Origin of the sequence: Azospirillum brasilense (assembly GCF_005222205.1) — a bacterium.
Lineage (GTDB): Bacteria > Pseudomonadota > Alphaproteobacteria > Azospirillales > Azospirillaceae > Azospirillum > Azospirillum brasilense_G.
In genome coordinates this window covers 229,679-341,710 of the sequence record NZ_CP032347.1, presented here as the reverse complement: position 1 = coordinate 341,710, position 112,032 = coordinate 229,679, and the positions used below count along the sequence as shown (strand labels likewise).

The 112,032-nt window shown below is 69.2% G+C and carries 105 protein-coding genes, 1 pseudogene and 1 riboswitch (2 of these 107 only partly in view); of the genes and pseudogenes, 57 read left to right on the top strand and 49 right to left on the bottom strand.

Annotated features, from left to right (window positions below):
• Positions 1-570, top strand: partial view of a TerC family protein gene (locus tag D3869_RS23760; RefSeq protein ID WP_137117631.1) — the 3' portion only. It extends 135 nt beyond the left edge of the window; the window shows 570 of its 705 coding nt (coding positions 136-705); its start codon lies off the left edge, out of view; it ends in the stop codon at positions 568-570.
• A gap of 7 nt (positions 571-577) precedes the next feature.
• Here D3869_RS23760 and D3869_RS23755 read toward each other — a convergent pair whose 3' ends face one another.
• The gene (locus tag D3869_RS23755; RefSeq protein WP_137142272.1) at positions 578-766 is read right to left on the bottom strand and encodes a hypothetical protein; all 189 of its coding nucleotides are present in this window, start codon (positions 764-766) and stop codon (positions 578-580) included.
• Between the two features lie 161 nt (positions 767-927).
• Here D3869_RS23755 and D3869_RS23750 point away from each other — a divergent pair, with 161 nt between their 5' ends.
• Together D3869_RS23750 and D3869_RS23745 are read left to right on the top strand one after the other, a co-directional pair.
• Positions 928-1,614: a CBS domain-containing protein gene (locus tag D3869_RS23750; protein WP_137142271.1), complete on the top strand. Its 687-nt coding sequence runs from the start codon at positions 928-930 to the stop codon at positions 1,612-1,614.
• Positions 1,615-1,649: 35 nt separating this feature from the next.
• Positions 1,650-2,408 (top strand): GntR family transcriptional regulator, encoded by a 759-nt coding sequence (locus D3869_RS23745; protein ID WP_137142270.1) that lies wholly within the window; start codon positions 1,650-1,652, stop codon positions 2,406-2,408.
• A gap of 162 nt (positions 2,409-2,570) precedes the next feature.
• Here the strand turns inward: D3869_RS23745 and D3869_RS23740 are convergent, their stop codons facing one another.
• Positions 2,571-4,070 carry a CoA-acylating methylmalonate-semialdehyde dehydrogenase gene (locus D3869_RS23740; protein WP_137142269.1) on the bottom strand — a complete coding sequence of 500 codons (1,500 nt, stop codon included), beginning with the start codon at positions 4,068-4,070 and terminating at the stop codon, positions 2,571-2,573.
• A 17-nt stretch (positions 4,071-4,087) separates the two neighbouring features.
• A complete protein-coding gene (locus D3869_RS23735) occupies positions 4,088-5,449 on the bottom strand; it encodes an aspartate aminotransferase family protein (protein WP_137142268.1) in 1,362 nt (453 codons plus the stop codon).
• Between the two features lie 126 nt (positions 5,450-5,575).
• Between D3869_RS23735 and D3869_RS23730 the strand changes: the two genes are divergently transcribed.
• The 3 genes from D3869_RS23730 (at position 5,576) to D3869_RS23720 (ending at position 7,829) form a co-directional block, all read left to right on the top strand.
• Complete coding sequence (locus D3869_RS23730; RefSeq protein ID WP_137142267.1) at positions 5,576-6,490, top strand: LysR family transcriptional regulator; 915 nt, start codon at positions 5,576-5,578, stop codon at positions 6,488-6,490.
• Positions 6,491-6,603: 113 nt separating this feature from the next.
• Positions 6,604-7,164 (top strand): hypothetical protein, encoded by a 561-nt coding sequence (locus tag D3869_RS23725; protein ID WP_137142266.1) that lies wholly within the window; start codon positions 6,604-6,606, stop codon positions 7,162-7,164.
• Between the two features lie 197 nt (positions 7,165-7,361).
• Positions 7,362-7,829 (top strand): DUF4112 domain-containing protein, encoded by a 468-nt coding sequence (locus D3869_RS23720; RefSeq protein WP_137142265.1) that lies wholly within the window; start codon positions 7,362-7,364, stop codon positions 7,827-7,829.
• Between the two features lie 24 nt (positions 7,830-7,853).
• On the opposite strand, the gene D3869_RS23715 is transcribed toward D3869_RS23720, so the two are convergent.
• Complete coding sequence (locus D3869_RS23715; RefSeq protein WP_137142264.1) at positions 7,854-8,579, bottom strand: pyridoxamine 5'-phosphate oxidase family protein; 726 nt, start codon at positions 8,577-8,579, stop codon at positions 7,854-7,856.
• A gap of 100 nt (positions 8,580-8,679) precedes the next feature.
• On the opposite strand from D3869_RS23715, the gene D3869_RS23710 reads away from it, so the two are divergent.
• The 4 genes from D3869_RS23710 to D3869_RS23695 all read left to right on the top strand — a co-directional run bounded on the left by D3869_RS23710 (position 8,680) and on the right by D3869_RS23695 (position 15,160).
• On the top strand, positions 8,680-10,122 hold the full coding sequence (locus tag D3869_RS23710; RefSeq protein ID WP_137142263.1) for a PLP-dependent aminotransferase family protein: 1,443 nt from the start codon (positions 8,680-8,682) through the stop codon (positions 10,120-10,122).
• A 312-nt stretch (positions 10,123-10,434) separates the two neighbouring features.
• Positions 10,435-12,210: an N-acetylglutaminylglutamine amidotransferase gene (locus D3869_RS23705; RefSeq protein ID WP_137142262.1), complete on the top strand. Its 1,776-nt coding sequence runs from the start codon at positions 10,435-10,437 to the stop codon at positions 12,208-12,210.
• A 7-nt stretch (positions 12,211-12,217) separates the two neighbouring features.
• Complete coding sequence (gene ngg, locus D3869_RS23700; RefSeq protein WP_137142261.1) at positions 12,218-13,984, top strand: N-acetylglutaminylglutamine synthetase; 1,767 nt, start codon at positions 12,218-12,220, stop codon at positions 13,982-13,984.
• A gap of 15 nt (positions 13,985-13,999) precedes the next feature.
• Entirely contained in the window at positions 14,000-15,160 is a 1,161-nt protein-coding gene (locus D3869_RS23695) for an osmoprotectant NAGGN system M42 family peptidase (RefSeq protein WP_175426586.1), read from the top strand.
• Between the two features lie 156 nt (positions 15,161-15,316).
• Here D3869_RS23695 and D3869_RS23690 read toward each other — a convergent pair whose 3' ends face one another.
• From D3869_RS23690 to D3869_RS23665, 6 genes are all read right to left on the bottom strand, one after another.
• Entirely contained in the window at positions 15,317-16,570 is a 1,254-nt protein-coding gene (locus D3869_RS23690; RefSeq protein WP_137142260.1) for an MFS transporter, read from the bottom strand.
• Positions 16,571-16,798: 228 nt separating this feature from the next.
• Positions 16,799-18,610: a carbon starvation CstA family protein gene (locus D3869_RS23685; RefSeq protein WP_035679491.1), complete on the bottom strand. Its 1,812-nt coding sequence runs from the start codon at positions 18,608-18,610 to the stop codon at positions 16,799-16,801.
• A gap of 158 nt (positions 18,611-18,768) precedes the next feature.
• Positions 18,769-19,488, bottom strand: a complete 720-nt coding sequence (gene btsR, locus D3869_RS23680; protein WP_174451073.1) for a two-component system response regulator BtsR — start codon at positions 19,486-19,488, stop codon at positions 18,769-18,771.
• Entirely contained in the window at positions 19,485-21,194 is a 1,710-nt protein-coding gene (locus D3869_RS23675; protein ID WP_137142259.1) for a sensor histidine kinase, read from the bottom strand. The genes btsR and D3869_RS23675 overlap by 4 nt, the downstream gene beginning before the upstream one ends.
• A 121-nt stretch (positions 21,195-21,315) precedes the next feature.
• On the bottom strand, positions 21,316-21,729 hold the full coding sequence (locus D3869_RS23670; protein WP_137142258.1) for a hypothetical protein: 414 nt from the start codon (positions 21,727-21,729) through the stop codon (positions 21,316-21,318).
• Between the two features lie 137 nt (positions 21,730-21,866).
• Positions 21,867-22,385 carry a septal ring lytic transglycosylase RlpA family protein gene (locus D3869_RS23665; RefSeq protein ID WP_137142257.1) on the bottom strand — a complete coding sequence of 173 codons (519 nt, stop codon included), beginning with the start codon at positions 22,383-22,385 and terminating at the stop codon, positions 21,867-21,869.
• A gap of 669 nt (positions 22,386-23,054) precedes the next feature.
• Between D3869_RS23665 and D3869_RS34520 the strand changes: the two genes are divergently transcribed.
• From D3869_RS34520 to D3869_RS23650, 3 genes are all read left to right on the top strand, one after another.
• Positions 23,055-24,713, top strand: a complete 1,659-nt coding sequence (locus tag D3869_RS34520; protein WP_282190188.1) for a reprolysin-like metallopeptidase — start codon at positions 23,055-23,057, stop codon at positions 24,711-24,713.
• A 108-nt stretch (positions 24,714-24,821) separates the two neighbouring features.
• On the top strand, positions 24,822-25,178 hold the full coding sequence (locus D3869_RS23655; protein ID WP_014241764.1) for a Lin0512 family protein: 357 nt from the start codon (positions 24,822-24,824) through the stop codon (positions 25,176-25,178).
• Positions 25,179-25,239: 61 nt separating this feature from the next.
• A complete protein-coding gene (locus tag D3869_RS23650) occupies positions 25,240-26,061 on the top strand; it encodes a hypothetical protein (protein WP_137142255.1) in 822 nt (273 codons plus the stop codon).
• A 37-nt stretch (positions 26,062-26,098) separates the two neighbouring features.
• Here the strand turns inward: D3869_RS23650 and D3869_RS23645 are convergent, their stop codons facing one another.
• A complete protein-coding gene (locus D3869_RS23645; RefSeq protein ID WP_137142254.1) occupies positions 26,099-26,359 on the bottom strand; it encodes a hypothetical protein in 261 nt (86 codons plus the stop codon).
• 154 nt (positions 26,360-26,513) lie between these two features.
• Here D3869_RS23645 and exbB point away from each other — a divergent pair, with 154 nt between their 5' ends.
• Genes exbB through D3869_RS23630 form a run of 3 tightly spaced genes read left to right on the top strand, consistent with a single transcriptional unit; the run spans position 26,514 to position 28,733 of the window.
• Entirely contained in the window at positions 26,514-27,464 is a 951-nt protein-coding gene (gene exbB, locus D3869_RS23640) for a tonB-system energizer ExbB (protein WP_247896002.1), read from the top strand.
• Positions 27,465-27,468: 4 nt separating this feature from the next.
• Positions 27,469-27,891, top strand: coding sequence for a TonB system transport protein ExbD (gene exbD, locus D3869_RS23635; RefSeq protein ID WP_014241770.1), 423 nt, complete (start codon positions 27,469-27,471; stop codon positions 27,889-27,891).
• Entirely contained in the window at positions 27,888-28,733 is an 846-nt protein-coding gene (locus D3869_RS23630; protein WP_137142253.1) for an energy transducer TonB, read from the top strand. Before exbD ends, D3869_RS23630 begins: the two co-directional genes overlap by 4 nt.
• A 36-nt stretch (positions 28,734-28,769) precedes the next feature.
• Here D3869_RS23630 and D3869_RS23625 read toward each other — a convergent pair whose 3' ends face one another.
• The 3 genes from D3869_RS23625 to D3869_RS23615 all read right to left on the bottom strand — a co-directional run bounded on the left by D3869_RS23625 (position 28,770) and on the right by D3869_RS23615 (position 32,459).
• Positions 28,770-29,396, bottom strand: coding sequence for a response regulator transcription factor (locus tag D3869_RS23625; RefSeq protein ID WP_137142252.1), 627 nt, complete (start codon positions 29,394-29,396; stop codon positions 28,770-28,772).
• A complete protein-coding gene (locus tag D3869_RS23620; protein ID WP_247896001.1) occupies positions 29,380-31,038 on the bottom strand; it encodes an ATP-binding protein in 1,659 nt (552 codons plus the stop codon). Before D3869_RS23620 ends, D3869_RS23625 begins: the two co-directional genes overlap by 17 nt.
• A 161-nt stretch (positions 31,039-31,199) precedes the next feature.
• Complete coding sequence (locus D3869_RS23615) at positions 31,200-32,459, bottom strand: Glu/Leu/Phe/Val family dehydrogenase (RefSeq protein ID WP_137142251.1); 1,260 nt, start codon at positions 32,457-32,459, stop codon at positions 31,200-31,202.
• A 295-nt stretch (positions 32,460-32,754) separates the two neighbouring features.
• Between D3869_RS23615 and D3869_RS23610 the strand changes: the two genes are divergently transcribed.
• Both D3869_RS23610 and D3869_RS34010 read left to right on the top strand, forming a co-directional pair.
• A complete protein-coding gene (locus D3869_RS23610; protein ID WP_137142250.1) occupies positions 32,755-33,147 on the top strand; it encodes a GreA/GreB family elongation factor in 393 nt (130 codons plus the stop codon).
• A gap of 174 nt (positions 33,148-33,321) precedes the next feature.
• Complete coding sequence (locus tag D3869_RS34010) at positions 33,322-34,473, top strand: DUF2325 domain-containing protein (protein ID WP_247896000.1); 1,152 nt, start codon at positions 33,322-33,324, stop codon at positions 34,471-34,473.
• Between the two features lie 41 nt (positions 34,474-34,514).
• Here the strand turns inward: D3869_RS34010 and D3869_RS23600 are convergent, their stop codons facing one another.
• The gene (locus D3869_RS23600; protein WP_137142249.1) at positions 34,515-36,464 is read right to left on the bottom strand and encodes a methyl-accepting chemotaxis protein; all 1,950 of its coding nucleotides are present in this window, start codon (positions 36,462-36,464) and stop codon (positions 34,515-34,517) included.
• A 397-nt stretch (positions 36,465-36,861) separates the two neighbouring features.
• Between D3869_RS23600 and D3869_RS23595 the strand changes: the two genes are divergently transcribed.
• On the top strand, positions 36,862-37,947 hold the full coding sequence (locus D3869_RS23595) for a hypothetical protein (RefSeq protein ID WP_247895999.1): 1,086 nt from the start codon (positions 36,862-36,864) through the stop codon (positions 37,945-37,947).
• A gap of 22 nt (positions 37,948-37,969) precedes the next feature.
• Here the strand turns inward: D3869_RS23595 and D3869_RS23590 are convergent, their stop codons facing one another.
• Together D3869_RS23590 and D3869_RS23585 are read right to left on the bottom strand one after the other, a co-directional pair.
• Positions 37,970-38,371, bottom strand: a complete 402-nt coding sequence (locus D3869_RS23590; RefSeq protein WP_137142248.1) for a DUF1398 domain-containing protein — start codon at positions 38,369-38,371, stop codon at positions 37,970-37,972.
• Positions 38,372-38,404: 33 nt separating this feature from the next.
• Positions 38,405-38,863: a MarR family winged helix-turn-helix transcriptional regulator gene (locus D3869_RS23585; protein WP_137142247.1), complete on the bottom strand. Its 459-nt coding sequence runs from the start codon at positions 38,861-38,863 to the stop codon at positions 38,405-38,407.
• A gap of 508 nt (positions 38,864-39,371) precedes the next feature.
• On the opposite strand from D3869_RS23585, the gene D3869_RS23580 reads away from it, so the two are divergent.
• The 5 genes and pseudogenes from D3869_RS23580 to D3869_RS23560 all read left to right on the top strand — a co-directional run.
• Positions 39,372-40,766 (top strand): methyl-accepting chemotaxis protein, encoded by a 1,395-nt coding sequence (locus D3869_RS23580; RefSeq protein ID WP_349017900.1) that lies wholly within the window; start codon positions 39,372-39,374, stop codon positions 40,764-40,766.
• 245 nt (positions 40,767-41,011) lie between these two features.
• A complete protein-coding gene (locus D3869_RS23575; protein WP_137142245.1) occupies positions 41,012-41,788 on the top strand; it encodes a substrate-binding periplasmic protein in 777 nt (258 codons plus the stop codon).
• Positions 41,789-41,795: 7 nt separating this feature from the next.
• Complete coding sequence (locus D3869_RS23570; protein WP_247895998.1) at positions 41,796-42,614, top strand: substrate-binding periplasmic protein; 819 nt, start codon at positions 41,796-41,798, stop codon at positions 42,612-42,614.
• Positions 42,615-42,627: 13 nt separating this feature from the next.
• Positions 42,628-45,675, top strand: coding sequence for a hybrid sensor histidine kinase/response regulator (locus tag D3869_RS23565; protein ID WP_137142244.1), 3,048 nt, complete (start codon positions 42,628-42,630; stop codon positions 45,673-45,675).
• A 43-nt stretch (positions 45,676-45,718) separates the two neighbouring features.
• Positions 45,719-46,102 (top strand): annotated as a pseudogene (locus D3869_RS23560) (response regulator); the annotation flags it as partial.
• 63 nt (positions 46,103-46,165) lie between these two features.
• Here the strand turns inward: D3869_RS23560 and D3869_RS23555 are convergent.
• The gene (locus D3869_RS23555; protein WP_137142242.1) at positions 46,166-47,395 is read right to left on the bottom strand and encodes a sensor histidine kinase; all 1,230 of its coding nucleotides are present in this window, start codon (positions 47,393-47,395) and stop codon (positions 46,166-46,168) included.
• 428 nt (positions 47,396-47,823) lie between these two features.
• On the opposite strand from D3869_RS23555, the gene D3869_RS23550 reads away from it, so the two are divergent.
• Entirely contained in the window at positions 47,824-48,045 is a 222-nt protein-coding gene (locus tag D3869_RS23550) for a hypothetical protein (RefSeq protein WP_137142241.1), read from the top strand.
• Complete coding sequence (locus D3869_RS23545; RefSeq protein WP_137142240.1) at positions 48,042-48,494, top strand: hypothetical protein; 453 nt, start codon at positions 48,042-48,044, stop codon at positions 48,492-48,494. The genes D3869_RS23550 and D3869_RS23545 overlap by 4 nt, the downstream gene beginning before the upstream one ends.
• Before the next feature lie 30 nt (positions 48,495-48,524).
• Here the strand turns inward: D3869_RS23545 and D3869_RS23540 are convergent, their stop codons facing one another.
• The 8 genes from D3869_RS23540 to D3869_RS23505 all read right to left on the bottom strand — a co-directional run bounded on the left by D3869_RS23540 (position 48,525) and on the right by D3869_RS23505 (position 55,968).
• A complete protein-coding gene (locus D3869_RS23540) occupies positions 48,525-49,301 on the bottom strand; it encodes an SDR family NAD(P)-dependent oxidoreductase (protein ID WP_137142239.1) in 777 nt (258 codons plus the stop codon).
• Between the two features lie 38 nt (positions 49,302-49,339).
• On the bottom strand, positions 49,340-50,266 hold the full coding sequence (locus D3869_RS23535; protein ID WP_137142238.1) for an SMP-30/gluconolactonase/LRE family protein: 927 nt from the start codon (positions 50,264-50,266) through the stop codon (positions 49,340-49,342).
• Positions 50,263-51,807, bottom strand: coding sequence for a tripartite tricarboxylate transporter permease (locus D3869_RS23530; RefSeq protein WP_137142237.1), 1,545 nt, complete (start codon positions 51,805-51,807; stop codon positions 50,263-50,265). The genes D3869_RS23535 and D3869_RS23530 overlap by 4 nt, the downstream gene beginning before the upstream one ends.
• 48 nt (positions 51,808-51,855) lie before the next feature.
• Entirely contained in the window at positions 51,856-52,368 is a 513-nt protein-coding gene (locus tag D3869_RS23525) for a tripartite tricarboxylate transporter TctB family protein (RefSeq protein ID WP_137142236.1), read from the bottom strand.
• 77 nt (positions 52,369-52,445) lie between these two features.
• Positions 52,446-53,411, bottom strand: coding sequence for a Bug family tripartite tricarboxylate transporter substrate binding protein (locus D3869_RS23520; RefSeq protein ID WP_137142235.1), 966 nt, complete (start codon positions 53,409-53,411; stop codon positions 52,446-52,448).
• A 105-nt stretch (positions 53,412-53,516) separates the two neighbouring features.
• Positions 53,517-54,167 carry a 2-dehydro-3-deoxy-6-phosphogalactonate aldolase gene (locus D3869_RS23515; RefSeq protein WP_137142234.1) on the bottom strand — a complete coding sequence of 217 codons (651 nt, stop codon included), beginning with the start codon at positions 54,165-54,167 and terminating at the stop codon, positions 53,517-53,519.
• 5 nt (positions 54,168-54,172) lie between these two features.
• A complete protein-coding gene (locus D3869_RS23510) occupies positions 54,173-55,165 on the bottom strand; it encodes a 2-dehydro-3-deoxygalactonokinase (RefSeq protein WP_137142233.1) in 993 nt (330 codons plus the stop codon).
• On the bottom strand, positions 55,129-55,968 hold the full coding sequence (locus tag D3869_RS23505; RefSeq protein ID WP_137142232.1) for an IclR family transcriptional regulator: 840 nt from the start codon (positions 55,966-55,968) through the stop codon (positions 55,129-55,131). Before D3869_RS23505 ends, D3869_RS23510 begins: the two co-directional genes overlap by 37 nt.
• Before the next feature lie 280 nt (positions 55,969-56,248).
• Between D3869_RS23505 and clpB the strand changes: the two genes are divergently transcribed.
• Both clpB and D3869_RS23495 read left to right on the top strand, forming a co-directional pair.
• Positions 56,249-58,921: an ATP-dependent chaperone ClpB gene (gene clpB, locus D3869_RS23500; protein ID WP_137142231.1), complete on the top strand. Its 2,673-nt coding sequence runs from the start codon at positions 56,249-56,251 to the stop codon at positions 58,919-58,921.
• A gap of 145 nt (positions 58,922-59,066) precedes the next feature.
• Positions 59,067-59,660 (top strand): class I SAM-dependent methyltransferase, encoded by a 594-nt coding sequence (locus D3869_RS23495; RefSeq protein ID WP_137142230.1) that lies wholly within the window; start codon positions 59,067-59,069, stop codon positions 59,658-59,660.
• Between the two features lie 5 nt (positions 59,661-59,665).
• On the opposite strand, the gene D3869_RS23490 is transcribed toward D3869_RS23495, so the two are convergent.
• Both D3869_RS23490 and D3869_RS23485 read right to left on the bottom strand, forming a co-directional pair.
• A complete protein-coding gene (locus D3869_RS23490; protein WP_137142229.1) occupies positions 59,666-60,469 on the bottom strand; it encodes a cytochrome c oxidase assembly protein in 804 nt (267 codons plus the stop codon).
• An 81-nt stretch (positions 60,470-60,550) separates the two neighbouring features.
• On the bottom strand, positions 60,551-61,318 hold the full coding sequence (locus D3869_RS23485; RefSeq protein ID WP_035679639.1) for an FCD domain-containing protein: 768 nt from the start codon (positions 61,316-61,318) through the stop codon (positions 60,551-60,553).
• A gap of 412 nt (positions 61,319-61,730) precedes the next feature.
• Between D3869_RS23485 and lldP the strand changes: the two genes are divergently transcribed.
• The 5 genes from lldP (at position 61,731) to D3869_RS23460 (ending at position 69,498) form a co-directional block, all read left to right on the top strand.
• Entirely contained in the window at positions 61,731-63,419 is a 1,689-nt protein-coding gene (lldP, locus tag D3869_RS23480) for an L-lactate permease (protein WP_137142228.1), read from the top strand.
• A gap of 345 nt (positions 63,420-63,764) precedes the next feature.
• Positions 63,765-66,638, top strand: a complete 2,874-nt coding sequence (locus D3869_RS23475) for an FAD-binding and (Fe-S)-binding domain-containing protein (protein WP_137142227.1) — start codon at positions 63,765-63,767, stop codon at positions 66,636-66,638.
• Between the two features lie 20 nt (positions 66,639-66,658).
• On the top strand, positions 66,659-67,429 hold the full coding sequence (locus D3869_RS23470; protein ID WP_137142226.1) for a (Fe-S)-binding protein: 771 nt from the start codon (positions 66,659-66,661) through the stop codon (positions 67,427-67,429).
• Positions 67,422-68,846 carry a LutB/LldF family L-lactate oxidation iron-sulfur protein gene (locus D3869_RS23465; RefSeq protein WP_137142225.1) on the top strand — a complete coding sequence of 475 codons (1,425 nt, stop codon included), beginning with the start codon at positions 67,422-67,424 and terminating at the stop codon, positions 68,844-68,846. The genes D3869_RS23470 and D3869_RS23465 overlap by 8 nt, the downstream gene beginning before the upstream one ends.
• Positions 68,839-69,498 (top strand): LutC/YkgG family protein, encoded by a 660-nt coding sequence (locus tag D3869_RS23460; RefSeq protein WP_137142224.1) that lies wholly within the window; start codon positions 68,839-68,841, stop codon positions 69,496-69,498. The genes D3869_RS23465 and D3869_RS23460 overlap by 8 nt, the downstream gene beginning before the upstream one ends.
• 28 nt (positions 69,499-69,526) lie before the next feature.
• Here D3869_RS23460 and D3869_RS23455 read toward each other — a convergent pair whose 3' ends face one another.
• The 6 genes from D3869_RS23455 to D3869_RS23430 form a co-directional block, all read right to left on the bottom strand.
• Positions 69,527-69,799: a hypothetical protein gene (locus tag D3869_RS23455; RefSeq protein WP_137142223.1), complete on the bottom strand. Its 273-nt coding sequence runs from the start codon at positions 69,797-69,799 to the stop codon at positions 69,527-69,529.
• Positions 69,796-70,320 carry a DUF3108 domain-containing protein gene (locus D3869_RS23450; RefSeq protein ID WP_175426584.1) on the bottom strand — a complete coding sequence of 175 codons (525 nt, stop codon included), beginning with the start codon at positions 70,318-70,320 and terminating at the stop codon, positions 69,796-69,798. The genes D3869_RS23455 and D3869_RS23450 overlap by 4 nt, the downstream gene beginning before the upstream one ends.
• Positions 70,321-70,330: 10 nt before the next feature.
• Complete coding sequence (locus tag D3869_RS23445; protein ID WP_137142221.1) at positions 70,331-70,627, bottom strand: GNAT family N-acetyltransferase; 297 nt, start codon at positions 70,625-70,627, stop codon at positions 70,331-70,333.
• Positions 70,624-72,252 (bottom strand): alpha-amylase family glycosyl hydrolase, encoded by a 1,629-nt coding sequence (locus tag D3869_RS23440; RefSeq protein ID WP_137142220.1) that lies wholly within the window; start codon positions 72,250-72,252, stop codon positions 70,624-70,626. Before D3869_RS23440 ends, D3869_RS23445 begins: the two co-directional genes overlap by 4 nt.
• Before the next feature lie 10 nt (positions 72,253-72,262).
• A complete protein-coding gene (locus D3869_RS23435) occupies positions 72,263-73,048 on the bottom strand; it encodes an SDR family oxidoreductase (protein WP_137142219.1) in 786 nt (261 codons plus the stop codon).
• A gap of 73 nt (positions 73,049-73,121) precedes the next feature.
• The gene (locus tag D3869_RS23430; RefSeq protein ID WP_432613432.1) at positions 73,122-74,078 is read right to left on the bottom strand and encodes a DMT family transporter; all 957 of its coding nucleotides are present in this window, start codon (positions 74,076-74,078) and stop codon (positions 73,122-73,124) included.
• A 266-nt stretch (positions 74,079-74,344) separates the two neighbouring features.
• On the opposite strand from D3869_RS23430, the gene D3869_RS23425 reads away from it, so the two are divergent.
• Positions 74,345-74,527, top strand: coding sequence for a hypothetical protein (locus tag D3869_RS23425; protein WP_014242488.1), 183 nt, complete (start codon positions 74,345-74,347; stop codon positions 74,525-74,527).
• 7 nt (positions 74,528-74,534) lie between these two features.
• Here the strand turns inward: D3869_RS23425 and D3869_RS23420 are convergent, their stop codons facing one another.
• The 3 genes from D3869_RS23420 to D3869_RS23410 form a co-directional block, all read right to left on the bottom strand.
• Positions 74,535-74,831, bottom strand: a complete 297-nt coding sequence (locus tag D3869_RS23420) for a DUF1289 domain-containing protein (protein WP_137142218.1) — start codon at positions 74,829-74,831, stop codon at positions 74,535-74,537.
• A 78-nt stretch (positions 74,832-74,909) separates the two neighbouring features.
• The gene (locus tag D3869_RS23415; RefSeq protein ID WP_137142217.1) at positions 74,910-75,254 is read right to left on the bottom strand and encodes a hypothetical protein; all 345 of its coding nucleotides are present in this window, start codon (positions 75,252-75,254) and stop codon (positions 74,910-74,912) included.
• Positions 75,255-75,270: 16 nt separating this feature from the next.
• Positions 75,271-76,959, bottom strand: coding sequence for a methyl-accepting chemotaxis protein (locus tag D3869_RS23410; RefSeq protein ID WP_247895997.1), 1,689 nt, complete (start codon positions 76,957-76,959; stop codon positions 75,271-75,273).
• Between the two features lie 247 nt (positions 76,960-77,206).
• Positions 77,207-77,328: riboswitch (yybP-ykoY riboswitch) on the top strand.
• 83 nt (positions 77,329-77,411) lie between these two features.
• Here D3869_RS23410 and D3869_RS23405 point away from each other — a divergent pair.
• The gene (locus tag D3869_RS23405; RefSeq protein WP_137142216.1) at positions 77,412-77,975 is read left to right on the top strand and encodes a manganese efflux pump MntP; all 564 of its coding nucleotides are present in this window, start codon (positions 77,412-77,414) and stop codon (positions 77,973-77,975) included.
• A 26-nt stretch (positions 77,976-78,001) separates the two neighbouring features.
• On the opposite strand, the gene D3869_RS23400 is transcribed toward D3869_RS23405, so the two are convergent.
• Positions 78,002-78,427, bottom strand: a complete 426-nt coding sequence (locus tag D3869_RS23400; RefSeq protein WP_137142215.1) for a hypothetical protein — start codon at positions 78,425-78,427, stop codon at positions 78,002-78,004.
• 78 nt (positions 78,428-78,505) lie between these two features.
• Complete coding sequence (locus D3869_RS23395; RefSeq protein WP_137142214.1) at positions 78,506-78,844, bottom strand: hypothetical protein; 339 nt, start codon at positions 78,842-78,844, stop codon at positions 78,506-78,508.
• Between the two features lie 279 nt (positions 78,845-79,123).
• Between D3869_RS23395 and D3869_RS23390 the strand changes: the two genes are divergently transcribed.
• Entirely contained in the window at positions 79,124-79,813 is a 690-nt protein-coding gene (locus D3869_RS23390) for an alpha/beta fold hydrolase (RefSeq protein WP_137142213.1), read from the top strand.
• 52 nt (positions 79,814-79,865) lie between these two features.
• On the opposite strand, the gene D3869_RS23385 is transcribed toward D3869_RS23390, so the two are convergent.
• Positions 79,866-80,177, bottom strand: a complete 312-nt coding sequence (locus D3869_RS23385) for a hypothetical protein (RefSeq protein ID WP_247895996.1) — start codon at positions 80,175-80,177, stop codon at positions 79,866-79,868.
• Positions 80,178-80,597: 420 nt separating this feature from the next.
• Between D3869_RS23385 and D3869_RS23380 the strand changes: the two genes are divergently transcribed.
• Complete coding sequence (locus tag D3869_RS23380) at positions 80,598-81,131, top strand: tellurite resistance TerB family protein (protein ID WP_247895995.1); 534 nt, start codon at positions 80,598-80,600, stop codon at positions 81,129-81,131.
• Between the two features lie 126 nt (positions 81,132-81,257).
• Positions 81,258-81,851, top strand: a complete 594-nt coding sequence (locus D3869_RS23375) for an O-methyltransferase (protein ID WP_137142212.1) — start codon at positions 81,258-81,260, stop codon at positions 81,849-81,851.
• A gap of 12 nt (positions 81,852-81,863) precedes the next feature.
• On the opposite strand, the gene D3869_RS23370 is transcribed toward D3869_RS23375, so the two are convergent.
• Both D3869_RS23370 and D3869_RS23365 read right to left on the bottom strand, forming a co-directional pair.
• Positions 81,864-85,274, bottom strand: a complete 3,411-nt coding sequence (locus tag D3869_RS23370; protein WP_137142211.1) for an acyl-[ACP]--phospholipid O-acyltransferase — start codon at positions 85,272-85,274, stop codon at positions 81,864-81,866.
• 3 nt (positions 85,275-85,277) lie between these two features.
• Positions 85,278-85,859 (bottom strand): TetR/AcrR family transcriptional regulator, encoded by a 582-nt coding sequence (locus D3869_RS23365; RefSeq protein ID WP_137142210.1) that lies wholly within the window; start codon positions 85,857-85,859, stop codon positions 85,278-85,280.
• Between the two features lie 175 nt (positions 85,860-86,034).
• On the opposite strand from D3869_RS23365, the gene D3869_RS23360 reads away from it, so the two are divergent.
• The 9 genes from D3869_RS23360 (at position 86,035) to D3869_RS23320 (ending at position 94,672) form a co-directional block, all read left to right on the top strand.
• Positions 86,035-87,207, top strand: coding sequence for a M20 aminoacylase family protein (locus D3869_RS23360; protein WP_137142209.1), 1,173 nt, complete (start codon positions 86,035-86,037; stop codon positions 87,205-87,207).
• A 331-nt stretch (positions 87,208-87,538) separates the two neighbouring features.
• Complete coding sequence (locus D3869_RS23355; RefSeq protein WP_137142208.1) at positions 87,539-88,864, top strand: NAD(P)/FAD-dependent oxidoreductase; 1,326 nt, start codon at positions 87,539-87,541, stop codon at positions 88,862-88,864.
• 2 nt (positions 88,865-88,866) lie between these two features.
• On the top strand, positions 88,867-89,379 hold the full coding sequence (locus D3869_RS23350) for an L-2-amino-thiazoline-4-carboxylic acid hydrolase (RefSeq protein WP_137142207.1): 513 nt from the start codon (positions 88,867-88,869) through the stop codon (positions 89,377-89,379).
• Positions 89,380-89,462: 83 nt separating this feature from the next.
• The gene (locus D3869_RS23345) at positions 89,463-90,575 is read left to right on the top strand and encodes an ABC transporter substrate-binding protein (RefSeq protein ID WP_137142206.1); all 1,113 of its coding nucleotides are present in this window, start codon (positions 89,463-89,465) and stop codon (positions 90,573-90,575) included.
• A 166-nt stretch (positions 90,576-90,741) separates the two neighbouring features.
• Entirely contained in the window at positions 90,742-91,656 is a 915-nt protein-coding gene (locus tag D3869_RS23340) for a branched-chain amino acid ABC transporter permease (RefSeq protein WP_040136279.1), read from the top strand.
• Positions 91,643-92,671 (top strand): branched-chain amino acid ABC transporter permease, encoded by a 1,029-nt coding sequence (locus tag D3869_RS23335; protein WP_199230184.1) that lies wholly within the window; start codon positions 91,643-91,645, stop codon positions 92,669-92,671. Before D3869_RS23340 ends, D3869_RS23335 begins: the two co-directional genes overlap by 14 nt.
• Positions 92,668-93,435 carry an ABC transporter ATP-binding protein gene (locus D3869_RS23330; protein ID WP_137142205.1) on the top strand — a complete coding sequence of 256 codons (768 nt, stop codon included), beginning with the start codon at positions 92,668-92,670 and terminating at the stop codon, positions 93,433-93,435. The genes D3869_RS23335 and D3869_RS23330 overlap by 4 nt, the downstream gene beginning before the upstream one ends.
• Positions 93,432-94,157, top strand: a complete 726-nt coding sequence (locus D3869_RS23325) for an ABC transporter ATP-binding protein (RefSeq protein WP_040136275.1) — start codon at positions 93,432-93,434, stop codon at positions 94,155-94,157. Before D3869_RS23330 ends, D3869_RS23325 begins: the two co-directional genes overlap by 4 nt.
• Positions 94,158-94,168: 11 nt before the next feature.
• Entirely contained in the window at positions 94,169-94,672 is a 504-nt protein-coding gene (locus tag D3869_RS23320) for an L-2-amino-thiazoline-4-carboxylic acid hydrolase (protein WP_137142204.1), read from the top strand.
• Between the two features lie 78 nt (positions 94,673-94,750).
• On the opposite strand, the gene D3869_RS23315 is transcribed toward D3869_RS23320, so the two are convergent.
• A complete protein-coding gene (locus D3869_RS23315) occupies positions 94,751-96,697 on the bottom strand; it encodes a methyl-accepting chemotaxis protein (protein WP_137142610.1) in 1,947 nt (648 codons plus the stop codon).
• Positions 96,698-97,117: 420 nt separating this feature from the next.
• On the opposite strand from D3869_RS23315, the gene D3869_RS23310 reads away from it, so the two are divergent.
• On the top strand, positions 97,118-97,708 hold the full coding sequence (locus D3869_RS23310) for an NADPH-dependent FMN reductase (protein WP_137142203.1): 591 nt from the start codon (positions 97,118-97,120) through the stop codon (positions 97,706-97,708).
• A gap of 114 nt (positions 97,709-97,822) precedes the next feature.
• Positions 97,823-99,322 carry an L-lactate permease gene (locus tag D3869_RS23305; RefSeq protein WP_137142202.1) on the top strand — a complete coding sequence of 500 codons (1,500 nt, stop codon included), beginning with the start codon at positions 97,823-97,825 and terminating at the stop codon, positions 99,320-99,322.
• Positions 99,323-99,325: 3 nt separating this feature from the next.
• Here the strand turns inward: D3869_RS23305 and D3869_RS23300 are convergent, their stop codons facing one another.
• The 6 genes from D3869_RS23300 to D3869_RS23275 form a co-directional block, all read right to left on the bottom strand.
• Positions 99,326-100,123 carry a DeoR/GlpR family DNA-binding transcription regulator gene (locus D3869_RS23300; RefSeq protein WP_014242462.1) on the bottom strand — a complete coding sequence of 266 codons (798 nt, stop codon included), beginning with the start codon at positions 100,121-100,123 and terminating at the stop codon, positions 99,326-99,328.
• A 74-nt stretch (positions 100,124-100,197) separates the two neighbouring features.
• Positions 100,198-101,274 carry an ABC transporter ATP-binding protein gene (locus D3869_RS23295; RefSeq protein ID WP_137142201.1) on the bottom strand — a complete coding sequence of 359 codons (1,077 nt, stop codon included), beginning with the start codon at positions 101,272-101,274 and terminating at the stop codon, positions 100,198-100,200.
• 4 nt (positions 101,275-101,278) lie between these two features.
• Positions 101,279-102,100 carry a carbohydrate ABC transporter permease gene (locus D3869_RS23290; protein ID WP_094304652.1) on the bottom strand — a complete coding sequence of 274 codons (822 nt, stop codon included), beginning with the start codon at positions 102,098-102,100 and terminating at the stop codon, positions 101,279-101,281.
• Between the two features lie 4 nt (positions 102,101-102,104).
• The gene (locus D3869_RS23285; protein WP_175426614.1) at positions 102,105-102,938 is read right to left on the bottom strand and encodes a carbohydrate ABC transporter permease; all 834 of its coding nucleotides are present in this window, start codon (positions 102,936-102,938) and stop codon (positions 102,105-102,107) included.
• Positions 102,939-103,003: 65 nt separating this feature from the next.
• Entirely contained in the window at positions 103,004-104,275 is a 1,272-nt protein-coding gene (locus D3869_RS23280; RefSeq protein ID WP_137142199.1) for an ABC transporter substrate-binding protein, read from the bottom strand.
• 90 nt (positions 104,276-104,365) lie between these two features.
• A complete protein-coding gene (locus tag D3869_RS23275) occupies positions 104,366-105,001 on the bottom strand; it encodes a class I SAM-dependent methyltransferase (protein ID WP_014242457.1) in 636 nt (211 codons plus the stop codon).
• Between the two features lie 217 nt (positions 105,002-105,218).
• Here D3869_RS23275 and D3869_RS23270 point away from each other — a divergent pair, with 217 nt between their 5' ends.
• The 8 genes from D3869_RS23270 to D3869_RS23230 form a co-directional block, all read left to right on the top strand.
• The gene (locus tag D3869_RS23270; protein ID WP_137142198.1) at positions 105,219-106,244 is read left to right on the top strand and encodes an AAA family ATPase; all 1,026 of its coding nucleotides are present in this window, start codon (positions 105,219-105,221) and stop codon (positions 106,242-106,244) included.
• Entirely contained in the window at positions 106,234-107,091 is an 858-nt protein-coding gene (locus D3869_RS23265; RefSeq protein WP_137142197.1) for a ParB/RepB/Spo0J family partition protein, read from the top strand. Before D3869_RS23270 ends, D3869_RS23265 begins: the two co-directional genes overlap by 11 nt.
• 134 nt (positions 107,092-107,225) lie before the next feature.
• Positions 107,226-107,699 (top strand): hypothetical protein, encoded by a 474-nt coding sequence (locus D3869_RS23260; protein ID WP_137142196.1) that lies wholly within the window; start codon positions 107,226-107,228, stop codon positions 107,697-107,699.
• A 96-nt stretch (positions 107,700-107,795) separates the two neighbouring features.
• On the top strand, positions 107,796-108,647 hold the full coding sequence (locus D3869_RS23255) for a hypothetical protein (protein ID WP_137142195.1): 852 nt from the start codon (positions 107,796-107,798) through the stop codon (positions 108,645-108,647).
• Between the two features lie 70 nt (positions 108,648-108,717).
• Positions 108,718-109,287 (top strand): hypothetical protein, encoded by a 570-nt coding sequence (locus tag D3869_RS23250; protein WP_137142194.1) that lies wholly within the window; start codon positions 108,718-108,720, stop codon positions 109,285-109,287.
• A gap of 291 nt (positions 109,288-109,578) precedes the next feature.
• Positions 109,579-110,319: a beta-ketoacyl-ACP reductase gene (locus tag D3869_RS23245; protein ID WP_137142193.1), complete on the top strand. Its 741-nt coding sequence runs from the start codon at positions 109,579-109,581 to the stop codon at positions 110,317-110,319.
• A 380-nt stretch (positions 110,320-110,699) separates the two neighbouring features.
• Positions 110,700-111,875: an acyltransferase family protein gene (locus D3869_RS23235; protein WP_137142191.1), complete on the top strand. Its 1,176-nt coding sequence runs from the start codon at positions 110,700-110,702 to the stop codon at positions 111,873-111,875.
• Between the two features lie 70 nt (positions 111,876-111,945).
• Positions 111,946-112,032: the beginning of a lipid II:glycine glycyltransferase FemX gene (locus tag D3869_RS23230; RefSeq protein ID WP_137142190.1), read on the top strand. Its footprint extends 1,113 nt past the window's final position; the window shows 87 of its 1,200 coding nt (coding positions 1-87); it begins with the start codon at positions 111,946-111,948; its stop codon lies off the right edge, out of view.

Sequence of the window (112,032 nt, the reverse complement as noted above, 5' to 3'; positions counted from 1 at the left end):
CTCGGCACCGGGGCGGCCATCGTGCTGCGCGTGCTGTTCGCCGTCATCATCGCCTATCTGCTGGCCATCCCGTACCTGAAGATCATCGGCGGGGTGCTGCTGTTCTGGATCGCCATCAAACTGATGCTGCCCACCGAGGAGGAGGAGCAGGCGGCGCACTCCGGCACCTCCGCCGGGCTGTGGGGGGTGGTCCGCACCATCGTGATCGCCGACGCGGTGATGAGCCTCGACAACGTCATCGCCATCGCCGCCGCCTCGCACGGCAACACGGTCCTGCTGATCCTCGGGCTGGCCATCAGCATTCCGCTGATCGTCTTCGGCAGCACCCTGATCCTGAAGGCCATCGAACGGCTGCCGGCCCTGGTCTACGCCGGCGCCGGGCTGCTCGGCTACATCGCGGCGGAGGTCATCCTCACCGACCCGAGCATCCATTCCCACGTCACGGAAAGCCTGCCGGTGCTGACCGGAACGGCGCCCTTCGTCGCGGCCCTAGGCGTGATGACGGCCGGCTTCCTGATGGCCCGAAGCATCAACCGCCGCCGCGCCGTGGTGGAGACCGATCCGGCCTGAGAAGTCGTCAGCAGGAGGAGGGGCGACGGGGCTCGCGGCAGCGGTCGCCCCGCACCGCCCGGAACCGGCCCGGCAGGGCCATGGCGCGCACGTCGCTGGTGATCTCGGAGATGAGGCTCGGATCGTTCCGCAAAATCTCCGTCACCACGGCGGCCAACCCGGCCAGGGCGAACACGACGGCAAGGCTCTCCAACATCGGGAACTCCGGACTCCGACCACACTCATGCTGCGTTGCAGCAGGAATGGCGCAAAGTCCGTTGGAGAGCAAGGGATAAGAAACATAGCATTTCGTATACCAGATACGCAGCAGGAGCCGGACACAGGCTCCGCACCGCCAGTTCAGGGAGGAACGTCGAGATGCAAGCGAAGGATGTCATGACATCGCCGGTCATCACGGTGGCGCTGGACACCCCCGTGCCGGACATTGCCGAACTGCTTTTGACCCATCGGATCAGCGGCTTGCCGGTGGTGGACCGGGATGGCCGCGCGGTCGGCATCATCAGCGAGGGGGACCTTCTGCGCCGGGTGGAGACGGGAACCGACCGGCCGCGCGCCCGCTGGCTGGAGATGCTGGTGGGCCGCAACGTACAGGCCACCGACTTCCTGAAGACGCACGGGCGCTGCGCGCGCGACGTCATGTCGCGCCCGGTCCACGCCGTAGCACCCGACACGGAGATCGCCGAGATCGCCGACCTGATGGAGGACAAGCGGATCAAGCGCGCCCCCGTCCTGGTCGATGGGCGCCCGGTCGGCATCATCAGCCGGGCCAACCTGCTGCACGGGCTGCTCCGCAACCGGCGCGGCGCCGCCGGCTTCGGCGCGGCCGGCGACGAGGCGATCCGAGCCGCGCTGCTGGAGGCGTTGGAGGGACAGTCCTGGGTGGACTTGAATCAGGTCAACATCGTCGTCAACGACGGGGTCGTGCAGCTCTGGGGCATGGTCGACAGCGAGGAGCAGCGCCGCGCCCTTTACACCGCGGCGAGCGGTATCAGCGGCGTGAAGCGCGTGGAGGAGCATCTGAACCGGAACCGCTTCGTCGGGTGATCCCCGGCCATCCGCCCCATCGAAGGAGCAGCCCGATGCCGCCACCCGAATTGACCGTCCAGCCGCTGGATTCCGGAGCCACCTTCCGCAACCAGGTCTACCGACGGCTGAAGCAGGCCATCATCCAGATGGACATCTACGATCACCCCGGCGACGTCCGGCTGGACGAGCGCCAGCTCAGCGGCCTGCTGGGCGTCAGCCGCACCCCGATCCGCGAAGCCCTGACCCTGCTGGAGCAGGAGGGTCTGGTGCGGCTGGAGCCGCGGCGGGGGATCTACATCGTCCGCAAGACCAAGACCGAGATCATCGAGATGATCATCGCCTGGGCGGCGCTGGAAAGCATGGCGACCCGCCTCGCCGCCGAGCGCGCCACCGCGGAGGACATCAGCACGCTGTGGGACATCTTCCGCAGCTTCGAGGAGCAGGCGCCCTCCGACAACATCCAGGAATATTCCGACGCCAACATCGAGTTCCACAAGGCGATCATCCGCCTCAGCCGGGCGCGCATCCTGGAAACGCTGACCGACAACCTGTTCATCCACATGCGGGCCATCCGCAAGCTGTCGATCCGGCAGGACAACCGGGCCGAACAATCGATGCACGAGCACCGCGACATCATCCGGGCGCTGGAGCGGCGCGACGGCGAGCTGGCCGAGCGTCTGGCGCGCGAACACACGCTGGGTCTGGCCGCCCATGTCGAGCGCCACGGCGATTTCCTCGACTGGCTGCGTCTGGCCGAGGTGCGGGGCCCCGACGTGAAGGCCGCGTTCAAGGACGGCCTGCCACTGATGTAACGATTATCCCTCTCCCGCCCCGGGAGAGGGTGCCCGCAAAAGCGGGCGGGTGAGGGTCGTGCGAGGATCAAAGCACCGATCCTTGGCGGCACCCTCACCCTCCCACCGCCATGCGGCGGGCCCCTCCCTCTCCCGGGGCGGGAGAGGGGAAACTCGCTCCGCTCACTTCATCGATGGGAAGGAGAACTGCGCGCCTTCGCGCACGCCGCCCGCCGGCCAGCGCTGGGTGATTGTCTTGCGCCGGGTGTAGAAGCGCACGCCGTCCGGCCCATAGGCCGCCAGATCGCCGAACAGCGACCGCTTCCAGCCGCCGAAGCTGTGGTAGGACACCGGCACCGGCAGCGGCACGTTGACACCGACCATGCCGACCTTGATCGCGTCGGTGAAGTAGCGCGCCGCCTCGCCGTCGCGGGTGAACAGGCAGGTGCCGTTGCCGTACTCGTGGGCGTCGATCAGGTCCATTCCCTCCTGCATCGTTTTCACACGAACGACGCAGAGGACCGGGCCGAAGATCTCCTCCCGGTAGACGCTCATGTCCGGCGTCACCCGGTCGAACAGGCAGCCGCCGAGGAAGAAGCCGCCCTCGTGCCCCGGCACCACCAGCCCGCGGCCGTCGACCACCAGTTCCGCCCCTTCGGCGACGCCCTGGTCGACAAAGCCCTTCACCTTCTCGAAATGGGCGTGGGTGACCAGCGGACCCATGTCGCAGCCGGTGCCGGTCCCCGCCCCCACCTTCAGGCCGCGCACCTGCTCCGCCAGCATCGCCACCACGCGGTCGGCGGTTTCGTCGCCCACCGCGACGACCACGGAGATCGCCATGCAGCGCTCCCCGCAGGAGCCGTAGGCCGCCCCCATGATCGCGCTGACCGCGTTGTCGAGATCGGCATCGGGCATGACGATGGCGTGGTTCTTGGCCCCGCCCAGCGCCTGCACCCGTTTCCCATGGGCGGTGCCGGTGGCGTAGACGTATTCGGCGACCGGCGTGGAGCCGACGAAGCTGACCGCCTGGACGCGCGGGTCGGTCAGCAGCGTGTCGACCGCCTCCTTGTCGCCGTGGACGACGTTCAGCACCCCCGGCGGCAGCCCCGCCTCCTGCGCCAGCTGCGCGACGAGCAGGGAGGCGCTCGGGTCGCGCTCCGACGGCTTCAGAATGAAGCAGTTGCCGCAGGCCACGGCGACCGGAAACATCCACAGCGGCACCATGGCCGGGAAGTTGAAGGGCGTGATGCCCGCCACAACGCCCAGCGGCTGGAACTCCGACCAGCTGTCGATGCCCGGCCCGACATTCTTGGAATGCTCGCCCTTCAGCAGGTCGGCGATGCCGCAGGCGTATTCGACATTCTCGATGCCGCGGGTCAACTCGCCGCGGGCGTCCTCCAGCGTTTTGCCGTGCTCCCGCGTGATCGCCGCGCAGATGCGGTCGGCGTTGTCCTCCAGCAATTGGCGGAAGCGGAACATCACCCGCGCCCGCTTGGCCGGCGGCGTCGCCCGCCACGCCGGGAAGGCCGCCTCGGCGGCGGCGATGGCCGATTCAACGGTGGCGCGGCCGGCCAGCGGGACGCGGCCGACGGTCTCGCCCGTCGCCGGGTTCACGATGTCGGCGCTGCGGGTCTCGGCGGGGGCGTCGGCCACCCCGCCGATGAGGTGCGGAACGAGGGTCATGGCGGTTTCCATCCTCCTCAATCGGTCGCCTGGATGGCGTCGGAAACGGCGTTCATCAGCCGGTCGAGGTCCTCGCGCTCGCTGATGAAATGCGGGCCGAACTGCAGCGTGTCGCCGCCGAAGCGGACGTAGAAGCCCGCCTTCCAGCACTTCATGGCGATCTCATAGGGCCGGCGGGCCGGCTCGCCCGGCAGGGCCGCGATCTGCACCGCGCCGGCGAGGCCGTAGTTGCGGATGTCGGTGACGTGGCGAAGCCCCTTCAGCCCGTGCAGCACCGTCTCGAAATGCGGGGCGAGCGCCGCCGCCTTCTCGGCCAGCTTGTCCCGCTCGAACAGCTCCAGCGCGGCGAGGCCGGCGGCGCAGGCCACGGGATGGGCGGAGTAGGTGTAGCCGTGCGGGAACTCGACCATGTAGTCGGCGCCGCCGTTGTCCATGAAGGTCTGGTAGATCTCATGGTTGGCGACCACCGCGCCCATCGGCACCGCGCCGTTGGTCAGGCCCTTGGCGACGTTCATGATGTCGGGGACCACGCCGAAGGCGTCGGCGCCGAAGGCGGCCCCCATGCGGCCGAAACCGGTGATGACCTCGTCGAAGATCAGCAGGATGTTGTGCTTGTCGCACAGCGCGCGCAGCCGCTGCAGGTAGCCCTTGGGCGGCGGCAGCACGCCGGCGGAACCGGCCAGCGGCTCCACGATCACCGCGGCGATGTTGGAGGCGTCGTGCAGGGCGACCAGTTCCTCCAGCGCGTCGGCCAGTTCGGCGCCCTGCTCCGGCAGGCCCTTGGCGAAGGCGTTCTGCGGCAGCAGCGTGTGTGGCAGATGGTCGGCCTCGACGCCAGAGCCGAACAGCTTGCGGTTGCCGCCGATGCCGCCCAGGCTGATGCCGCCGAAATTGACGCCGTGGTAGCCCTTGGACCGGCCGATCAGCTTGGTCTTGGTCGGCTGGCCCTTCAGCCGCCAATAGGCCCGCGCCATCTTCAGCGAGGTGTCGGTCGCCTCCGACCCGGAATTGACGAAGAACACATGGTCCAGCCCGGCCGGAGTCATCGAGGCCAGCTTGTGCGCCAGCTTGAAGGCGGCGGGGTGGCCGAACTGGAAGGCCGGGCTGTAGTCCAGTTCGGCGATCTGGCGGGCCACCGCCTCGCTGATCTCGCGGCGGCTGTGACCGGCGCCGCAGCACCACAGGCCGGACAGGCTGTCGTAGATCTTCCGCCCCTCGGAATCCCAGTACCACGCGCCCTCGGCTCGGGCGATCAGGCGCGGGTTCGCCTTGAACTCGCGGTTCGCCGTGAAGGGCATCCAGTGGGCGTCCAACTCCTCGCGCGTCAGCCCGGCGGTCGGGGCGGTTCCGGTCTTCTGGCTCTCATCCAACGGCGGCATCGGGCGGCACTCCCTGCTGGTTCGGGTGGGCGTCGGGGATCGTCTCGGAATACAGTGTGCGCGGAGGCTTGGTTGCGGTTAAATCCAAACCATTCAAACCTTACGCAAGCATCCGCTTACCTATCCATGACCAAGCCCGTCCGCCCCCTGAGCGGCCTCAACGACGCCGACCTGCGCCTGCTGCGCGTCTTTACGACAGTGGTGGAGTGCGGCGGCTTTTCCGCGGCGGAGGTGGAGTTGAACATCAGCCGCGCCGCCATCAGCCTGCACATGGCCGATCTGGAGCGGCGGCTGGGGCTGCGGCTGTGCCGGCGCGGGCGGGCGGGCTTCCTGCTGACCGACGAGGGACGCCTGGCCTACGAGGCGGCGCTGCGCCTGTTCGCCGGTCTGGAGAGCTTCCGCAGCGAGATCAACGCCGCGCATGGGCGGCTGCGCGGCGAATTGAACATCGGCATCACCGACAACCTCGTCACCATGCCGAAGATGCGCGTGACCAACGCGTTGCGCGGCCTGAAGCAGCAGGGGCCGGAGGTGCGGGTGAACATCCGCATGATCCCGCCCAACGAGATCGAGCGCGGCGTGCTCGACGGACGGCTGCAGGTCGGCGTGGTCCCGGCGCGGCGCGCCCTGCCCGGCCTGGACCGTCTGCCGCTGTACCAGGAAGAATCGCTCCTCTATTGCGGGCGTGGCCACCCGCTGTTCGATGCGGAGACGGTGCCCGACGCCGCGGTGGAGGCCGCCGACGCCGTCGCACCGACCGAGGCGCAGCAGGTGCCGGAGGCGGCGGGGGTGCAGCGGGCGCTGACCGCGACCGCCACAGCGACCGACCGCGAGGGCGTGGCCTTCCTCATCCTGACCGGCTGCTACGTGGGTTTCCTGCCCACCCATTACGCGCGGCAATGGGTCGAGCGCGGGGCAATGCGCGCCCTGCTGCCGGAGCGCTTCCACTACGCCCAGGAATTCCAGGCGGTCACCAGGAAGGGCGCCCGGCCCAACCTCGTTCTGGAACGCTTTCTCGACCTGCTGAAACGGACGGAATGAGGAGGCGGCTCGGCCCTGCAAAAATCAGGGTGATTTCCATTGACGCCGGGCCGGTCGCGCCCCACCGTAATTGAGGGGAATACGAACAAAGAACCGGTGGGGGGAGCACGGCCATGGTGATGCTGACGGAACAGTTCGTCATCGACTATCTGCTGTTCGCCGCCGTCCTGCTCACCGTCACCTGTTCCCTGCTCGGCAGTTTCTTTCTCAGCGCGCTCAGCCGCCAGACAGGGGCCCTGCCCCGCCTGCTGCTGTGGGGCGTTCCGGCGACCCTGCTCAGCACCGCCCTGTGGTCGCTGGCCATGCCGACCAATCAGGCGCTGGTCGTCGGGGTGGCCACCGCCGGGGCGACTCTCGTCGGGCAGCATCTTCTGCCCTTCGGCCCGGTCGGCCCGCGCGGCGTCTGGTCATGGGAGGCGCTGCTGTTCCGCGGCCTGTCCTGGACCGGCCGCACCGCCCTGATGCTCGCCCCCGCCGTGTGGCTCGGCGGCATGCCCTCCTGGATCCTGTGGTTCGCCCTGGCCGGGCCGCTGAACGCCGCCATCTTCGCCCTGTGCCAACTGCGCGGCACCAACCCGGCGCTGCGCCGGTCGGTGGAGCAGGGCGACCTCCTGTGGGGCGGGGCCCAGGGGGCGGTTCTGGGTGGCCTGCCGGCCTTTCTGATGCTTCTGTGACCGGCCCGCAAAAGCCGGGGATGAATTCACCGTACTCATACGAAAATGCACCGGGTGGGTCTTGCGCGGGCGGGACGACCGGGCCATCTGTGCGGGACTGGCTCCGGGCCCCTCTGGCGGTCCACTTGGTATGGACCGCGATGTCGGAGCCCTTCACTTGAGCGGACGGCGCCGCCGTCCCCTTCTGGAGGGTCCGTATGACCGCTACCCCTTTTTCGTCCTTCCGTTACGGTTCCGCCTACGGCGAGACCGCGCATGTCGCCGCACGCCAGCGGCTGGAATGGCTGGCGCGCATGATGGACAGCGCCTTCCGCGTGCCGGGCACCCGGATCACCTTCGGCGCCGACGCGGTGCTGGGGCTGGTTCCCGGCTTCGGCAACCTCGCCACCACCGCGGTGTCCGGCTATCTCATCCGCGAAGCCTGGAGGCTCGGCGTGCCGCGCGGCAAGCTGCTGCGCATGGTCGGCAACGTAGCGATGGACAGCGTGATCAGCGCCGTCCCGGTCGCCGGCAACATCGCCGACGTGTTCTGGAAGGCCAACCGCAAGAACATGGCGATCCTGGCCGAGCATCTGGACGGCCATTCGCCGCATGGCGGCCCGTCCTATGGCCGCCGGCGCTCGGCACCCTACACCATCGACGGCGAGTGGCGCCGGACGCGATGACGTTGGACGCGGTGGCGGGGCGCGTTACTCCCCGCCGAACCTGATGCGGTGATTTTCCAGCATCAGCTCGTCCAGCCGGCGGCCGGCGGTGAAACCCGTCAGCCCCGGCGGGACCGGCGTGTCGGCGGGAAGCCGCGGACAGGGTTCAGCGGCGCCGATCACCTGAACCACCGGGTAGCGGGCGGTGTAGATGGGCAGGTCCATGTCCTCCCCCTCATCGGACAGGCCCTTGCCCCGGGCCTTGGCGCTCGCCTCCTCGATCGCCATGCCGACGACCATGGTCGCCTTGATCTCCTGCGCCGTGCTGGCCCGCAATTCGGCGCTGCGCCCCGGATAGAAGCGGTCGACCATGGCGTCGAGCGCGCGGGCCTTGGCCTCCGGCTCCTCGACGATGCGCGCGGTGCCGAAGCACATGGCCGACCGATAATCGGCCGAATGGTTGAAGCCGCTGCGGGCCAGCACAAGGCTGTCGAGATGCGTCACGGTCAGGCATACCGGCAGGCCGTCGCGCTGCGACCGCAGCATCCGGCTGGCCGAGGACCCGTGCCAATAGAGATGCTCGCCCTCCCGCCAGAAGGCGGTGGGGGTGCAGTAGGGCTGTCCGTCGATCACATAGGCGATGTGCGCGATCATCGCGCCGTCGAGGATGGCGTGAACGGATTCCCGATCGTAGCGCCCCCGCTCGTGCAGGCGCTTGACCCGGTTGCGGTCGGTGACGGGATAGCTGTCGGACGGAATGGTCTCGGACATCGCGGAACTCGCTTCACGGCGGTGGACAACGGCGCCATTAGAGCCTAGCCATTGGTCCGGTGTGAGAGCCAATTTCGACCTTGTCGACTGGACCAATCCGATGCCCGCCGATCTGTCCGACCTGATGCTTCTGCCCATCGACCGGACGGGCGGGGAACCGCTGCTGCGGCAAGTCTACGACGCGCTGCGCCGGGCCATCCTGTCCGGGGCGCTGACGCCCGGCGCGAAGCTGCCGCCGACGCGCGCGCTCGCCGAACGGCTCGGCGTCGCCCGCAACACGGTGGTCGCCGCCTATGAGCAGCTTCTGGCCGAGGGTTTCATCGAGGGGCGCGTCGGGGCGGGCAGCTTCGTGTCCAGCGATCTGCCGGACGGGTTGGAAGTGCCGCCGCCGGAACCGCCGCGCCGCGTCCCCTCCCCAGCCCCACCAACCACCCCTTTCGGCACCCTTCCGTTCAGCACGGGGCGTTGCACGCTGGATGAGCGCAGTTTGCGGATCTGGCGCAGCCTGACCCTGCGGCACCTGCAGCGGCCCGACCCGGAGATGCTCGGCTATGGCGAACCCGGCGGGCCGGTGGCGCTGCGGCAGGCCATCGCCCGCTATCTCCAGAGCGCACGGGCGGTGCGCTGCGAACCCGAGCAGGTGGTGATCACCGCGGGCGCCCAGCAGGCCATCGACCTCGTGTTGCGCGTTCTGCTGCGGCCCGGCGACCCGGTGTGGCTGGAAGACCCCTGCTATCCCGCGGTGCGCGCCGCGCTGGAAGCGGCGCGGGCGCGCGTCGTGCCGGTGCCCGTCGATGGGCAGGGCATGGAGGTGGCGGCGGGCGTCGCCGCGGCACCGGACGCCCGGCTGGCCTATGTCACCCCGTCCTCCCACTACCCGCTGGGTGTGGTGCTGTCGATGGCGCGACGGATGGAGCTTCTGGCCTGGGCGCGCACGGCCGGCGCCTGGGTGCTGGAGGACGATTACGACAGCGAGTTCCGCTACGCCGGACGTCCGCTCGCCTCGCTCCAGGGGATCGACGGCGGCGGGCGGGTCATCTACGTCGGCACCTTCAGCAAGGTCCTGTTTCCTGGTCTGCGGCTGGGCTACGCCGTCCTGCCGCCCGAGTTGCTGGACCCGGTGCTCACCATGCGTCGCCTGACCGATTGGCACCCGGCGACGCTCTACACGGGCGTGGTGACGGATTTCCTGAATGAGGGTCATTTCGGCCCGCATCTGCGCCGGATGCGCCGCCGCTACACCGCCGCGCGGGATGCGCTGGCCGACGCCATCGGCGCCCATCTCTCCCCCTGGATGGAGGCGGAAGTGCCGGAGCAGGGCATGAAGCTGATCGCCCGGCTGCGTCCCGGCCTGTCGGACCGCGACGTGGAGGCGGTGGCGGCCCGGCGCGGCATCGCCGTCCGTCCGGTCAGCCCGATGCACATCGCCGCCCCGCCGCTGCAGGCGCTGATGCTGGGCTTCACCGGCCATGAGCCGGGCGCCCTGCGCCACGCCGCCCGCGAACTCGGCGCCGCGTTGGCGGCTGCACGATTAGACGTCTAATCCTCATTTTCAGCGCAAAGGGGTTAATCTCAAAAAGCCCAGCCCCACCAATACGCTGTCAGGCGCCACGACCCCTGGCTTTCTCCGGCCGCGCGGGGTTCCCGGCCCCATGGGGTAGCCCCGATACCCCGTTTTCGGCCACCGCCCCTCCGGTCGTTCGGCGGGCCCTACCCCCGATACCCTGTGCAAGGCAGGCCCCAACCTTGCGACGATCAAGCTGCACGCCTGTTGAGGGGTGGCGCCGGTCCTTCGCCGCTTCCCAGCGTTTTTTTCCGGCGTCCAGCCCATTCGAATACGGAGATATTTCTTACAATGTGCGGCATCAGCGGGGAAATCCGCTTCGATTCTCGCCCGGCCTCCGCGTCTGCGGTCGGTTCGATGACCGAAGCCCTGGCGTTGCGCGGCCCCGATGGGCAAGGCGTCTTCGCCCATGGACGGATGGCCTTCGGCCACCGGCGGCTGAGCATCATCGACCTGTCCGAGGCGGCGCAGCAGCCGATGACCGACCCCGAACTGGGCCTCGGCATCGTCTTCAACGGCTGCATCTACAATTACCCGGAACTGCGGGCGGAGCTGGAGGCCAAGGGCTATCGCTTCTTCTCGCACGGCGACACCGAAGTCCTGCTGAAAGCCTATCACGCCTGGGGCCGCCGCTTCGTCGAGCGGCTCTACGGCATGTTCGCCTTCGCCATCTGGGAGCGCGACAGCGGGCGCGTCACGCTGGGCCGCGACCGGCTGGGCATCAAGCCGCTCTACCTGTCCGAAACGGCGGGGCGGCTGCGCTTCGCCTCCACCCTGCCCGCCCTGCTGGCCGGCGGCGACATCGACACCGCGATCGACCCGGTGGGGCTCTACCAGTATATGAGCTTCCACGCCGTCGTCCCTGCGCCGGGGACCATCCTGAAGGGCGTGCGCAAGCTGCCGCCAGCCACCCTGCTGACGCTGGAGCCGGACGGGCGCCGCATCGAGGAAACCTATTGGGAGCCGGTCTTCGGCCCGCAGCCCGGCGACGAGCGGATGTCGGAGGGCGACTGGCAGGACGCCGTGCTGTCCACGCTGCGCAAGGCGGTGGAGCGGCGTCTGGTCGCCGACGTGCCGGTCGGCGTGCTGCTCTCGGGCGGGCTGGACAGCTCGGTCATCGTCGCCCTTCTGGCGGAGGCGGGACAGACCGGCCTGCAGACCTTCTCCATCGGCTTCGAGACCGTGGGCCAGGAGAAGGGCGACGAGTTCCAGTATTCCGACCTGATCGCCCAGCGCTTCCAGACCGACCATCACAAGCTGTTCATCGACAGCAGCCGCGCCCTGCCCGCCCTTCAGGACTGCGTGCGGGCGATGTCGGAGCCGATGGTCAGCCACGACGCCATCGGCTTCTTCCTGCTGTCGCAGGAGGTCGCCAAGCATGTGAAGGTGGTGCAGAGCGGGCAGGGCGCCGACGAGATCTTCGCGGGCTACCACTGGTACCCGCCGATGATGGAGGCGACCGACCCGCTGTCCACCTACGCCAAGGTCTTCTTCGACCGCAACCGCGCGGAGATGGCCGAGGCGCTGAACCCGCAATACCTCGCCGACGAGGACGTGGCGAGCGCCTTCGTCGCCGCTCACTTCGCCCGGCCCGGCGCCGACCGCCCGGTGGACAAGGCGCTGCGCCTCGACACCACCGTCATGCTGGTCGACGACCCGGTGAAGCGGGTGGACAACATGACCATGGCCTGGGGGCTGGAAGGACGCGTGCCCTTCCTCGACCACGATCTGGTCGAACTGGCCGCCCGCGTCCCGCCGGAGCTGAAGGTGCGCGACGGCGGCAAATACGTGCTGAAGGAGGCGGCGCGCAAGGTCGTCCCCTCCGAGGTCATCGACCGGCCCAAGGGCTATTTCCCCGTTCCGGCGCTGAAGTATCTGCGCGGCCCCTATCTGGAGCTGGTGCGCGACGTGCTGAACCAGCCCGCCGCGCGGGAGCGCGCGCTGTTCCAGCCGGCCTATCTCGACCGCCTGTTCAGCGATCCGGAAACCCACATCACGCCGCTTCGCGGTTCGAAGCTCTGGCAGGCCGCTCTGCTGGAGTTCTGGCTGCAAACCCACGGGATCTGAACACCGCATGATGACGATGCAGAATCGCACCCAGACGCCTTTCCGGATCGAACGCGCCCTGGTCTCCGCCCTGATGGACGAGGACTCGCCGCGCCCGAGCCGCCGGACGGGGGCGGGGCTTGGGCCGACGCCGCGCGCGGTGGTGAATTGCGGCTGGGGCCGCCTGCTGTTCGCCAACACCTTTCCCGACGTCGGCGAATTGATCGAGGCGATGCGCCGGGAGGGGCCGGGGCGGCGCGACATCGCGCTGTATCTGGAGGACCCGCATGTAGCGCTGTCCCAGGCGCCGAACGAGCTGTTCCTCGACCCCTCCCACACCTACCGCCTGCGGCTGGCCGGTTTCCGGCCCGGCGGCGAGACGCGCGGCTTCACCATCGAAACGATGCGCGGCCGCCAGGACGTCGATGCCGTGAACCGCATCTACGGCGCCCGCGGCATGGTCACCATGGACCCGGAATTCTGCTGGTCGGAGCGTGACAGCCGCGTGCTGACCCATCTGATCGCCACCGATCCGGTCAGCGGCGCGGTTATCGGCTCGGTCACCGGGGTGGACCATGTCCGCGCCTTCAAGGACCCGCAGAACGGCTCCTCCCTGTGGTGCCTGGCGGTCGATCCGCAGGCGGCCTATCCCGGCATCGGCGAGGCGCTGGTCCGCGCGCTGGCCGAACATTTCAAGGAGCGCGGGCGCAGCTTCATGGACCTGTCGGTCCTGCACGACAACGCCAACGCCATCGCGCTCTACGAGAAGCTGGGCTTCCGGCGGGTGCCGGTCTTCGCGCTGAAGACCAAGAACCCGATCAACGAGAAGCTGTTCGCCGGCCCGGCGGTGGAGGCGAGCCTCAACCCCTACGCCATGATCATCATCAACGAGGCCCGGCGCCGCGGCATCGGGGTGGAGGTGGTGGACGCGGAGTCGAACCTGTTCCGCCTCAGCTTCGGCGGGCGCAGCATCCTGTGCCGCGAAAGCCTCAGCGAGCTGACCTCGGCGGTGGCCCTGTTCCGCTGCGACGACAAGGCGGTGACCCGGCGCACGCTGCTGCGGACCGGCCTGTCGGTGCCCGACCAGATGACCGCCGCCGGGATGGACGACAACGCCGCCTTCCTGGAGCGCCACGGCAGCGTCGTGGTGAAGCCCGCCCGCGGCGAGCAGGGCCAGGGCATCACCGTCGATGTGCGCGACGCGGAGACTCTGGCCTGGGCGGTGGGCAAGGCGAAGAAGATCTGCGACACGGTCCTGCTGGAGCAGTTCGTGCAGGGCCAGGACGTGCGCATCCTGGTCATCGACTACCGCGTCGTCGCCGCCGCGGTGCGCCGCCCGGCGGAAATCGTCGGCACCGGCGACCGCACGATCTCACAGCTGATCGAGGCGCAGAGCCGCCGCCGCGCCGCCGCCACCGGCGGGGAAAGCCGCATCCCGATGGACGAGGAGACGGAACGTTGCGTGCGCGACGCCGGTTTCTCCATGGACTCGGTCCTTCCGGAGGGGCAGACGCTGGCCGTGCGCAAGACGGCCAACCTGCACACGGGCGGCACGCTGCACGACATCACCGACCGTCTGCACCACCGCGTGGTGGAGGCGGCGGTGGAGGCGGCGCGCGCGCTCGACATTCCGGTGGTCGGCCTGGATCTGCTGATCCCCGACCTGCTGGGGTCCGACTACGCGATCATCGAGGCGAACGAGCGGCCCGGCCTTGCCAACCACGAACCGCAGCCGACCGCCGAGCGCTTCCTCGATCTTCTCTTCCCCTACTCCGCGGTCGATCCGCGGGCGTGACGTTCAGGAGGTGGTATGGAGCAGGCAACCTTGACGCGGGCCGGAATTGTCCGGCCGGTCATCGACATGGACTATCTGACGGGCCTTCTCCGCCGCCTGCTGGAGATCCCGAGCCCGACCGGATACACCGACCAGATCGTGCATTTCTGCGGCGACGAGCTGCACCGACTGGGCATCCCCTTCGAACTGACCCGGCGCGGCGCCATCCGCGCCGATCTGGCGGGGCGGCAATACAGCCCCGACCGCGCCGTGGTCGCCCATCTCGACACGCTGGGCGCCCAGGTGAAGATGCTGAAGGCCAACGGCCGGCTGGAGGTGGTGCCCATCGGCACCTGGTCGGCGCGCTTCGCCGAGGGGGCGCGCTGCACCGTCTTCACCGACAAGGGAAGCTACCGCGGCACCATCCTGCCGCTGAAGGCGTCCGGCCACACCTTCAACGAGGAGATCGACACCCAGCCGGTGGCCTGGACCAACCTGGAGATCCGGGTGGACGCCCGCTGCGAAACCCTGGCGGAATTGCAGGTTCACGGCTTCAACGTCGGCGACTTCGTGGCCATCGACCCCCAGGCGGAGTTCGACGCCAGCGGCTTCATCAACTCCCGCCATCTCGACGACAAGGCCGGGGTGGCGGTGATCTTCGCCGCCGCCAAGGCTGTGCTGGACGCCAAGCTGCCGCTGCCGGTGGACTGCCACCTGCTGCTGACCATCTCCGAGGAGGTCGGCTCCGGCGCCTCGTCGGTCCTGCACAAGGACGTGGCGGAGATGGTGACCATCGACAACGGCACCACCGCCATGGGCCAGAACAGCCGCGAATTCGGCGTGACCGTCGCCATGGCCGACAGCACCGGCCCCTTCGACTATCACCTGACGCACAAGCTTCTGAAGCTGTGCCAGCAGCACAATATCGAGCACCAGCGCGACGTCTTCCGCTATTACCGCTGCGACAGCGCCGCCGCCATCGAGGCCGGCAACGACATCCGCACGGCGCTGGTCTGCTTCGGCATCGACAGCTCCCACGGCTACGAGCGCATCCACGCGGACTCGCTGCGCTCGCTGGCCGAGTTGATCGCGCTCTACATGCAGAGCGACGTGGCGATCCCCCGCGACCGCGTCGGCATGGGCCCGATGGGCGCCTTCCCCTGGCAGCCCACCGCACCGGCAAAAGTCGAGGAGTGACCTCATTCCTTCTCCCCCCTGGGGAGAAGGTCAGGATGAGGGGGCGCCGAAGGCGATCCACTTTGAGCAGTGGAGGTTATCCTCCGCCCTGTCGGGCGTAAATCCCCCTCACCCAAACCCTCTCCCCAGGGGGGAGAGGGCGTCACACCGCCCCCCTCAATCCCCCGCCGCCAACTCCGGCCGGGGCGGACCCAGCGGGTCGAGCGGGGTGACGGTCGGCGTCGTCTGGGGCAGCGGGCGGAAGCTCGCCTGCGCCTCGGCGGGCGGCGGCGGGCGCATCCGCGTGCGCCACAGGCCGTAGAGCGTCGCCGAGCCCGCCCCGGCCGCGATGAAGCCGAACAGCGCCTCCGGTCCCGCGAAGCCCATGGCGGCCGAGGCCAGCGGCGGGCCGATGATCGCCCCCACCGAGTTGGCGAGGATCAGGCCGCCGCTGACCGACACCACATTGTCCGGCCCGGCATGGTCGTTGGTGTGGGCGGCGCAGACCGGGTAGAGCGTGAAGGCCAGACCGCCGAAGAACGGCGCCACCAGCAGCAGCGTCTCCTGCCGCCCGCTGCCGTCCGCCAGGATCATGCCGACGCTGACCAGCGCCAGCGCCGCCGACAGAACGATGATGACGGCGCGCCGGTCGAAGCGGTCCGACAGCCGCCCGAGCGGCCATTGCAGCGCCACGCCGCCCAGGATCAGGGTCGTCATGAACAGCGCCGTCCCCGACACGCCGAAGCCGGACGCCGCGCCGAACACCGGGGCGAGGCCGTAGATGGAGCCGGTCACCGTCCCGCTGATGAAGACGCCGACGACGCCCAGCGGCGACGCCTCGTACAGCCGCCGCAGGCCGTAGGATTCGACGTTGGGCAGGGTCGGCGGCGTGGTCCGCGTCAGGGCCACCGGCACCAGGGCGAGCGTCAGCAGAATGGCGATCAGCATGAAGATGCGCACGCCCGCCGCATCGTCCAGCTGCAGCAACTGCTGACCCACCGCCGAGGCGGCGTAGAGCGTGACCATGTAGAGCGACAGGATCTGCCCGCGCGTCTCGTTGTTGGCGGTGCCGTTCAGCCAGCTCTCGATGCAGATGTAGAGGCCGGCCATGCAGAAGCCCTCGGCCAGCCGCAGCAAGGTCCACAGCGGCACCGAGGCGAACAGGGCGTGCGACAGCGCCGCCGCCGACAGGACGGAGGCGAAGGCGGCGAAGGCGCGGATGTGACCGACCCGCGTGATGACGCGGTGGGCGAACAGGGAGCCGCCGGTCAGCCCGGTGTAAAAGGCGGCGGTGATCAGGCCCACCGCGACCGCTCCGGATTCCGTGCCGGCCAGCCGCAGGCCGATGAGCGTGCTGAGCGCGCCGTTGCCCAGCATCAGGAAAGCGACCCCGAGCAGGAGCGAAAGTACCGACCGTGCAACCTGCGGCATGTGTCCGACCACCCGTTCCTTTCATGAAAAACCGGCGCCGCAGCCCGGAGGCCACGGCGCCGGCCCTTGGATGGCACCCGCCGGATGGCGAATCAACCCTTGTAATTCGCGGATTCGGTGGCGTCCCAGCCATTCCACAGAAATGCAGAAGAGGTACCGCTGGGGGAGCAGCGATACCTCTTCCGGTTGAGCGCTTGATCGTCTCCGGGCGGCTTGCCCGGTGTCCGGCTATTCCGCCGGGGTGGCGATCAGCGTCTCAGGCAGGGTGTCCTTGCGGATGCGCAGGAGTTCCTTCCACTTCTTGAGGGCGGCGATCAGGATCACGAAGCCGAGCGACAGCATGATGATCGAGATGCCGGCGTTGAAGACGTTGTAGCCCTTGGCCAGCGGGTTCAGATAGACGTTGGTGATCATCCAGTAGCCGGCGTAGTTCACCGTCACGAACAGGTAGGCCAGCGGGACGAGGCAGGTCAGCATGTAGACCCGTTTCTGGCCTAGGCGCAGGATGATCGTGGCGCCGATGATCAGGCCGACCGAGGCCATGAGCTGGTTCGACACCCCGAACAGCGCCCACACCGAGTTGATGTCGCCCGACGTCAGCAGGTAACCCCAGGCCACGCAGGCCAGCACGCTCGCGGCGATCGAACCGGGCACCCAGTCGAGACGCTTCAGCGGGGCATAGAGGTCGCCGCCCAGGTCCTGGATCAGGTAGCGGGCCACGCGGGTGCCGCTGTCCACCGCGGTCAGGATGAAGACCGCCTCGAACATCACGACGAACTGGAAGAAGTAGGAGGCCAGCGTGCCGAACCACGGGATGCGGGTGAAGATTTCCGTCATGCCGACCGCGAGCGTCACCGCGCCGCCGGTGCGGCCGTAGAGGTCGAGGCCGATTTCCTGGCTGAGCCGCGGCAGATCGACAACCTGCATGTTCAGGGCCTGGAAGGCGGCGGGCGAGGAGTTGATGGCGAAATAGTCGGCCGGGTGCAGGGAGGTGGCGGCGATCAGCGCCATGACGCCGACCACGCATTCCGCCAGCATGCCGCCGAAGGCCACGGTGCGGATGTCGCTCCATTTGTCGATCAGCTTCGGCGTGGTGCCCGAGCCGATGAAGGCGTGGAAGCCGGAGATGGCGCCGCAGGCGATGGTGATCGAGATGAACGGCCACACCGGGCCGGCCAGCACCGGGCCGCCGCCATGGATGAAGTCGGTGAGCGCGGGGAAGCGGATTTCCGGATTGATGAAAACGACGCCGACGACGAGCGCGCCGAACACGCCGATCTTCATGAAGCTCGACAGGTAGCCGCGCGGGGTCAGCAGCATCCACACCGGCAGCGCCGTGGCGAAGAAGGCGTAGATCGGCAGGATCAGCGCGACCGTCTCAGCGTGCAGCGTCAGCCAGCTGCCCAGCACCGTGCCCTGGATGTAGGGGCCGGCGAAGACGGAGGCGGCGATGGCGGCGATGCCGACCTGCGTGGCGCCCTTGGACGAGCCGGTGATCTTCTCGTAGAGGCCGAGCGCGACGGCGATCGGGATCGTCATGAAGACCGCGAAGGCGCCCCAGGCGTTGCGTTCCAGCGCATGGACGACGACCATCGACAGGCCGGCCATGGTGATGGTGATGATGAACAGCATCGCCAGACCGGTGCACCAGCCGGCGACCGGGCCGAGTTCGGCCTTGGCAACCTCCGACAGGGACTGGCCCTTGTGCTTCATCGAGGCGAACAGCACGACCGTGTCGTGCACCGCGCCGCCGATGACGCAGCCGATCAGCAGCCACAGGAAGCTCGGCAGATAGCCGAACTGCGCGGCCAGCACGGGGCCGACCAGCGGGCCGGCGGCGGCGATCGCCGCGAAATGCTGGCCGGCGTTCACCCACTTCTTGGTGGGAACATAGTTTCGCCCGTCGGCCAGGATGTGGGACGGCGTCACCTCGGAATCATCGGCACGGAGCACCTTGCGCACAAAGAACACGCCGTAGAAGCGGTAGCAGAGGGCGAGGATGCAGAGTGTCGCGATCACAAATGTTAGGGCGTGATCCATGACAGCTCTCCTTGGAAGGAACTGCCGTCACGGTAGGCCGGGTTTCACCCTTCGTGTGGTGCCCTCCCCGGAGCGGCGCCATGGCGTGGCGAGCGGTCGGAAAGCGGGGGTGAGCGGTGGAGGCTGTCTTCCCCTCTCCCGGGGCGGGAGAGGGAAAATCAACCGATGCCCAGCCGTTCCTTCAGCGGGCCGAGGAAGCGGCGGCTGACCGGGATGCTCTGGCCGCCCAGCGTCTGGATTTCCGCCAGACCGTTGTCGATCAGGCGGATTTCCCGGATGCGGTCGGGGTTGACCAGATATTGCCGGTGGCAGCGCACCAGCGGGGTGCGCTCCTGCAAGGTCAGCAGGGTCAGCTCGGTGAAGCGTTCCTCGCCGTCGGCACCGACGACGAAGACGCCGCTCGCCTTGGAGGCCACGCATTCCACCTCGTCCAGCTTCAGCAGGGAGATGCGGTTGTGGCCGGTGCAGGGGATCAGCCGCAGCGGGGCGGCGTCCTTCAGAACGGCGAGGTCCTGCGGCGCCCGCTCGCGGCGCAGCCGTTGCAGCGTCTTCGCCAGCCGGGCCGGGTCCGCCGGCTTCAGCAGATAGTCGAAGGCGTGCTCCTCGAAGGCCTGGACGGCGTACTCGTCGTGGGCGGTCAGAAAGACGATGCGGGGCATCCGCTCCGGGTCGAGCATGCTCAGCATTTCCAGCCCGCTGACCCGCGGCATCTGGATGTCGAGGAAGACCACGTCGGGCGGCTGGCGGTTGATGGCGCCGATGGCCTCGATGGCGTTGGCGCATTCCCCGACGACCTGGAGGTCGGGGAACTCCTCCAGGAGGCGCCGCAGCTCCTCGCGGGCCAGCGGCTCGTCGTCCACGATCAGGACGGTCATCATGGCGCGGTCTCCGCGACGGCAGGGATGTCCAGGGGAAGGCGCAGGGTGATGCGGGTGAGGACGTCGGCCTCGCAGGCGACGTCCACCCCGTAACCGTCGCCGAAGCGGTTGCGGACGCGGCGGTCCACGATGGACATGCCGAGCCCGTCACCGCCCGGCTTTTCCTCGTAGAGGCCGGCGTTGTCCTCCACCGCCAGCAGCAGGTCGCCGCCTTCCCGCCGCGCCGCGATGCGGACATGGCCGGGGCCGAGGAGCTGCGACGTGCCGTGCTTGATGGCGTTCTCGACCAGCGGCTGGAGCAGGAAGGCCGGCAGCCGGGCGTGGCGCAGAGCCTCGGGCACGTCAATCTCCACCGACAGGCGCCCGGTGAAGCGCGCCAGCTCGATCTGGAGATAGGCGCTGACATGCTCCACCTCGTCGGCCACCGTGGCCTCCTGGCTGGGGCGCTTCAGGTTCTTGCGGAAGAAGACCGACAGGCTCTGCACGAGCTGGCGTGCCCGCTCCGGATCGTTGCGGATGACCGCGGAGATGGTGTTGAGCGCGTTGAACAGGAAATGCGGGTTCACCTGAGCGTGCAGCAGCTTGATCTCCGACTGGGCGAGCAGCGCCTTCTGCTGCTCGTAGCGCCCGGCGAGGATCTGGCTGGACAGCAGCCGGGCGATGCCCTCCCCCAGCGTGCGGTTGATGGTGGAGAACAGCTTGGTCTTCGGCTCGTACAGCTTCACGGTGCCGATCACCCGGTCGTCCTCGCCGACCAGCGGGATCACCAGCGAGGCGCCCAGCCGGCAGTTCGGGTGGATCGAGCATTTGTAGGACACCAGATTGCCGTCGGCGTAGAGCACTTGGTTGTTGGCGATCGCCTGGTAGGTCTGGGGCGAGGTGATCGGCGTGCCCGGCAGATGATGGTCGTCGCCGACGCCGATGAAGGCCAGCAGCTTCTCGCGGTCGGTGATGGCGACGGCGCCGACGCCCGTCTCCTCGTAGATGATGCGGGCGACCCGCATGCTGTTCTCTTCGTTGAAGCCCTGGCGCAGCACGCCGTCGGCCCGCGCGGCGATCTTCAGCGCCTTGGCGGAGAAGGCGCTCGACTGCTTGTCGATCAGGGCGCGGCGGTCCATCAGGATTCGCATGAACAGCCCCGCCCCCAGCGTGTTGGCGACGATCATCGGCAGCGCCACCACCTCGACCAGATGGACCGCCGCCGGGAAGGGCTTGGCCACCAGCAGGATGATCAGCATCTGGGCGATTTCCGCCACCAGCGTGACGGCGCCGACGCGCAGCGGGTCGAACAGCGGCTCGATGCGGCCCTGGCGGACGAAGTGGCGGTGCACCAGACCGCCGATCAGCCCCTCCGTCACCGTGGAGATGGCGCAGGCCACCGCCGACATGCCGCCCAGCGAGTAGCGGTGCAGACCGCCGGTGAAGCCGACCGCCAGCCCCACCGACGGCCCGCCCAGGATGCCGCTCAGCACGGCCCCGATGGCGCGGGTGTTGGCGATGGAATCGTCGATCTGCAACCCGAAATAGGTCCCCATGACGCAGAACATGGAGAAGATGACGTAGCAGGCCAGCTTGTGCGGCCAGCGCACGGTGAGATGCATCACCGGAAGGAACAGCGGCGTCCGGCTCAGCATGTACGCGATGACCAGATACACGCACATCTGCTGGAGCAGCAGGAAGACGAGGCTGAGATGCTCGACGGTCATGGGGGCGGGCACGGGCAGCGGGCGGCGGGATTGCCGGCCCGCAGGCTACCCCCGCCCGTCCTGCCGCGGTATGATTCCAATCAATGGATGCGGCCGGAACCCCCGCGCCGCTGCGATGGCTTTATGCGGCCAGCGCGGAGGGCTGCTGCACCGTTGCAGGCATGGTGCCGGTGTTGTTGGTGGGCGGCAGGCGCAGGCGGCTCGCCAGCCCCTCCAGGGAATCGTGCAGGCGGCGGCAGGGGGTGCCGTCCTCCCCCGGCTCGTAGATGCCGACGAAGGGCGCGCCCGGCTGGTTGGGGTCGAGGTGCAGCTCGACGATGTGGGTGCGCGACGTGCAGCCGCGGATCAGCGGATCGGCGGGGATCACCGTCCAGCCGCGCCGCAGGCAGCGCTCGGCCAGCCCTTCCAGATAGAGCGAGGCGGACGGAACGCGCTTCAGCGCCTTCAACTCGGCGATGAGCTGGCGGACATTGTCCACCTGCTCCAGGAACAGGCCGGCGGCGTGATGGGTGTCGCGGATCACGAGCTTCAGCATGAGTTGGAATCTCCTCTGCGCGCACGGCTCCGTCACCCGCGGGGGTGCATCGGCGGCCTTCCCGGCGCCATGCCCGTTGTGCGGAAGCCTGCGCGTCGTGCGTTTGGGTGGGAAGCGTCGGACGGGGCGCGGTCCCGCTAGTCGGCGGCGCCCAAATCCGTGCCGCCAAGGTTCGTGTTGTCCAAATCCGGTTCGGGACGCTCGGCGACGGTCACGGGCGGTTCGGTCACGGGCTTGCGATCGGGATAGAGCGCGGCGACCATCTGCTCCAGCCGCTGCCGCAGAGAGCGGTTCGGCTGGTCGGAGGGCCGGGCTTCGACGCGGACGTTCACCACGCCGTCTTCGATCATGCCCAATTCGGTGGCGGCCTTCCGGGACAGGTCGATCACCCGGCCCTTCACATAGGGGCCGCGGTCGTTGATCACGACCTCGACGCTGCGCCCGTTGTCGGCGTTGGTCACGGTCACCCGGCTGCCCAGGGGAAGCCGGCGGGACGCGGCGGTCAGCCGGTTCTGGCTGAAGCGCTCCCCCGACGCGGTGGTCCGGCCATGGAAGAAATCGGCGTAATAGGACGCCTTCCCCTTATGAACATAAACCGGTTCGATGTCCGGAACGACCGGCGCGGATGTTTCCTCGAACTCGATGTCCTGCGGCATTGGCGGGACGGTGGCGATCTGTGCACTGGTCGAGCAAGCTCCAACAGAAACAGCACAGATGGCGAGCGCAACACAGCCATACCGCACTCTTTTTCTCCCCCGTTGTTGTTCTGCGGCAACGGTTGCGGAATCTCTCCATCCTGTCAATCCGCGAATCCTCGCCTATGCTGTGACAGGATTGCGCCTTAATATTCTTTAACGATTTTATTTTGAACTCGTCATGACGGATGGGGGCCGGTTCGTACGTTTCACTTGCGGCGACTGAATTTTTGCCCATTCTGGCAATCCCGCCAGTCATCCTCAGCGTATAACCCGGCATCGCCGCCGGCCCGCGAGTGCGCGGAAGGATTTTCCCGGAACCTCCACAAGACACTGAAAACCCGTTGAAAATTTTCCATCATACAATGTTGATGACACCATCTGATCCATTGAAGACGGACAAACGCCTTGTCATAAATACTGTTTGATTGAAAGACGAGCGCCGATCGTTTTCGCCAAACATCATTGGAATTCGGAACGAATTTAGCGAAACACCGGTCCACCCCGACGGAGCTTGCGGACATGAGTGAGTTTCGGATTCCCGGCAATGGCGGAAACGGAGACGGAATCGGCGATGATCGATCACCCCCCGATGACGCTTCCGGCTTTGATGACGTTTCAGGCCCGGCGATGGAGACCGCCGGCCGGACGACGGGCGGCGTCGGCGACCCGCTGTTCGTCCGGGCCTTCGACAGCGGGCGCCGCTGGGGCGTGCCGCCGGACGGTGCCGCGACGGCGCCCTACAGCCTGACCTACGGCTGGGTCGTGGATGCCGGCATCCGCTACGTGCCCGGCTTCCGTCCCCTCAACGACAGCCAGAAGGCCATGGCGTTGCAGGCGATGGGGGAGTGGAGCGCCGTCGCCAACCTCGCCTTCGTGGAAACGACGGCGCCGATGACCGCCAACCTGCAATTCCATATGAGCCAGTTGGACGCCTTCGGCGCCTCCGGCATGGCCTACTACCCCAACCCGGCGGGCTCCTACATCTACCTCGACCCCGAATCGGCCGGATACCGGACCTATGTGCATGAGATCGGCCACGCGCTGGGCCTGAAGCATCCCGGCGACTACAACGGCACGGGCGGCGGCACCCCGCCCTTTCTGCCGCCGGCCGAGGACAACCGGACCAACACGGTCATGTCCTATTACGGCGTCTGGCCCGGCGGGCTGGGCGTCTACGACGTCGCCGCGATCCAGCGCCTCTATGGCCCCAACCCCACCGTGCGCGCCGGCGACGACCTGTATCTCCTGACGCCGGGCGCGCCGGGGCGCTACCTCTGGGATGGCGGCGGCAACGATACCCTGTCCGCGGCGGGGTCGGATGTTCCCGTCACCATCGACCTGACGGGCGGCTGGGGATGGTTTTCCGCGCAGGCGCCGTCGATCCTGGCCCAGAACCAGTTCTTCGTCGGCTACGGCACCCGCATCGAGACCGTCATCGGGGGGCCGGCCGGCGACCGGGTGACCGGCTCGGCCTTCGCCGACACGCTGATGGGCGCCGCCGGAGACGACACGCTGGCCGGCGGCGCGGGCAACGATCTTCTCGACGGCGGACCCGGAGACGACACGGCGCTGTACGACTTCCCCTCCGCCAACGTCTTCGTGACCGTCGATCCGTTGGGAGGCGGAGCGGACCTGACGGTCACCGGGGCCGGCGGCACCGACCGGCTGCGCGGCATCGAACGGCTGGTCTTTGCCGACCGCACGGTCACCCGGCAGGAGGCCGCGGCCGCCCTGCCCCGCGCCGCGCCGGACGAACGCGCCATCGTTCAGGATGGCGCCATGAGCTACGAGGTGCGGATGGCCCCCTATTCCGGCCCGGTCGCCGGCCTGAAAAACCAGTTCCTGGGAACGGCCGCGGGAGAGGCGGTCGTCGGCAGCGGCCAGGGCGATTTCATGAATCTGCTCGGCGGGAACGACGCCGCGCAGGGCGGAGGCGGAGACGACGTGCTGGACGGCGGCACGGGCTCCAACTTCCTGACCGGCGGGGCCGGCACGGACACCTTCAACGTCGATGGTCGGGGCGAAGGCGTCACGTGGTCCACCATCACCGACCTGCAACCGGCGGAATGGGCGGTCGCCTGGGGCTGGACGGACACCCTTTCCAAACTGACCTGGGAGGATCTGGCGGGCGCCGCCGGCTATCAGGGGGCCACCGCGCGAATCGACCTGGACGGCAATGGCGGCGCCGACCTCAGCCTGACCTTCAGCGGAAAGACCCCCGGCGGGTTGCTCGCCATGCCCGGACAGGTGGGCACCGACAGCTATCTTGCCTTCCGGATCGGCTGACCGCATTCCGCAGGTCGGAAAAACGGCCGGACCGGCTGCCGCGCCGCACCGATCCTGGCGCATCCTCAGCGCAATCGCCGAGCACGGAACGAGGAGGGACCCACGACCATGAAGCAGGTGATGTTCGTCGAACTCGGCATGGGCGCCGATCTGCATGGGCAGGACGTGACCAAGGCCGCGGTGCGCGCCGTGCGCAACGCCATCGAGCGCAACTCCATGCCCGGCATGCGCGCGCTCGTCGATGGCGACACCAGCCGGATGCAGGTCCGCGTCCATCTCGCCGTTCCGGCGGACGCCGACCGTCTGGACCTGGAGGCCGTGCGGGCCGTCTTCCCCTATGGACAGGTTTCCTTCAACGTGGTGTCCGGCGGCATGCTGGCGCCCAGCGGCATCTTCCTGGCCGACAAGAACGACCGCAACGAGATGATCTACATCGTCAACGCCGCGGTGGAGGTCGGGGTGTAAGGTTCGGCGTCTTCGGCCGGAGCGGTTGCCCCCGCCCCCCGTTTCGTGCCAGCGTCGGGGCATGAAGCGCGCGCTCCGAACCGCCCTGATCGCCGTCGGCATCCTCGCCGGCGGCCTCGTCACCCTGACCGTGGGGGTGGTGGCCGCCCTGCCGGTGGTCGCCGACCACATCCCGCTGGAGCTGTCCCGAGTCGTGATGAGCGACGGGCGGCGGCAGGTGGAGATGCAGGGCATGGTCCATGTCGCCAAGCCGGAATTCTACAGCGGCATCGCCAAGCACATCGCCCAGCGGCGTCAGGAAGGCTGGCTGGTCTTCTACGAGGAGGTCCGTCCCGACGATTCCTCCAACCCCGCCGGGGTGGCCGACGTGCTGCGCCGGCTGGGGGCGGACTGGAACCCGGACAGCAAGCAGCATCCCTACGAGATGATGGCGAGCCTGCTCGGCGACGGGCTGGTGCTTCAGGACAACCGCGCCCTGATCGGCCCGCCGGGGCCGGACGCCCGCAACGTCGACGTCACCCTGTCGCAACTGCTGGCCGCCCTGCCCCCCGACGATCCGGACGAGGCCGATCCGGAAACCATCGATCTGGCGCAACTCCGGAACGAGTACGACACGCTGCCGGGCTGGGTGCAGCGGCGCGTCCAGGCCGCCATCCGCATCATGCTGGCCACCACCGCGTCGGGCTCCATGGTGCGCGAGGCCCTGCCGCCGGCGCTGACCACCCTGCGCGAGGACAAGGTGGTGGCGGCGATCAAGGCCGAACCGGACCGCAACATCCTGATCCTCTACGGTCAGGTCCACATCGGCCACATCCAGACCATGCTGAAGGACGCCGACGCGCGGTGGCGGACGGTCTCCTCAAAGGCGATCCAGGCGTTCTGAGCCGCTCAGGTCACCCGCACTGGTCACCCGATGCGGATCACCAGATTTTGCGGGCCAGCTCCTCACCGCGGGCGGCGAGTTCCTCGAAGCGGCGGCGGGCGTCGTCCTCGGCGCTCCAGTCGCCGGGGGCGACGACGGTCTCGGCGGCGTCCGGACGGTCCGGCGCGCTGGGGCGGTCGCCCGCCTCCCCGTGGAGACCATAGATTTGGCCGTCGCGCGCCTCGATCACGGCGTAGCGGCCGTCCCGTTCGACGAGCCGGAAACTGCCATGTTCCGATACGGTCCGGACCTTGGGCATCGCAATCTTCCCTTGCGGTTCACATGTCACGCCGTGAACAACCGCCGCGATGCCCATTTGTCGCATAGCAGCAATATAGCACTTTATGGGTGCAAATGAGAGTCGTTCGCACTATACAGGAAGGAAGTCAGCCGCAAAGAAGTTTGAACCGCCAATGTTCACAGCGCTTCACACCCGTTCCATCGCCGCGATGGCCGCCGCCGGCACCCTCCTGTCGAGCGGACTTGGCTGGGCGCAGGGCGTCCCCGCAACCAACGGCGGCGCTCCCGCGGCACCGGCTCCGATGGCGGCTCCCGTGGCGCCTCCCGTGACGACGCCCGCCGCCGACGCGCTGGCCCCGCTGGCGGCCCCGGACGCTGCGGCGGGAGCGGCCGCCGGGCTGGACCACATGACCGCCGCGACGGCGATCCTGCCGCACGACCTGTCCCCCTGGGGCATGTTCATGGCGGCGAGCCCGGTGGTGCAGGCCGTGATGATCGGGCTGGCGCTGGCCTCGGTGGCGACCTGGACCATCTTCCTCGCCAAGTCGCTGGAACTGTCGAAGGCCAAGCGCAAGGCGCGGGTCTCCCTGGCGGCGCTGGAGCAGGCGCGTTCGCTGACCCAGGCGGCGGAAAGCATCGGCTTCGAGAAGACCCCGGCCACCGCCTTCCTGCGCGCCGTGATCGCCGAGGCGCACCAGTCGGCCGACGCCCCCTCGCAGGAGGGTCTGAAGGAGCGCGCGGCCTCCCGCCTGGAGCGGATCGAGGCGGCGGAGGGGCGGCGCATGATGCGGGGCACCGGCATCCTCGCCAGCATCGGCTCCACCGCCCCCTTCGTCGGGCTGTTCGGCACGGTGTGGGGCATCATGGTCAGCTTCATCGGCATCGCCAAGTCGCAGACGACCAACCTCGCCGTGGTGGCGCCGGGCATCGCCGAAGCGCTGCTGGCGACGGCCATCGGCCTCGTCGCGGCCATCCCGGCGGTGGTGATCTACAACGGCTTCGCCCGCTCCATCGGCGGCTACCGCGCCCAGCTCGGCGACTCCTCGGCGGCGGTGCTGCGGCTGCTGAGCCGCGACATGGACCGCCGCGCCCTGCCGCGCACCGTGTCCAAGGCGGCGGAGTAAGACCATGGCGGCGCGTCTGGACGACGGCGACGATCTCACCGAGTCGCACGACATCAACGTCACGCCCTTCATCGACGTGATGCTCGTGCTGCTCATCATCTTCATGGTGGCGGCCCCGCTGGCGACGGTGGACGTGCCGGTGGACCTGCCGGCCTCCACCGCCCAGCCGCAGCCGCGGCCCGACAAGCCCCTGTTCCTGACCATCCAGGCCGACAAAAGCCTGTCGGTGGGCGACACGCCGGTGGCGCGGGAATCCCTGGCGGCGGCGCTGGACGGGGTGACCAACGGCGACAAGGGCGCGCGCGTCTTCCTGCGCGCCGACCGCAGCGTGGATTACGGCGCGCTGACCGAGGTGATGAACGCGCTGCGCGCCGCCGGCTATCTGAAGATCGCCCTGGTCGGGCTGGAAGGCGCGGCCGCGAAATGAGCGTGGCGACCTTCGATCCCAACGACCTGCCGGACGGCGAGGAGCGCACGGCGCCCGCCCTGGCGCGCTGGGGCGGCAGTCTGGTGGTCGTGCTGGGCGCCCACGCCCTTCTGGCGCTCGCCGCGCTGTCCTGGCACGTGGCGATGGAAGAGGCGCCGGCCATGCCGCCCGCGGTGATGCTCGATCTGCCGCCGATGCCGGAAACGCCGGCCGCGGAGCCGCCGCCGACCCTGGAATCGATGCTCCCCGAACCGGAGCTGCCGCCCGAGCCGGTGATCGAGCCGGAACCGGAACCCGAGCCCATCCCCGAGATCGCCCCGGAGCCGCCCCCGCCCGTCCCGGCGGAGGTTTCCCTGCCGGAGCCGCCGCCCAAACCGAAACCCAAGCCCAAGGAAGAGCCCAAGCCGAAGCCCAAGGCCGAGCCGCCGAAGCCGCGCCCCCAGCCGCAGACGCCGCCCAAACCGGTGACGGAAGCCCCGGCCAACGCCGCCCCCGCCGCCGCCCCGCCTTCGGGCGCCCCAGCCCAGGCGGCGCCGGTGCCGCGCAACAGCAACGCGCTGCCCACGTGGCACGGCGCCGTGCTCGGTCATCTGGAGCGCTACAAGCGCTACCCCCGCATCGCCCAGATGCGGCGCCAGCAGGGCGTTCCGCAGGTCCACATCACGCTCGACCGGCAGGGCCGGGTGTTGGCGGTGCGGCTGCACAAGGGCTCGGGCTTCGAGGCGCTGGACGAGGAGACGATCGCCCTGGTTGAACGCGCCTCCCCGCTCCCGGCCCCGCCCCCGGACGTGGCGCAGGACCGCATGGAGCTGGTGGTGCCGGTGCAGTACTTCCTGCGCTGAATTCGACCGCTCACGCGCCGATGACGTGGATGCGCATCACGGTATGTGCATCCACAGGCGCATGAGTTCCGGAACCGTCCGGATGTCGAGTTTGCTGAGAATGTTCGCCCGGTGGGTTTCCACCGTGCGGACGCCGATCCCCAGGCGGATCGCGATGGCCTTGTTGGCGCAGCCCTCCACCATCAGCGCCGCGACATCCCGTTCCCGGGGGCTGAGAAGGGCCAGCTTCGCCAGGGCGGACTCCGCGGCGGAGCGGTCCCGGCGCTGGTGGGCGTCGCGCTGCAGGGCCTCGTGGACGCGGCGCAGGAAGACGCCGTCGTCGAACGGCTTTTCCAGGAAATCGACCGCTCCGGACCGGAAGGCGGTGACGGCGGAACTCACCTCGCCATGGGCGGTGATGATGATGACCGGCAGGCCGCAGCCGCGCCGGGCCAGCTCCTCCTGAAGCTCCAGCCCGTCCATGAAGGGCATGCGGAGGTCGGCCACCACGCAACCCGGCTGCTCCGGGCTGTAGCGGTGCAGGAATTCCAGCGCGTTGACGAAGGTGCGCACGGACAGGCCGGCCACCTCGACCAGAACGGAGAGCGCGTCGCGGACCGCCTCGTCGTCGTCGATGATGAAGACGGTCGGTTCGCCGGTGGAGGTTTTATCGGTCTGGGTCATGGGATGGCCGGGTGTCTGAACGGGCTGCGGGCAGAAAGACCTGGAAAACGGCACCGGTCGAACCGGTGCGGCCGAGCCACAGCCTGCCGCCGTGGCTCTCGACGATCGAGCGGCAGATGGGCAAGCCGAGCCCCATGCCCGCCGGCTTTGTGGTGGCGAAGGGCGAGTAGAGATGGTCGACCATGCCCGCCGACACGCCGGGGCCGCTGTCCTCGACCTCGAAGGTCAGGCCATCCGGCGGCGTGGCCCGGACGCGCAGGACGACCTCGCGCACCGGGCTGCCGGCCGCGGCGATGGCCTCGATGCTGTTGTGCACGAGGTTGAGGAGGACCTGCTCGATCTGGATGCGGTCGCACAGCACGGGGGGAAGCGGCTCGGCCATGTCCACCCGCAGCTGGACACGGTTGTAGGCCGCGTCCCCCCGCACCAGCGTCAGCGTCTCGCGCAGGATCTCCCTGGCCGATTCCGGCGCCAGTTGAAGCGACCCCTTGCTCAGGAACGTGCGCAGCCCGCGGATGACCTCGCCCGCGCGTTCCGCCTGGATCACCGCCTTGTCGATGAGCTCGTGGGCGCGCGGCGGCGTGTCGTCGCCCTCCAAGAGGCGCTGGGCGGCGCGCGCGTAGCTGATGGCGGCCAGCAGCGGCTGGTTCAGCTCGTGGGCCAGGGCGGAGGCCATCTCTCCGGTCACCGTGAGGCGCGAGAGATGGGCCAGCTCGGTCTGGTGTTCGCGCAGCCGGACCTCGATCTCGCGCCGCTCGCTGACCAGCGCGCCGAGGAACAGGGCCGTAATGGCCAGGGCCAGCATCAGCGTCTGGTGATAGACCACCGCGCCCAGGGGAAGGCCGATCGCCTGCAGCCCGGCGATCAGGCCGCTCTGAATGGCCAGGGCCGCCAGCACCGCGCCCGGCAGGCCGTGCGACACGGCGACCCAGACGAGGGGCAGGAACAGGACGTAGAACAGGTTGAACTGGCCGTCGCCGATGGGCAGGAAGACGAGCAGAAGGGCTGCGGCGATGGCGGCCGTCTGGGCGGCGGTGGGCGTCTTCGGCACGCTCCAGGCGGGCGTCCGGTCCGGCCGGTGCAGGAGGAGGACGAAGGGCGTGACCACGGCAATGCCGATGGCGTCGCCCAGCCAGTATTGGAAGGCCAGCGTCGGCAGGTCGGAGGCGGGCAAGGCCCCGTCCAGGACGAACACGCCGACGAAGACGGGCGCCACGACGGCGGCGCTCAGGAAGGTCACGCCGACCAGCCAGCCGACGTCGCGCACGCGGTTCAGCGCCAGACCGATCGCCACCCGGTGGCGCAGGACATGGGCGGCCGCCCCGTACCCGGCGACGATGGCGAGGTTGGAGAGCAGCAGCGAGGCGATCGAGGCCGGATGCCCCCGCACCACAAGATCGGCCAGGATCAGCGTGGCGTAGACCATCGGCAGGCCGCGCGCGCCGGTCCACAGCAGAAGGGCCATGTAGAGCCCGGCCGGCGGGTTCCACGGCGTGATGTTGAGGCTCGGGCGGGGGTGGATGAAGGTCAGCCAGTCGATGGGCAGATAGGCCGCCAGGAAGGCAAGGGACAGCAGGACCATGTCCCGGCCGGTCAGGATGGCCGGCGCTCCCGATGCACGGCTGGCGGGTGGGAAAGGCATCTCAAAACGTTCTTTCAGGCGGCACGGGCGAAACGGGCTGGGTGGATGAGGCCCGGACTATACGTCCACCCGGCGCGTTCGCCTATGCGATGGGCGCCTATGCGATGGGCGCCGATGCGATGGGCGGGAGCCCGCGGGCTCCCGTCTCCGCGACGCACGGATCAGCCAACGAAGAACGGCTGCGTACCGTGCGCGGCGATGGCCTTCGACAGCCGTTCCAGCGCGTGGGCGTAGGCCGCCGTGCGCATCGGGATGGTTCGGGTCGTGCCCATGTTCCAGACCCGGCGGCCCTCGGTCTCCATGATCGCGCGCAGGCGCTCGTGAATCTCGTCGAGACCCCAATAGTAGCCCTGACGGTTCTGCACCCACTCGAAATAGGACACGGTCACGCCGCCGGCGTTCGCCAGGATGTCGGGCAGGACGACGACGCCGGCCTCGTTCAGGATGCGGTCGGCGTCCGGCGTGACCGGGCCGTTGGCGAGTTCCAGGACGACGCTTGCCTTGATGAGCCCGGCGTTGCCCTTGTGGATCTGATCCTCCAGCGCCGCGGGGACCAGGATCTCGCAATCGGTGCCCAGCAGCTCGTCGCCGGTCACCGCGCGGGCGCCGTTTTCGGTGTAGGCGGTCACCGAGCCGCCCCGCTCCTTGGCGGTCTGCACGGCCTGCGGGTCCAGCCCGTCCGCGCAGACGATGGCGCCGCGGGAATCGGACAGGCCGACGATGCGGTAGCCGTCCGCGTGCAGCAGTCGGGCAATGTGGAAGCCGGCGTTGCCGTAGCCCTGGATCACCACCCGGCGGGCCGATCCGGACAGGCGCAGATCCTCTTCCAGATGCTTGATCAGGTAGTAGCCGCCGCGCGCGGTCGCGTCGTCGCGCCCGAGCGACCCGCCGAGCGGCAGCGGCTTGCCGGTGATGACCGCCGGGCTCGGCTGGCGCACGATGGAGCTGTACTCGTCGGCCATCCACCCCATGATCATGGAGTTGGTGTAGACGTCCGGCGCCGGGATGTCGCGGTCGGGTCCGATCATGCCGGCGAAGGCCTGGACATAGGCCCGCGACAGGCGCTCCAGCTCCGACTTCGACAGGCTGTGCGGATCGACCTTCACCGCGCCCTTGCCCCCGCCGTAGGGCAGGTTCATCACCGCGCACTTGAAGGTCATCCAGAAGGCCAGCGTGGTCACCTCCTCCACGTTGGAACTCGGGTGGAAGCGGATGCCGCCCTTGGTCGGGCCGCGCGTGTCGTCGTAGCGGCACCGCCACGCCGGGAAGGAGCGCCGCGAACCGTCATCCATGCGCACGGACAGGCGGACGCTCAGAGTCTCCTTGGCGTATTTCAGTTTCTCGAGAACCTCGGAATCCACCTCGACGTGCTTGGCGGCTTCATCCAGGCGGCTCAGCGCCCCCGAAAGCAGATCGTCCATTCCTTTTCCCCATGGTTTCGGTCAGGAGCACCGAAGGTTGGCCGCATCTCCTTCCTGGAAGGTTCTGCTCACTTCCCCTTAGGCATATGACGGCCTTTTCTACTGGGGAATAACCCGGATCAAAATATCCGTATTACTACGGAAACCTAGTAACATACTGAAAAACAGTGATAAATTTTTTACAGACCGATCTGCGCCTTGCGCTCCGTAATCATACGGATGGCCGCGGACAATGACCGTGGGCGAGAGTTCATCTGGGCTTGAATCACCGCCGCGCAGGATCGAGGACGCATCGATGACCGAGGGAACCGACCGGCCGCTGATCTGGATCGGACGCATGGAGTACGGCCGCCTGCTGCGGGCGATGGACCGGCTGGCCGTGCAGGCCCCGGAGGTCTCGGCGTTCCTGTCGCGGGAGTTGGAGCGGGCGATCGTCCGCCCGGAAGGCGACCTCCCCCGGACGATCGTGCGCATGGGCAGCCGGGTGCTGTTCCGCCGCGACGACGGCATGCCGCCCGAATGGGCGGAACTGGTCTACCCGGACCAAGCGCCCAAGGAGGAACAGATCACCGTCGCGTCCCCACTGGGTGTGGCCTTGCTCGGTCTTCGGGAAGGCGCCCACATGCCGTACAGCGATGCGGACGGCACCGCGCGCCGGCTGATGATCGAGCGCGTTCTCCCGCCCTGAGCCGTCCGTTCCTGACCGAACCCGCTTCGCTCTTCATTTGCAAATGCGAATGATTCGCACTATTAGTGGAGCATGTTCCGCTCCACGGCCCCGCTTGGCTCCGGACGGAACCCGCGATTCAACAGCCGAAGCCGATCGGGGGCGGAGACGATGTGTGAGCGTTGTCGGAAGACCGTGCCATCCTGCGTACTGGGACAGGCCAAGCGCCGGAAGCTGTGGACGATTCCCACGGAGTACCATTGCTCCATCGTGGGCACCTGCCTGTCGTCCGAGGACGTGGCGTGGCTGTGCCGGCGGCTGAAGCTGGTCCCCACGGCGGACGCCCGCCCCTACGACATCCACCGCTACTTCGTGGAGAAGGCCGCTGAGGACGGGCCGGAAGCCCGCTTGATGCACAAGCGGCTGGACGAGACCTTCGCCGTCGCGGTGAAGCGCTTCGCCCGCGAAACGACCGAAGAGGGCTGGATGGCGCTGTGGACCGCCGCGGTGGCCTCGGGCGACGTCGCCGCCGCCTACTGGGGCGTGCTGAGCCACGGCGCCATGCCCGACGCGGTCCGGGTGCGCGCCTTCGCCGACGTGCACATGCTCTCGCACATCATGGGTGGCGAGAACCGGCGCCAATTGCGGGAGAACCGCGATCTGGCCCGGCGCTGCGACGAGTTGACCGCCCGGCTGGCCAAGCAGGAACGCGCCGCCGCCGAACGCGTCGCCGAGAAGGACGCCCGCATCCGGGAACTGGAGGCGCAGCTCACCGCCCAGCGGGCCGCGCCCGCGGTTCCGGAAACGCCCAACGTCTCGAAAGCCCAGTCGGTCCGGGCGCCGGGCCAGGCGCGTCTGCTGCGCACCATGGACGCCCTGCACCGCCGCGTCGCCAGCGAGCGCATGCGCGCCCGCCACGCCGAGGCGGAAGTGGAACGGCTGCGGCGCCTGCTCGACCCGCCGGCCGCGCAGCTCCGCCGCACCGCCGCCGCCGAGACGAACGCCCCGACCGACCTCGGCGGGCGGGCCATCCTCTATGTGGGCGGGCGGACCAAAAGCCTGCCTCACCTGCGGGCGGCGGTGGAGACGCGCAACGGCTGCCTGCTGCACCATGACGGCGGGTTCGAGCAGACGACCCGCTGCCTGGAAGGGCTGGTGGAACGCGCCGACGTGGTGGTCTGCCCCGTCGATTGCGTCAGCCACGACGCCTGCCTGCGGGTGAAGGGGCTGTGCCGCCGCATGGGCAAGCCCTTCGTTCCCATGCGCAGCGCCGGAGCGACCAGCTTCGCCCGCATCCTGCACAGCTTCGGGCAGGACGGCGCCGGGGAGGAATCCGCCCACCACTGAGTACCGCCCAGGCTTTGGGCACGGCCCGGGCGCCGGCGTGATCAGGCGCCGCGGACCCCGGCGAGGAAGTCACCGACCTCGCCGGTCAGCCGCTCCGCCTGCTGCGACAGGTCCTGCGCCGCGCTCAGCACCTGGGTCGCCGCCGCCCCGGTGTCGTTGGCCGCCTGCTGAACGCCGGCGATGTTGGTCGCGACCTCCTGCGTTCCGACGGCCGCCTGCTGGACGTTGCGGGTGATTTCCCGGGTGGCGGCGCCCTGCTCCTCCACCGCGGTGGCGATGGCCGTGGCGATCTCGTTCACCTCGCCGATCACCGTGGCGATGGCCTGGATCGCCGAGACGGCGTCGCGCGTGACGGTCTGCACTTGGACGATCTGCGCCGCGATGTCGTCAGTCGCCTGGGCGGTCTGGCTCGCCAGCGCCTTCACCTCGTGCGCCACGACGGCGAAGCCCTTGCCGGCGTCGCCGGCGCGGGCGGCCTCGATGGTGGCGTTGAGCGCCAGCAGGTTGGTCTGGCTGGAGATCGCCTGGATCAGCCCGACCACCTCGCCGATTCGCTGGGCGCAGCCGGCCATCAGCCGCACCGTCTCGTCCGTCCGGCGGGCGTCCGCGACGGCCCGCGTCGTGATAGCCTGCGACTGGGCGGCGCGGTCGCCGATCTCCCGGATGGAGGCGGTGAGCTGTTCGGTCGCCGCCGCCACGGTCTGCACGTTCGTGGAGGCCTGTTCCGACGCGGCGGCCACGGCGAAGGATTGCTGGTCGGTCTGCTGGGCCGCCGCGGACATGGAGCCGGCGGTCGCCTCCATCTCCGTCGCGGCGGAGGACAGGGTCCCGACCAGCCCGCTCACCTTGGCTTCGAAGCCGCGGGTCAGCCGGTCCAGAGCGGCCGCCCGCCGCTCGCGCGTTTCCTGGTCGCGCCGCTGCTCGGCCTCCAGCCGCTCACGCGCGGCGGCGTGCTCCTGGAAGACCCGGACCGCCTGCGCCATGGCGCCGATCTCGTCGCGGCGTCCGGTGCCGGGAACGGCCACCGCCAGATCGCCGTCAGCCAGTTGCCGCATGGCTCCGGTCATCGCCGACAGCGGGCGAACGATCCGGCGGATCACCAGCAGCGAGCCCCCGACGCCCAGAATCAGGCTGAGCGTGAAGACGGCGAGGCTGACGAGCAGGTCGGATCGCGCCTCATCCGCGGACTCCGCGACCGCCGCATCGATGGCGGTGCCCGCCGTGCCGGCCAACGCGAGGATGGAATCAATGGCTGCGGTCGCCCGGCCCATCCAATCGTCGGAGGACAATGGGTAACGGCCATCCACGCCACCCGCCAGCACCGCCCGCCGGGTGTCGGCGAATCCCTCGACGTAAGCCGCCTCGACCCCATCGATGGCCCGCGCCAGTTCGGGCGCGAGGTCCGGCCGGGTGCGCAGCGCGCGGATGCCGTCCCAGGCCTGCTCCAGACGGCCGCGGGATTTCGCCAGGGCCTCGGCCTGTCCGGGAGCAACCGGCCGGCGGCCGGCGATGAGCGCGTTGAACAGCCCGCGCTCGCGCCCGGCGTGTTCGGCCATGTCGGCCGCGTGGCCGCGCAGTTGGACGAGCTGGAGCGTCGCCGTCCTCGGTGGCGGAGCGACCGCCTCCAGCAGCAGGCGCAGGGCGCCGACCCGCTCGATGTGCGCGGTGATCGTGTCGCTGAAGCCCGACACCACCTTCGGGGACCGCTCACCGGCGTCGCGGGCCAACGCCTCGTCCACCCCGCGCCGATGGTCCCGTAAGGAGGCCAACGACGCCTCCACCTCGCCCAGGCGCGGACCGTGCGGGACCATGTCAGGAATGGCGGGAAGCGTGTCCAGCGCGGTGCGCAACGCAGCGTCGGCGGCATCGCGGCGCTGTTGGAGCCGGGCGCGCCGTTCAAGGTTCAGCGCGCCCTCGCCGTTCAGCGCCCCGTTGGTGGCTCCCCGCTCAAGGGCGAGATCTCCGGCGGCGGCGACCAATCCACCAGCCACCTGATTGACTTTCCGGTAAGCCGACGCCGCTTCGACGCCGCGAAGGGCCACGAACGCAGCTTCTCCCGCCATGAAAATTCCGAGCAGGGCGAGCCCACCGACAATCACCGGCAGAATGACTTTGATGGAGAGTAACCGCATGACAGAGCCTTCGGGAACGGAAAACATTGACCGACTCAAATACAGCGACCGGCGCCATTCCTTGACTTTGGTCAAAGGGCTGGAAGGCACCTGATCTGGAACGTGATCCGAGAAAAATTGTGGATTTGGTGACAGGCATTGTGGATTTGCTTTTGGAAAATTTCCGCACGTTGTTTGAAAATGGCAGGCTGGCGCACGGCTAAAGTTGCGGGGCGGCGTTCCGCCCTGTGCTACAGTGCCGCCGGAAGGAGCCGTCATGCCGTCTGAACACCCGTCGTCCGAAGCCTCTCAGCCCAGCCAGAATGCCCCCGAACCTCTTCTGAAGCTGGGTGACTCACCCCGCCCGGCCGCCATGCCCGACAGCATCGCCGCGGAGGTCGCGGGCTGGCGCTTCGTCCTGCGCAGCCCGGTGGCCCCCAGCTTCTATTCCAAGCCGGGAACGCCGTGGCTGGCACCGCCGGAGGGCTGTCTGCGAGCCAGCGACCGATGGAATCTGGACGGCGCCTTCTCCACCGACCAGCCCGTCGAGAACGGCGCGCAATGGGTTGTCGCGCGGTTCGAGGGCGGGGTGTGGCGTGTGGAACGCTGCGGTCCGGCCTCCCCCCGGCCGGCGGTGCGCGATCTGCTGCGCCTGCGGGTGGAACGGCTGACCGCCGCCCGCCGCTGGACGCATGGCGACCTGGAGCTTCTGCACAGTTTGTTGGACGGCGGGACGCTGGCGGAGCCGGTTCTGCTGGCCGGCGACGAGGGGCGGGCGCGCTCGCTGCGGTCGCTGAAGGCGCTGGGTCTCGCCGGGGCGGCCTCCGCGGACGACCCGGAACTTCCCGACGCGGCGAAGGCCCTGCTCGCCGATGGGGCGGAGAGCGTCGTCTGGCTCGACGCCGACGCGCGGGAGATCGCCGACGGCATCCTGTCGTGGCACGCCAAGAAACAGGCGCGCGCCGCCACGCGGCTGAGCCGGGGCGCCGAGGCCAAGCAGCGCGGCGACGACATCAAGGACGCGCTGACCAAGGCGGTGCAACGGGCCTTCCCCCGCATCCCCAAGGAAGCCGCCGCCGCCGCCGCCGCCCGGCTGGCGCCCGGCGTGAAGAAGCTGGGCCGCATGCCGGCGCTGCAACCCATCGTGGACGCGGTGGCGGAGGTGCGGCTGGAGCGCTGGCGGCAGGCCGTCGCGTCGGAGCCGGAGGTGGCGAAGCGGCTGGCCGCCATGGAGGCGCGCGGCGACGCGAACCGCGCGCTCAAGCGCTACCGCGACCAGCGCGCCGTCGAGCGGGCGGAGGCCGAGTTGAAGGAGTGGCGCGGCGACCTCGGCCCCGTGCTGTCCCGCCGCCTGGGCTGGTGAGGGCCGGAGCGGCCGGGCGGAGTCAGCGCGCGCCGGGGAACCACTCGGTGTGGCTGTCGCCGCCGCGGCCGTAATAGACGACCCGCCGACCCAGGAGGCTGACCGTCCAGCCGGCGCAGCCGGCCCGCAGCACCCGTTCGCAAAAGCCGCCGTAGCGGAGCGTTCCGGCCTGGATGGCGCGGACGGCGGATTCCACGCCCTCCGCCGAGAAGTCCATGGCCGGCGGCAGGGGGGAGGGCCGGATCGCCACCCGCTCCGTCGTGCCGTCCGGGAAGTAATAGGTTGTCTCCGCGCGCACGAGATCGGTGTGGTAGCGCTCCACCCCCGCGACGGCCAGCGCCGCGACGACCTCGGGGAAGGTGGTGCGCTCCTCGTCCGACGCGCGGCTGCACTCCTGCAGGATGGCCGTGATTTTGGCGTCCATGACGTCTTCTCCGTGCGAGCGCGAGCGTCGCGGTCAATCGATGGGAACGGAGCGCAGCCCCATCCGGCGGACGATCCCCTTCAATGCGTCCTCGATCCGCCTCCGCTCGGCGGGGTCCAAGTGCCCGAAGAACTCGGCGTCGTTGCGGTCGGCCAGGGTGGACAGGTCCGGCACCAGCGCCTGGCCTTCCGGGGTGAGAGCCAGCGTCTGGTAACGCCGGTCGTCCGGGTCGGCGGTCTGGGTCAGCAGCCCCTTGGCGGCGAGGCGGTCGGCCAGTTTCGAGATCGCTCCCCGCGTCATGCCCAGCCGGTCGGCCAGCAGGCTGGGCGCCACGCCGTCGCGGTCGTGAAGGTCGCGCAGGACGACCCATTCGGCGACGGTCACCCCCCGCCCCGCCAGCTTCGCGGCGAAAGCCTGGGAGACATGGTTCGACACGAAGCGCAGCCAGTAGCCAAGATGCGCGTCGAGGGGACTCAAGCTCGATTCGACCAAGCGGCCCTCCAGTGAGTTTCCTAGGAAACTATATGGCAATGGTTTCCTTGTCAACCGTCTGACGCGACGGCTTGTCGTCACGATGAAACAATCCGATGTCAAGACCTTTCGGGCAGAGAGGATGGCGCGGCATAGAGTTCGCAGGCTCCGCGAGCACGAATCAGAGGTTATCTCCGTAATTTCCGTTCCAGAGGCGCTCCAAAAATTAATCAAACCCGAATCAAGTCATTCAAGAATAGCCTGAACCTCTCACACCCATCGTTGTCATATATTACAAAATTGCTAAACGATGAGACTATGACCATTTGAAGGGGCAGCATGTGACAAATTAATTTGAAATCCATGATTAGTGGCATCTAAATCAATCTCGGATACGTTCCGACGGCCATTTCCACATTCCTCTGGTGATGCCATGTTCAAAATCCCCTCAGCGAAGCGCGCGGAAGAAGCAGCCAAGTTCGCGGCGCTGGATGCCGCGCAGGCCATCGTCGAACTTTCGCTGGATGGAATGGTTCTTTCCGCAAACAAAAAATTCCTTGCAGCGCTCGGCTGCGGCCTGGACGCGATCAAAAGCCGGCAATGGTCAGCGGTTCTTTCCCTGCAAGGCGAGGAAAACGGCACCCCGCAGGGCCTCTGGGACGCGTTGCGGCGTGGCGAACCGTGGTCCGGGGAATGCCTGCTGCTCGGCAAGGGGGAGCGGGAGACGTGGCTCCAGGCGATCTTCACGCCGATCCGCGACCCTGGGGGGCGCACCGTCAAGATCGTGGTCTATGCGATGGATATCACCGCCGGCAAACGCCGGTCCGCCGACCAGGAGGGGCAGATCGCAGCGGTCAACAAATCGCAGGCGGTCATCGAATTCGACATCGACGGCAATGTTCTGACGGCGAACGCCAACTTCCTCGCCACCATGGGCTATCGGCTCGACGAGATCACCGGCCGGCATCACGCCATTTTCGTGGCGCCGGAGGAGCGCAACAGCGACGGCTACCACCGGTTCTGGGACGCGCTCCGTCGCGGCGAGCATCAGACGACCGAGTTCCGGCGGTTGCGCAAGGATGGCGGGGACGTCTGGATCCAGGCCAGCTACAACCCTGTCTTCGACCCGCGAGGCCGTCTGGTCAAGGTCGTCAAGTTCGCCACCGACATCACGGAACGGGTGAAGGAGCGGCTGAACCGCGCCGGTGTCGGGCGCACGGTGGATGGCGACCTCGGCCACATCAGCCAAGCCATCGCCGATGCCAACCGGCAGGCCGCCGCCGCCGCGACCGCCGCCGCCCAAACCAGTCACACCGTGCAATCCGTCGCCGCCGGCGCCGAGGAGCTCGTCGCGTCCGTGAACGAGATCAGCCAGCAGACCGCCACCGCCTCGGTCATCTCGAACGAAGCGGTCGGCGAGGCCGAACGGATCGGCGCGACCGTCGAGGAGCTGGTGGAGGCCGCCAAGCGGATCGGCATGGTGGTCAAGATGATCTCGGACATCGCCAACCAGACGAACCTCCTGGCGCTGAACGCGACCATCGAGGCCGCTCGGGCCGGGGAGAACGGCAAGGGCTTCGCGGTGGTCGCGTCCGAGGTCAAGGCCCTGGCGACCCAGGCGGCCAAGGCGACGGAGCAGATCACCTCGCAGATCGCGCAGGTCCAGGGAGCCACCGATTCCGCCGCCCGCGCCATCACCTCGATCGGCGGGACGATCCGCAAGCTGAACGGCATCTCCGCCGCCATCGCGTCCGCCACCGAAGAGCAGAGCGCCGTCGTCCGCGACATCTCGGCTCACATGCAGCTCACCGCCGACGCCATCACGACCATCAGCGGCAACATGGCCGGCATTGCCCGCGCCACCGAAGAGGCCGCGGAATCGACCGGCAAGGTCAAGGCGCTGTCGCGCACCCTGGCCGCCTGATGATCGCCGGGGCGAACAAAAGCCAGACGTGACACCGGCGACGGCAAATCCACCCGTTGCCAGTGTCGCGATATGTTCCAAATGTGAAACAACTTATGAGTTTAATTACGGGCTTGACCGTTCCTTTTTTGATGGTATTGTCTCGTTTCAGCCGGAAAACTGTCCGGCGAAAGCGCTGAAATTCAATCGGGGCGCTCCGTGCCTGCGGCGCTGCGCTCCATCTTTCCGCTTTGCCGAGGCAATCCATGCACCGCCTGATGCCGTTTCGCACCGTCGCGACCTTGTGGATTGCCGTCCTGCTTTGTCTTCCGGCGGCGGCCTCCGCCCATGCGGACGAGGTCTACCGGGTGCTGACCTGGAAGATGGCGCCCTATGCGATGGTCGACGAGCAGGGCAAGCTGACCGGCTTCGAGGTGGAGATCGCCCGCGCGCTGTGCGACACCATGGGCATCCACTGTGAGATCACCGCCCTGCAGTTCCCGGAGGTGCTGGACCTGCTGGACCGCAACGCCGCCGATTTCGCGGTCGCCAGCATTCTGAAGACTCCGGAGCGGATGAAGAAATACCTCTTCACCGACCGCCACAAGCGGTCCAGCTCCAGCTACATCGGGCGGGCCGGCGAATGGGCGTTGGGTGTGGCGCCGGATCTGGCGGGCAAGCGCGTCTCGGTCACCCGTGGATCGAAGCAATTCGATTACCTGACCGCGAAGAACACCGGCTGCACGATCGTGATCTACGACGACCAGGCGGAGGCGCTGCGCGCCGTCATCGATGGGCGGGTCGATCTGGCGCTGGCCCCGACCGCCGTCACCGTCCATCTGCTGACCAGCGCGGAGGGGGAGGCGCTGGAGGTGGTGGGCGACCCACTGACCGAGAGCGGGCTCGGCGGCGAATCCGCCATCGCCCTGCCGCTGGGGCGCGAGGAACTGCGCGACCGCGTCAACATGGCCCTGCGCGCCATCCTCGCGGACGGGCGATACGACGCCATCAGCTCCCGCTTCCTGCCCTTCCGGATGTACTGAGGCCCCGATGGGTTTCCCCATGCGCTTCCCCACCGCACAGGTCCTCCCGATCATCGCGGTCCTGTTCGCCGGACTCGCGCTGGCCCAGACCGCGCGGGCCGACGCGCCGCCGGCCGGCAAGCCGTTCCTGCGCATCGTGGTCATCGACCATTCGCCGCCCTTCAGCGACCGCGACGCCGACGGGCTGCTGGTCGGCTTCAACATCGACTTCGGGCGCGAGCTCTGCCGGTCGCTGGACATGGTGTGCAGCTTCGACGCCGCCCCCTTCAAGCAGATCATCGACGACGTCGCCGCGGGCCGCTACGACATCGGCTTCGGCAACGTCCTGCGCACGCCGGACCGCGAGCAGCGGCTTTTGTTCTCGATTCCCTATTGGCGATCGAGCACCAGCCTGGTCGGGCGGCGGGGCATGCCCGAACTGGGCCTGGAGGACGCCGTCCGCAGCCGGCGCATCGCCGCCATCCGCGGTTCGCGGCAGCACGCCGCCCTGCTCCGTCTGGCGGACGCCGATCCGGCGCTGCACGCCAACGTGATTCCCGTCTCCACGCTTGACGACCTGTGGGAAGCCATGCGGAGCGGCCAAAGTGACATGGCCATCGGCCCGACGCTGAACGTGGTGCATTTCCTGCTGTCCGACTCCGGGGACGGCTTCGAGACCATCGGCACCCCGATGTCGGAGAATGGGCTGGGCGGGAGCGTGCACATCATCTTCCCGCCCGGCCGGCACGCGCTGAAGGAGTCGGTGGACCGGGCGCTGACGGCCTTGCGCAACGATGGCACCTATCAGCGGATCAACCGCAATTACTTCCCCTTCGACATCTACTGATCCGGAACCGGCCATGACGCCCGCCCGCGACCGCAGGCATCCCCGCGTACGGCTGCAGCCGGCGATTTTGACCGGCGGCGCGATCCTGCTGGCGCTGATCGGCCTGCTCTTCCTCGGCATTGTCGCCGAACAGGGCAAGATGGAGCGGCTGGCCGCCGACAGCCAGGACCGCATGGTGCCGCTGATCCTGGAACGCCAGCGCGCCGTGGTGAATCTGGAGCGGCTGAAGCAGTCGGGGGCGATCGTCCTTTCCGCCGACGATCCCCGCCGCCGCCGCGAGGCCCTGCTGGCCGCCCAGGCCTTGGCCTTCCACCCGACCTTCCAGTTCGATCCCTCGCTGAAGCGGCAGGTGACGGACGCCTACGCGGTGATCCGGCAGGTCTCCTCCGCAAAGGCGCGGCGGGCGGAGGGCGGCCCCGCCGGCGACGCCGCTCCGACCGCCGAGGAGGAGCGCCTGGGCGAGGCATGGGCGCAGACCCTGGTGGAGTTGAACGCGGTCGGCGACCGGCTGCTGGTGGACGTGACCGAACTGACGGCGGGCCGGCTGGGCCAGATCCAGGAGCGCACCCGCCTGGTGTCGCAGGTCATCCAGTTCGCCTTCGTCGCGGTGCTGGCGATCTTCATCGCCGCGGGGCTGCTGATCCGCCGTCATGTGGTGCGGCCGCTGCTGTTCGCGGCCGACGGCCTGCGCCGCATCGGCGAGGGCGAGCGCGACATCCGGCTTCCCGGCGCCCGCACGCAAGAGCTGGACAGCATCCTGGACGCCGTCGTCCGGCTGGGCACCCAGGCCGAGGAGCTGCGCCTGACCCGCGACCGGGCCGAGGCGGCGTCCCAGGCGAAGGCCAGCTTCCTCGCCAACATGAGCCACGAGATCCGCACCCCGATGAACGCGGTGATCGGCCTGTCGCATCTGGCGCTCAAGACCGACCTGACGCCGCGCCAGCGCGATTACGTCCTCAAGATCAGCCAGTCCGGCCAGCATCTGCTGGGCATCATCAACGACATCCTGGACTTCTCCAAGATCGAGGCGGGGAAGCTGAGCGTCGAGCGCACCGGCTTCCATCTGGACAAGGTGCTGGGCACCCTGGCCGACCTGATCGCGGAGAAGGCCGCGGTCAAGGGACTGGAGCTGATCTTCGACGTCGCCCAGAACGTGCCCAGCGACCTGATCGGCGATCCGCTGCGCATCGGACAGATTCTGGTCAACTACGCCAACAACGCGGTCAAGTTCACCGAGCGCGGGGAGATCGCCATCATCGTCCGGCTGGAGGAGGAGGTCGGGAGCGAGCTGCTGGTCCGCTTCGAGGTGCGCGACACCGGAATCGGCCTGAGCGACGAGCAGAAAAGCCAGCTTTTCCAGAGCTTCCAGCAGGCCGATGCCTCGACAACCCGCAAATACGGCGGCACCGGGCTGGGGCTGGCGATCTCCAAGCGGCTGGCCGAGCTGATGGGCGGCTCGGTCGGGGTGGACAGCGCGCCGGGCCGCGGCTCCTGCTTCTGGTTCACCGCGCGGCTGGGCCGCGACAAGCCACGCCGCCTTCTGCTGCCGCGGCCCGATCTGCGCGGCCTGCGCTGTCTGGTGGTGGACGACAACGAGAACGCCCGCGTCGTGTTGACCGACATGCTGGCGGCCATGTCCTTCACCGCCGAGGCGGTGGATTCCGGCCCCGCCGCCATCCAGGCGGCCCGGCGCGCGGCGCGCGAGGGCCGGCCCTTCCGCGTCGTTCTGCTGGACTGGCAGATGCCGGGCATGGACGGGCTGGAGACCTCCGCCGGCCTCGCCGCCCTGGAGCTGGATCACGCCCCCCACCACATCATGGTCACCTCCTACGGCCGGGAAGAGGTGCTGAAGGGCGCGGAGAGCACGGCCATCGAGGAGGTGTTGTTCAAGCCCGTCAACCCATCCGCCCTGTTCGACGGGATCATGCGGGTTCTGGGGGCGGACGAGCAGACCGCGGACGCCCCTTCGGAGACGGCCGCCGCGTCCACCGCCGACCTGTCGCACCTGCGCGGCGCCCGCATCCTGCTGGCCGAGGACAACGACCTGAACCAGCAGGTGGCCTGCGAACTGCTGGGCGACGCCGGGCTGGTGGTGGAGGTCGCGGAGAACGGCGCCATCGCCGTCGACATGGTGCAGGCGGCCCACTACGACCTCGTGTTGATGGACATGCAGATGCCGATCATGGACGGCGTCGCCGCGACCCTGGAGATGCGCCGGCTTGGCTTCGCCGGTCTGCCCATCGTCGCGATGACCGCCAACGCCATGCAAGCCGACCGCGAGCGTTGCCTGGACGCCGGCATGAACGATTATCTGGCCAAACCCATCGACCCGGATGCGCTGTGGGCCACCCTGCTGGCCTGGATCACCCCCCGGCCGGGGCTGGGCGCCGAGGCGCCGGCTCCCCTCCCCGCACCGGCGGTGGAGGACCAGGGCGACCTGCCCGCCGCCGTTCCCGGGCTCGACACCGCCACCGGGCTGTCGCGGGTGCTGGGCAAGAAGCGCCTCTACCTCGACCTGCTGCGCAAGTTCACCGCCGGGCAGCGCGGGGTGACGATCGCCATCCGGGCGGCGCTGGACGGGGGCGACATCGCCGCGGCGGAGCGTTACGCCCACACGCTGAAGGGCACCGCCGGCAACATCGGCGCCCACCCCGTCCAGGACGCCGCCGAACGCCTGGAAACGGCCATCCGCGACGCCCGGCCGCGCGCGGAGATCGACGAGCGGCTGGACGCGCTGGAGCCGCCGCTGGGCGCCCTTCTCGCCCATCTGGACGCGGCGCTGGAGTCGGCGGGCGACGCCAGGGCGTCCAGAGCCGCGGCCCGGCCCGCCGCGGTGGATGCCGACGAACTCCACGCCCTCTGCGACCGGCTCCGCCAGCTTCTGCTCGACAGCGACCCCGACGCGGAGGAGGCCCTGACGGCCAACGCGGGCCTGCTGCGCGCCGCCTTCCCCGACCGCTTCGACACCATCGCCGATCAGATCCGCAATTTCGACTTCGACGACGCCGCCGCCACTCTGGACGCGGCGCTGGCCGACCGCGGCGCGACCGCCCAGGCCTGAACGGACATCGGCCTTGCCGCTTCCCCCAATTCGGAACGTTTCCATGGACATAGCATCGCCCGCACCGGTTCCTGCCGCGTCGAAGCCCACCATCCTCATCGTGGACGACACGCCGGACAACCTGAAGCTGCTGAGCGGCCTTTTGAAGGACAGCTACCGGGTGAAGGTCGCCAACAACGGGCGCAAGGCGCTGGAGATCGCCGCCGCGATCCCGGCGCCGGACCTGATCCTGCTCGACGTGGTGATGCCGGACATGGACGGCTACGAGGTCTGCGCCGCCTTGAAGGACGCGCCGGGAACCCGGACCATCCCGGTGATCTTCCTGACGGGCCGGACCGACGAGGCCGACCGGGAGCGCGGCTTCGCCATGGGGGCGGTGGATTACATCACCAAGCCGGTCGATCCTCCGATGGTGCTGCAGCGGGTCGCCGAGCGCGTTCCCGTGCCCTGACCGCGGTCCCCACGCCGGCGGCGCCGCGGAAAGCCGGTTTCAGGCCGGCGCTTCGGCGAGGGCGGACACGCGCCGCGGCATGCGGACGACGAAGCTGGCCCCGCCGCCGGACGGGCTTTCCACCTCGATGGTTCCCTGAAGCACCTGATGGACGAGGTTGAAGGCGATGTAGAGCCCCAACCCCGGAAACTCGATGCCACGGCGGGTGGTGAAGAAGGGGTCGAACAGCTTGGGCAGATGCTCCGGTTCGATCCCCTTGCCGTCGTCGGACAGGCGCAGTTCGACCCAGTCCTCCTCGCGCGGCGTGACCGACAGGGTGACGCGCCCGCTCTGACCGGGCCGGAAGGCGTGGGCGACGGCGTTGCGGATCAGGATGGACAGCACCTCCGACAGCGGGCCGGGATGGCTGTCGATGGTCAGGCCGGCGGGGCAGGACACGGTCAGGCTGTGCCCGGCCTCGCGCAGATGCGGGTCCAGCCCGAACAGCGCGTCGGACAGATAGTCCTTGAGATCGAACACCCGCCGCTCCGATCCGGCGCGGTCCGCCACCACCTGCTTGAAGCTCTGGATCAGGTTGGCGGTGCGCACGATGTTGGTGGTCACCAGCAGCGCCCCTTCCCGCGCGTTCTCCAGGAAGCGGGCAAGGTCGGACTTGCGGATCGCCCCGCCCTGGAACTGCGAGGCCAGCGATTCGACCAGCCCGGACAGATGGGACACCGCGGTCAGGGCCACGCCGATCGGCGTGTTGATCTCATGCGCGACTCCCGACACCAGCAGGCCCAAGGCCGCCATCTTCTCGGTCTGGATCAGGTGCTGCTGGGTTTCCTCCAACCGGTTGTGCGCAGCGCGCACCTCCTCCACGGTGGCCCGCAGCGAGTCGGCGGTGGCCTTCAATGACAGGTGGTTCTTCACCCGCGCCAGGACGATGGGGGGGCTGATCGGTTTGCTGATGTAATCGACGGCACCAAGGTCCAGGCCGAACTTCTCGTCCTCCACAGAGGTGCGGGCGGTGAGGAAGATCACCGGAACGTCGCTGGTCCGCGGATCGGCCTTCAGGCGGCGGCACACCTCGTACCCGTCCATGCTCGGCATCATGACGTCGAGCAGGATCAGATCCGGCGGATGGTCGGAGAAGGCGATGCGCAGCGCGGCATCCCCGTTGTTCACGGTCTTGACCGTATAAATGGATTTCAGGTGGCTGCTCAGCAGCGACAGGTTGTCGGCGGTGTCATCCACGATGAGAATCGTCGCCTTCGTCGGTGCTCCCATATCCGCCCCTTCCTCCTGCGGTGGCAAGGGACGATCCGGCACGGCCCCGCTCAGGGGCGCCGGCCACAACCAGCGCGTCACCGGCCCGCAGAAACACCCTTACCCGCCAAAGGGGACCTTACAACGCGATTTTTTATCATCAAAGACAATTTATCGGCGGCATTCGACCGCGACACTCTCTTTTCGATTCTTTTTCTGGATAAAGATCAACTGCATTTTACGCATCGGCCGAATTTAACAGACGCCACGCCGTACCGGGGGAACCGGCCGGCGCCCACGGGCGTTTCCGTGTCCGCGAACGGCGGTCGGGACGCGAAAAAGTGGTAGCCCGCCCTCACCCGTCAAACTGTCACAGACCGCTCGTATAGTCCGTCCAACTTTGGAAATGCCTCGTGAATCCAGCCATGCCGACGCCGACATACCCCCGAATGATCCAGTCCACGTCCACGCCGACGCTGCATTGCGCCTGCTGCGGGCGTCCGTTCGCCCGCGCCTCCGGCCGCGGCCCCGCCCCGCTCTACTGCTCGGCGGACTGCCGGACGCAGATCCGCATCCGCCAGAGGGTCTGGTCGAGCCGGCCCGGCTATACCGCCGCGAACGGCACGGCCAACCACTGCCCCACCCTGTTCGAGACGGCCTGCGCATCATGATGAAGCTGGTGATCCACGACCGCCATTCCGCCGCCGGGCTGATCCTGCCGGAGGTCGGCCACATGCGCGATGTCGTGCGCGCCCTGCGCGGGCTGGACGCGGTGGACAGCGCGTCGGTGCTTCTGGAGGCCTTCGCGCGGCGCTGCCTGGAGGCCGGCGTGGCCTTTGAGTCGACGGACCCGCTGACCGCCTGCTCCTTCTGCACCCATCTGGTGGAGGTGGAGGTCCATGCGGAGGACGGGGCGGCGCCCGTCCAGTTCGTCCGGCTCTACGACCGCGACGCCGACGGCATCCTCTGCCGCCGCCATCACGGCACCCTGCACGCGGTGGCCCGGCAGCTGCGGTGCGAGGACGGCGCGCCCTTCCCCACCCTGCCGGCCATCGCCGCCAAGACGGCGGCTTTCAAGACGGCCGCTTTCACCGCCGCGATCCCGCCGCGCCCGCTCTGACCAAGCGGACGCGGCCGGGACGACCAATCGTTACGGCATATACTGGCCGCCATTGACGTCGAGAACCTGCCCGGTGATGTAGCCGCTGCAGGCGTGCGACGCGAAGAACAGGAAGGTCGGGGCGCACTCTTCCGGACGGCCGAAGCGGCCCATCGGGAAACCGGAGCCGATGCGGGCCTTGGTGTCCTCATCCTTGTCGGCATGGAAGGCCGTGTCGAAAGTGCCCGGCGACACCATGTTGAAGCGGATGCCGTCCTTTGTGTGGAAGGCCACCCAGTTCTTCTGGATGTTGTGCAGCCACGCCTTGGCCGCGCCGTACAGGCCCGCACCCGGACCGCCGCCGGTGTAGCCGGCGACCGAGCCGACCGAGATCACCGAGGAGGTGGTGCCGCTCTTCGCCGCAGCGGCTTTCAGGTGCGGCAGCGCGTGCTTGGTCACCATCAGCGCGGAGCGGGAGTTCAGGTCGGTCACCGCGTCGAAGAAGGCGTCGTCGATCTCGGGCAGCGGCTTGCGCGCGACCAGACCGCCCGCGTTGTTGATGAGCACGTCGATGCCGCCGAAGCGCTCCACGAAGGCTTCGACCAGCGTGCCGCACGCCGCGCTGTCCGACACGTCGGCCTGGAGGAAGACGACCTCGCCGCCCAGCCCGTTCAGACGGGCCAGCGTGGCCTCCAGGTCCGCCGGAACGCGGCGGCCGTTCATGGCGACCTTGGCGCCGGCGCGGGCGAACGCCTCCACCGCCGCGAGGCCGATGCCCTGCGTGGAGCCGGTGATCAGAACGCGCTTGCCCTTCAGATCGTCAAACATTCCTAGCCTCTCGTGTCTTGGTGTCGTTTTGGCCCGGCTCAATCGGCCAAGCGGGGTTCCGGCAGGCCCTGGGCGCCGGGATCGAACATCAGGACGCGCCCGCCGTGCGGGTCCTCGGCGAGGTCCGCCGGCCCGCGGCTGAGCGAGGTGACGAACATCGTCCTCAGGTCCGGCCCGCCGAAGGCGCACATGGTCGGCTTGCGCATCGGCACATCGATCCGCCGGTCCAACACGCCGCCCGGGGTGAAGCGCTTGATGCAGCCCTCGTCCAGGCAGCAGATCCAATAGCAGCCGTCGACGTCCACCGCGGCGCCGTCGGGGCGCCCGACCATCGCCCGCATGTCGACGAAGGGGCGGCGGTTGGCCGCGGTGCCGGTGTCCGTGTCATAGTCCCAGGCCCAGACCATCCGCACGTCGCGGTGGCTGTCGGACGCGTAGAGGGTCCGCCCGTCCGGGCTGAAGGCGGAGCCGTTGGGGATGATGTAGCCGCCGGTTCCGGTTTCCGTCAGCCCGTCGGCCCGCGTGAAGCGGTGCCACAGGCCGGAGGCGTCGCCCTTGCTGATGTCCATGACCATGCTGGACAGCCAGAACCGCCCCTGCCGGTCGCAGCGCCCGTCGTTGAAGCGCATGCCCTCCTTGGGGAAGCGGTGGGTGGCGAGGGCGGTGACCACCGCCTCCCCGCCCTCGCCCGGCAGATCGACGTCGAAGACTCCGGTCTCGCAGGCGCAGACCACGCCGCCGTCCGGACGCAGGACGAGGCTGCCGATCATCTCCGGCAGGGTCCAGCGGCGGTGGGCGCCGCTGGAGGGGTCGAGCCGGTGGATGGTCCGCGCCGGGATGTCGATCCAGGTCCACGAGCCCCGCTTGGCGTCCCAGACCGGGTTCTCGCCGGTGCCGTTGCGCAGGTCGGGATCGAAGACGGCTTCCAGGCCAACGCTCGTCACGGCAACTCCATGGGCGGTCATTCCGGGGTCCCCATGCGGCTGCTTCCAGCGGCCGGGTTGATCGTCGACGGGCCGCCGGCCGAGCGCTCCGCCCACAGCCGGCGCAGCAGCGGGAGCATCAGCGTCAGGATCGCGATGACCAGCAGGGTTGCGGTGATCGGGCGAGTGTAGAGGAAGTCATAGCTGCCGTTGGACAGCGACAGCGCGCGGCGGAAGTTCGCCTCCGCCATCGGCCCCATGATCAGGGCGAGCACGACGGGCGAGGCTGGGAAATCCCACTTCTGCATGAAGTAGCCGACGACGCCGGCGGCCAGCATGATCCAGATGTCGAACATGCTGTTGTTGATGGCGTAGGTGCCGACGATGCACAGCGCCAGGATGGCCGGGGTCAGCACCGACTTCGGCATCTGCAGGATGCGCCCCATGAAGCGCAGTGAGCCGAGGCCGACCACCAGCATGAAGACGTAGCAGACCAGCATGCCGGCGAACAGCGTGAAGACCAGATCGGCGTGGTCCTTGAACAGCAGCGGGCCGGGCTGCAGCCCCTGGAGCGTCAGGGCGCCCAGCATCACCGCGGTCACCGCGTCGCCGGGGATGCCCAGCGTCAGCATGGTCAGCAGCGCGCCGCCCGTGCAGCCGTTGGCGCCGGATTCGCAGGCAGCGACGGCGCCCAGCTCGCCCTTGCCGTAATTTTCCGGCGTCTTGCTGAAGCGCTTGGCCTCGTTGTAGGCGACGAAGGCGGCGATGTCGGCGCCGGCGCCGGGGATCATGCCGATGACGATGCCCAATCCCGAGGAGCGCGCGATGTTGCCCAACTGGCGGCGGAACATGTGCCAGGGCGGGATGATGCGGTCCAGCGCCGCGGCCATGCCGGCGCGGACCTGCGGGTCCTCCAGCGACTTGAAGGCTTCGGCGGCGGCGAACAGGCCGATCATCACCGGGATGAAGGGCACGTTGAACAACTCGGTGTAGCCGCCGGTGTAGCGCGGGAATCCGCCCATCGGGTCGAGCCCGACGGTCGCCAGCAGCAGACCGAGGAAGCCAGCGATCAGGCCCTTGATGACCGACACGCCGGAAATGCTGGCGATGATCGACAAGCCGAAGACGGCCAGCGCGAAGGACTCCGACGCGCTGAATTCCAGAGCGAAGCGGGCCAGCACCGGGGCCAGGAAGATCAGCACGAAGACGCTGGCCGTGCCGCCCAGGAAGGACGAGAAGGTGGCGGTGCCCAGCGCGATGCCGGCCTGCCCCTTCTTGGTCAGCTCGAACCCGTCGATGGCGGTCGCCGCGGCGGCGGGGGTGCCGGGAATCTTCAGCAGGATGGCTGTGACCGAACCGCCGTAAATACCGCCGAAGAAGACGCCGGAGATCATCAGCAGGCCCGACAGCGGGTCCATGCCGAAGGTGAAGGGCAGCAGGATGGCCACGCCCATCGTCGCCGTCAGGCCGGGCAACGCGCCGATGATGATGCCCAGCGTCACGCCGAACAGGGCGAGCAGCAGCGCCATGGGCTGGTTGAACAGCGCCTGCGCGCCGTGAAGAAGCATGTTGAGTTCGTACATCTCACCCCTCCGTCAGCGGAGCGTTGCGGCCGGTCAGATCGGTTCGGGTCATTCGAAAAGGCTCCCGACCGGAAGCGGCACGCTGAGCGCCACGGCGAAGGCGGCGTAGATGAGCGCGGTCAGCACGGCGGCGATGGCGGCGTTCGCGATCAGGTTGCGCCGTCCCATCAGCCACATCAGGCCGAACAGGTAGATGGGAGTCGCAATGGCGTAACCAACGAACTCCATGGCGTAGAGGCAGGCGGCGGTCGCGACGATGCCGATGGCGACCGTGCCGTAGCTAGCCTTCGGCCCAGCCTGCGGCAGGTCATCCGGGGGAGCGGCGGGCGCCCGTAGCGTGTTGAAGACCAGGATCGCGCAGAGCACCAGAAGGGCCCCGGCGAAGATGATCGGGAAACGGGCGGGGCCGACATCGGTTTCCAGCATGGTCGGCGGGAAGTCCCCCGCGACGATGATGGCGGCCACAGCGACCGCCATGACGAGGACGGCAATGACCAGCGTGGCGAGGCGGTCCTGCGGGCGCAGGCCAGCCTTGCCGCCCGGAGCGGGAGCGTTGCTCATGATTGAATCTCCTTCGGACGCCCGGCGGCCCGAAGGCCGCCGGGGACACGCCGGGGATGCGGCTTACGTGTTTCGGCTTACTTGGCGAGGCCGATCTGCTTCATCAGCGTCTTGAACATCTCGGCGTCCCTCTCCATGGCCACCTTGTACTCCGGGCCATCGAGATAGGCGTAGCTGAGGTTCATCTTGGTCAGCTGGTCGCGGAAGCCCTGCTCCTCGACCGCCTTCTTGGAGGCGGCGCGCAGCGTCTCGACGACGTTCGCCGGAGTCTTCTTCGGAACGACGATGCCGCGCCAAGTGGCGACCGTCACGTCGATGCCCTTCTCCTTCAGCGTCGGGGCATCCGGGAACGCCTTGGAACGCTGATCGTCCATCACGGCCAGGATGCGCAGCGTGCCGGCGGCGATGTGGCTGGAAACCTCGGCCGGGCTGACGCTGACGGCCTCGATGTGGTTGCCGAGAAGCGCGGTGACCGCCGGGTTGGCGCCATCGTACGGGATGTGGCTGAACTTCAGGCCCGACTTGGTCGCCAGGGCCTCGGCGGCGAGGTGCCAGATGGCGCCGGTGCCGGAGTTGCCGATGCGGACCTTGCCCGGGTTCTCCTTGGCGTAGGCCAGGAACTCCTCGATGGTCTTCCACGGTGCGTTGGCGTTGACCGTGATGGCGCTCGGCTCCGCGTTCAGGCGGGCGATCGGGGTGAAATCATCGGCCGTGAAGCGGGCGACGCCGAGGTTCGGCAGGGTGGTGATCTCCACGGTGCCCATGCCGATGCGGTAGCCGTCCGGACGGGCGGCCATGATCTCCGACAGGCCGACGGCACCGCCGCCGCCGGTCTTGTTCACCACGCCGACCGACTGCGGCAGGTGGCGGTTCACGGCGTCCGCGTAGGCGCGGGCCACCAGATCGGTGCCGCCGCCGGCCGCGTACGGAACGATCAGCTCGATCGCCTTGGTCGGGTACTCGGCGGCCTGCACGGCGACCATCATCGTGGCGGAGGTCAGCGCGCCGACGACGGCGCCGGTGAGGAAACGATAGCCCTTCATGAGCGTTCTCCCTGGAACTTTGCTTGTGATGAGGAGGGGGAGGAAAAGGTCCGCGGCGCGTTCTGCGACCGGCCGCGGCTTGGTGCGCTGGTGCCGTGGGTCCGGTCAGCGCGGGTTGAGGCGCCGCCACGCGGCGACGAAGGCGTCCGCCCGCTTGCCGACCTCGGCGGCGGACAGGCCCGGCGCATACAGCGCGGACCCCAGCCCGAAGCCGGCCACGCCGGCGTCCAGGAAGGGCGCCATGGTGTCCGGGGCGATGCCGCCCACGGGCAGCAGGCGGGTGCCGGCGGGCAGGATGGCGCGCATCGCCTTGATGACGCGCGGGCCGACCAGCTCCGCCGGAAAGATCTTCAGGGCGTCGGCGCCGGCTGACAGCGCTGCGAAAGCTTCCGTCGGCGTGGCGATTCCGGGCAGGCTGACCAAGCCCGCGGCCTTGGCGGCGCGGATCACCGCGGTGTCGGCGTGCGGCATGACGACCAGATCGGCCCCGATGTCCTTCAGGCGGGCCACCTGTTCCACCGCCAGGACCGTGCCGGCGCCGACCAGGGCGTCGCGCGGCAGAAGCCGGCGGACGGCGGCGATGCTGTCGAACGGATCGGGCGAGTTCAGCGGCACCTCGATCATGCGGAAGCCGCTGTCGTAGAGCGTCTGCGCAACGCCCTCCGCCTCCGCGGGGGTCAGGCCGCGCAGGATGGCAACCAGCGGCAGGGCGGAAAAGGCGGCGTCGAAGCGGGCCTTCAGGGATTCATCGGACATGATGGTCACTCCCCCGCCGGCGCGATCAGGCCGGCGGCAACGGCAAACTGGAAAAGCCCACGCGGGGCGGTGTTCTCAAGCCGGTCGGTGGGCTCGACGCCCAGCAGTTCCAGGCCGCGCACGTACCGGCGGCAGAGCGCGCCCTCGCCGATCAGCAGCAGCGGACGACCCTCATGCAGCTCGTTGCGCATGTGGCCGAGGCCGGAGACCAGCTCGTGCCCGATCAGCAGGCCGGACAGGTAATCCTTCAGAAGCTCCGCCGGCATGCGGCGGGTGATGCCGAGCGTGCGCGCGGCGAAGATCTGGTGCGTGAAGTCGCCCGGCCCGCTGGCCTGCGCCGCCCGCACGCCCTCGGCGAAGGCGGCGTCGGATTCGGCCTCCGCCGGAGCGGCGTCCGCCGGCATCAGCCGGCCGAGGATCGAATGCTTGCACAGGACGGCGAAGGTCTCGCCGGTCATGTAGGAGGAGAAGCGGATCATGCGCCCGCCCACGATCTCCACCCATTTGGAATGGGTGCCCGGCAGCACCATGCAGGCGTCGCGGCCCCAGTCGGGACGGTCGGCCAGCACGCCGGCGATCTGGATTTCCTCGCCGCGCAGGATGTCCGGCGGGCCGTTCGGCGGGTCGTAGAGGACGCCCGGCGCGATCAGGATGCGGGAACCCGACGCGCTCTCCACCGGCACGGCCTGCGAGGCCAGGGTGGTCGTGTCGGCGGGGCAGCGGACATAGGGGGCCTCACGCCAGCCCTGGGCGCTGCCGACCATGCCGCCGGCCACCACCGGCAGGCCGGGATGGGCGGCCATCCAGCCGCCGCACAGGTCGGCAAAGGCCTGCTCGAAGCCGGCGACGCCCGGCATCGGCAGGTTCTGGATGCCGTGCGCGTTGGCGCGCTGGTCCAGCACCCGCCCGTCGCCGCCCATCAGGAAGCCGCGCAGACTCGATGTTCCCCAGTCGAGGGCGATCAGCGATGCCCCGACGCCCTTTCGTCCCGTTTCCATCCCAAATCCTTTGAAATCGCGTCGGCGACCGCCCGGACCACGGGCCCAAGCTCCTCCATCCGTTCGTCCGGCATGTACGGCACGGCGCTCGCCACGCTGATGGCGGCGACCACCTGATTGCGGACGTCACGGATCGGCGCGCCGACGCAGCGGATGCCGATTTCGTTTTCTTCAAGGTCGAAGGACCAGCCGCGGTCCACATAGGCGGCCAGCCGGGACTCGAACTCCGGCCAGGGCGCCAGCGGGGGCCGTTCCGGCGCCGCCGCGGTCAGGCGGAGCGCGTGGTCGTACAGCTCGGACCAGCGCTCGCGCGGCAGGCCGAGGAGAAGCGCCTTGCCCAGCCCCGTGGAGGCCAGCGGCATGCGCAGGCCGATGCGCGACCGCATCTCCAGCCCGCGCGTGTTCGGAATCTTGTCGAGATAGAAGACCTCCGCCCCTTCGACGACGCCGAGATGGACGGTGTCGCCGGTCTGGCGGGCCAGTTCCTCGATGTGCGGGCGGGCGATGGCGACCAGTGGGCGCTGCTCCAGCGCGCGCATGCCGAGCGCGATCAGCTTCGGCCCCAGCAGATAACCCTTGTAGGGGACGTGGTGCAGATAGCCGTCCTGGGTCAGGCTGTTGAGCATCCGGTGCGTGGTGCTGCGCGGCGTGCCCAGCCGGGCGGCGATGCCCTTCACGTCCCCGATGCCCGCCGCCACGCATTCCAGGAGGGCGAGGCCGCGCATCAGCGTCTGGGTTCCGGAAGCCTGCGGCTTCTCCGGCGACGCTTGTGCATCGAGCGGATTTGCTCCGATGCCGGCCATGTCCTCCCTCCCGCGTTCTTGTTTGATATCTGGCATATCAGTTTCCACCACTTTATGAAGGCGTACACAGTGTGTCAAATAAATAAATTGCTGTCCATATAGTGGGACACTTTAGACGCAAGACAGCCTTGCCCCACCGTCCGGGCGGTCGTCTTGATCAGGGCGGCGCCCCTGCCCATCTGTTCCCTTGAGGCGACCGGGGCCGCGCATGGTGCGGGCCACACAGGCCGTCTTCCCGCGCCTTCGCAAAGGGCGGGAACCATAACGAACGGAGTGCCTGATGGACTTCGGTCTGTTCACCGACCGTGCGCGCGGCGTCATCCAGGCCGCGCAACTGGCGGCTCTCGCCGGACGCCACCAACAGCTCGTCCCCGAACATCTCGTGAAGGCCCTGGTCGAGGACGCCGACGGCGTGCCCGCCAAGCTGATCCGCGATGCCGGTGGCGATCCCGAGCTTCTGAAGACCGCCGCCGAGGAAACCCTGAACCGCCAGACCCGCGTCGAAGGCGAAGGGCCGCACCCGATCTTCATGTCCCCGGCGCTCGCCGGCGTTCTCCAGAACGCCGTCGAAACGGCGCGCGGGGCCGGCGACAAGTTCGTCTCCCCCGAACGACTCCTCGAATCGCTGGCCGCCCAGGGCGGCAGCACCCGAGCGCTGTTCCACCGCGCCGGTGTCGATCCCGCGGTGCTGGTCGAGGGTGTCGAATCGCTGAGCAAGAACCGCCCCGCCGACCGGCAGGAGGATTCGCAGATGGGCGAGGCGCTCGCCAAGTACGCCCGCGACCTGACGGAAGAAGCGCGCCAGGGCCGTCTCGACCCGGTGATCGGGCGCGACGACGAGATCCGGCGGACCATCCAGGTCCTGGCCCGGCGCACCAAGAACAACCCCGTCCTGATCGGCGAGCCCGGTGTGGGCAAGACCGCCGTGGTGGAAGGGCTGGCCCAGCGGCTGGCCTCCGGCGACGTGCCGGAGGGGCTGAAGGACCGGCGCGTCCTCGCGCTCGACCTCACCGCCCTGCTGGCCGGCGCCAAGTTCCGCGGCGACTTCGAAGAGCGGCTGAAGGCCGTCCTGTCGGAAGTGCAGCAGGCGGCGGGCCGCATCATCCTGTTCATCGACGAGCTGCACTCGCTGATCGGCGCCGGACGGACGGACGGCGCGATGGACGCCGCCAACATGCTGAAGCCCGCGCTGGCGCGCGGCGAGCTGCGCTGCGTCGGCGCCACCACGCCCGACGAGTACCGCAAATACATCGAGAAGGACGCGGCGCTGGCCCGCCGCTTCCAGCCGGTGAATGTGGACGAGCCGTCCGACGAGGACGCCGTGTCGATCCTGCGCGGCATCAAGGGCAAGTACGAGGTGCACCACGGCGTGCGCATCGCTGACGCGGCGGTGGTCGCGGCGGTGCAGCTCTCGGCCCGCTACATCGCCGACCGCCGCCTGCCCGACAAGGCCATCGACCTCGTCGACGAGGCGGCCAGCCGCCTGCGCATGGCCATCGACAGCAAGCCGGAGGCGCTGGACGCCGTCGGCCGCCGCGTCGCCCAGCTGAAGATCGAGCGCGAGGCCCTGAAGTCGGAGCCGGACGCCGCGTCCCAGGAACGGCTGCACAAGCTGGAGTCCGAACTCGCGGTGGACGAGGCGAAGCTGACCGCCATGGAAGAGGAATGGCGCGTCGGCCAGTCCCGCCGCACCGAAGGACGCCGCCTGAAGGAGGAGCTGGACCAGGCGCGCACCAAGCTGGAGCACGCCCAGCGCGACGGCGACTGGGCGAAGGCCGGCGAGCTGGCTTACGGCGTCGTTCCCGACTTGGAGAAGCGTCTGGCCGAGGCCGAATCCCGCGCCAACGCGGAGCGGGAGGAAGTCACGGCGAAGGACATCGCCGCCGTGGTCACCCGCTGGACCGGCATCCCGGTGGACCGCATGCTGGACAGCGAGCGGCAGCGGCTGAAGGGCATGGAGGACCGGCTGGCCGAGCGCGTCGTCGGTCAGGCCGAGGCGGTGCGCGCCGTGTCCAAGGCGGTGCGCCGGGCGCGGGCCGGGTTGAAGGACCCGAACCGCCCGACCGGTTCCTTCCTGTTCCTCGGCCCGACCGGCGTCGGCAAGACGGAGCTTGCCAAGGCGCTCGCTGCCTTCCTGTTCGACGACGAGACCGCGGTCACCCGCGTCGACATGTCGGAGTATATGGAGAAGCACTCCGTCGCCCGCATGATCGGCTCGCCCCCGGGCTATGTCGGGTATGACGACGGCGGCACGCTGGCCGAGAAGATCCGGCGCCGGCCCTATCAGGTCGTCCTGCTGGACGAGGTGGAGAAGGCCCACCCGGACGTGCTGAACGTGCTGCTCCAGGCGCTCGACGACGGGCGGCTGACCGATGGCCAGGGCCGCACGGCGGACTTCCGCCACGCGATCCTGATCATGACGTCGAACCTGGGGGCGGACGCCCTGACGGCGCTCGGCGAGGACGACAGCCTGGAGGGCGCTAGGGTCGAGGTGATGGACGCGGTGCGCCGCGCCTTCCGGCCGGAGTTCCTGAACCGGCTGGACGACGTGCTGATCTTCCGCCGGCTGGGGCGCGAGCAGATGGCCCACATCGTGGACATCCAGCTCGCCCGCGTCGCCGACCGTCTGGCGGAGCGCGGCCTGTCGCTGACTGCCGACGACGCGGCCCGCGCCCGGCTTGCCGACCTCGGCTGGGACCCGGCCTTCGGCGCCCGTCCGTTGAAGCGGGCGGTGCAGAATCTGGTGGAGGACCCCATCGCCGAGCGGCTGCTCGACGGCGAGGTGGACGAGCGCTCGACCCTGCACCTGTCGGCGCGGGACGGCCGCCTGACCCTGGACGGGGTGCCGGTCGAGGAGGACCGGGCCACCGGCTTCAAGGCCCCGGAACGCCCGCCGCTGGGCTTTGCTCTGACGGGCAGCGGCGGTGGACGCAGCAGCGCCGCCGTCCACTGATCGTGACGCGAAACGAGAACCCCGGCCCGCAAGGGCCGGGGTTTTTCGCTGCGCGCTCCCCAACGCCTCATGGATGTGCGGCGCTCTGTGGTAAGCAGGAGGGATGGTTGCGCCGGCAATGGTGCGCCTTGCGGAGGACCGGGGAATGAGCGGATGGAGCGGGTACGGTGAAAACGCGACAGCGCTCACCGAACAGTACGAGAGCGTGGCGTTCGCCGATGTGCATCGCGACGTGCTTCACCTTTTCCCCTCCCGACCGGGCCGCGTGCTGGACATCGGCGCGGGCACGGGGCGTGATGCGGCCGCCCTGGCGGCGCTTGGCCACGAGGTGACCGCCGTCGAACCGACGGCGGAGCTGCGCAGCGCGGGGATGCGCATCCACGCCGCCCAGCCGATCCGGTGGGTCGACGACAGCCTGCCGGAACTGGCGGTGGTCAGGAGGCAAGGCGGGCGCTACGACGTCATCATGCTCACCGCGGTGTGGATGCACCTCGACCAGGCCCAGCGAGCCATTGCGATGCCGCACATCGCCGGCCTTCTGAACCCAAGCGGCCGGATCGTCATGTCCTTGCGGCATGGCCCGGTGCCGGAGGGGCGGACCATGTACGACGTTTCGGCCGCCGAAACCATCGAGCTTGCCGAGTCCGTCGGCCTTCGCTGCATCCATCGGAATGACCGGGAGGACATGCTCGGCCGCGGCGATGTGTCCTGGAGCTTCCTCGGATTGGAGGCGCGCTGACCGCCTTACGACCGCTGCCACTCGGGCACCATCAGCCAACGCGCCAGGGCGTAGAGGTTGACCGCCACATAGACCGCCGCGCCGACGACTCCCATAATGAGCCCGCCGAGTTGCTGGTCCGCCAGAGCGGACAGGCCCCAGGGCGCCGTCTTGTCCAGATGGTAGACGAACAGCGGCTGCGGGGCGAAGATGAGCAGCGCCGCCAGGATGGCGAGATGCACCGAGGTGCCGAAGGCCGACAGCAGCCCCCTCCCCCGCATCGCCGCATCATCCGGGGCCAGCACCGTCCGCCACGCCGCGACCGCACCGACGAGCAGGCTGGCGTGCATGACCCACAGCACCGCGTCGAAGCGCAGCGCCGCCATGTAGGGTCCCGGCAGATGCCAGACCCAGAGGAACAGCCCGAACAGGCCCCAGGCGATCTCGGGAACGGCCAAAGGCGACGCCACGACCCGCGCCCAGCCCGGCCAGCGCACCGCGCCCATCGGCCAGGACAGGACCAGCAGCGGCGCCGCCACCTGGATGGTCAGGAGATGCTGGACCACCCGCGCCGAGAACAGGGCGGAGGTCAGGCTGCACAACGGCGACACGAAGGCGGCGAACAGCACCAGCCACCCCGCGGCGAAGCACCAGGGCTGGTGCCGCGCCATCCCCGCTCCGTGCCGCCGCACCACCACCGCGTATCCCGCGGCGGTCAGGGCGAAGACGGACAGCAGGACCGGGTCGCCGTTCCAGGCGCTCCAGAACCCTTCCGGCACCGGTGGGGCGCCGCAATAGGGAATGATCGAGGGCAGCGTTTCGGTGAGCACGGCTGGACCTCCCTTGGTCTACAGCCGTGTAAAACCCAGAATGGCGCTCGGGTTCCCGAATGACGGACGACCGAGCGGGGCTCAGGCCCGCTCGGCGGTTTCGATCAGGTCGGTGCGCCCGATGCGGCGCAGGGAGGCCTCCAGCCGCGTGTCGTCCTCGCGGATTTCCCGCAGGGTGTGCAGCGTGAACATCACATGCGCCTCCGCCGCCGCATGGGCGGCTTCGGCGTCGCCGGCCAGCACCGCGTCGACGATGGCCAGATGCTGCTCCAGCAGCAGGTCGCGCACGCCGGGCCGGGTGTAGAGCCGGTCGCGGTTGTAGAACACGTCGTTGCGCAGCATCTCCGACAGCGCGCCCATGATGTGCAGCATCACCGTGTTGTGCGCCGCCTCGTAGAAGGCGAGGTGAAGCTGAGCGTCCACGTCGGCCTCTTCCGACGGGTCATCCTTCCCATGGGCGTCGCGCATGCGCTGGGCCAGGGCGCGGATCGCCTGACGGTCGAGGTCGGTCGCCCGTTGCGCGGCCAGCTTGGCGGCTGCCGCCTCGATGGAGGTGCGGAACTCCAGGTAATGGAAGGGCGCGTCCGGATCGGATTGCAGCAGCGCCGCCAGCGGTGCGGCGATGGGCGCCAAGAACTGCGCGATGTGCGTGCCGTTTCGCCCGGAGACGAGCAGCCCCCGCTCCTCCAGCTTCTCCAGGGCGTCGCGCAGCGACGGGCGCGAGACGTCCAGCTTGAGCGCCAGATCCCGTTCCGGCAGCAGCTTCTCCCCCGGACGCAGCACGCCTTCCCGGATCAGCGTCTCCAGGTGGTCAGCGATGGCGTCCGCCAACTTGGCCGGCTTGATCATTCCCTTGCCTTGCCCCTTGCCCTGCATCCGCAGAAGTCCCACCCGATCCCGGAGGTTAGATATCGTCACGGCCTTCGCACGTCCAGCCCCAGCGAGCCCAGCGACACCGTTTAACGACCGGCCGCCACCGAAGGGGTCAGGTGGTAATACCATGGGCAAGAAAAAGTCTCTGCCCACGCCGACGGTAAATTGAATTTTCCCTATTGCCAACCATTGCGACCCAATGTATCCGTTCTGAGCCTTTGGTCATATCTTTTGACCGGAGCCCAACCCAAGAAAAAACTGATCCCCATGGCTGACCGGCCCTGGGATGACAGGCGGCGCGCGTCCGGATAAGACGCGCGGATCCGGGCTCCACTCATGGTCGCTGGCCAAAGCGCAGAACCGAGAATCTGCGGCATAGGTAGGAAACATGCAGCCCTGGACACAAGTCTACGATCCCGCGGGTAACCTTTGGCTTTCGGCACTTGTGGCCGCGTTGCCGATCATCTTCTTCTTCATCGCGCTGACCGTCCTGCGCATGAAGGGCCACATCGCGGGCACCATCACCGTCGCCATCTCGCTGGCCGTCGCCATCCTGTTCTACAAGATGCCGGTCAGCATGGCGCTGGCGTCCGCCGGATACGGCTTCCTCTACGGCCTGTGGCCCATCGCCTGGATCATCGTGGCCGCCGTGTTCCTCTACAAGATCACGGTCAAGACCGGTCAGTTCGAGATCATCCGCTCGTCGGTGGTGTCGATCACCGAGGACCAGCGGCTTCAGATGCTGATGGTCGGCTTCTCCTTCGGCGCCTTCCTGGAAGGTGCGGCGGGCTTCGGCGCGCCGGTCGCCATCACCGCGGCGCTGCTGGTCGGTCTGGGCTTCAACCCGCTCTACGCCGCCGGTCTCTGCCTGATCGCCAACACCGCCCCGGTGGCCTTCGGCGCCATGGGCATTCCGATCATCGTCGCCGGTCAGGTCACCTCGCTCGACCCGTTCCGGATCGGCGCCATGGCCGGCCGCCAGCTTCCGCTGCTGTCCGTCTTCGTGCCCTTCTGGATCATCATGATCATGGACGGCTGGAAGGGCGTGCGCGAGACCTGGCCCGCCATCCTGGTCGCCGGCGGCACCTTCGCCGTCACCCAGTACTTCACCGCCAACTTCATCGGGCCGGAGCTGCCGGACATCACCTCCGCCCTGGTCAGCCTCGTCAGCATCACCGTCTTCCTGAAGTTCTGGAAGCCCAAGGCGATCTTCCGCTTCGCCAATTCCCCGCTGCCCGCCGGTCCGGTGCCGCAGTCGGTCGGCGCCATGGCGTCGAGCGAGTTCAACGCCCAGCGCGGCTACAGCGCCGGTGAGATCGCCAAGGCCTGGTCGCCCTTCCTGATCCTGACCGTGGTCGTCACGATCTGGAGCCTGAAGCCCTTCAAGGCCCTGTTCGCCAAGGGCGGCGCGCTGGCCGACACGGTGCTGTACTTCCCGATCGCCGGGCTGGACAAGCTGGTGCTGAAGGCCGCCCCGATCGTCGCCTCGCCCAAGCCCATCGACGCCGTCTACAAGCTGGACCTGCTGGCCGCCACCGGCACGGCCATCCTGATCTCCGCGATCATCACGATGGTCATGCTGAAGATGCGCCCGGCCGACGGCGTGAAGACCTTCGTCGAGACGGTCAGCGAGTTGAAGCGCCCGATCTACTCGATCGGCATGGTCCTGGCCTTCGCCTTCATCGCCAACTACTCGGGCCTGTCCTCGACCCTGGCGCTTCTGCTGGCCGGCACGGGCTTCCTGTTCCCGTTCTTCTCGCCGATCCTGGGCTGGCTGGGCGTGTTCCTGACCGGCTCCGACACGTCGAGCAACGCGCTGTTCTGCGGCCTGCAGGCCACCACGGCGCAGCAGGTGGGCGTGTCCGACGTGCTGATGGTCGCGGCCAACACGACCGGCGGCGTCACCGGCAAGATGATCTCCCCGCAGTCGATCGCCGTGGCCTGCGCCGCGGTGGGTCTGGTGGGCCGCGAGTCCGAGCTGTTCCGCTTCACCGTGAAGCACAGCCTGTTCTTCGTCGCGATCATCGGCGTCATCACCATGATCCAGGCCTACATCCTGCCCTGGATGATCCCGTAAGCGTCGACGTCCGAACCCCTTCTCCTCCCCCCGGGGAGAAGGGGCGTCATCCACTGCCGAGCTTTATTCCCTACGGCGCCGCTCGGCCTTCCATCCGGTCGGGAGGCGCCGCTTTCTTTGTCCGCCTCATTTTTTATGCATTGCAGCATCACAGCGCTGCGTTTGGTCAATTCATTTTACCATTGCGGCCACCCAGCAAATCGATTATCCGACTGACTGACTGTGGCACCCAACAAGCCGTCCGTCTGACGGGCGGAAACAAAAGCCGCCCCAGCACCCGCAACCCGGACCGGCGATCACGGAGGAGTCGTCGCGCGGTCCCAGATCCGGAGGCCCCGAGAACCGATGCTGCCCGCGCCCTATGACCGCCTGCACGCGGCCCTCCGGGAGTTCATGCCGGACGAGCGCCTCGTCACCGACCCGCTGCGCACGCTGGCCTACGGGACCGACGGCAGCTTCTACCGCCTGATCCCGAAGATCGTCGCGATCGTCGAGGCCGAGGGCGAGGTGGTGCGGCTGCTCAACCTCTGCCGGGAGCTGAAGACCCCGGTGACCTTCCGGGCCGCCGGCACCAGCCTGTCGGGCCAGGCGGTCACCGATTCCGTCCTGGTCCTGTTGGGCGACAGCTGGCGCGGCTGCACCATTCCGCCGGGTGCCGCGACGGTGACCCTCCAGCCCGGCGTCATCGGGGCGGAGGCGAACCGCAAGCTGGCGCCCTTTGGACGCAAGATCGGGCCGGACCCGGCCTCCATCGCCACCGCCAAGATCGGCGGCATCGCGGCCAACAACGCCAGCGGCATGTGCTGCGGCACCGCCCAGAACAGCTACCGCACGCTGGCCTCCATGCGGCTGGTGCTGGCCGACGGCACGCTGCTGGACACCGGCGACGCCGCCAGCCGCGACGCCTTCGCGGTCAGCCACGGCGCCCTGCTGGCCGGCCTGTCCGATCTGGCCGCCCGCACCCGCGCCGACGACACGCTGGCGGAGCGCATCCGCAACAAGTTCCGCATCAAGAACACCACCGGCTACAGCCTGAACGCCCTGGTGGACTTCGAGGACCCGGTCGAGATCCTCCAGCACCTGATGATCGGGTCGGAGGGCACGCTCGGCTTCCTGTCCGAGATCACCTACAACACGGTGCCGGAGCACGCCCACAAGGCGAACGCCCTGCTGATGTACCCGGACATCGGGGAGGCCTGCCGCGCCGTCGCGCTGATGAAGCCGACGCCGGTCTCGGCGGTGGAGCTGATGGACCGCGCCTCGCTGCGCTCGGTCGAGGGCAAGCCGGGCATGCCGGACTTCATCGGCGGGCTGGGGCCGGACGCCTCCGCCCTGCTGGTGGAGATCCGCGGCGAGGACGCGGCGGCGCTGGACGCCAACATCGCCGCGGTCAGCGCGGTGATCGCCAACACCCACACCCTGTTCCCGCCGACCTTCACCACAGACGCCAAGCTGGGCGAAAGCTACTGGAAGATCCGCAAGGGCCTGTTCCCGGCGGTCGGCGCCATGCGCAAGGTCGGCACCACGGTCATCATCGAGGACGTGGCCTACCCGCTCGACCGGCTGGCCGAGGCGACGGTCGAGCTTCAGGCCATGTTCCTGGAGTTCGGCTACACCGAGGCGATCATCTTCGGCCACGCGCTGGAAGGGAACCTGCACTTCGTCTTCACCCAGGCCTTCGACACCGACGAGGAGGTGGACCGCTACCGCCGCTTCATGGACGCGGTGTGCGATCAGGTGGTGCGCAAGTATGACGGGTCGCTGAAGGCGGAGCATGGCACGGGCCGCAACATGGCCCCCTTCGTGGAGATGGAGTGGGGTCCGCAGGCCTATGGCCTGATGAAGGAGATCAAGGCGCTGCTCGACCCGCAGGGCCTGCTGAACCCCGGCGTCATCCTGAACGACGACCCGGAGGCGCATCTCAAGAACCTGAAGGCGATGCCGCCCGCCCACCCTCTGGTGGACACCTGCATCGAGTGCGGCTTCTGCGAGCCGACCTGCCCGTCGCACAAGATGACGCTCTCGCCCCGCCAGCGCATCGTCGGCTGGCGCGAGATTTCGCGTCTTGAGTCCACAGGGGCGGACGCGGCGCGGCTCGGCGCCTTGCACGACGCCTACGACTACCAGGGCATCGACACCTGCGCGGCCTGCGGCCTCTGTTCCACCGCCTGCCCGGTGGGGATCGAGACGGGTCTGCTCATCAAGGCGATCCGCGGCGACCGTCGCGGGGCGGTCGCCCAGGGGTTCGGCAGCTACGTCGCCGACCACACCGCCGGGGCGCTGAGCGTCGCCCGCGCCGGCCTGAAGCTCGCCGATCTGGCCAAGCGGACGTTGGGCAACGACACGGCGAATTCGCTGTTCGAGGGGTTGCGGAACGTCACCGGCCAGCGCCTGCCGCACCTGCCGCGCGCCCTGCCCACCCCGACCAACTTCACGCCGCTGCCTCAGGCCAAGGCATCCGCCGACGCGCCGACCGTGGTCTATGTGCCGAGCTGCACCAGCCGCAGCATGGGTCCCGCCGCCAACGATCCGGAGAAGACCCCGCTGCCGGTGAAGGTGGAGGCGCTGTTCCAGAAGGCCGGCTACCGCGTCGCCTATCCGGAGCAGTTGGCCTCGCTGTGCTGCGGCATGCCGCTGGAAAGCAAGGGCCTCGCCGCCCAGGCCGACGCCAAGGCGGAGGAGATGGTCCGCGCCATCTGGGCAGCCAGCGCCAACGGCACGGCCCCGGTGGTCCTCGACACCAGCCCCTGCTCCTTCCGGCTGAAGAAGCATTTGAAGGACGCCGGGCTGCAGGTCCTGGATCTGGTGGAGTTCATCCACGACCATCTGCTGGATCGTCTGAATTTCACTAAGCAGACGGAGCCGGTGGTGCTGCACCTGACCTGCTCGACCCGCCGCATGGGGCTGGAGGCCAAGATGAAGGCGGTGGCCGCCGCCTGCGCCACCCAGGTGGTGGTGCCGGAGGATGTCGGCTGCTGCGGCTTCGCCGGCGACAAGGGCTTCACCACGCCGGAGCTGAACGCCCACGCCCTGCGCCACCTGTCCAAGGACATCCCCGCCGGGGCCAAGGCCGGCTATTCGAACAGCCGGACCTGCGAGATCGGCCTGTCCGACCACTCCGGCCTGCCGTACCGTTCCATCGTCTATCTGGTCGATGCCTGCTCGACGCCGAAGGCTCCCGCCACGGCTTCCACGCGCGCGTCGGAACCCGCGTTCTGAGGCGGGAGGGAGGAAAAACCATGAGCCACGACGGCACCATAAGCCGGCCCGCCATCGAGCGGCCCGAAAGCGTCTATTTCTTCGGCACCTGTCTGGTCGACCTGTTCTATCCGGAAGCCGGCATGGCCGGCATGGAGCTGCTGAAGGCGCAGGGCGTCCGCGTCGTCTTCCCGCAGGGGCAGAGCTGCTGCGGCCAGCCCGCCTACAACTCCGGTTACCGGGAGGAGGCGCTGAAGGTCGCGCGCGCGCAGCTCGACTATTTTCCCGGCGACTGGCCCATCGTCGTGCCGTCAGGCTCCTGCGCCGGCATGATGAGCAAGCATTGGCCCGACCTGTTCAAGGGCGAGCCGGACGAGGCCCGCGCCCGTCAGGTGGCGTCCCGCGTGTGGGAGCTGACCCAGTTCCTCGTCCAGGTTCTCAAGGTCAAGTTCGAGGACCAGGGGCCGCCGGTGAAGATCACGTGGCACGCCTCCTGCCACGCCCAGCGCGAAATGGGCGTGACCGACGAGCCGAAGACCCTGCTGCGCCAGCTCGCCAACGTCGAGCTGGTCGAGTTGCAGCGGGAGAAGGAATGCTGCGGCTTCGGCGGCACCTTCGCGGTGCGCCATCCGGAGATTTCCGCAGCGATGGTCGGCGACAAGGTGGCGGACATCGAGAACACCGGGGCCAAGGCCGTGGTGTCCGGCGACTGCGGCTGCCTGATGAACATCTCCGGCGCGCTGGAGGGCGGGAAGAAGCCGGTCCGCGGCGTCCACATCGCCCAGTTCCTGAAGGAGCGCACCCATGGGTGAGACGAGCATCAACTTCGCGAAGGCCTCCAGCGCCGCGCTCCAGGACCAGCAGCTCCGCGGCAACTTCCGCCGGGCCATGGACGGGCTGATGTCCAAGCGCGCGGTGCAGTTCGCCGACACCGCCGAGTGGAACGGGGTGCGGACGCTCGGCGCCTCGGTCCGCCTGCGCGCCCTGTCCAAGCTGCCCGAACTGCTGGAGAAGCTGGAAGCCAACTGCACCCGCAACGGCATCCAGGTTCATTGGGCGTCCACCACCGACGAGGCCAACGCCATCGTCCTGTCCATCATGCAGCGCGTGAACGCGAAGCTGGTGGTCAAGGGCAAGTCGATGGTCTCGGAGGAGATGCATCTCAACGCCTTCCTGGAAAAGCACGGCATCGAGAGCCTGGAAAGCGACCTCGGCGAATACATCGTCCAGCTTGATGAAGCGATGCCCTCGCACATCATCATGCCGGCGATCCACATGAACACCAAACAGATCGCCCATCTGTTCAAGCAGAAGATCAAGGAGGCGGAATACACCGAGGACGTGGCCCAGCTCACCGACCTCGCCCGCCGCGTCCTGCGCAAGAAGTTCGCGACCGCCGACGTCGGCATCTCCGGCGTCAACATGGCGGTGGCGGAGACGGGCACGCTCTGCTTGGTGGAGAACGAGGGCAACGGGCGCATGAGCACCACGGTGCCGCCCGTCCACATCGCCGTCATGGGCCTGGAAAAGGTCGTTGAGAAGCTGGAGGACGTGCCGCCGGTCATCAGCCTGCTGACCCGGTCCGCCACCGCCCAGCCGATCACCACCTACGTCAACATGATCTCCAGCCCCCGCAAGGAGGGGGAGAAGGACGGCCCGAACGAGATCCATCTGGTGATCCTCGACAACGGGCGGTCGGGCATCTACGCCGACGAGGAGCTGCGCAACACGCTGCGCTGCATCCGCTGCGGCGCCTGCATGAACCATTGCCCGGTCTACACCAAGGTCGGCGGCCACGCCTATCAGGCGCCCTACCCCGGCCCGATCGGCTCGATCCTGATGCCGCAGGTGGAAGGGCTGGAGAAGCGGGGCGAGCTACCGCACGCCTGCACCATGTGCAACGCCTGCGTCGAGATCTGCCCGGTCAAGATCCCCATCGTCGAGATCATGGGCCGCCTGCGGTCGGAGGCCGTTCACCCCGGCGACGCGGTGAAGGGAGCCGGCTCGCACGCCAGCAAGGCCGAGGCGATGGTGTGGAAGGGCTGGTCGATGACCTACGCCTCGCCGCTCGCCTACCAGTTCGCGACGGCGCTTCTGGCCAAGCTGGGCAATGCCGCCCCGGCCAGCCTGCCGCTGCTGAAGGAGTGGACGAACGTGCGGTCCAAGCCGCGCTTCGCCAACCGCACGCTCCACGCTCTCGCCCGCGAGAAGGGGATTCCCGATGTCTGAGTCCAGAAACGCGATCCTGGGCAAGCTGCGCGCCGGGCGCGACGCCCACCCGCTGACCCCGCCGGAATCCGATTTCGCCGTCCTGCGCAACAAGCGCTGGGACGGCGCGGAACGGATGGAGCGCATCAAGCGCATGATGGAGGCCGTGCACACGGAGTTCCTGGAGACGACCGAGGCCGGCTGGCCCGCCGACGTCCAGGCCTTCCTCAAGGCGCAGGGCACCCGCAATCTGCTGTTCGGCCCGGCGACCGAGGCCGGGGCGCGCCTGTCCGCCGAGTGGACGGAGGGCGGGCCGGACCTGATCCCCTACGCCGATCGGGTCGAGACCTTCAAGGAGCGGCTGTTCGACGGCATCGACGCCGGCATCACCACGACGCTGGGGGCCATCACCGACACCGGCAGCCTGATCGTCTGGCCGACGCCGGAGGAGCCGCGGCTGATGTCGCTGGTGCCGCACATGCATCTGGCGCTGCTGCGCGCCGACGCGCTGTACGACACCTTCTGGCAGGCGATGACCGAGAACCGCTGGGCCGACGGCATGCCGACCAACGCCCTGCTGATCTCCGGCCCGTCGAAGACGGCGGACATCGAGCAGACGCTGGCCTACGGCGTCCACGGGCCGAAGCGGCTGGTGGTGGTGGTCATCCGCTGACGGCGTCGGCGCTGACAGAGTCGGGAGGTCAGAGGCCGGCCTTCACGCCGACGGTGTGGACCAGCACCGTCATCGTGTCGGTCGGCACCTCCACCGTCACCGGGACGACGCGCCCGCTCTCCGGCGCGCGGGCGAACCACACGGTCGCCCTGCGCTCCACCCCTTCGGCGAAGAAGCGGTCGCGATCGCGGTCGCCCTGGAACCCGGCCACCGGGCGGACGGTGACCGCGCAGACCTCCGCAGTGCCCGTGGCGATGCGGTAGCGCGAGGACGGCAGGTCGCCCTTGCCCTGCGGCGTCATGATGATGTCGTAGCGGCGGCGCCCGTCATAGACGGGGTAGCGTCCGCCACAGCCCCCGCCCGGCTGGCGGTGAGGATCACCGCCGCCCCGGCGCTCAACGGATCGATGCTGCCCCGCCGGCTGTCCGGCGGCACCCGCGCCGCCTTGTCGGGGCTGAGCGGCGGGTCGGCCGTCACATCCACCCCGTCGGGGCCGAAGGACAGGGTCATGATGTCCTGCTTGCGGCGCAGGCGCCGCTCGCCGCGGAAGCGGTCGGGCTGGGCGGCGCCGGCCTCCAGCCGTCCGGCGGACTCGGCGTGGTAGCGGAAATTGGTGAAGAGGCCGAGCCAGGGCACCGCCTCCGCCTCCAGGGCCGCCCGGTAACGGCTGGCGGTTCCCTCCGCCTCCTCGGTCAGCACGACGCTGCCGCGCGCCAGGGAGACGCCGCCGCCATAGGCGGCGAAGTCCAGTTCCAGCGTCGCGGCCGATCCCGCCGCCGGCAGAAGTGTCAGGAGGCCGGCGGCCAGGAGAATCCGCGTCACGGCGATCGCCTCACGTCGATGGTCCGCCCTCCGCGGCGACCAGATCCTGGTACTCCGGGTGGCGCTGGATGTATTTGGCCACGAAGGGGCAGACCGGCACAACCTTCTGCCCGCTGGAGCGCGCGTCCTCCAGCGCGCCGCGCGCCAGCGCGGAGCCGACGCCCTGCCCGGCCATGCTCTCCGGAACCTCCGTGTGGGTGAAGACGATGGCCCCGTCGCGCTTTTCGTACTCCACCACCGCGGTGGCGTCGCCCACGGTCAGCTCGTACCGGTTCCTGGCCGCGTTGTTCTTCACATCCCCGCTCATTCCCCACCCTTTCCCAGTTCATCGAAACCGATCACCACCCCCTCGTCGGGCCGCAGGCGCAGGGCGCCGGACACCGGCTCCCCACTGCGGTCGAGATGGGTGGACAGCCGGATATGGGCAGCCTCGGGCACCGCGTCCACCATCCGCTCCGCCGCCGACAGGTTCAGCAGGATGCGGAAGCGGCCGGTTCCATGGCGGCGCTCGTAGACCAGGACGTCGTTCTCCGCCGACACCGGCTCGTAGCGCCCGACCGACAAGGCCGCTTCCGCCCGCCGCAGCGCCAGCAAGGCGCGGTGCAGCGCCAGCATGGAGGACGGGTCGGCCGCCTGCGCCGCCACGTTCACCCGGTCGTGGTCGGGACCGAGCGGCAGCCAGGGCTCGCCGGTCGTGAAACCGCCTTGCGGGCCGCCGTCCCAGGGGATCGGCGTGCGCACCGGATCGCGGCCCAGCCCGAGGCCGGGGATGTTCTTCTCCCACGGGTCCTGCACGCGGTCGGGCGGGATGGTCCCATCGGTCATCCCGATCTCGTCGCCCTGGTAGAGCGTCGGCGTGCCGCGCAGGGTCAGCAGCAGCATGGCCGCCACCCGCGCCTGGCCCCGCCCCAACCGACTCGCCACGCGGGAGCGGTCGTGGTTGCCGAGCACCCAGTTCGGCCAGCCGCCGTGCGGCAGGGCGGCCTCGTAGGTGCGTATCAGCGCGGCCAGCGCCTTGGCCTCCCACGGGGTGGACAGCAGATGGAAGTTGAAGGGAAGCTGGAAGCCCGTCAGGTCGGCGCCGTAATAGGCCATGAGCTGGTCGATGGGCAGGTAGGCTTCGCCGATCAGCAGCCGGTCGGGACCGTATTCATCCGCCACGCGGCGCATGGCGGCGATGGCGTCGTGCACCTCCGGCTGGTCGACCGTGTGGAGGCGGATCAGCCGATGGACCGGCGACATGCCCTCCCGCCAGCCGGGGTTCGGCGGGTTGTTGCGGAATTGCCCGTCCTTGATCAGGTGGTGGATGGCGTCGACCCGGAACCCGTCCACCCCGCGGTCGAGCCAGACGCGCAGCGCGTCCAGCATGGCCTCGCGCAGCGCCGGGTTCCGCCAGTTGAGGTCCGGCTGCTCCTTCAGATAGGCGTGGTAATAGTACTGGCCGGTCGCCGCGTCCCATTCCCAGGCGCCGCCGCCGAACTCCGACAGCCAGTTGTTGGGGGGGCCGCCGTCCGGAGCCGGGTCGCGCCAGATGTACCAATCGCGCTTCGGGTCAGTGCGGGACGAGCGGCTGGCCTGGAACCACGGGTGCCGGTCGGAGCTGTGGTTGGGCACGAAATCCAGGATCAGCTTCATGCCCCGGTGGTGCAGCTCCGCCAGCAGCCGGTCGAAATCCTCCATCGTCCCGAACAGCGGGTGGATGCCCGTGTAATCCGACACGTCGTAGCCGAAATCGGCCATCGGCGACGGGTAGATCGGGGACACCCACAGCGCGTCCACCCCGAGCGCCTGGAGATGGTCGAGCCGGGCCAGGATGCCCGGCAGGTCCCCCACCCCGTCGCCGTTCGAATCCTGGAAGGAGCGCGGGTAGACCTGATAGATCACCCCGCTCTGCCACCACGCGAAGCCGTCCGCCGTGAAGCCGTCCACCATGGGCGGGTCCTCAGCCGATCAGCAGCGACTCGGCGCCGTCGATCCAGACGGGCGTGCCGGTGATGTGCTTCGACCGGTCCGACGCCAGGAACAGCGCCAGTTCCGCCACGTCGGCGCTGCTGCCCGGCTTGCCGCGGGTCAGCGGGATCTCGCCGTCGGGATACTCGGCGGCCTCCTCGGCCTCCGCGGTGTTGCGCGCCTGGGTGTTGTCCTGGATCGCGGTGTCGATCATCCCCGGGCAGATGGCGTTGACGCGGATGCGGTGCTTGGCCAGCTCCAGCGCCAGCATCTGGACCATGGCGACCTGCGCCGCCTTGGTGCAGGAGTAGGCGGTGGCTCCGGCGTTGCTGAAGACCCGCGTGCCGTTGATCGAGGCGGTCACCAGCACCGACCCGCCGCCCGCCTTCTTCAGATGCGGCACCGCGTGGTGCAGCGTCAGGTAGGTGCCGCGCAGATTGATGTTGATGGTGCGGTCCCATTCCTCCGGCGTCAGCTCGTCGATCGGCGCCCAGACGCCGTTGATCCCGGCGTTGGCGAAGACGATGTCGAGCCGGCCGTACTCTTGGACCAGCCGCTCCACCGCCCGCTTCACCGCCTCGCTGTCGGCAACGTCGGCAACCAGGGGGATGGCCTTGCCGCCCGCCGCGGTGATCTCCTCCGCCGTCTTGCGGATCTCGTCCTCGGTGCGGCTGAGCACGCCGACGCTCGCCCCGGCGCTGGCGAACAGGGTGGCCGACGCCTTGCCGATACCCGACCCGGCCCCGGTGATGAGGGCGACTTTTCCGTTCAAATCCATGATGAAACCGGCTCCGCTGCTTGTGCTGGGACAGCAGAGCCAACCGGCGGGGGCCGGGGCGGTTCCCGTCTTTCTACGCGCTTGCGGCGGGCGCGCGGCGGTTGACCAGCCAGATGCCGGCGCAGACCAGCAGCATCGCCGCGGCGAGGCTCACGCTGACCCGCTCGCCCAGCAGAAGCGCGCCGGACAGCACGCCGAACAGCGGCGTCAGGAAGGTGAAGGCCGACAGGCGGGCCGCCGGATAGCGGGCAACCAGCCAGAACCAGGCGAGGTAGGAGGCGAAGGCCACCACCACGATCTGGAAGGCGAGGCAGGCCAGCGCCAGCGGGCCGGGCGCGGTCACCCCCGCCTCGCCCATCAGAAGCGAGGCCAGCGGCATCGCCGCCCCGGAGACGGCGAGCTGGTAGAACAGCACCTTGGTCGAGCTGGCGCGGACCAGCTTGCTGCCCTTGATGACCAGGGTGGTGGCCGCCCACAGCACCGCCGCGGCCAGCACCATCAGGTCGCCGATCATCTCGCGGTTGGTCGGCAGGCGCAGCCCGTCGGCGAAGGCGACCGCCACCCCGACGAAGGCGCAGGCCAACCCGGCCGCCTGGACGCCGCGCATCCGCTCCCCCGGCAGCAGCAAATGCGCGCCCACCGACACCAGGAAAGGTGCCGTGTAAAGGAACAGGATGCTGCGCGACACCGTGGTGAAGGACAGCCCGGCATAGACCAGGAGGAACTCCCCGGCGAACAGCAGCCCGGCCAGCATGCCCAGCCAAAGGGTCCCATCCCGCTCGAACAGGCGCATGCCGCGCAGCGCCGCCCAGCCCCACAGCAGCGCCAGCGCCCCCAGCGAGCGCAGCCCGCCCTGGAGCACCGGCGAGAATCCGGTCATGGCGACCTTGATGGCGACCTGCTGCAGCCCCCAGAGCAGGCAGAGCAGGACCAGCGTGGCGGAGGCGGCGCCGTCCAGTTCGGCGCGACGTTCGTTGATCGCGATGGCGGTCATGATGATGGCTGCGGCGGCGCGGCGGTCCGCCGCCATCCCACCGCATGTCCTCCCCCGTTCATTCTTCCTTCAGCGAGCAGAATGGGACGGCGCCGGGAGGCCGGTCAACGAACGCCTGCGAAAGGCAGACCCGCGCGCAGGCTCGCCGGCCCGAGCACACTTTTGTGCAATGCGGTACGCAGGCATGCCCATAATGCGCAGCTCACCTCTGTCCCATGGTCCATATTGAAAGGGCAATCGACGCCGCCCACTGCGGCGCCCGCACCCTCCCACGGCAAATCAACACCCGAAAAGGAACGGACGTGATCCACAAGATCATGGACAAGATCGACCGCGTCATCGCCCAGAAGCGCGAGAGCGGCGAGCTTGATGCTTGGCTGTCCAACGGCATGGCCCGCCGTTACTGCCAGGAGCTGACGGCTTCACAGAAGCACTATTATCCCGCCCTGCTGCTGTATGTGGAACGGCATGCCGGGATCGGGTGAGGGATAGTTACTCCGCCGCCTTGACGACCGGCCCCTCCAGTTCCGACCGGCGGGCGCGCAGGGCGGCGAGCCTCGCCTCCAGCTTGCGGATTTTCTTGTCGAGCTTCCTCGCCTGCTTGCCGTCCTTCTTTGAGACGGTGCCGCCACGCGCGGCGATGCGGGCGTTGATCGCCACCTTCGTCTCGTCCGGCAGGCGTTTCCAGTGCTTCACCTCCGCGCGGGTGCGGAAGCAGCCCATGCAGCGGTCCGCCGCGTCGAAGCGGCAGAGCTTGGTGCAGGGATTGCGGGTGTCGTGCGTGCTCATGGCGCCATAGGATGGGAGCGGCAGGGCCGAAGGAAAAGCCCCGGCCGCCCTGTCCTGCGGGCGATTCTCAAAAATTGCTCAGGGCGCCACGCGCCCGGACAGGCAGGAGGCCCGCGCCCGCTCGTCCACCGCCGCCGCAGCGGCACCCGCAGTCCCCTCCCCGCCATAGAGCGCGGCGGGAAGCGGCCGGCCCGTGGCCTCGCCCTCCTTGCGGTGCCAGGACAGGATGCAGGAGCACACCCGCACCGCCGCCTCGGTGGAGCCGGTGTTCTGTGCGGCGAAGGGGCTGGCCTCGCAGGCCGCCAGGAAATCCCGGTTCGCGTCGGTCCGCCCGCCGTCCGGCGGGTCGCCGCTGAAGACCAGCAGGGCCGCCAGCGACGCGAAGAAGAACACGAACAGCAGCGAACGCGGGTTGCGGAACACGGGCCGTCTCCTCCGTTCAGGCCGAGCGGATCTGCCGCAGGAAGGCCCCGGCCTGCTCGCGCAGGGCCAGCGCCTGCCGACCGAGGTCGGCGGCGGCGGAGCGCACCTCCGACGCCATGGTGCCGGTCTCGTGCGCGGAGGCCGACACGTCGCGGACGCTGTGGGTCACCTCCAACGTGCGATCGGCGGCGCTCTGGACGCTGCGGGCGATCGCGCCGGTGGTGGCGTTCTGGCGGTCGGCGGCCCCGGCGATGCGGCCGACAAGATCGTTGACCGCGACCACCGTGCGCCCGATGCCGCCGATGGCCGTCACCGCGCTGCCGGTCACCGCCTGGATCTCCGCGACCTGCTGGGCGATGTCCTCGGTCGCCCTGGCGGTCTGGTTGGCGAGCCCCTTCACCTCGTTGGCGACGACGGCGAAGCCCTTGCCGGCCTCCCCCGCCCGCGCCGCCTCGATGGTCGCGTTCAGCGCCAGCAGGTTGGTCTGCGCGGCGATGCTCTGGATCAGCGTCACCACCTCCCCGATCTTGCCGGCGGCGGCGGCAAGGCCCTCGACCGTGTGGTTGGTGCGCTCCACCTCCTCCACCGCGTTGCGGACCATGCGGGAGGACTCGTCGATCTGGCGGGACACCTCGACGATGGACGCCGTCAGTTCCTCGGTGGCGCCGGCCACGGTCCGCACATCGTCGCTGGCCTCGCCCGCGGCGCCGCTGACCGCGGCGGCCTGCCCGCTGCTGTTCTCGGCGATGCCATGCAGGCGCTGGGCGTTGGATTCGAGTTGGGCCGTGGTGGCGCTCAGCGTCTCGACGACGCTCAGCATCGTGCCTTCAAAGTTGCGGGCGACCGCCTCCAGCGCGTCGCGGCGGTCCCGCTCGGCGCGGGCGCGCTCCTCCGCCTGGGCGGCGTCGAGCCGGGCGACCCGCTGCGCGTTCTCCTTGAAGACGCTGAGTGCCTGGGCCATGCCCCCGATCTCGTCCTTGCGGCCCAGCGCCGGGACCTCGACCGACAGGGTCCCCGTCGCCAGTTGCTCCATGGCGCCGCGCATGGCGGTCAGCGGGCGGAAGATGCGCCGCGACAGCAGCAGGCTGGCGCCGGCGACCAGGAGCGTCACCACGGCGCCCAGCCCGCCGATCATCGTCTGGGTGTCGCGGATCGGGGCGAAGAACTCCGCCCTCGGCACGCCGACATAGAGCACGCCGACCACCTTGCCCGAGCGGTCCTTGATCGGGTCGTAGGCGGTGTAGAAGGGAACGCCCAGGATGTCGGCCTGCCCGCGGTACGGCTCGCCACGGACCAGCACGGCGTCATAGACCGGCCCCTTGGCCAGCGTGGTGCCGACGGCGCGCCCGCCGTCCGGCTTCTGGACGTTGGTGGTGACCCGCGTGTCGCCCATGAACAGCGTGGCGGTGCCGCCGACCAGCGCCTTCACCCGGTCCACCGGCTCGAAGAAGCCGTTCAGAGCCCGGTCGCCGGCATAAAGCGTGCCGTCGCGGACGCTGATGTCACGGCCATACTGGTTCAGCACGTCCCAGGCGACGCGCATGTTCGTTTCCTGCCGCTCGACCGCCATGCGCTCCGCATAGCGGCTCAGCAATGTTTCGTTGACCGCAAAGGTGGCGCCCGCCAACACGACCAACCCACCGACACACAGCGACACCGTCTTGCCCGAAAGCGACAGCGAGCCGACCCCCGCCAGCAATCCCATGGCGAACCCCCACGCCCAATGATGCCCATCGAATCCGAGCGGTCCGCACCCCAACGAACCACAGCGGCATAAAAGCGTCAGAGGCTCTTAACAAATCGTTCCGCACCGCACCATGCCCTGCCCTGCCCTGCCCTGCCCTGCCCTGCCCTGCCTACGACAGGGTGACGCCTGCCTTTTTAGAGTGATTCAAATATATATGAACAGCTGTTCATATAGATTGACACCCAGACTCTCCGGCGCTAGGGTCCGCCTCGTCATTGGGGAGTAGCCACCCTCCAGCGAGAGGGGCGTGCGCCAACAGACTCGGGACCATCCTGCCTCAGGCCGTCCCGTGGCGCACGCGGCAGCCGGACAGCGTCCGGCCGGTTCGGCAAGACCGATGGTGCGGACGCTCCCGAAGGCCAGCCGGGGGTAGCCGTGCTGTCGTGTCCGTTTGGCCGGAGCCTGTTGCCATGTTCGGTGCCACCTCCCTCGTCCTCGCGCTCAGCCTTTCCATGGACAGCTTCGCCGCGGCGCTCGGCCGTGGTGCCGTTCAGAAGCGTCCCGGCCTGTCCGAGGCGCTGCGGGTCGGCTTCGCCTTCGGCCTCTGCCAGCTGTCGATGGCCTCCATCGGCTGGGCGGTGGGTTCGGCCTTCGCGGGATTCGTCCAGGCCATCGACCACTGGATCGCCTTCGGCCTGCTGCTGCTGATCGGCGGCTCGATGATCCGCAACGCGCTCGCCGGGGAAGAGGACGACGAGGCGGCGGCCACCCGCTCCGGCTGGCTGGCCCTGCTGACCGTGGCGGTGGCGACCAGCATCGACGCCAGCGCGGTGGGGGTCGGCCTCGCCATGGCGGACGTGAACATCGCGGTGACCGCCAGCCTGATCGGCGTGGTCACCTTCCTGATGGGCTTCGGCGGCGTCCTGCTGGGCCGGGCCGCCGGCCCGCTGCTCGGCCGCCGCGCCGAACTGATCGGCGGCCTCGGCCTGCTCGCCATCGGCACCAAGATCCTGATCGAGCACACCCTGCTGTAACGCCCAACCGCCAGCGGTCGCCGTCCTCAGGCGGCGACGGCGTGGATGGTGTGGCCGGCCGCAGCGGCGGCCACCGTCTGGGCGAGCAGGCCCGGACGCTCCTGAATCCGGTCGCAGACCGCGCTGAAGTCGACGGACAGCGCCCGCTCGCCCCGGTCGCGCAGGTCACTGCAGCGCCGTTCGGCGTGCTCCAGCGTCGCCACGGCGGCCCGGATGACCCCGGCCGCGATCTTCAGCCGGCTCGCCCGCGCGGCTTCGGCGATGCGCTGGTCATTCTGCACCAGCCAGTGGGAGAGTTCCTGCGCCGCCGCCATGAATTCCCGCTCCAGCGCCGCCGGGTCGCAGAGGAAAGCACCGCTGGGCAGATGCAGCCGGCCGTTGGCCGACGGGAGCGACAGCGCCGCCGCAATGATTGCGGAGGCCAGTTCCTGTCCGGAAAAGGGCGTCGTCATACAGTCGTTCATCATAGAAGCGTTCATCGGTTCGCTCTCCAGCAGCAGGACCCGGCGCCAGTCAGGGCACGGACGATGTCAGGGCACGGACAATTGCGCGCGGGCCATGCCGCCATGCAGCGTGTCGAAGCAGACCACGCACTCCGGCGAGTCGGCGATGTAGGCCAGAACGTCCGCGTAGGGGCCGTCGATGTGGATGAGTTCCGCCCCGCGGTCCTCCGCCGCCCCCCGGCTGTGGGTGATCGTCAGCATGTCCATGCGCGGGCCGCGCCCGCCGGTGGTCGCCGCCAGCACCGCGGCGCGCTGCCGATGATCGGGGCGCAGGGCGACCACGACGCCGGCGGGAGCGGCATCGTCGGCGCCGCGGAGGGCGTTCGGGCGGCTTCCGGAACGGACGGCGGAAAGGGTCTTGACCATGGCTCACCTCAAGGGCTCGGGCTGGCGATACGGACGGACTGGCTTGGCGGAAGGGGCGGACAATCGCCTCGCCTCGCTGTTGGTATACCGTATCCCAGAACAATCTTAGCTTCAATGGTCATTTCGCGAAATTTTCATCCCGCTCCGCAGCAAGACACCCTTTGACCCCAGAGGCCGGGCGGCTTTTCCGCAGGGAGGAAAAGCGGAGGCTCCGCACTGGACAGGCGGGCGTGGCCGTGCTCAGAGGATAGGGTCGGTCACTGTCACGGGAATCGGTCCATGGACCCGGTCACCACTTCCGTCATCCTCGTCCACGGCGCCTTCGCCGACGGCTCCGCCTGGGGCCGCGTGATCCCCCTGCTCCAGGCCCAGGGGCTGGAAGCGATCGCCGTGCAGAATCCGCTGACCTCGCTGGACGAGGATGTCGCCCACGTGCAGCGGGCCATCGACCGCGCCAAGGGGCCGGTGGTGCTGGTCGGCCATTCCTGGGGCGGGGCGGTGATCACCCAGATCGGGAATCAGGACAAGGTGAAGGCGCTGGTCTATGTGGCGGCCTTCGCGCCAGGGATCGGCCAGTCGCCGAACGACACGCTGAAGCCCTTCCCGCCCTCGCCCGGCCTGTCCAGCGTGTCGATGGACCGCGCGGGCTATCTGCATTTGTCGGCGGAGAGTCTGGCGGCGAACTTCGCCCAGGATGTGCCGGCGGCGGAGGCGGCGCTGCTGGCCGCGACGCAGGGTCCGGTCCATGCCGGCTGCTTCCGCACGCGGGTGACCGCCGCGGCGTGGGAGCACAAGCCGTCCTGGTACGTCGTCGCCAGCGAGGACCGGATGCTTCCCCCGGCCTTCCTGCGGGCGACCGCCGAGCGCATCGGCGCGCGGACGGTGGAGGTCGGGGCCAGCCACATCCCGCACGCCTCCCGGCCCGACGCGGTGGCGGCGGTGATCATCGAGGCGGCGGGCGCCCGCTGACGGGCACCCGACCGCCTCCCAATCACGATTTCAGGGGCACGGAATCACGGCATCATCCGGCGGCGCAGCAACAGACGGGCTCCGGATCGGATTCGTCATCGTTCGCGGCGACGCAGCCGTGCGCCGTGCCCAGCAGGCGGTGGAGATAATCGTTCCACAGCGACCCGCAAGCCGGGGCCGGCAACGGCGGAGCGAACGGCGTCGGCGATAGGTCCAGCGGAGGCGGTTCCGCGTGCCGGTCGAAGTTCATGGGCGTCTCCTCCAAAATGCCACCCGCCGATCGGCGGGCGTCGGCGCTTGCTGCGCTCTGATGCGCGCCACGATAGCGGAAGTCGGTGTCCTGCACAGCCTGTTCGAAAGCCACCCCACCTCCGGCATAGAGGCCGTCATAGGAGATGGATCGGCGGGCATGACCCATCATCGGCACCGATAGCTATGCCGTGACGCCAAGCCCTCCCGCCTGTTGATGGGGCGCGAAGCCGCATCGACACGGACACCGATTAGGAGAGAGGCGCGTCATGGCGAATCTTCAGAACATCCTCGGCACCCTTCTGGCGACCGGCATGGGAGGGCACAGCCGCAGGAGCCCGCAGGATCTGGGGTCGATCCTGAACCGGTCAGGGATGGGCTCAGGATCGGCGATGCACGCCCGCAGCGGAATGGGCGTCGGCCCCATGGCCGGGCTGGGCGCGCTGGCCTACCTCGCCTACCGCGCCTATCAGGAGCGGCAGCAGAATATGCCGTCATCAGGGCAGCCTTCCTCCGGGCAGCCGGGCGCCAGCCCGTGGGGGGCGCCGCCGTCCGGTTCGGGCAGCACGCCGGGGGGCATCCTGGGCGGTATCCTCGGGGGGCCGGCGCTTCCGGCGGCGGGTCGCTGGGCGAGCGGCTGTCCCAGGTCTTCCAGCAGCGCACCGCTCCCCCGCCCGACGCCGCCCCGTCGGGATCGGGCGAAGGTGCGTTCCCGGAACTCGCCATGGAGGACCAGCACGCCCTGCTGCTGATCCGCGCCATGATCGCCGCCGCCAACGCCGACGGCGAAATTTCCCCGGCCGAGCGCCAGCGCGTCATGTCCGCCCTGGACGAGGCGGGCGGCGGGCCGGAGGAGCGGCGGATCGTGGAGCAGGAACTGTCCCAGCCGCAGTCGCTCGACACGCTGGTCCGCTCCGTGACCGATCCGGACATGGCGGAGCAGGTCTATCTGGCCTCGCTGATGGCGGTGGACCGCGATCATGAGGCGGAACGCGCCTATCTCACCTACCTCGCCACCCGCCTGAAGATTGCCCCGCAACGCGCTGAGCAGCTCAACCAGGCGGCGTGACGTTTCCCGTCGCGAAACCCTCTCCCGCACCCGGCGGGAGAGGGTTTTTTGTCGTCCACGCTCTTGACGCTGCGGCCACACTCGGCGCAGGGTCTTGTCCCACTCTCCGCCACCGGGACCAACACCATGCTGCTGGATGACGCCGTCGACCGCGTGCTCCGCGATCTCGAAAGCTATGGGCGCGACAACGACGCCCGCGAGGGCGACCGTGCCCGCAAGATGCTGAATCTGGAACGCGAGACGGCGGAGCTTCTGCACATCCTGGTGCGCAGCGGGCGCCGCCGGCGGGTGCTGGAGATCGGCACCTCCAACGGCGTCAGCACCCTGTGGCTCGCCGCGGCGTTGCAGGCCATCGGCGCCACGGACCCGCTGACCAGCATCGAGCGCGATCCGGGCAAGAGCGCCCAGGCCGCCACCAACCTGGAGCGCGCCGGGCTGGCCAGCCGCGTCACCCTTCTGGTCGGCGACGCGACGGAGACGGTGGCGGGGCTGGACGGCCCCTTTGACTGCGTGTTCTTCGACGCCGACCGCTGGAGCGCCCCGGAGCAGCTTCGCCTTCTGCTGCCGAAGCTGGAGCCGGATTGCCTGTTGCTGGCCGACAACGCCCTGTCGCACCCGCAGGAGATCGCCGGCTACATCGCGGCGGTGGACGCCCTGCCCGGCTTCGGCTCCACCATCTTCCCGGTGGGCAAGGGGCTGCACGTCGCCTGCCGCCCCTGACCCCGCCGGTCGTCAGGCGGTCTCGCTCGCCAGCATCTCGGCGGCCAGCCGGCTGACGGCCGGGTAGTCGGTCTTGCCGGTGCCGAGCAGGGGGATCGTCTCCACCCGCAGCACGTCGCGGGGAATGGCGATTTCCGGCGCGCCCTTGGCCTTGGCGGCCGCCGTCAGCGCGTCGCGCGTCAGGCCGGTGCCGGCGGTGACCAGAACGATCCGCTCGCCGCGCCGGGCGTCCGGCAGGGCGATGGCGGCGTGGGCGGCGTCGGGATCGGCCTGGAGCGCCAGCTCCTCGACCAGCCCCAGCGGAACCATCTCGCCGGCCACTTTGGCGAAGCGCTTGACGCGCCCGACGATTCGGATGAAGCCGTCGGCGTCGATGTCCACGATGTCGCCGGTGTCGTGCCAGCCGTCCTCCGGCGGTTCCACCACGCCGGGGTTGTCGGCGCGCATGTAGCCCTTCATCACGTTCGGCCCGCGCACCCGCAGCCGCCCGCCCACCGGCACGCCGGGGACCGGCTGCAGCTCCGTCTCGATGCCGGGCAGGGCCTGCCCGACCGTGCCGGGGCGGAAGCGGGCCGGCGTGTTGACCGCGATCACCGGTGAGGTCTCGGTGGTGCCGTAGCCCTCCAGCAGATGCACGCGCAGCCGTTCCGTGTAGGTGCGGCGCGTCTCCTCCTGCAGGCGCTCGGCCCCGGCGAAGACCAGCCGCAGCGAGCGGAAGTCGTAGGGGTCCGCCGCCCGTGCCCAGGCGTTCAGGAAGAAGTCCGTGCCGAACAGCACCGTGGCGTTGGTCTGGTAGACCAGCTCCGGGATCAGCCGGACGTGGCGCGGGTTGGGGTAGAGCACCGTCTTCACCCCGTTCAGGATCGGCAGCAGCATCCCGCCGAGCAGCCCGAAGGAGTGGAAGACCGGCAGGCAGTTGAACACCACGTCCTGCCGCGTGAAGTCGACCACGGAGGCCACCTGCGCCATGTTGGCGAGCAGGTTGTCGTGGGTCAGCGCCACGCCCTTGGGCGGCCCCTCCGACCCCGAGGTGAAGAGGATCGCCGCCACATCGTCCGGCTCCCCTTGCTGTGGCAGGAAGCGCTCCGGCGCCACCGACGCGGCCAGCGCCCGCAGCTTGTCGCCGATGCCCAGCCCGCGCTTCACGTCCTCCAGGTAAACGATGCTGTGCTCGGCGGCCAGCGCCTCGACCAGCGGGCCAAGCCGCCCCATCTCCACGAAGCGGGCCGAGGTGACGATGCGGCGCAGCCCGGCGGCGCGGCAGGCCGCCTTCACGGCCTCCGCCCCGGCGGTGAAGTTCAGCATCGCCGCCGGCCGCCCGTAGGCCGCCAGCCCGAAGAACACCGCCGCGGTCGGCGAAGCGGTCGGCAGCAGCACGCCCACCGCCTCCCCCGGTTCTGTGCCGCGGGCCAGGATGCGGCCGAGCACCAGGGAACGCGCGGTCAGGGCGCGGTAGGACAGCGTCGTGAAATCGCCGTCCTGCACCGCCGCCTTGCCCCAGCCGGTCTTCCGCCCGGCCTCCAGCAGGGCGAGCGCCAGCGTTTCGGGCCGCTGCCCGGCGGCGAAGACGGTCTCCGTCATGACGCGCGACAGCCAGGACTTCAGCGCCGCCCGCCGCTTCTTGCCGGCCAGCCCGGTCACGTCCGGGGTGGCGACCGGCGGCATGACCGTGATGGTGATCCGCGGGAACAGGCCCAGCCGCAGCCGCCCGTGCATCCGCGACAGGATGGAGCGCTGCGCGCCCTCGATGCAGACCGGCACGATGGGACAGCCCGCCTTGTCGGCCAGCATGCCGGGACCGCCGTTGATCTTCATCAGCGAGCCGGTGACGGTGATCCGCCCCTCCGGGAAGATGCAGATCTTGTGGCCCTCGGCCAGGGTGCGGGCGAGCAGGCGCGTGCCCATCGGCTTGGTCGGGTCGATGGTCACATGGTCGGCCAGCGCCAGGAAGGGCTTGGCCCAGGCCTGCTGCGCGATGAAGCTGTCCACCGCGAAGCGCATGCCCGGCAGGAAGGCGGCGAGCAGCGCGCCGTCCAGGAAGGACTGGTGGTTCGGCGTGACGACCGCAGCCCCCTCCAGCCGCTCCAGATGCTCCGCCCCGCGCAGCTCGACGCGGAAGGCCAGCCGGAAGAAGGCGCGGGCCAGCGCCCGCCCCAGGCCCACCGCGTCGATGGCGAGCGCCAGGACGACGGCGGCCAGCATGCTCGCCCCGCCCCAGGCGGCGACGGTCAGCGGCGTGACGCCCAGCGCCAGCATGGCCGCCGCGACGCCCGAGCCGACCACCATGAACAGCGCATTGACCACGTTGGCCGCCGCGATCACCCGCGCGCGGGCCGAGGGTGCGGCCCGGTGCTGGATCAGCGCGTAGAGCGGCACGGCGAAGGCGCCGCCCGCCGCGGCGATCAGGAACAGGTCGGCCAGCAGCGGCATCGCCCAGGGCTGGGCCAGCAGGGCCAGCGCCGACAGCGGCTCCGCCGACGGCGCGTCGGGCGTCAGGAAGGGCAGCGCCGCCCCGGCCAGCGCCGCGACAAGGCCCGCCAGGGCGGCGCGCCGCGCGTCGGCGCGCGACGGCACCCGGTGCCCCAGCCCGGCGAACACGGAACCGACCGCCACGCCCACGGCGAAGACCGCCAGCAGCAGGGTCGCCCCCTCGCTGTCGGTGCCCAGCGTTTCCCGCGCGATGGCCGGGAACTGCGCCATGACGACCGCGCCGACGCCCCAGAAGACCGAGATGCCGTAGATCGCCAGCATCGACACGCGGTCCTGCGCGGTGGCGCGCAGAACGCGCAGGGTGACCGACACCGGATTCAGCCCGACACGCACCGTCCGGTCGGCGTTGCCCGCCCGCGGGATCAGCAGCGACGCCGCCAGCCCGCCCAGCGCCGTCGCCCCGAGCAGCCCCGGAAGCGCCAGCGGGTGGGCCAGGGCCAGCGAGCCGCCGGCGATGGTGCCCAGCAGGATCGCCACGAAGGTCCCGGCCTCCACCAGACCGTTGCCGGCGGTCAGCTCCTCCGGCTTCAGCAAATCGGGAAGCAGCCCGTACTTGACCGGCCCGAAGACGGTGGAATGGGCGCCCATGCCGACCAGCGCGACGATCAGCACGCCGAGGTCGGCGCGCAGGATGCCCCAGGCGGCGATCGCCATCAGGCCGATCTCCGCGACCTTCACGGCGCGGGCGATCAGCGTGCGGTCGAACCGGTCGGCCAGCTGGCCGGCGGTCGCCGAGAACAGCAGGAAGGGCACGGTGAAGGCCGCCGCGGCGAGCGTCGAGATCAGCGCGCCGTCGCCCGCCGACCCCGCCATGCCGTAGACGGCCAGCACCGCGATGGCGCCGCGCAGCACATTGTCGCCGAAGGCACCCAGAAATTGCGTCACGAACAGCGGCAGGAAGCGCCGCGTGGCGAGAAGGCCGACTTCGCTCATGCTTCAGGCTCCCTTTCCGGTGGACAGGCCGCGCAGCAGCGCGTCGGCGACCGTGTCGGCCAACGTGCCGAGCGGCGCCATCTGCCGTCCGTAAACGTGCGACTGGATGTTGAGGACGATGGCGCCGATCACGGTGTGGGCCAGCGCCTCGCGGTCGGCATCGACGATGCTCCCCTCCGCGATGCCGTCGCCGACGATGGCGCAGACCACGTCCACCGGCGTCTCCAGCCCGTCTGGAACCAGCGGCAGAGCGTCGTGCTGTGACAGCAGGAGGAAGCGCGCGCGGTCCGGCGCCGCCTCGACCAGCCCGAAAGCCCAGGCGATGACGCGGCGCAGCCGCTGCGGCGCCGGGCCGCTCCCCGCCGCCGCGCGCAGGTCATGCGACAGGGCGGTGTATTCGGCGGCGAACAGGGCGGCGGCAAGCTCCTCCTTGCTGGCCCAATGGCGGTACAGCGCCCCCTCCGACACCCCGGCGGCGCGGGCGATGTCCTTGATGGTCGTCGCCTTCACCCCCTTCTGGGCGAACAGCGCGATGGCGGCGTCCCGGACCTTGTTGCGTGCGTCGATGCGGGCGTCTTTGGACATGGCGTTCCCGTTCGTGGCGTTCATTATGAGTGAACGTTCACTCACATCCTGCACGAAACCGGGCCGCCCTGCAAGGGTGATGTGACGGCACCGCATCGTCGTGCGCTTTGCACGGCAGGGGCTTTTTTGGGCAAGATCATTCGCACACACTCATGAAACACAGGGAACCAGGGACATGGTGAGGACGATCGACGGGACGGAGGCGCTGACGGCCGACATGACCGCGTGGCGGCGCGACCTGCACGCCCACCCGGAAACGGCTTTCGAGGAGGAGCGGACCAGCGATTTCGTGGCGGAGAAGCTGGCCTCCTTCGGGCTGGAGGTTCACCGCGGCCTCGCCAAGACCGGCGTGGTCGGCGTGCTGCGCAACGGCGAGGGGCCGGCGGTCGCCTTCCGCGCCGACATGGACGCCCTGCACATCCACGAGCAGACCAACCTGCCCCACGCGTCGCGCAATCCGGGGCGCATGCACGCCTGCGGGCATGACGGGCACACGGCGATGCTGCTGGGCGCGGCGCGCCACCTGTCGGCGCATCCCAACTTCCAGGGCACCATCGCCTTCGTCTTCCAGCCCGCGGAGGAGAACGAGGGCGGCGGGCGTGTGATGGTCGAGGAGGGGCTGTTCGAGAAGTTCCCCGTCGAGCAGGTCTACGGCATGCACAACTGGCCGGGGCTGGAGGTCGGCAAGATCGCGCTGCGCCCCGGCCCCATCATGGCCGCCTACGACATCTTCGAACTGACCCTGACCGGCAAGGGCACCCACGCCGCCATGCCCCATCTGGGCACCGACACGATCCTGGCCGGCACCCAGATCGTCAACGCCTGGCAGACCATTGCCAGCCGCAGCGTGCATCCGGTCGATTCCGCCGTGGTCAGCGTCACGCAGTTTCACGCGGGCGATACGTGGAATGTCCTTCCGGCCACCGCCGTCCTGCGTGGAACCACCCGCACCTTCCGCAAGGAGGTGCAGGACATGGTGGAGCGCCGCATGGGCGAACTGGCGAAGGCCATCGCCACCGGCTTCGGGGTCGAGGCGGAGATGCGCTACGAGCGCCGCTACCCGTCGACGGTGAACGAGGCCGGGGCGACCGAGCTGGCCCGCAGCGCCGCCGCCGGAGTCGTCGGCGAATCGGGGCTGGACCTGGACCCGATGCCCAGCATGGGCGCTGAGGATTTCGCCTTCATGCTGCAACAGCGGCCGGGCTGCTACGTCTGGGTCGGCGCCGGGCCGTCGGACGGCGGTCGCAACCTGCACAGCCCGCATTACGACTTCAACGACGCGGTCCTGCCCATCGGCCTCAGCTATTGGGTGCGGCTGGCCGAAACGGTGCTGCCGCGCGCGGCGTGACGGCGGACGCATCCGCCATCCCCTCTCCCGCCCCGGGAGAGGGAGGGGCCCGCCGCGTCGCGGCGGGAGGGTGAGGGTGTCGGCAAGACTCAGCGCCTTGATACTCGCGTGACCCTCACCCGCCCGCTGCGCGGGCGCCCTCCCCCGGGGCGGGAGAGGGGTTCCAGGACTCCGCGTTCATTCCAGCGCCCTTGTACAAACCATTCCTATCTCCCTATGGTTTGTGTATGAAACAGGAAAATTACCGCGTCCTCTCCATGGTAATTGCCCGAGTATGCAATTTGTCCCATGATCGGGCCGATTTCACCCGACAGACGTGGGACAAGGCACGGTGAAGGCGATAGAGAAGAAGACCGGTGTTCCTGGAACCGGCGGCATCTGGCAACGGCCCGACTCTCTTTGGGAGGCCACGGCCCCGCCGCCGCCGGCCCTTCCGGTGCTCGAACACGCGGTGGACACCGACCTGCTGGTGATCGGCGGCGGCTTCACCGGCCTGTCGGCAGCCCTGCACGCCGCCGAATCGGGCAAGCGCGCCGTCGTCCTGGAGGCGTCGGAGATCGGGCGCGGCGCGTCCGGACGCAACAACGGGCAGGTCATCCCGACCCTGACCCGCCCCGACCCCGAGGATCTGGTCGCCAAGTTCGGGCCGGAGCGGGGCGAGCGCTTCGTCGCGCTGATCCGCAACAGCGCCGAAACCCTGTTCGCCCTGATTCGCCGCCTGGGCATCGACTGCGCCGCCGAGCAAACCGGCTGGGTGCAGCCGGTCCATTCGCCGGGCCGCATCGCCATCGCCGAACGGCGGGCGAAGCAATGGGGCAGCCGGGGCGCTCCGGTGGAGCTTCTCGATCGCGCCGGCATTTCGGACCTGCTGGGCACCGATGCCTATTACGGCGGCTGGATGAACCGCAGCGGCGGCCACATCAACCCGCTGGCGCTGGCCCGCGGGCTGGCTGGCAAGGCGGTCGAGGCCGGCGCGTCGGTCTTCATCAACTCCCCCGTCCTGTCGGTGGAGCGGCGCGGCGACCGCTGGGTCGCCCGCACGCCGGCCGGCACGGTGACCGCCCATGCCCTGGTGCTGAGCACCAACGGCTACGCCGCCGCGGTCTTCCCAGAGATCCGGACGGAGGTCGTGCCGGTCCTGTCCTGGCAGATGGCCACCCAGCCGCTGGACGAGGCGCAGCGTCGCAGCATCCTGCCCGGCCGTCAGGCCATGTCGGACACCCACGGCGACCTGCGCTTCATGCGCTACACCGCCGACCACCGGCTGGTCAGCGGCGGCGCACTGCTGTTCCCCATCGACGGGGCCGACCGGCTGCGCCGCATCGTCGGCCTGCGGCTGGCCTCCATGTTCCCCACCCTGCGCGGCCTGCGCTTCGACCATGTGTGGAACGGGCGGATCGCCATGACCACCGACTACACCCCGCGGGTCCACCAGCTCGGCCCCAACGCCTTCACCTGGGCGGGCTGCAACGGGCGCGGCGTCGCCCTGTCCGTCTCGCTGGGGCGGGAGCTGGCCCACGCGGCGCTGGGCCGCGATCCCGCCGAGCTGGCGCTGCCGCTGACCGAGCCGCGGCCCCTGCCCTTCAACGACCTGCTGCAACGCATCGGTCCGTTCAAACTCCTGCAATACCGCTGGAACGACATCCGGGAAATCTGACGATGGCTGAAGACACCAAGGCGCCTGCCGCCCCCGACCACGCCACGCAGCTCCGCAACGCCTACGCGATGCGGGCCGCGTCCTACGCCCACATGTTCGACGTGCTGCGCGAGCGCTACGGCACCGAGACGGCGCTGGACATCGGGCGCGAGGCAACCCGCCGGCTCGGCGAGGCGATGGGCGTGAAGTACGCGGCGCACGGCCCTGACGACCTTGCCGGCCTGTGCCACGCCTTCCTCGATGGCATCCCCAACCGCGATTCCATGTTCGCACCGGAGATCAAGCGCTGCGACGGCGACGCGCTGGAAATCCATTTCCACCGCTGTCCCCTGAAGGAGGCGTGGCAGGCCCAGGGCAAGTCCGACGAGGATCTGGAACTGCTCTGCAACATGGCCGGCGCCATCGACGGCGGCCTGTTCGAGGCGGCCGGCTTCGTCTTCCGCGGCGAGACCTGGAAGCCCGGTGACGAAGGCTGTTGCCGTCTGAAGGTCCTGCCCGGCCCGAAGGCCGCCTGATCCTCCGTCTGAAGCCATCCAACCGTACGACGCTGCCCAACACCGGCCTCGAAGCCGGCCTTCACAAGAAAGGTTCACCCGCGATGACCGCCCTGAAGACCGCCTCCCTCGCCGCCCTGATGACCGGTGCGCTTGCCGGCACCGCCCTGGCCGCCGACACCGTCAAGCTCGGCTACCAGCTGCCGCTGACCGGCGAGACCGCCCAGTACGGCCAGGACTTCCGCAAGGCCGCCGAGATCGCCCTGGCCGAGTTCAACGCCGCCGGCAAGCCGTTCAAGGCCGAGATCGTCTTCGAGGACAGCCGCTCCGACGCCAAGGAGGGCACCAACATCGCCCGCAAGTTCGTGGACGACAAGGAGATCGTCGGCGTCCTGGGCGACTTCACCTCGGGCGTGTCGATGGCCTCGGCGCAGGTCTACAAGGACGCCGGGATGCCGCAGCTCTCGCAGACGGCCTCGCACCCCGACTACACCAAGATCTCCAAGTACCAGTTCCGCAACATCGCCACCCAGGCGCAGGAAGGCCCCTACAACGCCAAGTGGATGCTGTCCAAGGGCTACAAGAACATCGCCGTCATCGCCGAGCAGACCGACTGGGGCCAGTCCGTCGTCTCCGGCTTCACCGACGGCGTGAAGGCCAACGGCGGCACGGTGGTCTTCTCCGAGTTCTTCAACCGCGGCCTGAAGGACTACCGCTCGCTGATCAGCAAGCTGGAGCGTGCGAAGCCGGACGCCATCTACACCGGCTTCTTCTACGAGGACGGCGCGCAGTTCCTGCGTCAGGTGCAGCAGCTCGGCATCAAGACCCCGGTCTACTCGACCTCGGCCGCCTACAGCCCGAAGCTGATCGAGCTGGCCGGCGAAGCCGCGGAAGGCGTGCACCTGACCTCGAACTTCCTGCCGACCGACCCGGCCCCGCACATCCAGCATTTCGTGACGGAGTGGAAGGCCGCCTCCAACGGCGCGGTTCCGGGCCAGTTCCCGGCCCAGGCCTATGACGCCGTGCGCATCATGCTGGCCGCGGTCGAGAAGGCCTACCCGAACCCGACCCGCGAGAAGGTGCGTGACGCCCTGGCCCAGACCAAGGACTTCGCCGGCGTGACCGGCAAGACCAGCTTCAGCGCCGACCGCGAGGCCGAGAAGGAGCTGGTGAAGGTCGAGGTCAAGGGCGGCGCCTTCGTGCCGGTCGCCGACTGACCGGCGCACGCCCTACCGACCCGATAGCCTAAAGCGAAACTTCGTTCGCTTTAGGCTCATATCACCTCATTCGCCGGTGGGCTCCGGTCGCACACGCGACCGGGACCGCCGTCGCGGTCCAAAGCGGATTGCAATCCGCTTTAACGATCTCCAGCGAACGGCCCGCATGATCGACCCTTACTACCTCCAGCAGCTCGCCATCGGGCTGTCGCTGGGGATGACCTACGCGCTGATGGCGATCGGCTTCACGCTGATCTTCGGCGTGCTGAACGTCGTCAACTTCGCCCATGGCGAGGTCTACACGCTGGGCGCCTTCGCCGGGCTGGTGCTGATTTCCGCGACGGCCCCGCCGATCTTCGCGGTGATCTTCATCGCCCTGGCGATCGGCGCCATGGCCGGATTCTCGCTGGAGCGGATCGCCTTCAAACCCTTCCGCCGCTTCACCGACGAGGCGTCGCTGAAGTCGCGGGCGATGCGCGAATCCACCCTGCTCTCCTCGCTCGCCGTGTCCATCGTGGTGCGCGAGGCGCTGGAGATCGTGTTCGGGTCGCAGATGCGCTCCGTCCCGTTCGAGTACCTGATCAACACGCCGGTGCGCATCGGGCCGGTGATCCTGGTGACCGGCGACTTCATCATCTTCGGCGTGGCTGCGGCGATGCTGATCGGTCTCCAGTATCTGCTGACCCGCACCCGCATCGGCCTGTCGATCCGGGCGGTGTCGAACAACCCGCTGGGCGCCAAGTATGTCGGCATCGACACCGACCGCACCATCATCATGACCTTCGTCGTCGGCTCGATGATGGGGGCCGCGGCCGGCATTCTGACCGGGCTCTATTACGGGGCGATCTTCCCCGCCATGGGCTTCGTGCCCGGCATCAAGGCCTTCGTCGCCATGGTGATGGGCGGGCTGTCCTCGATTCCCGGTGCGGTGATCTGCGCCCTGATCCTGGGCATCTCGGAGAGCATGGCGACGACCTTCGTGTCGTCGGGCTGGTCGGACATGGTGGCCTACGGCTTCCTGATCCTGACCCTGATCTTCTTCCCCAACGGACTGTTCGGAGCGCGCCGTGAACGTGTCTGACCTGTCGGCGCCGCGCCGCGGGCAGGGCGCGCTGATTCCGCTCCTGCTCGCCCTGCTGGTCTTCGTCGGGCTGCCCGCCCTGCTGGCCGGCTTCGACCGCGGCTATTTTTATCAGATCGCCAATCTGGCGCTGATCTTCATCCTGCTGTCCGCCTCCATGCATCTGGTCACCGGGGTGGCCGGGCTGCTGCATCTCGGGCACGCCGCCTTCTACGGGGTGGGCGCCTACACCGCCGCCCTGCTCTCGACCAAGTTCGGGCTGGGCTTCACGGTGACGCTGCCGCTGTCCGGTCTGGTGGCGGCGCTGATCGCCTTCCTGGTGGCGCTGCCGACCATGCGGCTGGTCAGCATCTATTTCGCCGTGGCGACGCTGGCCATCGGGCAGATGCTCTATCTGGTCATGCTGAACTGGGTGGAATTCACCAAGGGCCCCAACGGCATCATCGTCACCAAGGGCCTGGAGCTGTTCGGCTTCAGCCTGTCGGGCCGGCTCGCCACCTACTACACGGTGGCGACGGTGGTGGCGCTGTGCGTGCTGGCGATCGGGCGGCTCAGCCACTCCTATTACGGCAACGCCCTGCGCTCGATCCGCGAGGACGACCAGTGCGCCGACGCCATGGGCGTCAGCACGGCGCGCCTGAAGATGGAGGCCTTCACCCTGTCGGCCTTCTTCGCCGGGGTGGCGGGCAGCCTGTGGGCGCACATGACCGGCTACATCTCGCCGGGCGACTTCAAGTTCTCCGAATCCATCCTGATCCTGGCGATGGTGGTGGTCGGCGGCCTGGGCAGCCTGCCCGGCGCGGTGATCGGCGCGCTCCTGCTGATCCTGCTGCCGGAGGGGCTGCGCGCCTTCGGCGACTTCCGCAACATCATGGTCGGTCTGGTGATGTTCCTGTCGATCCTGCTGCTGCCCAAGGGCCTGCTGGGCGAGGTCTCCGCGCTCCAGCTCGCGCGGCGCCAGCTGGGCGCGGCGTGGCGCAACACCGTGAAGGGCGAAGGGATCGGCTGGCGATGACCCATCTTCTCGACATCCGCAACGTCAGCCGCCGCTTCGGCGGCGTGCTGGCCGTCAACGACGTGACCGGCCATGTGGACGAGGGCGAGCTGGTCGGGCTGATCGGCCCGAACGGCGCCGGCAAGACCACCCTGTTCAACCTGATCTCCGGCTTCACGCCGCTGTCGTCGGGCACCGTCACCTTCGACGGCCGGACCATCAGCGGGCTGAAGACCAACCAGGTGGCCCGGCTGGGCATCAGCCGCACCTTCCAGAACCTGCGCGTCTTCCCGAACATGTCGGTCTTCGACAACGTGTCGGTGGGCGCGGTGGGCGCGCTGCCGCAGGGGGCGCTGGGCGCGCTGTTCGGCTCCCTCGCCGGGGGCGGCGCCCGCTCCGCCGAGATCAGCCGCCGCACCTGGGAGGCGCTGGAGGCGGTCGGCCTGACCCATGTGGCGGGCGAGCTGGCGGCCAACCTGCCCTACGGCCAGCGCAAGTATCTGGAGATCGCCCGCGCGCTGGCGATGCAGCCGCGCTTCCTGATCCTCGACGAACCGGCCGCCGGCCTGAACGACACCGAGACGCGCGCACTGGCCGACTTCATCAAGCGGCTGCACGGCACCGGCCTGACCATCATGCTGGTGGAGCACGACATGACGCTGGTCATGAGCATCTGCCAGCGCATCCTGGTGCTCGCCTCCGGCCGCAAGATCGCCGACGGCCCGCCCGACGCCATCCGCCGCGATCCGGCAGTCTTGGAAGCCTATCTGGGGGTGGACGCATGAGCCAGCCGCACTCCGACGCGCCGATCCTCGCGATCGAGAACCTGCACGTCACCATGGGGCCGCAGGAGATTCTGCACGGCATCGACTTGACCGTGGCGCAGGGCGCCATCGTCGCCGTGCTGGGCTCCAACGGCGTCGGCAAGACGACGCTGATGCGGGCGATCTCCGGCGTCTACCGGGCGAGCCGGGGCGGCATCGCCTTCCGCGGCGAGCCCATCGCCAACCTGCCCGCCCACCGCATCGTCAAGCTCGGCCTGTCGCAGGCGCCGGAAGGCCGCCAAATCTTCTCCAACATGAGCGTGCGGGAGAATCTGGTGCTCGGCGGCGGCGACATCGGGCTCGGCGAACTCGACCGGATGCTCGACATGTTTCCGGTCCTGCGGGAACGCCTGCGGCAGAACGCCGGGTCGCTGTCGGGCGGCGAGCAGCAGATGCTGTGCATCGCCCGCGCCCTGATGCGCCGCCCCGCCCTGCTTCTGCTCGACGAGCCGTCGCTGGGGCTGGCCCCGATGGTGGTCGCGCAGATCTTCGATCTGGTGCAGCGCATCCGGGCGGAGGGCGTGTCGATCCTGCTGGTCGAGCAGAACGCCCGCGCCGCCCTGCGGGTCGCCGACCACGCCGCGGTGATGGAGGACGGGCGCATCGTGCTGGCCGGCCCGGCCGCCCAGCTCCGCGACGATCCCCGCATCGCCGAAGCCTATCTCGGCGGGCACGCGCATTGACGGAGACCATGATGACCGAACCGACCGACACGCCGCCGGCCAAGCCGGTGATGGGCATGCTGGAGCGCCGCGGGATCGAGGCGGCGATCCTGAAGCCGGTCTATGAGGAGATGGCCGCCCGGCTGGGCGAGGCGGTGGCGCAGGACATCCTGGGCGCCGCCATCACCCGCGCCGCGGTGGATTCCGCCGCGGCCTTCGCCGCCACCGAGCCGAACGGCACCAGCCTGAAAAGCTTCGCCGACCTGCAGCCGCTGTGGACCAAGGACGACGCGCTGCGGCTGGAGGTGCTGCACCAGGACGAGACGCGGTTCGACTACAACGTCACCCGCTGCCGCTACGCCGAGATGTACCGGGAGATGGGGCTGGGTCACATCGGCCACCTGTTGTCCTGCAACCGCGACGCCGCCTTCTGCACGGGCTACGACCCGTCGATCAAGATGGAGCGGACGCAGACGATCATGCAGGGCGCCAGCCATTGCGACTTCCGCTACCGGGTGGACAAGCCGCAAGGCTGAACGGAGAGAGCCCAAAACGACGACGGCCCGGCGTACGGAACGCCGGGCCGTTGCTTTTTCAGGGCGGGTTGCGGTTCGTCAGGCGGCCACCGGCTGAAGCCCGCGGGTGAGCTGGGTGAAGACGTCGCGGAAGCGCGGCTGGGCCACGTCGCTTTCGGCGAAGCGGACATGGACCGCCGCCTTGTCGATGGCCCGCACCTCGAAGGCGACGGACAGGCCGAAGCGGTCGAGCCGCAGGGTGCCGCGGTCGCCCACGCCGAGGCCGGCGATCCCGCTCAGCATGGCGCCGCCGTTCGACAGGTCGGTCAGGGTGCCGGACTGGTCGCGCCCATGCACCACGACGCCGCAGGCCTCGTTCACCCGGTAGCGCGGGCTGCGGCGGCGGTCGGCGTCGCTGGTGGAGGTGCGGACGACGCGCACCAGCACGCGGCGCAGCTCGTCGATGCTGGTCGCCACCTCGTCCGAGCCGGCCCGCACGCCCGAGGCCTGGGACCCGGTCTGGTCGGCGTCGCTGGAGACGGCGGCGATGCGCACCGACACCTCCTGGGCGGCGTTGGAGGTCTCCACCACGTTGCGGCTGATTTCCTGGGTGGCGGCGGCCTGCTCCTCCATCGCGGCGGCGATGGCGCTGGAGATCTGGTCGATCTCGCCGATGGTGTCGCCGATCTCCGCCACCGCACCCACGGCGGTGCCGGTCACCCCCTGGATCTCGGCGATCAGGCGGGTGATCTCCTCGGTCGAGCGGGCGGTCTGGTTGGCGAGGTTCTTGACCTCCTGCGCCACCACCGCGAAGCCCTTGCCGGCCTCGCCCGCACGCGCCGCCTCGATGGTCGCGTTCAGCGCCAGCAGGTTGGTCTGGCTGGCGATGTCGGTGATCAGCTTGACCACCTCGTCGATGCGGCCGACCGCCTCGGACAGCGACTGGATGGTGCCCTGGGTGCGCTGGCCGTTCTCCACGGCGCGGCGGGTGACCGCGCTGGAATGGGCGATCTGCGCGGAGATCTCGCGGATCGAGGCCGCCAGCTCCTCCGTCGCCGCCGCCACGGTCTGGGCGTTGGCCAGAGCCTCCTCCGCCGCCGCGGCGACGTTCTGCGCGTTGATGCTGACCCGCTCCGCGGAGGTCGCCATGGCGTCGGCGTCCTGGGCCATGCCGCCGGTGCGCAGGGCCACCTGCTCCACCGCGTGGCTGGCCTCGCGCTCCACCGTCTCGGCCATGGCCTGGAGGGCGGTGATGCGCTCCTCCTCCGCTTGGCGCTGGCGCTCGGCGCGCTCCTGGATGGAGTAGCTCAGCTTCGCCTTGACGGCGCGGATCTGCGACCGGATGCGCGCGAACTCCGCCACACCGGAACTGGGAACGTTGGTCATCAGGTCGCCGCGGGCGATGGCGTCGAGATGGGTTTCAACGAGCCCGAGCGGACGGCGGACCGTCCCCAGCACGCTGAGCGTGCCGACGCCGGCCACCAGCAGGCCGAACAGCATCAGCCCCGCGAAGATCTCGACGCTGTCACTGCCGGTCAGGCTCAGCCAGCCGAGGACCATGATGGTCAGCAGGAGAAGGCCGGTGGTCGCCAGGATGCGGCCGGCGATGCTGGACACCAGATTGCCCAGCCAGACCCCGAAGCCGCGGCGGACGATCTGGCCGTCCAGCAACCCGTACTGCTGGCCGCGCCCGGCGCGGATCTCGGCGTAGATGCGCTCCGCCTCCGCCACCGCCTCGCGGCTCGGCTTGGTGCGGATCGAGATGTACTCCGTCACCACGCCCTTCTCGGTGATCGGGGTGACGTTTGCCTTCACCCAGTAATGGTCACCGTTTTTGGAGCGGTTCTTGACCAGACCTTCCCATGGCCGGCCGTCCTTGATGGTTTCCCACAGGTTGGCGAAGGCCGCCGGGGGCATGTCCGGATGGCGGACAACGTTGTGGGGCGCGCCGATTAATTCGGTTTCTGAGAATCCGCTAATATCAACGAATGCTTTATTGACGAACGTAATTTTGCCGCGGGTGTCGGTTCGCGACACAAGCAGCATATCGTCGGTCATTTCGATTTCGCGGTTCGTAACCGGTCCATTATCGCGCATAAGCCAGCACCCCGTCGCGGAGAACACGCACAAACACTACTTAAGTGCTACTTCTACTGTATTAATGGCCGAAAAACATCACCATATTGTCGCACCACGGCCGCCCATCGTCGGGTTCACCCAAGCCGCAGCCAACCCTCTAAATTGCTGCAAACGCTGAGGAAATCACCAATTTATCTTGCATTTTAAGCGTATTCGCAGCGCTGCCATGCCTATTGTGGATTCTACGGAGCCCCCACCGATCCGGGGTGGATGGCGGGGGTCCGGCCTTCGATCCTGCGGGTTGCGGCGCGATGACGGGGACGGCACCATCCTCCGTCCGCACCGTTGGAACGGGCACCCATCTCAAACCGCGACAGGACCGCCACGATGACCGACACCGCCACGCCCGTCCGCCTTCTCGGCCTTTCCGGAAGCATCCGCCGCCACTCCCACTGCACCGCGGTGTTGAACACGCTCGCCGGCTCGCTGGGCAACCGGGCGGGAGGGAAGACGGAAATGACGCTGTTCCCGTTGAACGACATCCCGCCCTACGATCCCGACCTGGACGCGGAGAACACCCCCGCTCCGGCCACCGCGCTGCGCAACGCCATCGCCGCGGCCGACGGGTTGGTCATCATCTCTCCGGAATACAATTACGGCATGTCGGGCGTGCTGAAGAACGCTCTGGACTGGGCGTCGCGCCCGGCCATGAAATCGCCGGTGCGGGGCAAGCCGATCCTCATCATGACCGCCTCCCCCGCCTTCACCGGCGGCGTGCGCGCCCAGCACGAGATGCGCGAGACGCTGTCCGGCATGATGGGCCGGGTCATCGCCCGCCCGCAGGTGGTCATCGGCATGGTGCACGAGAAGATCAAGGACGGCCGCCTGACCGACCAGGCCGCGCTCGACTTCGCGCTGGCCGCCATCGACGACCTTCTGTCGGAAATCGCCCTGCTGCGCGGCGCCAGGGTCGCCTGAGGGCGCCTGAGCCTCCCGGAGAGCGGGGCTGCCGCGCAAAGACCGATGGGGCTAGCCGAAGCGTGCCGATATTAGTATATCAGCACGCTTCACTCACGGTTCCCTGTGTCGATCATGCCCCTGACCCTCCATCTGCTGCCGCTCGCCGCCACCGTCGCCCTGCTCGTGTCGCGGCGTGTCAGCATGCTGACCGCCGGAACCGCGGGCATGGCGCTGGCCGCCGGGGTGCTCATGGCAGCCCTGATGGTGGCGCAGCCGAGCGGCACCACCGCTCCGGACTGGCTGACCCAACTGCCGGGCCTGCTCCCCGCCGTGGCGCTGAAGGCCGGCGAGGGGGCGTGGCTGGCCTGGCACGCCATGTCGATCATCGCGGCGGGCCTGCTGTTCCACCGCGCGTTTGAGGCGCGCGCCGTCAAGGCCGAGGCGCAGGTCGTGGCGAAGACACCGGCCGAGCGCCGCCGTGCCGTCTTCGTCGCCTGCCTGCTCGCCGGTCCCTTCGCCGAATCGGTGACCGGGTTCGGCGTCGGACTGGTGGTGGCGCTCGCCCTGCTGCGCCCGCTGAACCTGCCGCCGGCCCACGCCGCGGCGCTGGGCCTGTTCAGCCAGATGCTCGCCCCCTGGGGGGCGCTGGGCGTCGGCACGCGGGTCGGGGCGGAGCTGATCGGCGTGTCCTTCACCGAGCTTGGGACGGCCAGCGCCGCTCTGATGGTGGTCGTTCTGCCCAGCCTGCTGCTGGTGTTCTGGCGGCTGATCCACGGCGCCGGGCTGACCTCCAGCCCGATCGACCGGGCCAGGGACCTCGCCCTGATGCTGGCGCTGGCCGGGCTGCTCTGGCTGACCAACCGCTTCGTGGCGCCGGAGCTGGGCGGCGGGCTGGCGACGGCGGTGCTTCTGCTGGCGGTGGAGGCGCGGCGGCTGCCGCGCGACGCCGCCGGCCTGTCGCGGCTGCTGGCCCTGCTGTGGCCCTACGTGGTACTGGTCGGCGGGCTGATGGCGACCCGGCTGGTGCCGCCGCTGTCCGACTGGACGGCCACTTGGTTGGTCCTCGATCCCTTCGGCGGGCTGGCGCCGATGCCGCTTCTGCGCCATCCTTCGACGTGGCTGGTCGCCATCGCCCTGGTCATGCTGGCGGGCCTGCCGAGCGGGCGCGCCCTGCACGTGGCGGGTCCCGCCCTGCGCGCGGCGCTGGTGCCGATGGCGGCGACGCTGGTCTTCGTGGAGCTGGCCGCCTTCATGGCCGCCTCCGGCGGGGCGGCGGCCTTCGGGCAGGCGTGGCAGGCGCTGGCGGGCTCCGCCGCCGTGCTGGCGGTCCCGGTGCTGGGGGCGGCGACGGGGATGCTGACCGGCTCCAACACCGCGTCGAACGCCCTGATGATGCACATCCAGGTCAATCTCGCGTCCGGCAGCGGCCTGCCGCTGATCGCCGCCGCCGCCATCCAGGTGGTGGCCGGCAGCGTCTGCACGCTGCTGACGCCGGGCCGGATCGTGCTGGCCTCCAGCCTCCTGGGGCTGAGCAAGGCGGAATCCGCGATCTACCGGCTGGCGCTCCCCATCGGCCTCGCCTCCACGGCGTCGCTGCTCCTCGTCGTCACCGCCTGGGTCTGGCTGCTGTAGGGGTCAGTCCTGGGGTTCCGGCTCCGTCGCGCGGTCGGGGAACAGCTCCTCCACCCGCACGCCGGACTCCCGGCAGATGCGGGCCAGCCGGTCGGAGGGCAGGACGTCGGTCACGAAGGTGTGGACCTGCGAGATGTGGCCGATGCGCACCGGGGCGGTGCGCTCCAGCTTGCCGCGGTCGGCGACCAGGATGACGTGGCGGGCGTTCGCCATGATCGCCTGCGACACCCGCACCTCGCGGTAGTCGAAGTCGAGCAGCGCCCCGCTCTCGTCGATGGCCGAGGCGCCGATCACCGCGAAGTCGGCCATGAACTGGTTGAAGAAGTCGATGGCCGCCTCGCCGACGATGCCGCCGTCCGACCGCCGCACCACGCCGCCGGCCACGATCACCTCGATGTGCGGCTCGGGGCGCAGCAGGTTGGCGACGTTGATGTTGTTGGTGATGACCACCAGCCCGCTCCGCCCCTGGAGCGCGCGGGCCACCTCCTCCGTCGTCGTGCCGATGTTGATGAAGAGGGAGGAGCTGTCGGGCACCAGCTCCGCGGCGCGGCGGCCGATGGCGCGCTTCTCGTCCTGGGCGATCAGCCGCCGCGCCTCGTAGCCGAGATTCTCGACCCCCGACCCGGCGACCGCGCCGCCGTGGACCCGCTGGAGCAGGCGGCGGTCGCACAGCTCGTTCAGATCCTTGCGGATGGTCTGCGGCGTGACGTTGAAGCGGGCGGCCAGATCGTCGACCAACACGCGCCCCTGCGTGCGGGCGAGCGCCAGGATGTCGGTCTGCCGGGGAGTCATGATGTCCATGGCGGCATTCAAGCCGACCGCCGCTTCGCCCGCAAGTTCATTCGAAAGCGGAGTGGTTCACGCCACCCCGACGCTCAGAGCCTCTGCCCGTCCAGACCGAAGAGATGCGCGGTTTCGCCCCGCAGGTTCAAGCGCAAGCGCTCGCCCGCCGCCACCGGCCGGTCGCCGTCGAGGCGGACCAGAAGCCTTTGCCGGTCCTCCAGCGCGGCGTGGCAATGCGTCTCGCCGCCCAGCCGCTCCACCGCCAGGATGGTGGCGAGCAGCCCGACCCCGCCATCGGCCAAACCGACATGCTCCGGCCGCACGCCCAGCGTCAGCGGCGTGCCCGCCGCCGGCGCTGAACCATCCACGGCGACATCCAGCGGCACCCCGCCTGGCAGCCACACCCGCACCGACCCGTCCGCCTGCCCCTCCGAGACCACATCCAGGAAGTTCATGGCCGGCGAGCCGATGAAGCCGGCGACGAAGCGGTTGCGCGGGCGGTGGTACAGCTCCAGCGGCGTGCCGGCCTGCTCCACCCGCCCGGCGTTCAGCACGACGATGCGGTCGGCCAGCGTCATCGCCTCCACCTGATCGTGGGTCACGTAGATCATGGTGGCGCGCAGGTCGGCCTTCAGCTTGGCGATCTCCAGGCGCATCTGGACGCGCAGGCCGGCGTCGAGGTTGGACAGCGGCTCGTCGAACAGGAAGACCTGCGGCTCGCGCACGATGGCCCGCCCGATGGCGACCCGCTGGCGCTGTCCGCCCGACAGATCGCGCGGCTTGCGGTCGAGCAGGTCCTCGATCTGAAGAAGACGCGCGGCGGCGCGCACCCGCTCCGCAATGGTCCCCTTGTCGGTCCGCGACAGCGTCAGGCCGAAGGCCATGTTGTCGTAGGCCGTCATGTGCGGGTAGAGCGCGTAGGACTGGAAGACCATGGCGATGCCGCGCGCCGCCGGCGGCCGATCGTTGACCCGCTGCCCGCCGATGGACAGGTCCCCGCCGCTCGGCTCCTCCAGCCCGGCGATCAGGCGCAACAGGGTGGACTTGCCGCAGCCGGACGGCCCGACGAAGGCGACGAACTCGCCGTCCGCGACCTCCAGGTCCACGCCGTGGATGACCTCGATCCGCCCGAAGCTCTTGCGCACCCCGCGCAGCGTGACGTCCGCCATCGCCCTACCCCTTCACAGCGCCGGCGGTCAGGCCGGAGACGATCCGCCGCTGGAACAGCAGCACCAGCCCGATCAGCGGCACCGTCACCACCACCGACGCCGCCATGATCTGGCCCCAGGGCAGCTCGTACTGGCTGGCCCCCGACATCAGCGCGATCGCCACCGGCACGGTGCGCGCGTCGTCGGTCAGGGTGAAGGTCAGGGCGAACAGGAACTCGTTCCAGGCGGCGATGAAGGCGAGCAGCCCGGTCGCCGCCAGCGCCGGCCCCATCAGCGGCAGGAACACCCGCGTCACGATCACGAAGGGACCGGCGCCGTCCACCATGGCGGCCTCCTCCAGCTCCTTCGGCAGCTCGCGCATGAAGGTGGTCAGCACCCAGACGGTGAAGGGCAGCGTGAAGATCAGGTAGGACAGCACCAGCGAGCCGATCCGGTTGTAGAGGCCGAGCCAGCGCACCAGCTCGAACAGGCCCGACAGCACGGCGACCTGCGGGAACATCGACACGCCCAGCACCACGAACAGCAGCAGCCCCCGCCCGCGGAAGCGCACCCGCCCCAGCGCGTAGGCGGCCAGCACCGCCAGCCCCAGCGACAGCGCGACCACCGCCGAGGCGGCTAGCAGGGAGTTCAGGATGTTCCGCCCGAAGGGCTGCTCCTTGAAGATCGCCCCGTAGTTCGCCAGCGAGGGCTGCGACGGCCAGGCCTCCACCGTGAACAGCGCGCTGCCCGCCTTCAGCGAGGTGACGATGGCCCAGGCGAAGGGGAACACCGCCCAGACGACGATCCCCAGCACCACAAGAGCAAAGGCGATGCGTCTCAGGCCCATCCCCTCACCTCCCCGCATCGACGCGGACGCGGCCGAGCGTCACCGCCAGCACCGTCGCCGCCGCCAGCACCAGAACCAGCAGGGTCGCCGCGGCGGAGCCGTAGCCCACATCCTGGAAGTCGATCAGATATTGCCGGGCGTAGACCGACATCGACATGGTGGAGCGGCTGTTGCCGGTCAGCACATACATCAGGTCGAACACGCGCAGCGCGTCCAGCGTGCGGAACAGCACCGCGACCATCAGCGCCGGACGGATCAGCGGCAGCGTGATGCGGACGAACATCTTCACCGGATGCACCCCGTCCACCCGCGCCGCCTCGTAGAGGTCGCGGGGCAGCATCTGGAGCGCGGCCAGGATCAGCAGCGCCATGAAGGGCGTGGACTTCCACACATCGACCGCGATCACCACCGGCAAGGCCAGATCGGGATCGGCGGTCCAGGCCCGCGGCTCGGCGATCAGCCCCAGCCCCATCAGGATCGCGTTCACCACGCCGTAGAGGTCGTGGAACATCCATCCCCACATCTGGGCCGACACCACGGTGGGAATCGCCCAGGGGATCAGGACGGCGGCGCGCAGCAGCCCGCGCCCCGGCAGATGCGCGTTCAGGATCAGCGCGATGCCCAGCCCCAACGCCGTCTCGATCGCCACCGACACGACGGTGAAGACCAGCGTGTTCCAGACCGCCCGCCACCAGACGGGGTCGCGCATCAGCCACAGGTAATTGTCCAGCCCGACTCCCTGGAAGCCGTCCAGCGTGGCGAGCGTCGCGTCGGTGAAGGAGAAGAAGACGGTGCGGAACAACGGCCAGCCGGCCACCCCGGCCAGCACGACCAGCATCGGCAGCAGGAACAGCCACGCCGCCCGGCGCCTCTGCCGCTCCAGGCTGGATTGCGGAAGACCGCTCACCAGCGCCCTCCCCGGCTGATGCGGACCAGAGCCTCCTTGAGGTCCGGCAGCATCGCCTTGGCGTCCTGCCGTCCGGTCAGCACTTCGTGGACGTTGGCGTAGAACTCCGCCGACACCTGGTTGTAGCGCATGCCCGTCGCCTGGGCCGGGCGGTTGACCGCGTGGGCGATGGAATCGGCCAGCGCCGCGAAGAAGGGGTTGGCGGCCACCACCTCCGCATCCTCGTAGAGCGCCGGGATGGTCGGGTTGGAGGCGCCGTGGATGGCCCGGCGCTTCTGCTCGTCCAGGCCGGTCAAATACAACGCCAAGTCCGCGGCCTCATCCGCATGGGCGGAGAATTTGCTGACCGCCAGCATCTGCCCACCCAGCGTAGACGTGTGGCGCCCCTCCGGCCCGCCCTTGGGCAGCAGCACCACGGCGACCTTGCCGCCGACCGCGCTGTCCGCCGCGTTGACCAGCGTCCAGGCGTAGGGCCAGTTGCGCATGAAGACGGCGTTGCCGGACTGGAAGACGCCGCGCGCCTCCTCCTCCATGTAATTGAGAACTCCCGGCGGGCTGATCGAGCCGACCCAGCCACGGGCCATGGCCAGCGCCTCGGCGGCCTGCGGGTTGTCGATGGTGATGGCGCCGTCGGGGGCGACGATGGTGCCGCCGTTGCGGCTGGCGATCCATTCCAGCGCGTTGACGGTCAGCCCCTCATAGGCGCGACCCTGCCAGACATAGCCCCACATCCGGTCGCGCCCGGAGGCGCGCTCCTCGCGCTGGATCAGCGCGGCGGTGTCCTGAAGCTCCTCCCAGGTCTGCGGCACGGGGCGCCCGTGGGCCTCCAGCAAATCCTTGCGGGCGTAGAGGACCCCGGCGTCGGCGAACCAGGGCATCGCGACCAGCCGCCCCTTGACCGTCGCGGCCTCGATCATCGCCGGAAGATGTTGGCCGACGGTGTCCGGCCCGGCGCGGTCCTTCAGATCGATGAAGTAGTTGCCGAGAATGCCCGGCCAGACCACGTCGATCTGGAAGACGTCGATGTCCGGCGACCCGGCGGCGAGAAGCTGCTGGTAGAGCGCCAGCTGCTCGCTCGCCCCCTTGGGCGGGGAGACGAAGCGGACCTCGTTGCCGCTGCGCTGCGCCCACGCCTGCGCGCCGTCGCGGCACAGATCGAAGCTGATGCCGAGTCCGCTGCAGGCGAGAGTCACCGTCGCCCCGGCGGCGGGCAGCGCCGAGGCGGCCGTCAGCATCCCCGCCAAGAGCAACGCGCACCGCCGCGCCATGGAGCCCCTTCCATTCCCGGTCGATCCGGGTCCGGAAGGGAAACTGCAATGGCCGCGGTCGAGTTCCCTGACGCTTATGCCACCGGCCCGTCAGGCGGGCGTGGCGGCTTCCCGGCGGCAGTGCAGCAGACTGAACAGGCCGAAGGGCGGAACGGTCTGCAACTCCTCGACCTTCAGGCGGGAACCGGACATCAGCGTGTCCAGCGTGAAGTCGGGCCGCCAGCCCAGCTTCTTGGAGAAGGGCGCCATCCAGTTCTCGACCGAGCGGCGGATGCCCGGCTTGTCGGCGGCGAAATGGTTGACGATCAGGATGTCGCCGCCGGGACGGCAGACGCGCTCCAGCTCGTTCATCGTGCCCTGCGGGTCGGGGACCACCGTCATCACATACATGGCGACCACGAGGTCGAAGCTGCCGTCGGCGAAGGCCAGCTTGCCGGCGTCCATCTCCAGCAGCCCCTCCACATTCTCCAGCCGCTCGCGGTCCACCCGGTCCTGGGCGACGCGCAGCATCTCGGAGGACAGGTCGATGCCGACGACGCGGTTGTCCTTGCGGTAGTCGGACAGGGAGATGCCCGTGCCCACGCCCACCTCCAGAACGCGCAGGCCGCCCCGCCGGTTGATCCACTTCACGGCGGCGTGCCGGCCCGACGCCAGCAGGTTCCCGAAGACGGGGTCGTAGAAGCGCGCGTAGCGCCGGTAGGCGGCGCGGATGGAGTCGGCGTCCATTGGGTCTCCCTCACGATTCCTGGCGCAGTTTTTTTTCGGCCGCGACCATAGCGGCCTTTCGCACCACAGGAAAGCCGCAGCACGCCCCCATGTTCCATGCCGGCGCGCACTTCCCTGTCCGTTCCCAAGCGTCATCACATGTGCGGCACGGCGGTTGACACCACCATCAACATGACTCATGGTGCGCGCGCGACCACCCCAAATAAGGGATGCCCCCGTGGCCCACGAGATGAGCGGCGAGGAGCTGCGCCGCTACCGCGAACAGCGCGGCATGAACCAGCAGGCTCTGGTCGGCTGGCTGAACGAACGGCTGAACCGGCGTTACGACCGCGCCAAGATCTCCCGCTGGGAAACCGGGGCGGAGCGGATTCCGCAGATCGTCGCGGGCGCCCTGAAGACCGCGACGGAGCCGGTGGGCATCCCCGCCGCCGCGGTGCGGGCGGCCCCGGTGGTGTTCTGCGCCGCCAACCAGAAGGGCGGGGTCGCCAAGACGACCACCTGCGTCAACGTCGCGTGGCTGCTCGCCCAGTCGGGCCGCCGTGTGCTGCTGATCGACTGCGACCCGCAGGCCAACGCCACCGTGCATCTGGGCGTCGATCCGCACGAGCGGGAGCTGGCCAAAGCGACCCTGACCCACGCCCTGAAGGCCAGCCGCCCGATGAAGGAGTTCATGACTCCGGTCTGCGACGGGGCCTTCGATCTTCTGCCCTCTTCCATCTCGCTGGCGGCGGCCGACCGGGAGCTGCTGCGCCAGCCCAACGGCACGCTGATCCTGCGCGCCAAGATCGCGCAGCTCGCCGGCCTGTACGACTTCGTGGTGCTCGACTGCCCGCCGCATCTGGGCGAGCTGACCGTCTCGGTGCTGAACGCCGCCGACCAGCTGCTGATTCCGACCCAGACGGAGATGCTGTCGATGATGGGCATCCCGCAGCTCTTCGAGACCATCGCCGGCGTGCGCGAGCTGGTGAACCCGCGCCTGCAGATCCTCGGCGTCCTGCCGACCATGTACAGCCCGCGCCGCCTTCAGGACGAGACGGTGATGAAGGAGCTGCGCGAGCTTGCCGCGGCGGAGCAGCTCCGCCTCTTCTCCCCGGTCAAACGCGCCGCCGACTATTCCAAGAGCGTGATGGCCGGGCGCCCCGGCCTCGCCTACAACCCGAACTCCGCCGGCGCGGAGAGCTTCCGCGAGATCGCGGACTCCCTGCTGGCCCTCGCCGGGGAGGAGATGCGCCATGGCGCGTAAGCTCGACACCTCCAACGCCGGCCTGTTCAAGCGGGCGCTCAGCCGCACCGGCAGCGGCGGGGGCAGCAACGCCGCCCTGTTCGGCCTGTCCGGCAAGATGCGCCACCGCGAGATCCCGCTGGAGCAGGTGGAGCCGAACCCCGACCAGCCGCGGCGCAACGCCCGCGGGGCCGACATCGCCGCGCTGGCCGCCTCCATCGGCGAACGGGGCCTGCTGCAGCCGATCAACGTGCGGGAGGTCGCCCCCGACCGCTTCCAGATCGTGGCGGGGGAGCGGCGCTACTGGGCCTTCCATGCGCTGGAGCGAGAGACCATCCCGGCGCTGGTCATCGACACCGACGACGTGCAGGCGCTGGCCCTCATCGAGAACGCCCAGCGTGTCGACCTGCACCCCATCGACCTCGCTTTGACGCTCGCCAAGCTGATCGGCGACAAGGGGCTGACGCAGGAGCAGGCCGCCGTCCTGATCGGCAAGTCGCAGGAATATGTGGCCCGCCTGCTGGGCATCCTGCGCCTGCCCGCCCGCATCATGGAGGAGGCTCCCGATCGGCCCGCCGTCTCTGTCTCCCTTCTCATGGAACTGGCGGAGCTGCCCGACGAGGCGATCCAGCTCGCGCTCTGGAAACGGGCCGGCGACGGCCTGACCGTGAAGGACGTGCGCAACGCCAAGCAGGAGCGCAAGGCGGCTCTCCCGGCCACCCCGTCCGCGGCACCGGCCTTGCGGGCGTTGCGCAGCAATGTGGACAAGATCCACAGCCTGCGCGCGTCGGGCCATGCGCTGGCCGAGGACCAGCGGCAGGAGCTTCGCGAGTTGCGCGACGCCATCGACGCGCTTCTGCGCGAGTGATGCGCGCGGGGGCGGCGAAGAATAAAATGGAATTTTTCCGTCACACTTTCGTTTCGCTGGCAGTCATTAGACGGAACTCGACTCTTGCGTGACGCTTGGTCAATGTACGCCATCCGTCTCCAAAAGGTGATGCCATGTCCGATACCGCCGTCGCCGAACCCGCCGCCCCCGCCACCATCCAGCTGCCGGCCGTTCAGGCGCCGGCGGCACCGTCCGCCCCCCCGCCGAGCGGGGCCGCCGTCATCCAGAACGAACAGGGCAAGGCGAACTCCCTCCTGAACACCATCGCTGACAAGCTGGAGCGGCTGGTCACGCTGACGGTGGTGACCGCGATCGCCGACATCGACGTGGTCCAGGACGATCCCAACCAGGTCGGCTTCACCTGCCGTCCGAAGGCCGGCACGACCATCGAGGCGTTCCAGACCCAGGTCAATCTGGTCACCGGCGACATCGAGAACCTGATCAGCCGCGATTTCGCGACCAACACCGCCTACCACAGCCTGACCGAGTTCCATCTCGCCCAGGTGACCAAGAGCAGCGACATCGTCAGCACCAACCTGAAGGCGATCCGCGATCTGGCCGTCCAGATCTCCGGCCGCCCGAGCTGACCCGGCTCCGGAGCGGCGGGGAACCTTTTCCTCTCTCCGCCGCTCCCCCCACGCTCTCCCCAATCCAGCGCCCTCCCCAATCCAGCAAGGTGGCCGATGTCCCAGTTCGTCGATCTGGCGCGCAACCTTCTCGCGCTCGAAATCAACACCGTGCTGAAAACCGGCATCTCGGCGGAGAAGATGCCGCTGGCGGGGGACGCGCTGATCGATCTGGCGCAGGAATATTATGTCTTCCTGTGCGAACAACTGGACAGCTTCGGCAGCCGCGAGACGGCGACCCTCGCCCCCTGGGCCGGCCGGGTATCGGAAAGCTTCCATTGGGGACTGGCGCCGTTCGCCCCTCCGTCCGAGGCCGCCCAGCCCGATCGCTACGACCCATTCTTCTTCAGCCGCGACCTGCCGGGCAACGACCCCGCGCGCGGCACCACGCTGAAGGTCTTCGACGACCTGCGCGAGGTGGCGAGCTGGCTGCGCGAGATGACCGACCGCACCCTGGACGCCGCCCGGCAGCCCGGCGCCGGCGCCGACGTGGTGTCCGCGGCCGCGATGATCGACCGGGACGCCCCGCCGATCCTGATGCGCATCCAGCGCAACTCCGACCAGATCAACGACGTGCTGCGGCGGCGCGGACTGGACACAGTCAGCTACCTGCGCGGCATGGACGAGGAGATCCGCCGCATGCCGGCGCTCAAGACCGCGGACGTGGTGACCATCCGCAAGGCGTGGGACGTGGGAACCGAACTGGTGGTCATGCAGTCGACCATCCAGATCGACGGCGACGTGGTCACCCGTCTGCTGAAGGGCCGGGACAACGCCGGCAACAGCGTCATGATCGGCGTCCACAAGGACGCGGTCGACGTCTCCTTCCGCTATTGGAGCTTCCTCATCGACGCCTTGGGGCGGTTCGCCGGGAAAGCCGTGAACACCCTGGTGGGAGACACGGGGTAGCCCGCTGCGCCGCCGCTTCCTCAGCGACCTGCCGCACGGCTTCACCTGGAGGCGCGACGCCCTGGCCGAGATGGTCGGGCGCCTGCGCCGCGGCAAGGCCGGCCTGATCCCGCGGCGCGGGCATGGCATAGCCCTGGCCCTCCAGTTCTTCGCACAGGGCGGGCGGACGATCGGCCTGCGCGTGCCGGTGGCAGCGCCATCATCCGGCGGCGGTGATGGTGGTCTGCGCACCATCCCGGTCCGTGTGTCGATCCAGCCCGACGGCGACGTCCTGGTCGCGCTGCCCCGCGCCGCGGTCGAGGACGGGCGGTTCGACGCAGCGGCGGCGCGGCGCCTGACCGCGCAGCTGCGCCGGCTGGTGGGACGGGTCACCACGACGAACCCGCTGTGGGGTATCGACGCGCTGCAGGCGCTGGGAGAGGCCGTCACCGCCGTGGCCGGGCTGTGCAGCGGCGGCGTCCTGCTGTGGAACGGCTTCGAGCAGATGACCGCCGGGCGGTGGGCGCACAGCGGCGCGACGCTCGCCCTTCTGGCCGCTCCGGCCGCTCTGGCGAAGCTGCGGCCCTGGCTTCTCGGGGCGGTGGCGCCCAGGCTGTTCCCGCTCGCCATCAAGACCGGCGAGCGAATCCTTCGGATTTGAGCCGAATCCGACTGGTCACACCACTTGGTGCGGTGCAGTAAGGCGCTGAAAATTCATTTCTTATTGACATTCCTGTGAAAAATCGCACCCGCTCGCATCTGCGATGTTGCAGCGCATTGGCCCGGGGCCGGACTTGTTCTATGTTATGTCTGCCGCCGCGGTTGATGGCTCCTCCATAAGGACCATCGGCACGACAGCATCCGTAACAAGAAGCAACCCCTTTGCTTCTGCGGTTCACCAGCGGGCTTGCCTCACCAGGAGCTGGCCGTTTCTATTACTGGAGCGATTGTAATGTCTCAGAAGATCGCGCTCGTCACCGGTGCCATGGGCGGTCTCGGCACCGCCATCTGCCAGGCCCTGGCCAAGGACGGTTGCATCGTGGCGGCGAACTGCCTGCCGAACTTCGAGCCGGCCGCCGCCTGGCTGGGCCAGCAGGAAGCCCTCGGCTTCAAGTTCTACGTGGCGGAAGGCGACGTTTCCGACTTCGAAAGCTGCAAGGCGATGGTCGCCAAGATCGAGGCCGACCTGGGTCCGGTGGACATCCTGGTGAACAACGCCGGCATCACCCGCGACAAGTTCTTCGCGAAGATGGAAAAGGCTCAGTGGGATGCGGTCATCGCCACCAACCTGAGCAGCCTGTTCAACGTCACCCAGCAGGTGTCGGCGAAGATGGCCGAGCGCGGCTGGGGCCGCATCATCAACATCTCCTCGGTGAACGGCGTGAAGGGTCAGGCCGGCCAGACCAACTATTCGGCCGCCAAGGCCGGCGTGATCGGCTTCACCAAGGCGCTGGCCGCCGAGCTGGCGACCAAGGGCGTCACCGTCAACGCCATCGCGCCGGGCTACATCGGCACCGACATGGTCATGGCGATCCGTGAGGACATCCGCCAGGCGATCACCGACAGCGTTCCGATGAAGCGCCTGGGCCGTCCGGACGAGATCGGCGGCGCGGTGTCCTACCTCGCGTCGGAGATCGCCGGCTACGTCACCGGCTCGACCCTGAACATCAACGGCGGCCTGAACTACCAGTAAGGCACCGGCCGTCCGGCGCCGGCGGCAAACCGCCCAGCCGGCAAGCACACGGCCCGTTCCCGGCCTGACCGGGGACGGGCCGTGTGCCTTTCGCTCTCCGTCATATTCCTTCACGGTAAAACGCCCGGGATCGGGCGGACCGTTCGCGCCGCGCACCTCCCCTTTGCGCCACGGCTTCGGTAACGGCCGATCATCTGAACAGTATACTCCCGCAGATTTCCTGTTGAATCCGTTCGGGCCCCTGTATCCGTGCCCTCCAGCGGGTATGCTCCGCAGCAGCACGCAAGTTGCGTCCTGAGACCGCACCGCGCTCGTCTTCCGGAATCAACAGACGTCGAGAACCCGCACATGGGAATCCCCCATGCGGGAAGGGAGGAATCGTGCCTGAAACGCCGACAACGCACACTCTGCCGGGGGGCGGGTCCGCCCGCCACAGGTCCGGGGCCGATTACGTCTATGGGATCGACATGGTGCGGTTCGCCGCGGCTTTGCTGGTCACCGGCTTTCACCTGACCTGGCGCGACCCGGCGGTTGCCGACGTCATGTGGTCCGGCTGGGCCGGGGTGCAGGTCTTCTTCGTGGTCTCGGGCTTCGTCATCGCGAATTCGGCCAACAACGCCACCCCGGTCGCCTTCATCCGGTCGCGCCTGCTGCGCCTCTATCCGGCGGCCTGGGTCTGCTCCATCCTGTGCCTCGTCGCCCTCGTGCTCATGCCCGGTCCCGACCCGGACCTCGCACGGCGCTTCATCGCCTCCTTCACGCTGGCGCCCGCCGGCCCCTACGTCGCATCGGCCTACTGGACGCTGCCGGTCGAGATCGCCTTCTACGGCGCGGTCTTCCTGCTGCTGCTCAGCGGCCACTTCCACCGGCTGCCGCAATTCGCCCTGGCGCTGGCCGCCGCCAGTTCGGCCTATCTCGGCGTCTACAGCCTGCACGTCTTCGGCGTCGTCAACCTGCCGTTCCTGGAGTTCGAGTACGGCATGCTGAACATGACGCTGCTGCGCCACGGCGTGTTCTTCGCGCTGGGCATCTTCCTGTGGCTGTGGTCGCGCGGCAAGCTGACCCGGACGGGGATGACCGCCGCCCTGCTGGCCCTGGTCGCCGCGCCGCTGGAGATCACCGCCCGGTCGGTGGAGTTCGTGGAGCGCTCGCCCGTCCCGCTGAACCTCGCCGATCTGTGGATGAACCCGCTGCTGATCTGGGGCGCGTCGCTCCTCGCCATCGCCGCCTCGGCGCGCTGGAGGGCGGAGATCGCCACGCTGCCGCCGCCCATCCTGTCGCTGCTGCGCGTGGTCGGGCTGGCCACCTACCCGCTCTACCTGCTGCACGAGGTCATCGGCGGCTCGGCCAAGGCGCTGGCGATGCAGGCCGGGGCCTCCTCGATGGCCGGCGCGGTGACCGGCGGCGCCCTGTCCATCGCCGTGGCCCTGCTGGTCGCCGCGGTCCTGGAACCGGCGGTGCGCGACCGGCTGCGCCGTCTGCTCGACATCCCGCAGGCCGCCTTCTCGGCCCGCCCCGCCTTCAGCACCTTCTACCGCTCCGGCGGAACCGTGTGACCAAACGTCCAACCGTTACCAAACGCTTCCACAAGAAACGATCGCCGTGAATTCCAGGGGAGAAACCTGAATGTACACCGACGCGCTTGGTGGCGATGTCCTGTGCCCCGCGTCCTCCATCGAGATCGACCGGGTCGACCGCAGCGGCTGGTACGCC

What these genes read in the sequence shown, in the direction of transcription:
- D3869_RS23755 (WP_137142272.1), bottom strand. Translation starts at nt 766, where the DNA reads ATGTTGGAGAGCCTTGCCGTCGTGTTCGCCCTGGCCGGGTTGGCCGCC.
- D3869_RS23750 (WP_137142271.1), top strand. Translation starts at nt 928, where the DNA reads ATGCAAGCGAAGGATGTCATGACATCGCCGGTCATCACGGTGGCGCTG.
- D3869_RS23745 (WP_137142270.1), top strand. Translation starts at nt 1,650, where the DNA reads ATGCCGCCACCCGAATTGACCGTCCAGCCGCTGGATTCCGGAGCCACC.
- D3869_RS23740 (WP_137142269.1), bottom strand. Translation starts at nt 4,070, where the DNA reads ATGACCCTCGTTCCGCACCTCATCGGCGGGGTGGCCGACGCCCCCGCC.
- D3869_RS23735 (WP_137142268.1), bottom strand. Translation starts at nt 5,449, where the DNA reads ATGCCGCCGTTGGATGAGAGCCAGAAGACCGGAACCGCCCCGACCGCC.
- D3869_RS23730 (WP_137142267.1), top strand. Translation starts at nt 5,576, where the DNA reads ATGACCAAGCCCGTCCGCCCCCTGAGCGGCCTCAACGACGCCGACCTG.
- D3869_RS23725 (WP_137142266.1), top strand. Translation starts at nt 6,604, where the DNA reads ATGGTGATGCTGACGGAACAGTTCGTCATCGACTATCTGCTGTTCGCC.
- D3869_RS23720 (WP_137142265.1), top strand. Translation starts at nt 7,362, where the DNA reads ATGACCGCTACCCCTTTTTCGTCCTTCCGTTACGGTTCCGCCTACGGC.
- D3869_RS23715 (WP_137142264.1), bottom strand. Translation starts at nt 8,579, where the DNA reads ATGTCCGAGACCATTCCGTCCGACAGCTATCCCGTCACCGACCGCAAC.
- D3869_RS23710 (WP_137142263.1), top strand. Translation starts at nt 8,680, where the DNA reads ATGCCCGCCGATCTGTCCGACCTGATGCTTCTGCCCATCGACCGGACG.
- D3869_RS23705 (WP_137142262.1), top strand. Translation starts at nt 10,435, where the DNA reads ATGTGCGGCATCAGCGGGGAAATCCGCTTCGATTCTCGCCCGGCCTCC.
- ngg (WP_137142261.1), top strand. Translation starts at nt 12,218, where the DNA reads ATGATGACGATGCAGAATCGCACCCAGACGCCTTTCCGGATCGAACGC.
- D3869_RS23695 (WP_175426586.1), top strand. Translation starts at nt 14,000, where the DNA reads ATGGAGCAGGCAACCTTGACGCGGGCCGGAATTGTCCGGCCGGTCATC.
- D3869_RS23690 (WP_137142260.1), bottom strand. Translation starts at nt 16,570, where the DNA reads ATGCCGCAGGTTGCACGGTCGGTACTTTCGCTCCTGCTCGGGGTCGCT.
- D3869_RS23685 (WP_035679491.1), bottom strand. Translation starts at nt 18,610, where the DNA reads ATGGATCACGCCCTAACATTTGTGATCGCGACACTCTGCATCCTCGCC.
- btsR (WP_174451073.1), bottom strand. Translation starts at nt 19,488, where the DNA reads ATGATGACCGTCCTGATCGTGGACGACGAGCCGCTGGCCCGCGAGGAG.
- D3869_RS23675 (WP_137142259.1), bottom strand. Translation starts at nt 21,194, where the DNA reads ATGACCGTCGAGCATCTCAGCCTCGTCTTCCTGCTGCTCCAGCAGATG.
- D3869_RS23670 (WP_137142258.1), bottom strand. Translation starts at nt 21,729, where the DNA reads ATGCTGAAGCTCGTGATCCGCGACACCCATCACGCCGCCGGCCTGTTC.
- D3869_RS23665 (WP_137142257.1), bottom strand. Translation starts at nt 22,385, where the DNA reads ATGCCGCAGGACATCGAGTTCGAGGAAACATCCGCGCCGGTCGTTCCG.
- D3869_RS34520 (WP_282190188.1), top strand. Translation starts at nt 23,055, where the DNA reads ATGGAGACCGCCGGCCGGACGACGGGCGGCGTCGGCGACCCGCTGTTC.
- D3869_RS23655 (WP_014241764.1), top strand. Translation starts at nt 24,822, where the DNA reads ATGAAGCAGGTGATGTTCGTCGAACTCGGCATGGGCGCCGATCTGCAT.
- D3869_RS23650 (WP_137142255.1), top strand. Translation starts at nt 25,240, where the DNA reads ATGAAGCGCGCGCTCCGAACCGCCCTGATCGCCGTCGGCATCCTCGCC.
- D3869_RS23645 (WP_137142254.1), bottom strand. Translation starts at nt 26,359, where the DNA reads ATGCCCAAGGTCCGGACCGTATCGGAACATGGCAGTTTCCGGCTCGTC.
- exbB (WP_247896002.1), top strand. Translation starts at nt 26,514, where the DNA reads ATGTTCACAGCGCTTCACACCCGTTCCATCGCCGCGATGGCCGCCGCC.
- exbD (WP_014241770.1), top strand. Translation starts at nt 27,469, where the DNA reads ATGGCGGCGCGTCTGGACGACGGCGACGATCTCACCGAGTCGCACGAC.
- D3869_RS23630 (WP_137142253.1), top strand. Translation starts at nt 27,888, where the DNA reads ATGAGCGTGGCGACCTTCGATCCCAACGACCTGCCGGACGGCGAGGAG.
- D3869_RS23625 (WP_137142252.1), bottom strand. Translation starts at nt 29,396, where the DNA reads ATGACCCAGACCGATAAAACCTCCACCGGCGAACCGACCGTCTTCATC.
- D3869_RS23620 (WP_247896001.1), bottom strand. Translation starts at nt 31,038, where the DNA reads ATGCCTTTCCCACCCGCCAGCCGTGCATCGGGAGCGCCGGCCATCCTG.
- D3869_RS23615 (WP_137142251.1), bottom strand. Translation starts at nt 32,459, where the DNA reads ATGGACGATCTGCTTTCGGGGGCGCTGAGCCGCCTGGATGAAGCCGCC.
- D3869_RS23610 (WP_137142250.1), top strand. Translation starts at nt 32,755, where the DNA reads ATGACCGAGGGAACCGACCGGCCGCTGATCTGGATCGGACGCATGGAG.
- D3869_RS23595 (WP_247895999.1), top strand. Translation starts at nt 36,862, where the DNA reads ATGCCGTCTGAACACCCGTCGTCCGAAGCCTCTCAGCCCAGCCAGAAT.
- D3869_RS23590 (WP_137142248.1), bottom strand. Translation starts at nt 38,371, where the DNA reads ATGGACGCCAAAATCACGGCCATCCTGCAGGAGTGCAGCCGCGCGTCG.
- D3869_RS23580 (WP_349017900.1), top strand. Translation starts at nt 39,372, where the DNA reads ATGGTTCTTTCCGCAAACAAAAAATTCCTTGCAGCGCTCGGCTGCGGC.
- D3869_RS23575 (WP_137142245.1), top strand. Translation starts at nt 41,012, where the DNA reads ATGCACCGCCTGATGCCGTTTCGCACCGTCGCGACCTTGTGGATTGCC.
- D3869_RS23570 (WP_247895998.1), top strand. Translation starts at nt 41,796, where the DNA reads ATGGGTTTCCCCATGCGCTTCCCCACCGCACAGGTCCTCCCGATCATC.
- D3869_RS23565 (WP_137142244.1), top strand. Translation starts at nt 42,628, where the DNA reads ATGACGCCCGCCCGCGACCGCAGGCATCCCCGCGTACGGCTGCAGCCG.
- D3869_RS23555 (WP_137142242.1), bottom strand. Translation starts at nt 47,395, where the DNA reads ATGGGAGCACCGACGAAGGCGACGATTCTCATCGTGGATGACACCGCC.
- D3869_RS23550 (WP_137142241.1), top strand. Translation starts at nt 47,824, where the DNA reads ATGATCCAGTCCACGTCCACGCCGACGCTGCATTGCGCCTGCTGCGGG.
- D3869_RS23545 (WP_137142240.1), top strand. Translation starts at nt 48,042, where the DNA reads ATGATGAAGCTGGTGATCCACGACCGCCATTCCGCCGCCGGGCTGATC.
- D3869_RS23540 (WP_137142239.1), bottom strand. Translation starts at nt 49,301, where the DNA reads ATGTTTGACGATCTGAAGGGCAAGCGCGTTCTGATCACCGGCTCCACG.
- D3869_RS23535 (WP_137142238.1), bottom strand. Translation starts at nt 50,266, where the DNA reads ATGACCGCCCATGGAGTTGCCGTGACGAGCGTTGGCCTGGAAGCCGTC.
- D3869_RS23530 (WP_137142237.1), bottom strand. Translation starts at nt 51,807, where the DNA reads ATGTACGAACTCAACATGCTTCTTCACGGCGCGCAGGCGCTGTTCAAC.
- D3869_RS23525 (WP_137142236.1), bottom strand. Translation starts at nt 52,368, where the DNA reads ATGAGCAACGCTCCCGCTCCGGGCGGCAAGGCTGGCCTGCGCCCGCAG.
- D3869_RS23520 (WP_137142235.1), bottom strand. Translation starts at nt 53,411, where the DNA reads ATGAAGGGCTATCGTTTCCTCACCGGCGCCGTCGTCGGCGCGCTGACC.
- D3869_RS23515 (WP_137142234.1), bottom strand. Translation starts at nt 54,167, where the DNA reads ATGTCCGATGAATCCCTGAAGGCCCGCTTCGACGCCGCCTTTTCCGCC.
- D3869_RS23510 (WP_137142233.1), bottom strand. Translation starts at nt 55,165, where the DNA reads ATGGAAACGGGACGAAAGGGCGTCGGGGCATCGCTGATCGCCCTCGAC.
- D3869_RS23505 (WP_137142232.1), bottom strand. Translation starts at nt 55,968, where the DNA reads ATGGCCGGCATCGGAGCAAATCCGCTCGATGCACAAGCGTCGCCGGAG.
- clpB (WP_137142231.1), top strand. Translation starts at nt 56,249, where the DNA reads ATGGACTTCGGTCTGTTCACCGACCGTGCGCGCGGCGTCATCCAGGCC.
- D3869_RS23495 (WP_137142230.1), top strand. Translation starts at nt 59,067, where the DNA reads ATGAGCGGATGGAGCGGGTACGGTGAAAACGCGACAGCGCTCACCGAA.
- D3869_RS23485 (WP_035679639.1), bottom strand. Translation starts at nt 61,318, where the DNA reads ATGATCAAGCCGGCCAAGTTGGCGGACGCCATCGCTGACCACCTGGAG.
- lldP (WP_137142228.1), top strand. Translation starts at nt 61,731, where the DNA reads ATGCAGCCCTGGACACAAGTCTACGATCCCGCGGGTAACCTTTGGCTT.
- D3869_RS23475 (WP_137142227.1), top strand. Translation starts at nt 63,765, where the DNA reads ATGCTGCCCGCGCCCTATGACCGCCTGCACGCGGCCCTCCGGGAGTTC.
- D3869_RS23470 (WP_137142226.1), top strand. Translation starts at nt 66,659, where the DNA reads ATGAGCCACGACGGCACCATAAGCCGGCCCGCCATCGAGCGGCCCGAA.
- D3869_RS23465 (WP_137142225.1), top strand. Translation starts at nt 67,422, where the DNA reads ATGGGTGAGACGAGCATCAACTTCGCGAAGGCCTCCAGCGCCGCGCTC.
- D3869_RS23460 (WP_137142224.1), top strand. Translation starts at nt 68,839, where the DNA reads ATGTCTGAGTCCAGAAACGCGATCCTGGGCAAGCTGCGCGCCGGGCGC.
- D3869_RS23455 (WP_137142223.1), bottom strand. Translation starts at nt 69,799, where the DNA reads ATGACGCCGCAGGGCAAGGGCGACCTGCCGTCCTCGCGCTACCGCATC.
- D3869_RS23445 (WP_137142221.1), bottom strand. Translation starts at nt 70,627, where the DNA reads ATGAGCGGGGATGTGAAGAACAACGCGGCCAGGAACCGGTACGAGCTG.
- D3869_RS23440 (WP_137142220.1), bottom strand. Translation starts at nt 72,252, where the DNA reads ATGGTGGACGGCTTCACGGCGGACGGCTTCGCGTGGTGGCAGAGCGGG.
- D3869_RS23435 (WP_137142219.1), bottom strand. Translation starts at nt 73,048, where the DNA reads ATGGATTTGAACGGAAAAGTCGCCCTCATCACCGGGGCCGGGTCGGGT.
- D3869_RS23430 (WP_432613432.1), bottom strand. Translation starts at nt 74,078, where the DNA reads ATGGCGGCGGACCGCCGCGCCGCCGCAGCCATCATCATGACCGCCATC.
- D3869_RS23420 (WP_137142218.1), bottom strand. Translation starts at nt 74,831, where the DNA reads ATGAGCACGCACGACACCCGCAATCCCTGCACCAAGCTCTGCCGCTTC.
- D3869_RS23410 (WP_247895997.1), bottom strand. Translation starts at nt 76,959, where the DNA reads ATGGGATTGCTGGCGGGGGTCGGCTCGCTGTCGCTTTCGGGCAAGACG.
- D3869_RS23405 (WP_137142216.1), top strand. Translation starts at nt 77,412, where the DNA reads ATGTTCGGTGCCACCTCCCTCGTCCTCGCGCTCAGCCTTTCCATGGAC.
- D3869_RS23400 (WP_137142215.1), bottom strand. Translation starts at nt 78,427, where the DNA reads ATGACGACGCCCTTTTCCGGACAGGAACTGGCCTCCGCAATCATTGCG.
- D3869_RS23395 (WP_137142214.1), bottom strand. Translation starts at nt 78,844, where the DNA reads ATGGTCAAGACCCTTTCCGCCGTCCGTTCCGGAAGCCGCCCGAACGCC.
- D3869_RS23390 (WP_137142213.1), top strand. Translation starts at nt 79,124, where the DNA reads ATGGACCCGGTCACCACTTCCGTCATCCTCGTCCACGGCGCCTTCGCC.
- D3869_RS23375 (WP_137142212.1), top strand. Translation starts at nt 81,258, where the DNA reads ATGCTGCTGGATGACGCCGTCGACCGCGTGCTCCGCGATCTCGAAAGC.
- D3869_RS23370 (WP_137142211.1), bottom strand. Translation starts at nt 85,274, where the DNA reads ATGAGCGAAGTCGGCCTTCTCGCCACGCGGCGCTTCCTGCCGCTGTTC.
- D3869_RS23365 (WP_137142210.1), bottom strand. Translation starts at nt 85,859, where the DNA reads ATGTCCAAAGACGCCCGCATCGACGCACGCAACAAGGTCCGGGACGCC.
- D3869_RS23360 (WP_137142209.1), top strand. Translation starts at nt 86,035, where the DNA reads ATGGTGAGGACGATCGACGGGACGGAGGCGCTGACGGCCGACATGACC.
- D3869_RS23350 (WP_137142207.1), top strand. Translation starts at nt 88,867, where the DNA reads ATGGCTGAAGACACCAAGGCGCCTGCCGCCCCCGACCACGCCACGCAG.
- D3869_RS23345 (WP_137142206.1), top strand. Translation starts at nt 89,463, where the DNA reads ATGACCGCCCTGAAGACCGCCTCCCTCGCCGCCCTGATGACCGGTGCG.
- D3869_RS23340 (WP_040136279.1), top strand. Translation starts at nt 90,742, where the DNA reads ATGATCGACCCTTACTACCTCCAGCAGCTCGCCATCGGGCTGTCGCTG.
- D3869_RS23330 (WP_137142205.1), top strand. Translation starts at nt 92,668, where the DNA reads ATGACCCATCTTCTCGACATCCGCAACGTCAGCCGCCGCTTCGGCGGC.
- D3869_RS23325 (WP_040136275.1), top strand. Translation starts at nt 93,432, where the DNA reads ATGAGCCAGCCGCACTCCGACGCGCCGATCCTCGCGATCGAGAACCTG.
- D3869_RS23320 (WP_137142204.1), top strand. Translation starts at nt 94,169, where the DNA reads ATGACCGAACCGACCGACACGCCGCCGGCCAAGCCGGTGATGGGCATG.
- D3869_RS23315 (WP_137142610.1), bottom strand. Translation starts at nt 96,697, where the DNA reads ATGCTGCTTGTGTCGCGAACCGACACCCGCGGCAAAATTACGTTCGTC.
- D3869_RS23310 (WP_137142203.1), top strand. Translation starts at nt 97,118, where the DNA reads ATGACCGACACCGCCACGCCCGTCCGCCTTCTCGGCCTTTCCGGAAGC.
- D3869_RS23305 (WP_137142202.1), top strand. Translation starts at nt 97,823, where the DNA reads ATGCCCCTGACCCTCCATCTGCTGCCGCTCGCCGCCACCGTCGCCCTG.
- D3869_RS23300 (WP_014242462.1), bottom strand. Translation starts at nt 100,123, where the DNA reads ATGGACATCATGACTCCCCGGCAGACCGACATCCTGGCGCTCGCCCGC.
- D3869_RS23295 (WP_137142201.1), bottom strand. Translation starts at nt 101,274, where the DNA reads ATGGCGGACGTCACGCTGCGCGGGGTGCGCAAGAGCTTCGGGCGGATC.
- D3869_RS23290 (WP_094304652.1), bottom strand. Translation starts at nt 102,100, where the DNA reads ATGGGCCTGAGACGCATCGCCTTTGCTCTTGTGGTGCTGGGGATCGTC.
- D3869_RS23285 (WP_175426614.1), bottom strand. Translation starts at nt 102,938, where the DNA reads ATGCTGGTCGTGCTGGCCGGGGTGGCCGGCTGGCCGTTGTTCCGCACC.
- D3869_RS23280 (WP_137142199.1), bottom strand. Translation starts at nt 104,275, where the DNA reads ATGGCGCGGCGGTGCGCGTTGCTCTTGGCGGGGATGCTGACGGCCGCC.
- D3869_RS23275 (WP_014242457.1), bottom strand. Translation starts at nt 105,001, where the DNA reads ATGGACGCCGACTCCATCCGCGCCGCCTACCGGCGCTACGCGCGCTTC.
- D3869_RS23265 (WP_137142197.1), top strand. Translation starts at nt 106,234, where the DNA reads ATGGCGCGTAAGCTCGACACCTCCAACGCCGGCCTGTTCAAGCGGGCG.
- D3869_RS23260 (WP_137142196.1), top strand. Translation starts at nt 107,226, where the DNA reads ATGTCCGATACCGCCGTCGCCGAACCCGCCGCCCCCGCCACCATCCAG.
- D3869_RS23255 (WP_137142195.1), top strand. Translation starts at nt 107,796, where the DNA reads ATGTCCCAGTTCGTCGATCTGGCGCGCAACCTTCTCGCGCTCGAAATC.
- D3869_RS23250 (WP_137142194.1), top strand. Translation starts at nt 108,718, where the DNA reads ATGGTCGGGCGCCTGCGCCGCGGCAAGGCCGGCCTGATCCCGCGGCGC.
- D3869_RS23245 (WP_137142193.1), top strand. Translation starts at nt 109,579, where the DNA reads ATGTCTCAGAAGATCGCGCTCGTCACCGGTGCCATGGGCGGTCTCGGC.